Below are 97,722 nucleotides of genomic sequence, written 5' to 3' on the forward strand. Positions count from 1 at the left end.
TTGATTTGTTCTCATGGTGCTGAATTAAGTGTGCTTTTTGCAACTAGGTGAGAAGGGGAGAGAAGTTGGTAGGTAGCGTCAAGAAGTTTGTGTAAGTTTATGTTCGTGTATTGGTTTGTTTGTTGGTTTGTTGGTTTGTTGTCTAATTTAGCTCATGAATCGACATGCGAGTAACTCACTAGGGTGGGTGTCAGCGAATGGGCTTGTCCTGCCTTGTGGTTTTGTTCAGATAGCCACTCTTCTGTGCGATTCGGTTCATTCTTTTAATTTGTGTGATTGCTCTCTTCTGTGACCTTGTCCATGCTGTAGATGCTAGGAATACTCTTCCTGCTGGATCGTCCTTCGACCTACCTGCACGACCGGCCATTTGAATTAACGAAGCTTCGTCAAAAAGATTACTATCTGCATCTAGAATAAAGACATCACTACGAGGGACAGTCACTCCCCTCTCAAGAATAGTTGTTGTTACCAGTAACTTGATTTCCCTATTTCGAAAATCTATTACTTTCTGCGTTCGACTCTGATCTACGGATGATGTACCTTCGATATTAATCTTGGGTAAATGGCGACGCAGAAGCATCACTAATGGTTGTATGTGATGTATGCGTGAGACAAATACGAAACATTGCGCACCGCGCATAATGGAGTGCTTCAATTGGCGAAGAAGTTGATGGGGAATTCGCTGATGCTTGAGACATTTGGACACCGCCTCCATCTTAAGACGAGTGGGCACAGGTAGGGGATGTCCATGAAATCTGGCAGGCACTTTGGCATGCGGCAACCTTCCCGATGCTACTTCTTTTTGAAGTTCTCGTGGAGGTGTCGCTGACAAATATACAAATTTACCATCAGGCTTGCAGGCATGCTGTGCGGCATAAGCCAACATAGCATCATTATGGAAGGGAAATGCATCAATCTCATCGATAATGACTAGGTCAAATGCTTGATAAAAACGCATCAATTGATGTGTTGTTGCTAGTATGAGATTACCGGGCCTCCAGCGTTCCTCACTTCCACCATATAATGTCACTATGCTTTCATTCGGAAAGGCCTTCGCTAATCGTGGAGCAAGCTCCAATACAACATCCTTTCTTGGTGTTGCAACAAGAACTCTTCCCCCAACCTGCAAAACGTAGTCCAACAATGGGAAGATCATCTCGGTCTTGCCCGCTCCCGTTACCGCCCAAAGGAGAAAGCGTTGTGGTCGAATGGGCCTAGAGATGAGATTGTCTACAGGAGCTAAGAACCGCAGCGCAAGGCCTGCGGCTGCGCTTTGCGCTGCGCTAAGCCCCCACCGGCCCATGGCCTCGGTGGGGTGACCCCCGGCCGTGCCCCGCACGGCCGGATGCGCTGCTCCGCGGAGCAGCAGCGCACAAGCGCGGCTACGCCCTATTGCGAGACAGGACTCGCAATAGGCGCAAGCCGCGCTGCCGCACGAGGCGCATGCCGTGCGGCCAAGAGCAACGCTGCCACAACGTTGGCAGCGAAGCACCTTGCGGTGGCGTCGCAACCACCGCAACCGCGGAGCAGGCGGAGCGGCTGACGCAACGCCTGCACCAAAGGCAAGCTGGCCCTGTAAATAGGCCAGCTGTGCCACCTTTAACCAATCGCTTACCAACGATGGTGCAACCTCTGCTAACAATGCATCCACTTCATGGATGAACAACGATCGTCCACGAAGAGATTCGGCTAATATCGTCGCCTCTTGTCTTAATTGTTGCAAGGTTCGATCACTTCTTATTCTAGCTATTCTAACGTTCTCCTGAATGGCTGTCATGGATACAGAATTAAAGAGTTCATCTGTCGCATTAATTCGTGATCCTACTTTCATCTCTTCCTCAAGAACACGATAGACAGCATCTCTCCACTGCTCAGCGTTCCAATCATCTACGCCATGAGATGGCAGTTCCATTTTTTCAAGCCTGAGCGCCCATCCTAGGCGAATACGATCTGCCAGACATACCATCGTATATGATAATTCCCCTATTTCTTCATCCCACCACATTAAATCTACTCTACGGTCAAGCGAAATCTTAACCTGCCAGCGCCCGTCATACGACACCGCATATACCGACACTCTCACATCTTTCTCCCCCTTCATTCATTTCAGAACACACAAAAAAGCACATTCTCCTAGGATTACCATCTTAGAGAGTGTGCTTCACACCTTGTTATCTATGCGATTAATATCTGTTATCTCTCCATACCATGGGTTAACCCTGTACATATGGAATGCGTGAGGCCTCATGAGGTAATCTCAAATCTATGACTGTCGATCCTTCGAATCCTTCTTGTTCTATGCTGTTTCTAAGTTCATCCGCATCTACACCTAAGCATACTCTAACGCATACATGAAGTCCCAAAGAATCAATCAATTTATGAATCATTCGCACTGTATCATCGCTTGACACTTCATCAACGACAAGCATACGCAGCTCCTTACCTCTAATCCAAGAGTATAACCATAGTGCACGTACATACCATTCTACTTGGCGTTCATGATTGCAAGTAATAAGAGTGAATTGATTATCTACGCCTTGGATGTTATTGCGATTGGCAAGACGAGTTAAAGCGTAGACCCCATGAACGAGAGCAATGGCTAATCCATAAATAACAGCAATCCAAATCATTTGAATGACCACGGAGCTTCACCTCCTTCTTTACCAACAATATATGCCGATATAGAAGGCTGGGTGACAAGTAGAATCTTGATTACGATACATCAGGGTAGAACAAGAAGTTACAGACGAATACCTATGTATCATGTCATGATTACTTTATGTACACTTTTATAGTCTTACCCATCCAAATTTAATAGCACTTATTACCGCTTGTGTGCGATCATCTACGTCCATCTTTTGTAGAACGCTACTCACGTGATTCTTAACGGTCTTTTCACTGATATACAGAAATTCAGCAATCATCTTATTACTTTTCCCTTCGGCCATTAGACGAAGTACATCTGCTTCACGTCGAGTAAGTGGATTATCATCCCCAGCTACAAATTTCACGCCTTCATCTTTTCCAGTTGTATAATTCACAGCACCAGCCTCACTTACAAAGGTCATTCGGCGCAACTGTTGTATGAGTTTACCTGTTACTTTGGGATGGATAAATGCATGACCTTGGAATACGGACCGAATCGCATTAATTAAGGATTCTGCCTCCATATCTTTTAAAAGATAACCATTCGCCCCTTGACGCAACGTCTCAAACACATAACTCTCATCATCATGAATAGACAAAATAATCACTTTGATATCAGGGAATATATCTCTAAGTTTCTGAGTTGCCTCTACCCCGTTCTGTTCAGGCATATTGATGTCCATCAGAACAACATTTGGTTGGTTCTCGTTACAGAATTCAAGTACTTGGATTCCATCGCTACATTCACCAATGACTTCCATATCTTTCTCCATATTCAAAATACGTTTGAGGCCTTCGCGAAATAATTGATGGTCATCCACTAAGAGAACTTTAATACAATCATCTTGTCCATTAACTACACTCGACATATCCTCACTCCTCTATATTATCTACATTAGTGGGGATATGGATGATGATCTTCGTCCCTTTTGCAAGTTCAGATTCAATCTCCATCCTACCCTCTAAGAGCTGAACTCTCTCCCGCATACCGACTATACCAAAATGTTCATTTTTCTTTTCGACAAGCAATGCCTGTTGGAAGCCACAACCATTATCTTGCACAACGATCTTTACAATTTGTGCCTGAAAGGTCAATTCAACTACGACATAAGTAGATTTAGCATGTTTAGCCACATTGGACAGCGCTTCTTGTACAAGACGATAAACAGCTGCTTCCATGGCTGAAGTAAGTCTACGCTCCTGACCTCTTGTTTCTAGTAATGTTCGAACTTTGGCTTTCTCTTCGAAATTGTATATGAATTTGCGTAGTGTAGGAATTAAGCCCAAATCATCCAATGCCATCGGTCTCAGATTAAAGATCACCTTCCGCATTTCTTCAAGACTAACTCGTACTTGACCTTTCAAGTCGATGATCTCGTCTTCTACCATCTGGAACTCTTCTTTTTTGATCATTCGTTCAACAATTTCTGTTCTTAATACTAGATTTGCTAACAACTGAGCAGGACCGTCATGGATTTCACGTGCAATACGTTTGCGTTCTTCTTCTTGCGCGAGAATAATCTTCAATCCAATCAATTGACGACTCTTAGCTGTCTCGATGAAACGTCCAACTTCACTTATTTCTCCAGCTAAATATTCTTTGACAATATTCATCTGTGATCCAACACTTTCTGAACGCACTATTGAATTCTCTAACATTCGAATCCTTTTCTTCAGCTCATCACGTCTTGCTTTGAGATACATCTCTTTCTCGCGATAAATCATCAAATCTAACTGGATCTGAGTAGCTTTCTCGTAGGCTTGTTTAATATCTTCTTCCTTAAAACGTACAAAGTCACGGCTCACTTCCGTAAGTCGAATACGAGATTGGCGATAGCCTAATTCGAGTGCATCCACCTTGGATAAAGTGATCAGTGTTTCCTTCACGACATATTCCAATTCTTGATTTATCGTACGCAACTCATCACGAGCAGTCTCCATAATTTCGAATATCTGATATCTACTACTCTCCACTGCGTCGATAGCATTCTTAATAACATGATCTATCGCCTCTGCTTGGAAGTTCATAACATCTCTAGCTCCAATCCAACTGTACCGTAATTCACTATGCCATATTATAGCATATTACGAGTCGATAGTGATGGTCTTCGTTTGCTGATCCCATTTCACAAGTAGCCCTAATTGTTCAGATACTAACCGTAGCGGAACTAGCGTTCTACCTTGTGTTGTAAATGGAGCAACAGAAGCGCTATAACGTCTCCCATTTAGAATGAACTCCTTCTTGTTCACCGTAAGATCTAACAATTTACTTCCACGCATAATCGTGATTCGTTGATTATCTCCATCCCAATTCGCCGTTCCACCAAAGGCATCTAATACGAAACGGATGGGTACATATGTTGTACTATTCTTAATGATAGGTGATACATCCATCGCTATGGTCTTCCCATTCACATTCATCGATTTCTGTCCAATTCGCATAAGAGCTGTACCCGTTGGCAGAAGTGCATCACTTGATAGAGATGGTATGTTGAACTGAATATTGTCAAAGGATACCGTACCTGTCAATGCGCGCTCATCTTGTCCTTCCTCTACGTTGACTACATAGACCCGCTTCAGTTGTGCAGGGTATTGAATGTTCAATTTACTTAAGTCAACATTCAGGCTCTTCCAGCCATCCCAATCGATAACTTTGGCTAGATCCACATAGATGGTCTTTCCCGACCGGTCCGTAAGCTCAGCACGAAGCCAATTCAGGCTGTTGTCGCCTGCCACATCTAACGTCATGGATGTAGCGGGAGCAGAAATCGCCTTCCCCGTCGTTCCATTTAATTGAGCGTATGCGTACATTTTACCGCTTCCTTGCGTCATATCATATTGAAGGTTGAGTCCTTTGGATTTCGAGTATGCTCCAGAACCTTGCATAATCTGCGCAGAACCTATCACTTGAGGTACATTACTAGTGAACGAAACAGGATAACTCGTAGTCTCGAAATCTTCCCACATACTATTCGCTGCCTCTGATAACACGACAACAGTACTAAATCCATTATATCTACCAATAGCATATCCCACTTTGGCATTCGCGTTTACAGAGCTCACCGTGAGATTGTCACCTTGCACATTCCCTTTGAATCCAACGAACTCCCATTTCAATGCGCTAGCTGAGATAGCAATACTCTTCCCATCTCGTGTCACCGCGGTCACAGGTATAGACAAGGTTGTTCCTGCTGCAAGTGCCCCCGTTGCATTCGCGGTAGTCAGACTGGATAGTTCATCTGCTCCGAGAACACTAACCTTCGTACTTATCTTAGCACCGCCACTAGTCGCTGTAATCGTTGCTGTTCCTGGCTGTATCCCTATAATCTTACCATTAGAGACTTTAACATTGCCATTACTTGATGTCCAAGTAGGACTGGATTGTGAGACATCGATCGGATTGTAATACGTATCATAGCCTTTCAATGTATAATTAGCCTCTTGACCAATCAATAGCGATGAGCTGCCACTGATCTTGAAGCCTTTCAATTGACCTTGAGGTGCCGTACTAAATACACCAAGCGCATTCACAATGCTCCGTTGTACCGTACCATATTCCGTATTAAATGTCAGTGTAGTATTATTCTCTGCTAGAGGACGAGTGACCATTGTCGTAGAGCCACCGCCATCTAGATTCAAGCCTTTCCATACGCCGATATTGACCATGAACGCCTGCAATTCCGATAAAGACATCCCCGAACTTTGACCATGATCTTCTGCCGCTACAATGTAAGCATACTTTCCATCTTGCGAATAACCTACAGCGGTACGAGCACGATATCCCCCAATACTCGTGACATCCCTAGTGAATGCGGAAGGCTTGCCACCATTGACCAGAAGCGTATGACCGCCCATCATCATCTGCAGACTCGTAGGATCAACCGTCTCACCTGTTGTTTCTGATCTTAATGAGGAACTTACATTCAAGCTCTGTCCAATGGCAAAATGAGTCTTAGCGAATTCCGCTGCCGTTCCATGCGCACGCAAAATATAGCCATCCTCAGGCACTGATATTTGTAGAGGTGCCTTATAAGAGACTTCCTTGATTATTCCGTTCTGTACAAGTATCTCCGTAGCTGTAGTTGAACTATCTACAGGTCGATCCAATGACTTCCAACTACTCGTATACATATACATGGCATTAATATGACTTGAGCTTGAAGCTTTGCTCTCAGGATAGTAAGCCGTTTTATTGATGCCTGCTAATGGCATTGTTGCTCCATCTTGAGCTGTTACGGATCCATTGAATTCATATTCATCAATCATTGGCTTGCCCGATTTCGATACTACAAATGAATACATTCCCTTTAGATCAGCCGGTGTAGACTTCAATACACCATCTGTGATCTGTCCACCCAATGGTGCCCATTGTGCTCCTAATCCACTGGTGATGTAATAATCGCCATTCACAGCAGCTACTGCACCATTCTCTTTAGCCATTGCCTGTGTAGTTTGTCTTGTTGTGAACTGTCCCTTCACACCGTTCATGACATCTAATTTCACATTTGAATTCTGAAGATCCACACGAATGACATCAGCTAGCGTCGTTACTTGTTTGCCAGAACGAGTCGCAGTGAATTGATATTTATATAAATTAGCACCATGCGTAATAATCTCTTCATTAATCTTCTTAACGGATGACGTTGCAGCATTTACTACGATACCTTGCATGGAATCGAATATTGGTAGTCCACTACCCATAAACGGTGAAATCCATAGCAGTCCAGCTATTGTAACAATGGCCCACTTCTTACCTGTAGAGATAGTCAATCCATGTTGTACTTGCTGTACTTTTCTCATCATGTTTAGGTAAACCCCTATCTGCTATCTTAATTGCACAAGCTTACAATTCTATAAATCGATAGACTTCATATTTTGTGTATATACTATTAGACTGTTTTTATGTGAAAAAGTTACGAAAAGATGTAAAATCCATATAAAAATTAGCAACTTTACGAAATACGACCAATTATTCTGTACATCATTGTACATAGTTACTGTTATTTACATCTCTAAATTCAACTAGACTATCACCTTTCTACTAAACAGCTGCACTTTGTGCGACTATTCGAGTGTAACTAGGGTACTTGGTAATATACGAGGATATTTCAGAATATTCGTGGCTACAAGTGGATCTTCCATGATACTCGAGGCTACTCGTTGATCTTCAACTTTGTCTATTACGTCCGGTGTTAGAGCTGGGGAATCACGCTGGAACAAGTTGGATTAGTTGCACCAAGTACATCTAAAATCAGCTCAATACCGCTATCACCGAATTAAATGCAGAATGTACAGTTAGTTACTCGTTGAGTCTTAGTTTTTGCTATTTGCCCATATTTAAATGTATCTTAAACATCTATACTGCTATCCTTCACTCTTATCAACTACACAACTGCACTTTGTGCGACTATTCAAGTGAATCTAAGCTACTCCAGTAATATACAAGTCTGTAACTCTAGCATAGATTGGCAACCTTTGATATAATTCAGATATATTAGTGACGAAGAACGTCCTACCATCACACGATGAGTGGGGCGTTTTTGTGTGCTTAATTAGCCGGATCGACGTTATCCTATATTCATCGAATAAGGGGTTGCATTGGAATGAAGGGTTTTGACAAAGAACATCAGTTATTCATTCAGAAGCACTTGGACCTTCGCACGGGTGAGAGAAAGGGTCGGCTACAACGTGGTCATAGTCATGGAGAAATTCTATTTCTTAAAAATGTTTGGTGGCCAGTCTACGGTAACTTCGATGGATTACACCCCGAATATGAGGTTGCGGACTGGCGAAACCGATCATATTTCGGTGATTTCGCTTATTTAAAGGGTCAATTGAAATTCATACTTGAAATTAAAGGGTATGGCCCTCATGTTCGTGATGCTGATCGCAAGAAATATTGTGACGAGTTGAACCGCGAATTATTTCTGCAGAGTGTTGGTTATCGTGTCATCTCCTTCGCTTACGACGATGTATATAATCGACCAGAGCTTTGTAGGGACTTACTCCAACTACTATTCAATCGTTATTTCGCAATGACGCAACCCGCCCACCGAGCCAATTTATCCGAGAATGAGGTCATACGCTTCGCACTAACACATGTTCAACCTCTTAGTCCGAAAAGAGTAGCCAGTCATTTCAGTATTAATCATCGCACTTCAGTTCGATTGCTTCAATCGCTGTGTTCTAAAGGCTGGCTTCGTCCTATCGTGAGCGGAGCAGGAAGACGGATTCACCGGTACGAATTGCACCGAGAAATGTGGGAGTTCATCGAATAAGCTTCTTCTACACAATTCTGCCTTAATTCGGTACAAGTGAACGACATCTAAAAGGCGTCTATTACTAATATCCTTGTGTTAGTAATAGACCCATTTTATATAATTACCGTGTAATTAGTTGTTGATACAACAGATAGCTAGCTGATAATGTGGTTATATTCGCCTTCTACCTTACTCCTCCATTTACTCCTCACCAACAGTTGCACCAAGTACATCTAAATTCGGTCACTTTGTCTTTCAACTAATTTAAATGCAAAACGTACAGTTAGTTACTGGAAGATCCCGGATTTTGCTCGTTTCCACCATTTTAGCTGTATCTTTGACAACTATTTCACGCTTACCGCCATTTCCCACTTAATTAACTGCAGTGTTTACAGCTATTTCTCGACTTCGGCTCGACTTCTCTCCTTGGCTTCGGCTCGGCATCTCATTAGCAATCTCCTTGTGGGCTTGTTAGCGTCGCATGCTGATCTGCATCTTGTTCTCCACCTGTGTCTGCTTGTCACAAGTGATTCTCATCCACGCCTCATTCGCAAAAGAAGCCATAATTCCTCCTTAAGGGGAGTCTTATGGCTTCTCGTTTTCTGAAAAAGTTCCATACACCTTTAATTACAAGTCACCTTAACATCTTATTGCTTGATTGTGAATCTAGTCATGTTCTACATGTAACCTATTTTATTAAGTAGTCTCTTTAACATAACAGAAGCTTGAGCACGTGTCGCATTTCCTTGAGGTTGGAACGTTGTTGTCGTTGTTCCCACAATAATTCCTGCTTGTACAGCCCTTGCAACCGTCAGTGGAGACTGAATCTTACTACGATCTTTGAATGGCGCTAATACAGTGGACGATGAAGTGGTCACGGTCTGCTTCAATCCTGCGTAGTCCATCGCTCGTACCATCATGATGGACATCTGCTCCCTTGTAATGTAACTATCCGCTCTAAATGTGCCATCCGTATTCCCTGTAATGATACCTGCCTTTGCCGCAGCACCAATATAAGTGCCCATTACGGAATACCCCTGAACATCCTTGAACTTCGTTGTCGTCTGAGTGTCACTTGGCAACGCGAGAGCACGTGCCATATATACTGCGAATTCCCCACGCGTTATTTGACTATTAGGTACAAATGAACTTGGCGTTCTTCCATCAATAATATATTTAGCTAACAATTCATTAATTGCTTCATTCGCCCAATGTCCATTAATATCAGCATAGAACTTACTTCCAGTAACCCCAGTGACCGTATAATTCCCTGTAACTTTGCCATGGAGAACTGTATACGAATTGAATTTACGATTCACTGTAGGAATGAATGAAATTTGTGCAACGGACGCGTCATAGTAGACGAATGCTGTTGTATAATCGGGAACTGGCTTTGTCGTACGGATTAGATACTCACCTTTTATGTTCAAAGGTACGGATTTACTCGTAGTATTATTAACCGCAGAAATATAGAAGTCCGTTGATTCTACAATGACTTGTCCTCCAACTCCACTAATCTTTGTACTTAGATCGGAAGCCGTTTGGCTTGGCACTTTCTCTACTTGGACCCACACAATAACAGTGGATGTAGCAGAAGCAAGACTGCGATTGATCTCCGTCATATCCAAGCTACTTAATGGCAAGATATACATATGATCTCCAGATCTAACAGCAAACCTAGCCTTGTTATCTCTTAATATCGCTTGTTGGAGAGATTGAAGTGGTATGCCAACATAGGCTGCCTTTTCATACGTAGGAACTTCAAACACAAGGGTCTTACTGCTTGTACTTGTTACTAATACTTGCTCAAAGGCAGATTTCAATTGTGCTGCATCAATAAGATATCTTCTAGTGATCTGATTGAATTTCGTTCTGCTCTCACTGGATGCGGCAGCACTGGTTGGGAGAATATACATAGGTTCTCCAAATTCATTCTTATCCAATATTGCTAGACTACCTGTTATGACATCATTCTTACCCGCTGTATTCTGTACATTTAGATTACTAAAGGAAGTGATTGCAACCCCTTGTAGGTCTTTCAAAGCACCACTACCACCATTGTATGACACTTGAACCGTCTGCCCTACATTTGCCTCAGGACTTATGTGAAGTGTGACCTTATCACCACTTAGTATCGTTGACTGGATGGTTCGAATGTTATTATCCACTCTCACTAAGAACATGGTATTCAGAGCGCTAGAACTTAGCGTACTGCTTATGCTCTTGGAGAACTCAATTGTTAATGTATCTGCCTTAATCGTAGCTGACTTCACGTCAGCGTGTATCGAACTCGTTCCCACGCCCATCGGTGCTAGATTAATATATCCTGCACTATTACCACTCAAATCAGTAATTCGCTGGCTTCCAACACCAGGCACATACGATACCGAGACTTCCTGTGATGACGTCAAGGTTGTAGCCAATGTGAGTTCTACAAGATTTCCATTGATCGTTACACCCGTTACATAGTTAGGTGTCTTGTTTACTAGTACTGAGAACTGACTCTTCATAGGCAAGTTATCTGATTTAAGAGCTTCATTATATTTCAAAACAACTTTGTTACCTGAACCTTCTGCTCCCATAAAGATTGGGGGCTTCGTGTCTACTTGATTTCTCACATAGAAATCACTAAATGCTGACATATTCATTCCTCTGTAATCCTGAATTGGATATAGTCCTGGAGTGTAAGAAATCTTAATGACTTGGCCATCTGTGATGCTATTCGTCAAAGTAAAGACTAACGAGGAACCACTTAGAACCATACTGCGAACACCAACCGACGTCCCATCTGCCGTAACGGTGAATTGCTGATAGGCATTGGTAGACGGTGTCTTAAGCGTCTCATTGAATGACAGATGGATGGTTGTTCCATACCCTGTACCCTCACGAGGTTTCGGTAGAGCGGAATCAATTCCATTCGTCACATCCCTCAAGGTGAAACTAGCAGCTGGATTCATAGCAACATCCATAATACCAGCGTTACCACTTGTATATGATACTTTAACATTCTGTCCAACAGATACCCCAATTTCAAGTACGATGTAGACACTTTCTCCAGAAGTATAGACTTGAATTGCTCTTCTACTCTCCCCATTCACGGTTACAGCGAAGTTCGAGTTGTTTAGATAACTGGAATAACTCAATGCCTCATTATATGTCAGACGAATGGTTGACGCATTATGCATTTGAGTACTCTGTAGAACAGGTGCGATCTTATCGGTGGAGTTTGTCTTGAAATTCCAATTCGTATTCCCGTTCAAACCGCTATAGACGATACTTGCATTCACCCTATCGACAAATACACCATTATCGATCACAACATAATAAGAGCTATTCTGATCCAATGTCACCTTATTAACAGAACGGATCTGTGCAAGATTACTCGGATTTACAGCCATATTTACGCTCATCATTTGGGATGTCGTAGCATTGTATAGCTTAATTTGAGCATTATCCATCCCGTTTGCTGCCTTCACACTACGATTAAATGTAACCGTAAGATCTGTACTTAACGGCACGCCGATACTTCCATTTGCAGGTGATACGGACATTTCCCTCAGTGCCGATGAATCTCCAATGGAAGTAAACGTCCAACTCACACTATTGCTTGGCACTGGATTATTACCATTGTCTAGAAATGCACCTGCAGGAACGCTCACCATATATTGTTTGTTATTCTGTAATGTGATATCTGGTGTGATGACTATCCTATTCGTTCCAGCACCCGTAACTCTCGATGAGAACACCGGTATATTTGATTCAACGTTTAAGCTACCTGCTTGTCGAATGGTTATATTCCCACTACCGATTCTCACATTCTGGCTGAAGGTCAGTTGAATTGGCGTATTAATCGGAACCGCAGTAGCCCCATCTGTAGGACTTGTCTGCGATAAAACCGTTGGTGCACCTTTTGTTCTAAATCCCCATTGGTTCTTAGTTAGAATACCTGCGAATGGGGCACCATCTAGATCAGTGAACGTATTTGCAGAAATAATGACATAATAATCCGACGATTGACCCAGTTTGGATGTTTGGATACTCACAAGACTTGGATTGGTTGGATTAATAGATACAGCTTGTGATTGGCCTGCCTGAATATTTATAGCTTCAACTTCAACATCATCTGACTTGTTGCGTATATGTATTGTACCCGTTCCTAACAATACCTCTTCATTAAATAGAAGCTGTAATTCTGCAAGATTAGGTTCTATGTCCGCTTTTCCGTTTATAGGCGTATATTGTGTAATTGTGGGCGGCGTATTTGTTAGTGACGATATTGTTCTAAATCCCCACTTTATTTCTGGTATTGTTGTGCTTAAAGCTGTATCTGAAAAAGCACCAGAATGGATTGAAAGTTCGTACGTTTTATTAAATAATAATTGGTTAGGTAAAAGATTGATTTCTATTTCTGTTGGTGAGGATACCGTCACCCTGTCCGGATCTGTCACACTGATATTGATCGGTGAAGATGGATTCAATAGACTTGTATCCACAATTTGAAGTGTCCCTGTTTGTATTGTAACGGCATGATTAAATTTAACTTGTAGTTTCGTCGTTGGCGCAACACCTCTTGCCCCATTAGCTGGAAGCAACGATGTTATGTATTGTTCTGCAGGATTATTATATATGACTTGTGTACCCGCAGCGTTCACACTCATAGAAGTTCCTATCCCTAGAATACTTGGTGCACATATTTCCATTATCATGATCATAGCTATCCAAATCGAAATTCTTTTCTTCATTGTGGTTAAAAGCTCCCCTCGTTGTATACACTTGTACTTATATTTTCGGCTTAATGTGCTTACAAGTTTAGGGCGAGTCACATTATTTCATAGAATCTATGTAATTACGCATACAAAAAGCCGCTGAATGCATCAGCGACTTCCAAAGTAGGTTATCAATAATAGCTGTAAACTCTATAATTCAGCTTGTTTGCGTAATGTCTCTGCCTTATCCACTTGCTCCCAAGGTACATCAAGGTCAGTACGGCCAAAATGTCCATAAGCTGCCGTCTGTCGGTATATCGGACGACGAAGATCAAGCATTTGGATAATTCCAGAAGGACGTAGATCGAAATTCTTCTGTATTAGTTCTACAAGCTTTTCTTCACTTATTTTACCCGTACCATACGTATCGACATTAATAGACACTGGTGTTGCCACACCTATAGCATATGCCAATTGAATCTCTAATTTATCCGCAAGCCCAGCTGCGACCAGATTCTTAGCAACATAACGAGCGGCGTAAGCGGCAGAGCGGTCTACCTTGGTAGGATCCTTACCAGAGAATGCACCCCCACCATGACGTGCATAACCACCGTATGTATCTACAATGATCTTACGTCCTGTGAGACCAGCATCTCCTTGTGGTCCACCAATGACGAAACGTCCCGTAGGATTAATGAAGTATTTCGTCTTCTCATCAAGTAATTCAGCAGGAACAACCGGATTAATAACATACTCTCTAATATCTGCTTGAATCTGTTCTAACGTGATTTCTTCCGCATGTTGCGTAGATACGACAATCGTGTCGACACGCACAACCTGATCACCGTTATACTCAATTGTCACTTGTGTCTTCCCATCGGGACGTAAATAGGATAAAGTCTCATCTTTACGAACCGCTGCAAGTTGACGAGCAATGCGATGCGCTAATGCGATTGGCAAAGGCATCAATTCTGGTGTCTCATTGGAAGCAAAGCCGAACATGAGGCCTTGGTCACCGGCACCAATATCCGCTGTCTCTTTATGCATTTGTTCATGATCACGATTCTCCAATGCAGCATTCACCCCTTGAGCAATATCTGCAGATTGCTCATTCAATGAGGTAAGTACGGCACTAGTATTATAATCGAAGCCATACTTGGCATTCGTGTAGCCAATTTCTTTAATTGTGTTCCTCACAATCGCTGGAATATCCACATACTCGGAATTCGTACTAATCTCTCCGATAACAAGAACAAGCCCTGTCGCTACGGCTACTTCACAAGCTACACGTGCATTAGGATCATTCGCTAAGAATGCATCTAGCACAGCATCCGAGATCTGATCGCATATTTTATCAGGATGTCCTTCAGTAACGGACTCTGATGTAAACAGATGACGTCCTTTAATTGACATGATTTTACCTCCTATAAGCAAAAATGAACCTTTCCCGATCGGGAAAGGTTGCTGTACAATCCTTATTCGTCATATTAACTTATTTGCGAAAAGGTGTCAAACGTTATAATTACATTATATGGTAAGTAATTATTTAAAGTGATATATATACCTTATAAGTTCAAGACTTGGAAGTACTACAACAAACTTTGTTGTGCTTGGCGTATCAGACGCTTGGTAATTTCGCCACCTACAGAACCATTTTCCCTTGATGTTAAGTGACCCCAACTCGATCTTCCTGAATGACTATAATGACCTGCCTCACCAAGTTCAGTTCCAAACTCTGTATCAGCACTCAACCTTGAGCCGTATCCCCCAACCTGTAACCCAAATTCAGCAGCAATTTCATATTTCATCTGATCAATCATCTGACGGCTTTCCTTCACAACAGTTCGATTATTCTTTGCCATAATGATAAACACCTCCTGAATAATGATCCTACAAGAGTATTATTCTCATAATCATTCCGATTACACGTATAAAAGTTTACTACTACTGGCAATAATAAGGCATAACATCATTGAATAGAATATCCGCCACGTACCATGACAACTAAGCCAACCTTCTGACCTTCTTGTACGGTTATACCCCGGCCATCTCTTGGGAATGATAATAGATGATTCGTAACGATAGCTTGTCCATTTACAATATCCTTACCATCGGTCAGGTCTGCTATTCCATTCGCATCTAGACTGTAGACTACAGCCTTACCATTTCGAACAATAAATTCAGCACCAGCCGAAGCAATTAACTTCTCACCTGGTTTCACATCAACGATGACAATTGCATTATCATTGTTACTTGGAGAAGTTACTGGTGGTGCAGTGGTTGGTGGATTAGGTGTGGGCGTTGGTGTAGGAGTACTAGTATTCCCACCACCTAAAGCTTTTTGTATTTGCTGGTCCACATAGCTTTTGGTTACAACAGGATCATCCGTCGTACCTGGTTGGCCAGTGACTCCGGCGCCGCTAGCGGTAGTATTGATAATAGAACCGACCCACAGGGTCGCGCCTAATAATGGCAACGTTAAGGCTATCTTGTATATACGTCTCATCATGGTCCTCCCGTATCGCTTATTATAATTATTCAAAAAAAAGAGCCCGCCCAAAGGGCGGACTCTTTTATACCAGTTTCAATAATCTTACAACTCGATGTATGAAGAGTAGAAGCTGTCGTTTCCAGTAACAAGGTTACCAGAACCGTCAGTGATGAATGCTGGATAAGGCTTAACGCGAACTTCTAGAACCTTACCTTTGTTAGTAGCATGTGCAGCTGGTGTAAGAGTGATAGTTACTACATTAGCAGTAGCAGAAGCAGGAACATGAGCTACAGTGTAATCAGTACCTTCAACTAATGACTTACTACCAACTACAACTTGGATATCACTGTTGTTACCAAGAGTGATTGCCTCTGTGAATGTAACGTTAACAGCATAAGTTGCACTAGTTACTTTATCAACAGATTTGATTGCAGGAGCAATCTTATCAGTTACAGTTAAAGTAGTTTGGTTAGCTTCAACTTGCTTACCAGCTGCAGTAGCTAGATAACCATTAGCTTTTACATCTACAGTTACGTTAACAGAATCGTATTTACCTAGAGAATCAAGCTTATTGCTGTCAGCCAAAGTCAATACTACATTCTTACCATCAACATCAGCAGATGAAACAAGAAGAGTCTTAGTTCCTGCTTTCACTGTGAAGTCAGAAGGTGTAGCTGAACCTGCTTGTAACTCTTGATTGAAAGGAATCTCAATTTTGTTATTAGCAGTTGCAGTTGGAGCTCCATTTAATACAATAGCTGAAGCAGCTACTAGTGAACCTTGTGCTTGTAATCCATCAAGGTAGTTACCAGCAACGTCTTTAACAAGAGATACTCTGATTGCAGTTACATTTACACCTACTACGATATCAGAAGGGAATACGATGATTGCAGCTTTACCATCAGAAGAAACATTTAGGTATGAACCAGTTGGAAGAGTCTTCCATGCGCCACCGTTATCTTGATAAGAATACTTGCTTGCGTCAACGATAGAACCGTCACCACTAGTTGCCATAACTTCGCTGAAGTTAACAACAGCTCTGTTGCTATTAGCAATGTAAGTTACGCCAGTAACTGTTGGAGCTGAAACGTCTTTAGTGATAATCTCTTTAGTATAAGGAACTAGAACATTTTTCAATGTTGTAGTATCAGTTACACCAGTGATTTCCAATGTGTATTTCTTACCTTCTCCAAGCTTCTGGTAAAGTTTCACATCAAAAGTCTTAGCTTCTGTTGTAGCAGTTACTTCTTTCAATGAGAATACTACTTTACCGTCTGCATCTTTGATTACATAGTTAGCACCGTTAGTTGCAGTACTAGCTACAACATCTTTAGAGAATTTAACACGGATAGTCTTAAGATCATCTTGAAGTGTAGCATTTACAACTTCTGGACGAGTCTGGTCAACGACCGGGTTAACAGTGATCTTAGAATCAGCTGCGATTTGGTTACCAGAGTAGTCCTTCACTCCAGTTACAAATAGATCAGTTGTGTAAACTAGACGGTTAGCTGGAGAGAAAGTGAACTTGTAAGTATCGTCAGCTAATGCTTTCACTTCACTTGCTACCATTTTGCTTCCGCCTTGCATCCAATAGATATTGGAAGCTAATACAGATGCTTTATCAACTGGCTCGCTGAACTTCAAAGTAACTTCTTCGAAAGTCGCCTTTTCTACGCTCACAATTGCAGGAGATACTTTATCTTCTACTACTGTGAATTTCAAATCAGTTGACAAACTCTTCAATCCTGAGAAGTCTTGAATTCCTGCAGCTGTTAGCGTGTACTCAGCATTCTCCAAGATGTTGTACATCTTCAAGATTACTACGTTACCAGTAACTTCAGTTGTACCAACGATAGTCTTACCGTTAACCATGAAGTTGTTAGCGTTAGCTACTTGAACTGGCTCACTGAAAGTGATTTTCACTGTCTTGTTACCAAGAGCTTGAGCTGTTTGAGCAACTGGAAGTGAAGCATCTACTGGTGTGAACTTCACATCAGAAGCAGTAATTACTGTTTTACCAGCACGAACGTTCATTACAGACAATTTGTATTCTTTTTGGTTTACTAGACCTTTATTAGCTGATGCTGATTGCTCAACAGTCAATGTAGCAGACTTCTTATCATCAGACAAAGCAACTGCAGTTACAACTGGGTTACCTTCACCTGTAATAGAATAGTTGCTCTCATCGCCAGCTGTTGCAGCGTCTACGTAACCGTCGAATTTAACATTTACTTCACGAAGGTTAGAAGCAGTTACGCTATCAATTTTAGTAGCGTCTACTGGAGTTGGAACATTCAATGCTGCTTCAGCTGCGAATGCAGATTCTACTAACAATGAACGCTTAGCATTTGCTTGGAAGTTAAGATCTTTGCTGATCAATCCAGCATTGATTGCTGCTTGAACAGAACCTTTAGCCCATTCAGTTGCAGTGTTATCAATGTCAGTTGGAATTTCTAGCTTAAGAGCTTTAACTAGCACTTCTGCCAATTCTTGAACTGTTACATTAGCTTTTTGGTTGAACAATTTCTTAGTCAAATCTTGACCTTGCATAACTCCAGCAGCTGATACTGCTTCGATATAAGGAGCTGCCCAGTTCTTAGGGTTGTTGTATCCAGCATCATTATAAGAATGAACGCCTGTTACTTCTTTCAATCCCATTACTTTAGTAAGAACTTTTGCGAATTCAGCACGAGTCATATCATTGCTAAGTCCTGCTGTTCCATCTGGGTAACCAGTGAAAATATTCTTCTTAACTAATGCATCGTACTTATCCTGTGTTGATAGAGTATCTCCGAACGCTACAGATGCAAACATTGAGAATGCCATTGCTGTAGATAGTGCTACTGATAAAATTTTCTTCATAACCTTTTTGTCTCCTCCTTGGGAATACATAACATTATTATTTTTATTTTCATAGAGTGGGCTCGTATTACTCATTTGTCGTTGCACCCCCTTTCTCGAGTTGAGCGGTTAAATATAAATGATGTCTGTGACGGGTATCACAGAAACTGGTAAACAGAACTTGGCAAATATAGACTAGCATCCAATCCTACAATAAGTATTATACATGGGGTCCAAGTTGCCGTAAAGCTAAATTTTCTATTCTATAGATAATTTGCTTCAATATGCATTAACCAATTGCCCTCTTCTTGAATACCTATAACTCTTAGACGCATTAGTTTCTAAAAAGTTGCACCTATAATTAAAAAAACATTTTTATTACTCAACTTTATTCATATCAATAGATTTAACATTAGTAATTCAGCTAATAACTGATTAAGAAAAGAAGAGGGCGCCTAATGGCGCCCTTTATTCTTCACAGTGTACTGTATATATTACAGCATACTTACCGAATCTTCATCGCAAGTTGAATGATTTGAGCTCTTTTCTCAGGACTGTCGTCTAGCGTTTCATACATTCTTTCAATTGCTTCTTTATTATCACGATATGTCTTTTCATGTTTCATCGTAACATGTGACCAAGCGATAAGATCATTCTCTGCTTGCTTCAGACCATTATAAGCGTCATGGAAGCCAGTCTCAAGAACAAGACCTTCCATAACTTCCTGCGTAACTTCTGTCGTCTTCGTAGTTGTCTCAATCTTCTTCTCTAACATACTTGCTTTATTCTCAAATACCGTCTTTGCTCTCATATAATCCAGTTGAGCTTTAGAATAAATTGGTTTCATCTGCAACGTTCACCCTCTAGAAAAAGTTAAGTTCTTAGTCATTGTACCGTAAAACTAACCAAATTACAAAAGATGTAATTGGAAAAAGAGAGTTCTCCCTCCTGCATTGGTGGGAGAACTCTCAATAAACACTAACTCAGATTCTTAGGGAATACCTTGGTACTCTTCTTCAGAAGCTCTACAGCGATCTTCGCTGCTTCAGCTCTTGTCATGCTACTCTCCGGATTGAAATTGTAGGATGGTTTCTTCTGTCCTTGCAACATAACCGGTTGTCCTTGCATGATCTTAGCGCTGACAATGGCTTGAACAGCTGGACGTGCATAGTTATCAATCTTACCCGAGTCCATGAATGACTTCGCAAGATTGTCTGTCAGCTTACTGTCGTTCACCGCAAGCTTCAATTTCAATGCACGAGCAACCATTACGGCAGCTTGTTGTCTAGTAATAGGCTCATCAACACCGAAATAGCCTTCTCCTATTCCAGTGACAATTCCTGCTCTTGAAGCTGTCTCAATATGTTTGAAGTCCCAAGTATCTGTCTTGGCCCCCGGCACAATATCAAAATACGTCTGAACGCTACTATTGTAATTCAATGGCAGGTCAAGACCCTTAACCAATAATGTTGTGAACTCACCACGTGATGTCAGGTTATCAGATCCAAATGCATCAGCTTGGACATTCGTCATGATTCCTTTTGAATATAATGCATTGAGTATGTTACGAGCCCAAGGATGTTTCGTAATATCACTGAATCCTCGACTTTGTTTCATTACAACATAATAACCAAATTCATCAAACGGTACGGTGATGGTGTTATTCTTGGAATCAACTGCCCCACCAATGTTCTCCCATTCCGCTCGCTCTGTAAATTTGAATACCGTCACTGTTGTTCCTGCTTCATCTACAACATTCTTATTGAAAGTTAACTTTAGTGTGCCTCTTTGTGAAGGTGTTAGTTTTCTTTCAGGTTGCATGACTGCAATATCTCTATAATTACCTTCTATTGAATATGGAGCTAATCCATTTGTAGAAGGTGTATATATTGGAGCGTTCGGACTAGATTCACCTAGACCTCCACTAATCCAATAGACATTGGATACTCTTGTAAAGTTGTAGGTCTTTGCCGTTGAGTTAAAGAATTCAACTAAATCAACAGGAATGGTGATCGTAGAATCCCCGTTAGGGCTTCTCTCATCTTTATTGATGTTAATGATGTTCCCGTAATCATTACGTCTTTCTAGAACTCCATCTTTAGGATCTGCAATTCCGAATAATAATTTGTTGTTAGGATAGAATTTAGCAACCTCTCCAGCAGCAACATTCGCGGACTTCAGAATCGTGTTCTTCGGGAATGCCAATTCAACGTCTTTATTGAATACAGAGTATTTAGCTGCAACTTTCTCTGCCATGAACTGAGAATCTACTGTGATGGCACTTGTATAGTACACATTAACGGTTTGATTTAGAACTTCCGTTCCACGAATGATCTGAATCTTGATTGTCGTTGATTTATCAGGCTTCAAACCAACAAAGTCATAGAAGAAGCGATTATCCATGTCCGTACGTTCTGTTGCCTCATCTTTACCTATAATAACTTTGGTTGCACCCTCTGCCTCGATATCAAAACGAACAAAGTTCTTGTTCACTACGATATCATTACCAACTGTTGGGATGGGAGATAGAATACGAAATGGCGCAAGAATTCGTGTTACTTCCATCCGTTGACTGGAACGAGCTCCTGTCCCATTAATAAGTTCCAAGTTATATACATGACTACCAGGTGTGTCAAATGGAATGTTCTTGATACGTAATACGAACTTCCCATTAAATACAGCTAAATCATAAGCATAATCAACATTGTTGTTCGTAAACGTTCCCGTAAAGATCTCTGTTGTCGTCTGACCAGTCTGTGTCAGATCTATCGCTGGAACAGTTGATAAATTTAATGTAGAGAAGAATGGCTGTGAACCTTTATTCAGATTAATAATCTTGGCCCCACTACCTTCAACGACTAAATCATACTTCAATTTCGTTGTTTCATATTTAGCATCTTTAAAAATCATATCCGCTGATCTTGTTAGGATTCGAGTTAATTGTTGCGGCGTAGTATTTGCTGTACTTAAATCAAGTCCTAGGAACGGCTCCCTAGCTGCATCTTCTATATATGAAGGATGAAATACTGCAATATTTGAAATATTCGTGTCGGTAATGTAAATACGGATTTCCTTACGTACTATACGTGAGTTTCCTTGTCCATCCTTGGAATTCCCTGTAAACACAATGCGATTCTCACCATAGTAGAGCGGTCCATTGATATCTACATTTAGACTTAAGTTAATAAGTTTATTAAGATTAGTTACTCCTAATACTACGGGCGGAGTCATTTTATCTCCAGATATTCCGTTCACAAAGAACTCTGCCTTCTCAATATTCTCAAAGTCTCGGTATTCACCTTTTATGGAGATGGTTGGTGTCGTCGTTGAGCTCGAATTAATCTCAAAGGATTGTCCATCATACAAATTCTCAATATAAATATAGTTCTTTGTTGCATAAGATATGTTTGCTGTGAAATACGCTGTAGATCCAGCATAATTGAAACGAACCTTTTGCTTCCCGTTCGAGAACCCAACAATTTTGTATACTTGTTGATTATTCTGTTGACCAGCTACTGTCCCTGGTTGGAGCTGTAATGTCAAAGGCCCCACAGGTAAATATTGAGCTGTTAGTGGTGGAATAACACCAACTGTAGTTAAATCTTGGTCTGCTGTTACTAATACATAGAAATCCTCTTTATCTACTTCAATACCATCTAAAGGAAGATGACTTGCTGTATTTAACGCTGCACTCGCAACGTAATCTTTTAAATATTTGACATCCGTAATACCTACTTTACCCGGCAAATATTTAAATGCTACATTATATGACGCATTAAATTTACTATCGTAGGAAATCGTCAGACCTGCTCTTTGGGCCTCAATACCAATTGAAGTCATACTATCTACTTCAAACGTATAAGGCACATTAAAAGTAACTAATCGATGAGCTGGCGTGATACCATCAGGAGCTGGGATCGCTATCTCAACAAGATTTGTAATTCCTGTTGTAACATCAACGCCCTTAATACCCACTAACCCCTTGCTAGCGAACGTCTGCCCAGTATCGTCCATCAGCACTTCGACCTTCAAGAGACCTGTTGGATTCGTGATCGTGCCACCATCCGTAACAGCAGGTACGTTATTGTATAGTTTATAATCTTTACTATTATAATTCAGCCCTAAGCTAATAAATGGATTATTCTTATCGAAATAATACACTTCACGTGTTATGGCAATTGAATCCGAACCATTCTTCACATTTACTGTTATGATATTCAGTCCTGTTACCAATTTCAGCGAAGGAGAGAAGAATTTACCTGTCTGTGTAAGTGTAGATACCAGTGGCGCTCCACTATTCACGGCAACCGTTACATCGGTAACGTTCTTCACTTCACCTTGCAGTGAAATGGAGTCTTTATCCGATACGACCTTGGTACCTTCGTTCAAATAAATATCTCCTAGACTAGATCCCATAAGCTTGATGTTCTGCACATAAGGAACTTGATCAAATAAAACGTAGAACACATCGGAACGGGTAATCCCATTCTGGGAACCTGACAACGTTATCTTGTTAAACCCTGGAAAAAGGGATAGATTCATTGCTTTGAATTTCTGCGCTGTAGTTGAGGTATCCTTAGCAATACTTCCATCATTAAATTTGCTGCTATCCGTTACCCAATTTATTCCGCCAACAACGGTCTTCGAACTTAGTTGTTCAACCTTTGCTCTTAAAGAATCCTCAGTTACATAAGAATATGTACCTGTGATCGTAAGTGTAGGACTACTAGAGATCAATACATTATTACGGCTAATTTGAGTTGTTCCTGCAACACCATGTTCTGTTGTTAACAATGAGGTGTTCTGAAGTGTGCGATCATCTGGAATAAAGTACGTTGCTGCAGTTGCGGAAAAAGCCTGCTTCGTCAGACCTGGTGGGAATATTGAACCGATCATAATGATCAGTAAAAACCATACTAATGGTTTCTTCATGTGTTGCATAAATAGATTCTCTCCTTCTGTTTGGTGTTTTTGATCTCCGAAGGAAGACTTCAGAGTATCACCCAATAATCACTTACTCCTATTATCGGACTATAACATCCATTCTTTTAGGAATATTTATAATTAATTCACAAAAAGCCCCCTACAGTATATTAATACCATAAGGGGCTGTATTCATTATTAAAATTATAACTTATTCATGAGTGCATTACTTCGATCTTGTCTCCGCACTTTCCTTCACACGCAATCTTGCGATGAAATTCAAGACAGGTCTTGTGGTCTTGCCAATTAAGCCAATGACTTCGGCACCAATCTGGAGTAAGAACATCATGACGCAGATGACTACGAAGGTGACCCAGTTGGCATCGTAGAATGCTGCTGATGATTGAATGACGGCTAATACACCAAAAAATGTAGCAATTCCATAAATAATTAGAACACTTTGACGGTGAGTAAAGCCCAATTCACCTAAGCAATGATGTAAATGCCCTTTGTCCGGAGCGAAGATAGGCTTCTTCTGCACCCAACGACGTACAATAGCAAAGAATGTATCTGATAACGGAACAGCGATAATAATTAATGGTGTAATCAAGGAGACTACAGCAACTTGCTTAAATCCTAACAGCGATAACATCGCAAGACAGAATCCTAAGAAGAGGGAACCCGAATCGCCCATGAAGATCTTAGCAGGATGGAAATTGAAGAATAAGAATCCAATAATCGCACCTAGTAGAATCATGCATAGCAATGCAATCATCATATTGCCCATCAGCAATGACATCACCAAGATGGTCCCGATGGCAATCGCGGATACACCCGCTGCTAGTCCATCTAATCCATCGATCAAATTAATCGCATTCGTAACACCTACAATCCATAGAATGGTAAGTGGAATGGATATCCAACTCTCCAATGAGGAGTAAGAGTTATTAAACGGTATATTTACGAAGTTCACGGATATATCGAATCCGAATACAACCACGCACGCAGATGCGATCTGGGCTACGAATTTCAACTTCGCCGATAATTGGAAACGGTCATCCAACGCACCAATCAACACAATCATCGTTCCGCCAATTAGAAAGGCTTTGATGAAATTAGTATCACGAATCGATAAATCATTGGCAACGAACGGCAAGGCCAGTATGAGTGCTACTACAAAAGCTAAATAAATCCCAAGCCCACCCAAGCGAGGCATGATCTTCGTATGCACTTTACGAGCATCGGGAACATCCGTTGCTCCTATTTTAAATGCAAACTTCTTGACTTGTGGTGTTAATATGAGTGCCAGTCCTAGAGCGACGACAAACCCCATTATCGAAATCATCAAAATATTCAAGGTTCAACCTCCATTTTCTCTAACGGAATAAATTATACTCCGTCCGAAAAATAAACGCCAACTCTATTTTTCAATAGTATTTCACCATAATCTCTGTATTCAAACCATTTTAGCTTGTTTTTGTTACATTTGCTCTATTGCGTAGCACTTTTACGACGAATTGAGGCAAGGCAAGCATCCTTCCAATTCTTGTTGGCTCTCGAAGAAGGCGATACAACCACTCTAATCGAAGTTTCTGGAAGATGACCGGTGCGCGTCTAGAGCGACCAGATATGATATCGAAGCTACCTCCAACGCCCATCATGACGGGGACCCCTAGCTTATCCTTATATTTGCCTATCCACGGTTCTTGCGTATCCGCCGAACGAGCAACAAATAGAATATCTGGTGTCGCCGCTCTTATCTGTTCAACAATCCGTTCATCTTGATCAGAACCAAAGAAACCATCATGATAGCCAACAATGGTTATACCCGGGTACTGCACTTGTAGTCTGGAAGCAGTCAGCGCAATCACTTCTGCTGTTGAACCAAGCAAGTACACTCTCCAGTTATAGTGTTCACCTGTGCGCATTAATTCATGTAATAAATCATAACCAGCCACTCGTTCTTGTACAGGTTGGCCGCCCACGCGAGCAGCCCATACTACGCCTGTCCCATCGGGAACAATAAATTCGGCATTCTTCATAACCGACATATATGTTGGATCTTTCAACGCCGCCATAACCATAATCGGATTTGCTGTAATGACTTGATGCGGTATATGTGATGTGATCATATCCGTTAAATAAGAAACGGTATCTTGCATTCCCCATTTAGATACATGAATCCCGAAGATAGGAACGGTTGGAACTTGAATTTGTTGTGTCTCAATCATTTTATCACCCGATTTGCTATATATTCAATAATACGCTTTGCAGGGGTAGAGGCTTCACGCTTTAATTGGTTAATCTGTTGTGCATGCCGTTCACGCCAAGTCTCTGCTTGGAATAGTAATTCTTCGATTGCACATGCTAATTGATCATGATCCAAAGAGGATGTATCTCCCACGGGTTCGATGTTCAATCTATGAAGAAAGTGGTTGATCTTCGGATCATAGGATATACCGATCATAGGCACTTGTACGTTAGCAGCGTAGATCAAGCTATGTAACCTCATGCCAATGATGATCTGACACTCACTTACCTCCTTCAACATGTCCTGTGGAAGAATAACAGCAGAACAATGCGTCACAAGGCTACCGGTAGATGCAACGTCACCCAGTCTTTCGATGATGAACTCTGATGCTTCCACATCCTTTGGAAGGTGAAATGGCAAGAACTTGATATGAAGAGGCTGTCGCTTCATCACTTGCTGTAACGCCTCAGTGATCTTCAATAGCTCTCTTCGATCACTCTCCCAATATCGAACGGACACTCCAATGATCGGTAGTTCTTCTATATTCGTCGTCTCATCATTATGAGGACTATGAATATGGTGAGTAGAGGATGGGTTATTCAATAGTTGTAATCCCATCACCGGATCAGGAACGACATCTATTCTATCTCCCTGTAGCCCCATTTGCTGAAGTAGCTCAGATGACTGCTGATCACGTACGGAGATATACGCCGCCCTACGGAATACCGACTTAATCATAGGATGGAAGATGCCACGATTAACTGGACCCACACCCTGGGAATATATAAATGTTGGTTTTCTCATCCATTGAGCAAGCTTAATGATTCCTAGATAATAAGGAATCGTCTTCGAGCCTGTAGCATCTTGTAGTAAGCTACCGCCACCACTAATCAATCCACAACTATTCTTAATGGCTCTTCTAACTTCGCCAAGCTTCAAGCGATGAACAGCTTGTACACCATAGGTAGACATGGTCCATTGCGGATCAATCGATAAAACGACAGGCTGAAGAAGCAATCCTGCAACTTCAGCCTGTTCTTCTAGAGCCGTTAAAATCGATTGAAGCACAGCCTCGTCCCCGCTATTCTTATACCCATAATATCCAGATATAACTATCGTCTGAGGAGTGGTGACCATCGTTTCCAACACCCTTCTGCAATCTGCCATGCAACGATGGCAATAAGCCCAATAATAAGTCCCAATCCTAATCCAAGTAAATTACGCACAAGTGAAATGGTAAGTGGCGTATGAATATGCGCAAATGTATCTACCATGGATAGCTGTCCTATAACCGCAACGACCATGATGTAGATGGCATTACGATATTTAATGGAAAGAAAAGTACCTAGTAGAAACAATGGATGTGCCATCAAGAATTCCTTGTTACGTGGACGAACACCGAATGTATTCTCCATTAATTTACGGAAGGTCAGCTCAATGGAAGTCACCGAACCAGCATTTCCCGTACGGCTTAAATAATACAAGCCAACCACACCAATGATGCCCGTTACAATAATCCCCATAACCGTAATTCTACTACGTAAAATGCTTCCTAGTTGCTCACGTAAATTACCACCTCTATAGAGAATAACATAGAGCAATATAAGCGCAATAGGTGCAAAATGTAATAAGCTAACGCCACGGAATTGTTCAATCACCATTTGATACGTAACGTTATTTAACAAAGCGATAACAAAAGGAATTGCACTTAATGATATCACCGCCGTCTTTACATATAAAACAAGTGCGTGTGTTAAACGACGACTTAACTTCATGCCCATCTCTTTACTATTTAGCTCATTTAATTTACGAATAGCTAATACCATTGCTATTGTTGGTCCACTAATCGCGACAAGAAGCGCTAATGCCTGTTCCAATAAGATAGGTCTCAATATAAACAATCCTGCACTACCCACTAGACCCATTACGAAGGCTGGCAGTGTTAGCCATGGAATGAAATAAGACACTAACAATGCAATGAATGCGATCGCACCAAGAACGACTACCATTTTGAATATTCGTTGATACGATGAATCCACAATATCAAATGACTTTGCTTCACCAATGGTAAAGCCATTACTCTTGATTTTGTCGATCGCATTGCCAGGTTCATCCAGACTGTGAATAAGATTATCCATCGGATCTGTGATCATGGCCTTAGCAGCGTTATTACTCGGTGCAGCGTTCAAATAAAATATACGGATGTTACGATCCTTACTCGCGAGTGCGAATCGCTCTGCAATGGTCTGAACATCTAGATTAGCATCAGCATCACTTAAGGAATACAAGCGAACCACATTATAATCAAGTAAATATGCTAATTTATTCAGACCTAGCTGTGGTTTCTTCAAATTCTCAATGGCTACTATCCCTATATTATGCTCTTTAAGCAGCTCACCAAAAGCAACCAAACTGTTCATGGCAACATGATCATTGTAGCCTTTAACAGATTCACCTTCAAAAAGAATACGGGTAACGCCTTGCGAAGCATAGTATTCGATCAAAGCCTTCATATGCTCTTGATTATAAGGAGCGCTATCTCCCATACGTGGCATAATCGTGAATCCTTTATCACGTAACATGGCAAAAGTAATAGGATCAGGTTGCATAGGTTTTAGCATTGCATCCTCGATAGAAGTCTCAATAACAAGACCTGTCTGATCTCCATTGAACCACGGTCTAACGTGTATATCGAACAGTTGAAAAGTGTCCTCAATGATGGGTGTGATTTCCTGCGCATTCTTATCATTTGCAAAAGACACGTACGTGAAGTTCTCATTCACGGGAACCAATTGATTATTACGTTTAGCTAAATCTTTACTACTAAAGATCGTCACACGACGAGACTTCTCCATTTCATTTAACGTACTCTCAAACATCGACATCGTGGTCACACCAGCATCCTTCAGACGATCCAATTGTTCCTGAATATAGTCTTGAGGATGTGGTTGATAGACGGATATATCGACTAAATCACGGTAATCGAAAGCGAACTCCACTTGGTTCGCAGATGTCTCTGTCTGGAAGCGGTCATACGCGACAGGCATAGCGGCAATGATTCCAATGACTACTAGAATCCATAACCATTTGCGCGAAGACTTGCTCCACTGATTCCATTTATACTGCACTACAAGTACCTCCTCATTCTAAGCGTCAACACGTTGCATTACGATCTCAATCAACTTCGCAATCCGCTGCTTCGCATGTAATATAGTCTCTCCATGGACTGCAAAATAAACCTTAATCTTAGGTTCGGTACCCGATGGTCTTAGACAGAACCAAGAACCATCCTCCAACATAAATTTCAGAACATTCTCTTTCGGTAAATCATCAAGACCTAAGGAGTAGTCGAGCACTTCCTGTACACGGACTCCACCTATTTGAACTGGTGGTTGTTCTCTCCAATCTGCCATGATGGATTGAATCTGTGCAAGCCCATCTTTACCTTTTAACGTACGGGATTCTAAATGTTCTTGGAAATATCCGAATTGTTCATATAGTTCTTCCAACACTTCATATAGTGTTTTGCCTTGACCTTTATAGTAAGCGCCTGCTTCAGCAATTAACATCGAAGCCACAACCGCATCTTTATCTCTTGCATAGTTCCCAACAAGATAACCATAACTTTCTTCATATCCGAATAAATACGTGTATTGGCCAGACTGCTCATATTGCGTCATTTTCTCACCAATATATTTGAATCCAGTTAGTGTATCCACAACTTGAGCACCATAGTGACGTGCAATGGTTGCACCCATTTCACTCGTTACAATTGTCTTCACGACTACGCCATTGTCTGGAAGCTTACCTGTTTCTTTCAATTGACTCAACAAATAATGAACCATAATTGCCCCAGATTGATTGCCTGACAATACGACATACTGTCCATCTCTGTCTTGAACAACAGCACCCATACGGTCACAGTCTGGATCCGTCCCAATAAGAATATCTGCATTCAATTCTCGTCCCAACTTCATAGCTAACGTAAACGCTTCTCGTTCTTCTGGGTTAGGAGACTTCACGGTTGAGAATTCTGGATCCGGTTGCTCTTGCTCAGGTACAACATGAACATGTGTGAACCCTACTGCTTCCAATGTCTTACGGACAGGGATATTGCCTGTACCATGTAATGGTGTATAGACGATATGGAAATCTTCACCTAGAGACGTACGAATAAGATCTGAATTCAGACTATGCTTGGCTACGGTATTTATAAATGCTTCATCATCTGATTCCCCTAACCATACTAACAAGCCTTGCTCCTCAGCTTCCGCTTTCGTTATTCTTTTGACAGCTGCGAAGGAATCTACTTCTTGAATGTATTGAATGACTTGCTCCGCTTCATGAGGGATAAGTTGTCCGCCCTCGGCATTATACACCTTAAACCCATTATATTCTGGAGGGTTATGACTTGCGGTAATAACAATTCCGCCTGTGGCTTTCAGATCACGAACACTAAATGAAAGTTGTGGCGTTGATCTAAGGGAAGGGAATAACTTAGCAACAATGCCGTTACCTGCAAGCACAAGTGCTGCTTCTAGAGCAAATTCTGGTGAGAAATGACGTGAATCATGTGCGATCACAACGGATGGTTTACCTTCTGCTTGTCGGTGACTATTGCGTATGAATTGGGCAAATCCTTGTGTTGCTGTACCAATGGTATACGGATTCATCCGATTGCTTCCAACACCAATGACACCTCTAAGTCCTCCAGTACCGAACTCCAAATCTTTATAGAATCGATCCTCTAATTCTTGTGGGTTCTGCTCCAAGCTACGAATCTCTTCTTTAGTTCTCTCATCGATAGAGCTGTCTTGAAGCCATTTCTGAATGTTAAGAATAGACGGTTCGGTAAGTTGTGACATGATTAAATCCCCCTTTATATTAACTACAATGAAATAATTAATTAATTAATTAATTAATTGAATTACGAATTCGTTGGGTCAGATAATGCGAACATAATATCACCTTCGGCTACCACTTTACCTTCAACTGTGGCTATTGCATGACCTTTGCCTATACTGCCCTTAAGTCTTGTAATCTCAACTTCAAGTCTTAACGTGTCTCCTGGCACCACTTGCCCACGGAAACGGAAGTTGTCAAGACCTGCTAAGAATCCAATCTTACCTTTGTTGCTCTCTAGATTCAGAATAGCAACAGCCCCTACTTGGGCTAATGCTTCTGTAATAAGAACCCCTGGCATGACAGGATACCCTGGGAAATGTCCCGTGAAGAATGGTTCATTTATCGTTACATTCTTAATACCTACCGCTCGTTTGCCATCCTCCATCTCAATGATACGGTCAACAAGTAAAAAGGGTGGTCGATGAGGTATAATCTCTTGAATTTGGTTCACATTTAACACAAAGAAAACTCCCTTCGAATAACAATATGGTATTGGGGTAATACTATGTAATATCCTTCATCTTCTGCAGAATATGGAGGTTCAGATAAGGGGCTTTCTCGAAGCAGACGATTCTAGGCTGCTAGGGAGAGCCCTTTTGTCCATATGTAACCAGACATATGTCACCCTCATACCCACAAAAAGGCGATCCTCTCTTCCATCTCACAACATAGGAGTCTATGCTTGATAGTTCCCAACTATTATACATATATCAGACATAAAAAGAAAACTCCAAAACGTAGCGAGTTTTCTGAATTTCAAAGAATATCCTATTGTAATTGGGACTTATGATGGTGCAAACACGAGATCTAATACATGTTTCCATGTCTCCCACTGGAACACATCATTTATACTGCCTTTACCTAAAACGACATAACCTACGATCATTCCGCTTATTAAGCCAATGAGTAGGAATAATGGAACCAGACATCGTAGTATAATTCTCCATCTAGGTGTTCTGACTTTGGTTGGTTCTTTAGATTCACTCATGGGTATCTCCACCTACCCCCGCATATTGTTTGCAAGGTTCATCATGGTATCACTTGAAGTCAATGCACGAGACATCAACTGGTATGCTCGTTGGACTTGAACCATCTCCGCCATCTCCACGGATAAATCAACATTAGAACTCTCTAGATAACCTGATCGTAAAGATATATTCTCTGGTATGCTGTCGGTTGCTGGGCCGAATACAGATTGTGTTGTTGTTCCATTAGCTAGAATAAATTTGTTGCCATCAACCTGAACCAGTCCTTCAGCTCTTTGAACTTCAAGTACCATAATCTGACCTGCTAGTTCTCTATCAGAGGTGCCACTTCGTACCGTCCACACATTACCCTTAGCGTCTATAGCTGCCTTTCCATCTGCCGGGACTGTAATGGGCTGTAGGTTGTCTCTACGAAGAACCTTATCACCCTCGTTGTTAACCAAGATCATTGTAGAAGCATCTTGAGGATTAGGGACGAAGTGGAAGGCGCCCTCACGTGTATAGGCAATATTGCCATTACTCTCTACAGCGAACAATCCATTACCTTGGATCGCTAGATCCGTAGGAAGACCTGTCTCTTGCATAGGTCCTTGCTCCCAATTTGCCGCGATAGATGCAGACTTGATCCCGTAGCCAATGTTGAACCCCATCGCAGAAGGGCGATCTGTGCTTTTGAAATCTTTATGCTGATTCTGTACGGTAGTAAGTACATCCTCGAAAGAACTCTCTTTACGTTTATAGCCGACCGTATTCATATTTGCAATATTATCAGCAATGAGGTCAAGTCTAGACTGCAGACTATTCATAGTCACTGACGCACTGATTATGGAGTTGTTCATTTTGATCCTCCTAAAAGTTTTACAAAGTAAAACTAACTTCGTAAGCATTCACTAAGTTTTACGAAGTAAAACTAATTTATACTCTGCCGATTTCGTTAACTGCCTTTTCCAGACTTCTATCATAATATTGAACAATCTTTTGGTTCGCTTCATAAGCACGAGCTGCCATATTCATTTCAACCATAGATTGTGCGGAATCAACATTTGAACGTTCCAAATAACCTTGACGAATGGATACATTGTCGTTATCCAACTTAAACCTTACATCTGCCGCTTCCTGATCATCTATCCGGAATACGCCATTACCTTCTCTTACCATTTGATGTGGTTGGCTTACGACACTAATCCCTAAGTTCACACCCGTTGGTTGACCCGTAGCGGTGTTGATCATTCTTCCCTGTCCATCGATCTTAAGCTGATCTGTTGGACCGTTAAGTACGATAGGTTGGTTGTTAATATCCATCACAAGAAACCCTGTAGAAGATAGTAACTGGCCATCGGGATTCACAAGGAAATGTCCATCTCTCGTGTATCTAGTCTGACCCTTAGCATCTTGTACTGTGAAAAAGGCTTGTGACTGATATGTTGTATTCCCTTCTTCATCGATAAATTTACCGTTATCATCAAATACGATAGGTTGTCCTGTTGTAGGATTAATCTTTTGTAGATCAGATACGAGTGCAAAGTCGGTTGGTTTATCACTAGGCATTAAATCTCCCTGCAAGAACATCGAGAGACTTTCTTCCATAAACACACCTGTATTTAATTTACCCAATTTACGGTTATTTATATTAGGGTCTCCGCCTTTAAGAGATATAAGTACCTCTGGGAAGGAGCGTGCCGATGTATTCACTTGTTTGTATCCTGTAGTGTTCACGTTAGCTATATTCTGTGTTACTGTATCATGTCGACGTTGCTGTGTCATTAATCCTGCAGCTGCCGTATAGAGTCCTCTTAACATAAGGTAACCCCCCTTTCATTGCTTCTTAGTATTTATCGGAATATTACACTCTTTTCTTAATAACCCTATCTAAATTATCTAGCATAATCCCTGTTCCCTTTACAACACAGTGCATAGGGTCCTCAGCTATTAAGACCGGAACACGAAGCTCATCAGACATTAACACATCTAATCCGTCCAATAAAGCACCACCACCCGTGAGAATTACGCCACGATCAATAATATCTGCTGACAGCTCTGGAGGCGTACGTTCTAATACGGATTTCGCGGATAACACAATCGCTGCTATAGGATCCATTAATGCTTCTTGTATTTCATAAGAATAAATTGTGATCGTAAGTGGTAATCCTGTAACCATATCACGACCCCTTATATCCATCTCCGCTTTCATGCCGTCCGGATGTGCAGTACCGATATTCACCTTAATATCTTCAGCTGTACGCTCACCTATGAGAAGTTTATATTTATTCTTTATGTACTTGGTAATCGCATCATCAAACTTATCCCCTGCTATCTTAAGAGAAGAAGCGGTAACAACATCGCCCATAGAAATAACCGCAACATCTGTCGTTCCACCGCCGATATCTATAACCATATTACCACTCGGCTCATATATATTCATACCGGCTCCAATAGCAGCCGCTTTAGGTTCTTCTTCTAAATATACCTCTCTAGCACCACTATGTTCCGCAGCCTCGCGAATCGACTTCTGCTCTACAGATGTAATATTCGTTGGTGTGCATATAAGAATACGTGGACGACTATACCAAGTGCGTCCCCCAACTCTATCAATGAAGTGTCTAAGCATCATTTCTGTCACTGCAAAGTCAGCAATAACTCCATCACGTAATGGCCGTATAGCAATAATATTGCCTGGCGTACGTCCAATCATACGACGAGCATCTTCCCCCACAGCAAGAACCTTCTTGGTATCCCTTTCAATAGCAACAACTGAAGGTTCGTTTAATACAACTCCTCGGCCTTTTACGTGAATGAGCACATTTGCCGTACCGAGATCGATTCCAATATCCTTACTAAACATCATGAAAGGGCCCCCAAAGTGTTATTTTATGGTGAATAGGAATGTAAAGCGTCCATGTTCTGCATTCGACAATAAGCTGCAAAATCCCTTTATTTTCGAATACGTTATCATTTCAACTTCTGACCCCATACCATCTTTTAACATATCATACTTCAGGGGAAGTATTCAACGGCTATTCTAGTACATTTGCGTAACTTATGACTTTACGGTGCCTACGATTTCTCTATTTTTGCTATTTGTTTTCTTATACTTAATCTTGGTGGCTTCGCCTCCTCTAAGATGTCGGATCGATTTATGATATTCTAAAATATCTTTCACTCGTTCCGCCAGTTCTGGATTGATCTCGGGTAAACGTTCTGTTAAATCTTTATGCACTGTACTCTTCGATACACCAAATTCCTTGGCAATGGTTCGGACCGTGTTTCTAGTCTCCACGATACAACGTCCGATCTTAATGGTCCGTTCCTTAATGTAATCGTGCACGCTCCCGCCTCCCTCTTGTGGATGGTTTGGTACATTATATGAGGGGCAGGCTTATATATTCGCAGTTTAGAAACATGACAAGCTTGAATATTCTCATTTATTTATTGGACAAGTATTGGATATTCCACAAATCAGACGCCAAAAAGGCAGGGTTTCCCCTGCCTACTTCGTGTTCAACCGCCAAATCATAAGCCATAATCTGCTTAAAGATTTATTCTTATTTTGGAGGTAGCAGTTCTGATGGATTAACTAAATCTCCATCATTGTACACTTCGAAATGAACATGGTTGCCAAGATCGCTTTCCATCTCGCTTCGTCCTGCACTTGCCAAAACGTTACCTTGAGCAATCTCATCACCAACTTTAACTTTGGCGTCGGCTAGACTCTGATACACGGTCTTTAATTTCCCTGCATGGGTTATCTCAATAACCGTTCCCATTAATGGATGTACTTCTACACGACTCACTTTACCACTTAACGCTGCTCTAACCTCGAAAGATTTATTATCCTCACGTGCTAGATCAATTCCGTTATTGGTTACAGAGACATCATTGTATTGAACCATTGCTTCTTCATGATTCTCTTTCGATCCTAGTGGATCATAATAAGGCTTTACGATACTAACTTCTTTTCCATCTGCTACTGGCCAAGTCATATTCTCTGCAGTACCGATAACGGCTACTGTATCGCCATCGTTCATACCAACATCTTTTGGTCCAGTAACTTGAGAGACGGTGTTGCCTGGCACAGTAGTTAGGTCTGTAGTAAGTGACTTCTGAGCGCTATCCTGATAGACCCACACCATAGTTAGTATAATTGCTGCTGCGGCCATATAGGCTGCCGGATATACCCAACGTTTCGACAACAGCCTTTTCCATGAAGATGGTTGGTTAACCGGTTCTCCTTTAAATAGTTTAGGAGTTTCTTCATGATTTTGATTTTTGTTTTGTTCATTCATTGTTATCACCTCAATAACCATTGTTACCGAGATGAAATCTTTTATACCTTCTATCGATATATTATTTTTTGGCGAGTAGATTAGTAACATTCTGAAATTCTATTCCAGTATAATAATGTTTGAGAATCTGAGTCGCTGTGTATCCTTCTTGCGCCATCCCATTAGCCCCCCACTGACTCATGCCTACGCCATGTCCATTCCCATATGTGGTGAACACAATATCCTTTCCTGATTCCACCCAAGAGAATTGACTAGAACGAAGTCCAAGCTTCTCTCTCACATCACGACCACTAAACTTCATGCCCCCAATACTTATTTCTTTAATACGATTGCCCTGTGTTCTAGAAATGATATGAATCAGAGAATCAAGAGATTGCCCATCCTTGTTACTATTAAATGCAGCTATATCTAACTTATTCAGTCCCATTTGAGCCAGGAACTTTTCTTTACTTAACTTGAACGTATCCTTATAGTGTGGTGCAAGCGTGATATCCCAAGGACTATCTACACTTCTAAGATAAGGTAGTGCCGCGCTCCAATAATCTTCTGAATTCTCCGTATATCCATTGCTTGTGGAAAAGAAACTGGCCTGAATGGGCTTCCCCTTATATGTCATAATAATATTCCGACTCTCTTGTACAGCACGTTGTACATTCGCTAACTGATCAGCTCTTCCTTTGGCAATCCATTCTTTCTCTAGTTCCGCTTGGGAGATGTAGGCTTGATGTGTGATCGTATCTGTTACATCTGCATCTTCTACAGGAACCCCACTTCTGTCATTCATGAGTAGTCGTTGTACAATGTAAGTTCGCGCAGCAGTTGCTTGTGCCTTTAGAGATTCTAATGCGAAGTCAGCTGGCATCTCTGCAGCTACAACGCCTACTACGTAGTCTTCAAGAGATAATGTCTCGATCTGTCGAATCTTAGTCAGATATACGGAAACCTGCGGCTCTTCTTCTAACTCCGCATTTTGGGGTGATGCTACCTCAATCCCACCTTCCGTTATTGGTGGAGTAGGAACTGGGGAAGAATATGGGACATTTACTATCATTGCAGGAAGTAGAAGAGCTAGTACAATGAGTCCCCCTATCGCTAACAAGATAGGGTACCCACCTTGCTTCATAGGATTATAACCAAATCTCTTCCTGGCGCCATATTTGTAATTCTGTACAACTTTCATAGTTACTGTAACCCTCCGTTCCTCATATGATGCACCTATGCTTTCCTTTCTAGCTGTCTTATACATATGATTTTGGAGGATATGATAGAACCAATTTAGTAGAGAAGAAGATTTACGCTGGGTCATGAAATTACTAAACTATACACAAAAGACCCAAGGAAGCGGCAGATCACGCATTTCCTTGGGTCTTATCATCATTACAATTTATAGAAACCTATTTAAATAACAGATTATGCCTACATATCAATCCACTTACACCCATGTTGGTTGCGTGGAGAATTGCTTAGCTTTCTCTTTAACCTTTTCGATCAAAGCAGGTTCTTGTGATGTTTGTAAAGTAGGTTCTTCCATGCTAATTCGCCAAATATCAGCACCAAGTCCAGATAACTTCTCTGTGAGATTAACATATCCACGGTCAATATGATGCACACCACTAACCTCGGTTGTACCCTCCGCTACTAATCCTAACAATATCAGTGCTGCTCCCGCACGAAGATCTGTTGCACATACTTTTGCACCATTCAACTTCGCTTTACCGGTCACGATCGCTGTTCGACCTTCAACTTTAATCTCAGCATTCATAAGTTGGAATTCATCTACATGCATGAATCGATTCTCAAAGACAGTTTCGGTAACGACGCTTGTTCCTTCAGATACAAGTAACAAAGACATCATCTGTGACTGCATATCCGTTGGAAATCCAGGATACGGTAATGTCTTGATATCAACGGAACGTAGTGGGTGATTCGCTATAACACGAATTCCATTCTCATCTGGTTGAATCTGAACACCCATCTCCTCCATTTTGGAAATGACCGGGCCTAAATGATCCGCAATAGCACCTTCAATGTATACATCTCCACCCGTAATTGCTGCAGCCACCATATATGTACCTGCTTCTACTCGGTCAGGAATAACGGTGTGTTCAACGCCACGCATTTTGTCGACACCTTCTATTCGAATAATGCCAGTACCTGCACCGCGAACTTTGGCACCCATACTATTCAAATAATTCGCTAAATCGACAATTTCTGGTTCTTTCGCTGCATTCTCAATTGTTGTTGTTCCTGTAGCCAAAGTAGCAGCCATCATAATATTCTGAGTCGCTCCTACGCTTGCAACATCCAAGTAAATCTTGGCACCACGTAATCGACCATTACTCTTAGCTTCAATAAAACCTTGACCGAGACTAATCTCTGCTCCAAGAGCCTCAAAACCTTTTAAATGTTGATCAATTGGACGTGAACCAATGGCACATCCACCTGGCAATGAGATTCTTGTATGACCCATGCGAGCCAGTAATGGTCCCATCACTAAAAAGGACGCTCTCATTTTACGTACATACTCATACGGCGCTTCAGAAGTTGCTATTTCTTCTGCATTGACACGTAATACTTCGTTGTCATAGCTTGTTTTTATACCTAACGACTTCAACACATTCGTAATTGTCATCACATCGTCTAGAGGTGGGGCATCATAAATAGTACTTATGCCTTCTTCCCCAAGAATAGAGGCAGCGATGATCGGAAGAACTGAATTCTTTGCCCCACTTATTTTAACATTTCCGATCAATCTATTGCCACCGCGGACGATAAATTTGCTCATCATAGTTCCCTCCGCGTCCATAGTTTTGCAAGCCCGGTAAAATTAGATAATAAAAGCACTTTAAAATTCCCAACTTTCATCAAATTATTAATTTTTACGTATACATGTCTTTTTATAATAACGAAATTAGATTAACCTACATTTTCAAGTTAGTTATCATTATGTTACGACCTCAGAATTGGTTCGACAATAAGTGTTAATTATTACCCATTGTGTACATAATGATTTGTTATTATTCTGTGTCGTAATAAGATTCCTTAAAGATATTACCCAACAAGAGGATATTAAAACATATATTTGATCATTTGGCTCCAAGTTAGATAATCAATAATAAATCCTGCTACAAAATGCCCTAGTACAATAGCCAATAGCACATGCAATAATTTACCTTGCGCTCCTTGCGGCATACGGATGAATAAGTCTAATTTCAGATTCTGCAATGCCCACCACGATATCCAAATACAAATAAGTGACACAATAATGGATATCAATCCACTCACGCCTACCATACCATTGACTGTATTTGATAAGTATTGATTCATGTGCATTCGACAAATCCCTTCTAATTTCAGTGCAAGACTTTTTTCAGACTATACTATCATACTTTTCTTCTACACAAGAGTCCACTATTATCCTCATATCTGTCTATTTTTTTTGTACACGACAAAATATCAAGAAGCTATGGACATCAATGACACTTTGTCCTGCACAAAAACAGTCGGACTTCTTAGTCAGACTGTTCTTGTGTACTGTATTTATTTATGGATATGGGAGTGAACTTTGATACGGTTCATCGCTTTCTTTAATGAAAGTTCTGCACGTCCAAAATCAATATCGGCTTGACTGAGCTTCTTGGCTTCGATGCGACGTTCTGCACGTTCCTTCGCAGCCATAGCACGCTCCATGTCGATCTCTTGTTCCAACTCAGCACTTTCTGCTAAGACGACGACTTTATCTTTACGAACTTCTACAAAACCACCACTGATGGCAATGTAAGTATAATCCTTGCCTATCTTAATACTAATTGGCGCTACCTGTAGCGGAGTTATGAATGGAATATGACCTGCTAGAATACCAATTTCCCCTTCGATTCCACGAACAGTCAAGCCATCGACCTCACCAGAATAGGCTAAGTGATCCGGTGTGACGATTTCCAGTAAAAAGGTGCTCATTTGTTCTCCTCCTCAAAGCTATTCGGAGAATAGCTTACTACGAAAGCTTATGCTTAGCTATTCGGAGAATAGCTTACTACGAAAGCTTATAACGAAAACTTGTAGTAATTATAGTGTTTTCGCTTTTTCAACCGCTTCTTCAATTGATCCAACAAATAGGAATGCTGCTTCTGGAAGATTATCATGCTTACCTTCAAGAATTTCCTTAAAGCTACGGATAGTATCTTTAATCGGAACATACTTACCTGGGAATCCATTGAATTGTTCAGCCACATGGAATGGTTGGGACAAGAAACGTTGAATTCTACGCGCACGAGATACGATTAATTTGTCATCTTCGCTCAATTCATCCATACCCAAGATTGCGATAATATCTTGAAGCTCATTGTATCGTGCCAAGATCTGCTTCACACCTTGGGCAACGTTATAATGCTCTTCACCAACAATCTCCGGTGCTAGAATACGTGAACTGGATGCCAAAGGATCAACAGCTGGGTAGATTCCCATCTCAGAAATTTTACGTTCCAAGTTCGTCGTTGCATCCAAGTGAGCAAATGTCGTAGCTGGAGCTGGATCGGTATAGTCATCCGCAGGAACATAAATGGCCTGAATAGAAGTAACAGACCCTTTCTTTGTGGATGTAATACGCTCTTGCAATTGACCCATTTCTGTAGCCAATGTTGGTTGGTAACCAACCGCTGATGGCATACGACCAAGGAGTGCAGATACTTCGGAACCCGCTTGTGTGAAGCGGAATATATTATCAATAAACAACAGAACGTCTTTGCCTTCTTCATCACGGAAGTATTCTGCCATTGTAAGTCCAGTAAGTGCTACACGAAGACGAGCGCCCGGAGGCTCATTCATTTGACCAAATACCATGGCTGTTTTCTTAATAACACCAGAATCCGTCATTTCATGATACAAGTCATTACCTTCACGTGTACGTTCACCAACACCCGCGAACACAGAAATACCACCATGTTCTTGAGCGATATTGTTGATCAATTCCTGAATAGCAACCGTTTTACCAACACCTGCTCCACCGAAGAGGCCAATTTTACCACCCTTTTGATAAGGTGCAAGAAGATCGATTACTTTAATTCCTGTCTCAAGCATTTCTGCTTGTGTAGATAGTTCATCATATGCTGGAGCTTCACGGTGAATCGGTCTTTTAATTTCAGCTGTAATATCGCCAGCTTGATCAATAGGCTCACCCAACACATTAAATACACGACCTAACGTTTCAGGACCTACAGGAACTGTAATAGCAGTACCTAGATCTAGAGCTTCCGTGCCACGAATCAATCCATCTGTACTGGACATAGCAATACAACGTACTCTATTGTCTCCCAAATGATTAGAAACTTCCAGAACCAGATTGATTTGTTTACCATTTGCTGAGACCGTCTGAATCTTAATCGCATTGTAGATTTCCGGAAGTTGACCCCGATCAAATTCGATGTCGACAACGGCACCCATAATGCTGACAACGCGTCCTTTATTCATCTTTGTGTTCCCCTCCTACAAGTTCATTGCTAAACATTCAACTTAAGACTGTGAATCTGCGCCTGCCACAATCTCAGAAATTTCCTGTGTAATTGCTGCTTGACGAGCACGATTATAAGTTAACTGTAATTCACCTATCATCTTGGTAGCATTCTTAGTCGCACTACCCATTGCAGTCATCTTAGATCCCAGTTCACTTGCTTTTCCGTCTAACAGGGCGCCGAAGATGAGTGTTTCTGCATATTTAGGCAGAAGCACTTCCAAAACAGCACTTGCAGATGGTTCATATTCGTAAGATGCTGTAGCACTTTGTGTATGGACTATTTCCATTGGCAACAGTTGTATTGTCTCAGGGATCTGAGTCAAAGCATTTACGAATCGACTGTAACAAATATTAAGCTTATCGATATCGCCTCTTTCAAAACGTTGAACGGCTGCATAAGCGATTGATTTAATATCTGCGAAGCTTGGAGTATCGGATAGATCCGTTAGTTCTTCCACAATCGGAAGCTCTCTACGCCGGAAATATTCACGTCCTTTACGACCAATCACATACAATTCATACTCATCTTTTGACTTGTGATTCTCAGCAATCGTTACCATTACCTTCTTCAACACATTCGCATTATATCCACCTGCGAGCCCGCGATCAGAAGTAATCACTAAATATCCTGTTTTCTTCACAGGTCTATGCTCAAACATCGGATGCATTATCTCATTGCTACTAGAAGCAATACTAAACACCACTTCTTTCAGCTTATCTGCGTAAGGCCTAGCCGCAGTTGCCTTCTCCTGCGCTCTTCTAAGCTTGGAGGCAGCTACCATTTCCATTGCCTTCGTGATTTGCTTGGTGCTTTGTACGCTCTTGATTTGACGTTTAATATCACGTAAGCCTCTTGCCATGTTTACACCACCTTAAAGTTTTGACGAAGTCAAAACTAACATCGTAAGCATCTACCTAGTTTTGACGAAGTCAAAACTAACATCGTAAGCATTAACTTAGTTTTGTAAATAATGATACCGAGCCTTACGACCCGGCGATATCATCTATGCCGTTACAGAGAATCCCTTTTTGAATGTCGCAATAGCGTCTTTCAGAGCAGTCTCATTATCCGCAACCAAATCCTTCGTCTCACGAATGGATTGTAGAATTTCAGGACGATTACTTTCTACAAAAGCAATGAACTCACTCTCAAAACGACGAATATCCAACACTGGAATATCATCCAAATGCCCACGTACGGCAGAATACAAGCTAATCACTTGTTGTTCAACTTGTAGCGGTTGGTTGACACCTTGCTTAAGGACTTCCATCAATCTAGCTCCGCGATTCAGACGTGCAAGTGTAGACTTGTCTAGATCCGATCCAAATTGAGAGAACGCTTGAAGTTCACGATATTGTGCAAGGTCTAGCTTCAAACCACCTGCGACTTTTTTCATCGCTTTGATCTGCGCTGAACCACCTACACGGGATACTGAAATACCGACGTTAATCGCTGGACGTTGACCAGAATAGAATAGCTCTGACTCCAAGAAGATCTGTCCATCAGTAATAGAGATCACGTTCGTTGGGATATAAGCTGATACGTCTGATGCTTGTGTCTCGATGAACGGCAATGCCGTTAGGGATCCACCACCAAGTGCATCGCTTAATTTAGCTGCACGTTCTAGTAGACGTGAGTGAAGATAGAAGACGTCTCCCGGATAAGCTTCACGACCTGGCGGACGACGAAGTAACAAGGAAAGTTCGCGATAAGCAGATGCTTGCTTCGTTAAGTCATCATAAATGATAAGCGCATGCTCACCTTTATACATGAAGTATTCAGCCATAGCACAACCTGCATATGGTGCGATGTATAGTAGCGGTGATGGATCAGAAGCCGCTGCTGTTACAACGATTGTATATTCTAAAGCGCCATGACGACGAAGTGTTTCTACAACTTGTGCTACGGTAGATTGTTTCTGCCCGATGGCCACATAGACACATTTCACGCCATTGCCCTTTTGGTTAATAATCGTATCAATAGCTAACGCTGTTTTACCTGTTTGACGGTCACCAATGATAAGTTCCCGTTGTCCACGTCCGATCGGTACTAATGCATCAATGGCTTTGATCCCTGTTTGCATGGGTTCGTGAACAGATTTACGATCGATAACGCCTGGTGCACTGTTCTCAACTGGGCGGAACTCTGTAGCCGCAATTGGACCTTTACCATCAATAGGTTCTCCAAGTGCATTCACGACACGTCCAAGCATAGCTTCCCCAACGGGAACCTGCATAATCTGACCTGTACGTTTAACCTGGTCACCTTCTTTAATCTCGGTGTAACGACCTAGAATAACAACACCCACGTTGCTCTCTTCCAAGTTGAGTACCAATCCGACTACACCATTGGAGAATTCCAACAGCTCACCGGACATAGCGTTCTCAAGCCCGTGTACACGCGCAATACCATCACTTACTTGAATGACAGTACCCACTTCAGCCACTTCAATGTCAGATTTATATTGTTCAATTTGACTCTTAATAAGTGAACTAATTTCTTCTGGTTTGATACTCAATATTTTCACCCCTATCTACTATGCTTGTCATTAAATGACTTTTCGAGTCGTGCAAGCTTACCGGATACGCTACCGTCATACAACGTATCACCGATAACAACTTTCAGCCCTCCAAGTAAGCTCTTATCAATAACGTTGTTAACACGAATCGATTTGTGCGCAACTTGACTGAATTCACTAGAGACTGCTTCGATCTCGCTTGAATCAAGTGCATATGTTGAATAAACAATGGCATCCGCTATCCCAAGATGATCTCCCTGGAATTTGATGTAACTATCTAAAAGATCTGGAAATATATCCGTTCTCCGGCGCTTCACTAGTAGTTCAACGATATTCATCACGGATGGTGACAGCTTGCCATCAAGTGCTCTATGTAGAGCATTCAATTTATCAGAATCCGAAATATTAGGTGTTGTAAGGAATCGCTCAATCGAATCATCCGATTGGATGGCTCCTACAATCGCCTTCAATTCCTGTTCTATTTCAAGCGCTCTTTGCTCCTGTGACGCCACTTCAAACAGTGCCTTAGCATACCGTTTGGCGACTACCGTATCGCGACTCATGATTTACCCCCTACCTCTTTGAGGTATTGATCCACGAGTTGTGCTTGTGCATCATCCGCTTTGACTTCTTTGTTAATCAATTTGGATGCGATTTGTACAGATATCGTACCAATCTCGCTACGTAATGCTTCAACAGCTTTATCCTTCTCACTCTCAATATCTCTAACAGCATCAGACTTGAGACGTGACACAGCCTGACTAGCGTCTTCAAGGATCTGTTCAGCTTGCTTATCACTTGTCTTCTTAGCTAATTCAACGATTTCATAAGCCTCTTTACGAGCGCCTTGCAGAGCAATCTTCTGATCCTCTACATACTGCGTTGCCTCTTGACGAGTTAATTTAGCATCCTCTAACTGCTTCAAAACCAACAAACGTCTTTGCTCCATAACATCGAACAACTTACCGAAGGCATATTTATTTAATAGCCAATACAGAAGTGCAAATGCCAGGATAGTCCAAAGCATATTTTCCCAAATTATACTCACTGAAGTCACTCCTTTCCATTCACGCGAAGTGCGATTTTAAACAAAAGGAAGGCGCGGATGACATCGGCCCTCCCCGCCAAACCGTTGGTCTATTATTTAAGCAAACATGATCAAGAATGCGATAACTGTTGCAGCCAATGGCACAACTTCTACAATACCAACACCGATAAACATCGTTGTTTGTAATGCCCCAGTAGCTTCTGGTTGACGAGCAATAGATTCCACCGTTTTACTTACGATCATACCGTTACCTAAACCTGCACTGAGTGCACCTAAACCAACTGCAATAGCTGCTGCTAAAAATTCCATTATAAATATCCTCCTTCAAATCTTCTTAGTATTGTAATGCTTTATAATATCTTCTGCGAACGTAATCTATAATTATAAATTATTTCACTGAAGTTAATTAATGTTCTTCATGCGTAGTCATTTGAGCAATGTAAACCATGGTCAATATGGTGAATATAAATGCTTGTAAAAAGCCTATAAACACGCTGAATCCTTGCCATAATGCCATGAACGGAATCGATATAATGGACAGTTTCAGAATAACTGTTATCAATACCTCACCCGCAAAGATATTAGCGAACAAACGTAACGCCAACGCAAATGGCTTAGATAGATTCTCGATAATATTCAAGGGAAGGAAGATTGGAAATGGTTTGAGAAAGTGCTGCAAGTAATGTTTCCGGTTTATCTTGAATCCCAAGTAGTTCATCAGTATAAAGACCACTATTGCAAGTCCTGCAGTAACGTTAATATCTGCCGTTGGAGATTTCCACCACAGAAGTTCTGCATGATCCCCAGGTGCTAAATTACGTGTAGCTTCAATTACATATCCGAATACTTCTATCGGCCCGTCCGCTTTAGTAATGATAGCAAACGGAAGTCCCAACAAGTTAGCGACTGAGATGAACAACATCAACGTCAGTCCCAATGATAAGTAAGGTCTGCCCTTTTTCATATCCATTGTACTGTTAATTAAATTCTGAACAAATTCCACTATCCATTCCATAACGTTCTGAACTTTGGTTGGATTCTCAACTGATAAATTTCTAAGACTCAATTTAACAAGTGCGAATACGATCATCACGGTCACCAACAGCATAATAATTGCAGAGAAATCAAGTTGCAGTCCTCCGACAATAATAATTGGCATATCATGCATTGAAATGTATCCCTCCTCTCAACTAGATTATTCTTTTTTCTTTCTCACAATTAAATATATGGCTACAGGAATGGTTAGAATTTGCGGTATAAATAGTCCAATAAGTGTTGCCTCAAGTGATAAATGCTCGTACTTAATTGCAAACATGACCACTAGAATAGAAATACTTATTCGAGTAAGAAAACCTAAACCAAACATTCTCTTGTTGCTTGTTACTGCCTGAGTTAGCTTACGAACTTTCATTGAAAGATAGGCTGTATTGAACAACCCTACTCCCAATCCAAGAACCATACCCATTGTGACTGTGCGATATTCCGGGTATAAGACCCATCCTATTAATAACGCTGACATCATTAGTAAAGACAATTTGGTCACGGTCTTTACTATGGAAATGGTCTCATCCATTCTGTTCCCCCATAGTCCTTTTGATCAACATAAACAAATGAGAGGTTCCCACCACTAGTCCGGATATCGTTCCAATTGCCATCCAATACTTTGGACCTTCCCATATCCCAACCAACCATTTACTTATAAAAAAGCCTAGAAGTATATATGTGGCAAGCATACCACCGGCTCCACTTATGTAAAGGGCCATCTGCCAAGGATTATCATTACGTTTTGGTTTCCCCATCACACTAATCCCAACCTATTTTACTGAATATTTCAAGACTTTGTCAATCAAACGTTTTCATCGTATTAAAGCGAGAAAGTGCCCTGTATTTCTTCTCATTTAGCTTCATATACCACGTAAACCATACAGTTCAACTGTACACTAATTCACACATAATAAAATAACACACTTTTATCTATTTGTGAACATTGTGTGAAATTCTTCCGGTCTTTCTTCTTCTAATCCGAAATGGTGAAGAATCGCATTGACAATTCTTGGGGATACCTGTCCGTCCCCGTAAGGGTTGGCAGCCTTGCTCATAGATTCATACAACTTCGAATCTGTTAACAATTCCTTGGTACGTTGATATACCTTCTCCTCATCTGTTCCCACCAACTCAAGTGTCCCCGCTTCAATTCCTTCAGGACGTTCCGTCGTATCACGTAGGACAAGCACTGGTACTCCAAAGGATGGCGCCTCTTCCTGTAATCCGCCAGAATCACTTAGAATCAGGTGTGTGTGTGGATAGAAATTGTGAAAATCTACGACATCCAGCGGTTCAATCAACTTGATTCGAGGATGGTCGCCTAGAATTTCATGTGCTGGCCCCATAACCGCAGGGCTTGGATGCACCGGATAACAGATAACAACATCATCGAACTCATCCGCGATTCTCTTCACGGCACGGAAAATATGACGGTGCGGTTCGCCCTGTGACTCCCTGCGATGCGCCGTCATTAAAATGAGTCTTTTGCCTGAAGCCCAATCTAACACCGGATGACTATACTCGGGATGTACTGTATATTGAAACACATCTGTAACCGTGTTGCCTGTGATATATATGCTTGACTTTGACTTGTTTTCAGAAAGCAAGTTATTTGCAGACCAATCCGTAGGAGAGAAATGTAAGTCCGCAAGGACTCCCGTTAATTGACGATTCATTTCTTCAGGAAATGGTGACTGCTTATTCCATGTTCTAAGTCCCGCTTCTACATGCCCTACTTGGATCTGTTGCATAAACGCTGCATAGCTAGCTATAAACGTTGTCAACGTATCTCCGTGAACAAGAACAATATCAGGCTTCGCTTCACGAAGCACAGGTTCAAGCCCAGCTAATACTCGTATGGAGATTTCGTTCAAAGTCTGACTATCCTTCATAATATCCAGATCATAATCAGGCTTGATCTTAAATACTTCTAATACCTGATCAAGCATTTGCCGATGTTGCGCTGTTACACACACGATAGACTCTATCCGATCGGAATGCTTCTGCAATTCAAGAATGAGTGGTGCCATCTTAATCGCTTCAGGTCGAACCCCAAAGATCGTCATTACTTTAATCTTTCGCATATATATAATACCTCTTCTCTTACTTAGTTCCGTATAAACGGTCTCCAGCGTCACCTAACCCAGGGATAATATAGCCATGCTCATCTAGACGTTCGTCCATTGCTGCTACATAGATGTCTACATCAGGATGTGCATCATGAACTGCCTTAACACCCTCTGGAGCTGCAATTAGATTCATCATCTTAATCTGGGTACATCCACGTTCCTTCAATACATTTATAGCAGCGATTGCTGATCCACCTGTTGCAAGCATAGGATCAATAACAATCAATTCACGTTCCGTCACATCTGTTGGAAGCTTAGTATAGTATTCAACAGGTTGCAGTGTTACCGGATCACGGAATAATCCGATATGACCCACCTTTGCTGCAGGAAGCAACTTCAAGACACCATCAACCATACCTAATCCTGCACGAAGTATGGGAACAAGACCCAACATCCGACCTGATATGACTTTACACTCTGTCTCTGCTACAGGGGTCTTTACCATTACACTTGCAAGTGGAATCTCTCTCGTTATCTCATATGCCATCAATGTTGCTACTTCATCAACAAGTTCCCTAAAGTCTTTGGTTGTTGTCTGTTCATCACGGATGAAAGTAAGTTTGTGTTGAATTAAAGGGTGATCACATACCACCAATTTTCTATTTCCCATGGTTCGCCTCCGCATTGTTCTTTTGTCTTCGTGTCTTAATTACACAGCGATATCGCAGTGGTGTATTCAAACTTTGTCTATTATAGCACTCTCCGAATTGAATTTGCACCTTCTCCATTGAACATCTATTGAACAGCTACTGATTCAATGAAATATTGTCGATTGTTGCACAACAGGTGTAACGCATCATCGTTGTGTCTATTCGTCTATGTGTCACTATTCTACCGATCACCCTAGGTTTCTATACATATCAAATAGAGGGTAAGCTTTAGCTTACCCTCTAGACATCTAATGATATATATTTAGTATTTCAATTCTGGATATAATGGATATTGATCCGTAAGAGCCGTAACTCTTGCAGCAGCTTGTGCTAATATTGCTTCGTCTTCTGGATTCTTCAGCGTTAGAGCAATAATCTTACCTACCTCAATCATCGCCTTCTCATCCATACCACGTGTAGTTGCAGCAGGAGTTCCCAGACGAATACCACTCGTTACGAAAGGACTTGTTGGATCGAAAGGAATCGCGTTCTTATTGACTGTAATCCCGATTGAGTCCAGAACCTTCTCTGCCACTTTACCTGTCGTATTCACACTTCGTGTATCAACCAATAACAGGTGGTTATCTGTCCCTCCAGAGACGATGTTCAATCCTTCACTGATTAGTGTCTCTGCTAATACCTTGGCATTCTTAACAACATTCTGTGCATATATTTTGAAGGATGGATCTAATGCTTCCTTAAAAGAAACTGCCTTAGATGCAATAATATGCATCAAAGGTCCACCTTGTGTTCCAGGGAACACGGCTTTGTCGATCGCTTGAGCCCATGGCTGTTTGCACATAATCATTCCACCACGTGGTCCACGAAGTGTCTTGTGCGTTGTTGTCGTTACAAAATGTGCATGTGGAACTGGGCTAGGATGAACTCCCCCTGCAACTAATCCAGCAATATGAGCCATGTCTACCATGAATAATGCACCCACATCATTAGCAATCGAAGCTAGTGCTTCAAAATCAATGGTACGTGGATAAGCACTTGCACCTGCGACAATCAAACGCGGACGATGTTTGAATGCAATCTTGCGAACTTCATCATAATCAATAAGGAATGAATCCTCTTGTACGCCATATGGAATGAAATTGTACAATAACCCTGAAGCATTAACCGGACTACCGTGCGTCAAGTGACCACCGTGTGCAAGATTCATACCTAACACCGTATCTCCTGGATTAAGAACAGCTGTGTATACCGCCATGTTCGCCTGAGCACCGGAGTGCGGTTGTACGTTCACATGTTCAGCTCCGAACAATTCCTTTGCACGATCACGAGCAATATCTTCTACGATATCAACACGTTCACAACCGCCATAATATCTTTTACCTGGATATCCTTCAGCATATTTGTTCGTAAGTACAGAACCCATAGCTTCCATAACAGCTTCACTCACGATATTCTCTGAAGCGATAAGTTCAATATTGTTGCGTTGACGCTTCAACTCTAGATCCATTGCCTCTAATACTGCTGGGTCATACTTACGTAATTGTTCCATTATTATATTCCTCCTAGAATTGTGGTGTGTTCATTATTTATATTGAGCTCTTTCCCCACCGATAAGCTTCGGGCGAGTATAAGCAGTATTCACACGTGCTTGTCCTACAAATCTAATACTTGGGCGAAAAGGTACCGCTACGCGTCGCAAGTGCATCCCTATCAATGTCTCTCCAATATCTATCCCGGCATCTGCCTCTATGCTCTCAGCAAGACAAGGCTGTGACAACTTCTGATATGCTGCCGTTGCCATGGAACCACCCGCATGAGGATAAGGTACCGCACCAACTTCCGTTAAGCCGAGCTTGTTAAGAAGTGTTCGTTCCATAACTAATGATCTGTTCAGATGTTCACAACACTGAAATACGACGTCAAATCCCACATCTTCACGAACCTCTTCGATACCAGCAAGCAATTGATCGGCTATTTGAAGCGCTCCACTTGTACCAATATGACTACCTATCACTTCACTTGTACTCGTACCGATCACAAGTATCTTACCTGGCCCTAGTTGGGCTACCTCTGATAGTTCACGAACGACTTGAGCCACTTGTTCTTTAAGAAATGTTCCTGCTAATTGCGATCCTTGATCCATGAAGATAACCTCCTCAGACTTTTAGATTACGCTCTTCGATAAGCTTGATTTTGTTCACACGATTAACATGTCGTTCTTCACCGCTAAATTCCGTTGTAAGCCATTCCTTCACAATCTCGCAAGCTAATCCTGGCCCAATAACTCGCTCCCCAAGCGCTAACACATTGGTATCATTATGTTCGCGTGTTGCCTTTGCAGAGAATACGTCATGAACAAGCGCACATCTTATGCCAGTTACTTTGTTAGCTGCAATGCTCATGCCAATTCCAGTCCCACATACTAATATACCTCGATGCACTTCACCCGCAACCACTTTCTCACACACCGGAAGAGCATAATCTGGATAATCAACTGAATCCGTGCAATTGCACCCGATATCTATCACTTCATGCCCCAACTGTTGAATGACTTGTATGATGTCTTCCTTCAATCGAACGCCTCCGTGATCTGTACCTAAAGCAATCTTCATCTCATATACACCCTCCCATATCACTTGGTATAGTCTTGCACCATTATAACCTAACCATTGACGTAAAAGACAAAAAAAGAGCAGTCTACGGTCAATACCGTAGAATTGCTCTATGCCCAGGCGACCGGCCGTATATCCCGATGCTCCATCGTGGTTCATCCACAGCGTCGCCAGTTACATCGGAACCGATTGTTCTTATATTGTTATGATAAATCAAAAGGTGATAAATTGCAACGATCTAAGTCAGAAAGATTCCCTCATAAGCTTCGTCAGAATACGATCAATCGTCATCCGAATCTCTGTCGCGGTAGCATCATAATCTGATCTCGAACCACCATATGGATCTGATATATCCAAGCTTGGAATACGTTGTTGAATCGCAATCAGACGCTCTTGATCTTGTATATCAACGGGCTTACCTAGCGCTGTGTTCATCGTGATGGTTGCATAAAGGCTATCTAGTTCTTCTAGATCAAGTTGCACCTGTTGTGTATCTTGTATATATTCTTTCATGGTGTAGACCTTACCCACAACCTCTGGGTATATCCTAAGCACATGTTGTTTATGCGCTTGCGTAAGTGTCAATATTAGATCACTTTTACGGACAACATCTATAGTAAGTGGACTAGAAGTCATCACATCATGGATATTATCGTCGCGTAGCACGGATTCTGCATGTCTGGAGATCGGTACACCTTGTGCTGCAGACACACCCGCAGAACTAACCTCAAGCGACATGCCGCGTTCCTTGGCAAGCTTCCGGAGAATGGCTTCTGCCATGGGGCTTCGGCATGTATTGCCAGTACATACGAATAATATATGCAAGTTGTTTGCCCCCTTCATATCTTGTTTTCTATCCTATTGTATCATGTGTTACAACATAAACATGAGACCAAATGCAAGTAATATAGCTCCACCGAGCGCCTCTCCATGATTTCCGAGCTTATGACTCACTCTTCTTCCTAGAAGAAGCCCTACCATAGACATAAGTCCTCCAACGATACCGAAGATCAGAACTGTCAATACAATGTCACTTTTAAACATGCCAAGGGATACGCCTACTGAGAATGAATCAATACTGACACTAATAGAGAAAAGTAACATACCTCCCCATGCTTGGTAATTGATCATATTCGAATTCTCACTACGATAGGAACTAAATATCATATGCGCTCCGAGCAAGATCAATAGCCCACCCGCTGCATATTGCGTCACATTGCCCAACAAAGAACTCATATATTGCCCCGTAAATATTCCAAGTAAAGGCATCGATACGTGAAAGAGACCAATAAGAAGACTTATTCGGAGTACATGTAGTAACCGAATCCCCCTTACACCAATGCCTACTCCTAACGATAACGCATCCATTCCTAGCGCTATTGCCATCATGAATATTGTGATCAATTGACCCCAATATACAGAGGTTCCTAACATACACATTCCTCCACATCCGAATGTACCTTTGTACAAGCATATGCGGACAAGAATTGAAACATGTTAAGAACATCACTGCTAACCTAAATCTATGATTCTACCGCTGGCTGCTTTTATCAACCGATTCATGATGGCTTCGCCTATCCCAACCTCTTCACATGACTCCGAAAGGATGTAATTCACACCTAAATCATCAAATATTCGTAGCGCCGCGAACAATGTATGAGCAGCTTGTGTCAGTGAAGTAACCGAACCAAGCGAAATGATATGTGTCGTCTCGGGTAGACGATAAGATGACCTATGCTCCTCAAATATGAGTAACCCTGTTACCTTTCCATCATCCACTGCATTATTCAACAGACTCATGATACGTGTGGTCACCTCTTGCGAAGAAGAACCACGCACAATCATAAGCTCTCCTTGGGGTGCATAGTGAGCATACTTCACGCCTGGCGAACGCGGGACTTCAGATTGTTCAACATGAGCATGGGAATAAGGAGCCCCCTCCGAAGGAGAACCCGCAGTCTGCGCCTCTTTGATTGCTTCTGCGCTAGCAATCACACTAGCGCCACTGACGCAGGAGAGCTGCTCTATGGTAATTCCCCCAGGTCTTAACACATGAATTACGTCATCCGATAGAATTCTTACTACGGTAGACTCAAGCCCGACGCCCGCGGGACCGCCATCGAGTATGCCGTCCACTCGACCATCTAGATCTTCTCTGACATGCGAAGCTAATGTGGGGCTTGGTCGCCCTGAACGATTCGCACTAGGAGCAGCAATGGGACAATCAGCCGCAGCTATTAAGGCCAGCGCAATCGGATGATTGGGCATGCGTATCCCTACCGTATCTAGACCGGCAGTAACAAGGGGTGAGAGAACATCCTCACGTAGCGGAAGTACAATCGTGAGTGGACCCGGCCAATAAAGGTCCATTAAAGTCAATGCAATAGGTGGAACTTCTGTGATCAACGCATCCAATTGAGAGCGATCCGCAATATGAACGATGAGCGGATTATCAGAAGGTCTTCCTTTTGCGGCAAATACTTTCTCCACCGCTTCTGTACTCCGAGCATCTGCACCAAGACCATATACAGTTTCCGTTGGGAAGGCCACGATTCCACTTTGTCTCAATATTACCGCCGCTTCTTCTACTGCCTGTCTCGTTGGGTTATCGTGATGATCATAGGGAGAGCTAGTCTTCCAATAAACGGTATGCATCCCGTCAATATGCTTAAGCGTCATTTATCTATCCCAAGCTTTCTATAGTTCATAATTATTAATATATTATATCTATGTTAGCACAAAGTTTTAACTAGAATAAACCCTTCACCCAATCCATGATGCTATGCAGAAGATCCCACAGGAAGAATCGCACTTCAGGCTCTGGATCAACTACAGCAGAAACCTGCTTCACATTCAGATTGTCAACCACACTGCCATCAGATAATCGGACAGAGTCATCCGCATTCTGAACTCTAGCATCTCCACTTCCTGAATCAATGAAGCACAGCGGTGGGAAGAGCACACACCACCAATTCTGACCTCTCCCTTGACCAAGTGTCACTCGTAACGCTTCATATTCACCAGCTGGATATACGGTATCCCCATACATCTTAGTAGGAAAGGGCACAACACTTAATTCTACGTTATACGAATAACGGATTCCTCTATCATACAATTCTTTACCTACTAATCTATTTAAATCATCCATATGATTCGATATCGTCGCCCGCGCTTGATCCAGACTTTGCGGATTATCTAACTCTACCACCCAACGGTTCATTTCACCGACAATAGCATCGCGAATCTCTCTCTTGAGCAACTGATCACTTACGCTATCTGAATTCGCTAGAATACGCAATCGAATGGATTCCTCTGGAATCGGACCACCTGCAATAGACGCATCGATACGTTGTCCGTCCCATGTCATGGCAAACATAAAAAATATACTGAAAATAATAGCTACATTCTTCACAAATATGCGTAATTCATCTTCTATTGTCTCGTTTAGATTCATCGATCTCCACTGCATCGTTGTGGCCCCTCTCTATCATTCCATACTATTCAGCATGTCCATTTCTGATAGAGTCTAAACCTATGAATCTACTAAAAAATTGTTGGAGAATAACTTAATTCATAAGAAAACTCCTTTAAGTCAACTCACCCAACGATTTACTGTCAGGGTTCCATGAGTCTATCACTTAAAGGAGTTCGTATTTATGATGATCCTTGCTTCCTTGCTTGTGTATAGCCATAAGGCTGAAGAACTACCTCATCTTGCACATCTTCATTATGAACCTTTACACTCATCACGATGCCAATACTAGCCATATTAATAAGCAGGGATGTCCCCCCATAACTAATGAAAGGTAGTGTAATCCCCGTTAAAGGCATAATTCCGATAAAAGCACCAATGTTCTCAAAGATTTGGTATAACATCATCGCTACTACACCTACAATTAGATAGGGCCCTGCACGATCCCTGCATTCCAGCGAGATTAGAATCATCCGATGAATCATGACAAAATATAATAATAACAACACTGAAGCTCCAACAAAGCCGAATTCCTCAGCAATTTGTACAAAGATAGAATCAGAATACGCCACAGGCACACGATCCGTTTGAACCGATGTTCCCTTCATGTATCCCTCTCCACTCATGCCTCCAGAGGCAATCGCTAGCTTAGCATTGTTCGTATGGTAACTAGCTTTGGCTGTCGCCTTCTCTGGAAGAAGCCATGGATCTAATCTCTCAATCCAGTGATGCTTATTGATCTTCTCAAGCGTCGTCTTGATCTCATCATGATAATGTATATATCCTTGAATACTTCCTACAATTGTGACGATAATGATCGCTCCACCAATCATAGCGTGTGTGAACTTAATGTTCCCAATCCAGAGCAGACCCATCAAAATAATAATGTAACTAAGTGAATTCCCTAGATCGTTCTGTGAAATAACAATAGCAAAGGGTATAAACGTTAATATCCCAACGGGTACAATGTTACTCCAAAAGGATAACTTATTCTTATTCATTTTGACAAGAATAGCGGATAGAAATACGATCAAGCATATTTTGAATAGTTCTGCAGGCTGTAAGGACAATCCCCCTATCTCTAACCATCCCATAGCGCCATTCTTGGGCTCACCAATTAGACTTACTAGTCCAAGGAGGCCTAGGCCAGCCAAATAGATCACCCAAGCATATTTAATAAGTAATCTGTAGTCAATCCATATCAATGCAAAGAAGCCGACAAAAGAGATGATATAGTACTTTAACATTCTGATGTGATGTCCATCATAACCAGTTCTTCCATGTGTAACGCTATATATCGACATAATGCTGATCCCCATAAGAGCAATCAGAACTACCACAATAATAAAATCAATTTTCTTTAACTTTTGAAGCATGTGTCGCCCTCCTGTACTAAGGATTTCCGACCCTTGTGCCTGAAGCCATCCTATCCTCTATTCTAGACGATAGACAACACTAAATTCAATTGGATGATTGAAACAGCATGGCCGAGACATCTTGTATATGATTACACACTTATGTTCACGCCTATAACATGTCTATCTATTCCTGCCAGATCAGCTATGGTGATAATCTCTGTCCAATGCCCAGCTTCACGTAATAATGTAGCCACATCATCTGCCTGTCCAATGCCCAATTCAAACCCTATAAGCGTTGGTGGCTCAGCTAATATAGCGATCTGCTCCATCATAATACGGTAAGGCAACAACCCATCTTCACCACCATCTAGCGCAAGAATTGGTTCAAAGTCACGCACCTCAGGCTGTAGACCCACAATATCATCTGCGGGTATGTATGGTGGGTTAGACACCAATATATCTAACTTCATCCCAGCAAATGGCTCTAGAAGATTACCTTCGCGGAAGTCAACAACCGTGGTATGTCTTACCGCATTCCTCTTCGCTACGCTTAGCGCAGCTGACGAAATATCACTTGCGCATATTTGCCAACCAGGCGACATCGAGGCAAGCGTCACAGCGATCGCTCCGCTGCCCGTGCCGATGTCAGCGACTACGAGCGGGGCGAACTTGGCTTGACTTGACCACACACGTTCAGCTTGCTGTAGTACAGCCTCTACTAACAATTCAGTCTCGGGTCTAGGGATTAATACCGCAGAAGACACATCAAAGGCCAGTCCGTAGAATTCCTGCTCACCTATAATATACTGCGCAGGTTCACCCGCTGCTTTGCGGTTGACCACTTCTTCCCACTTCTTCATTGCATCCGTAGGGAAGGGGTCAGGCAACGCCATATAATACGTTGTGCTAGACAACCCTAAGACATGTTCCAACAAGATTTGTGCATTCCTCTGGGGCTCCATGATACCGAGATGATTGAAAAAAGAGGAAGCCTCCGTAAAGGCTTCCCGAATACTTCGCTTTGATGTCATGACAAAAGCATCGTTGTTCAAAACATTATTCCCCTTTATCCATCATTTCTGCTTGTTCTGCAATACTCAAAGCAGCAATAATGTCTTCGATATCCCCGTTCATGATCTGGTCCAATCTATGGACAGTCAATCCAATACGATGATCTGTTACTCGACTTTGGGGGAAGTTGTACGTACGAATCCGCTCACTTCTATCGCCTGTACCCACTTTTCCCTTACGTTCACCAGCATACTTCGCTTCTTCTTCCTGACGTTTCGTATCTGATATACGGGTACGGAGCACTTTAAGAGCTGACTCTTTATTCTTGTTCTGCGATTTACCATCTTGGCAAGTTGCCACAATGCCCGTAGGGATGTGAGTTACACGCACAGCAGATTTCGTTGTATTAACAGATTGCCCACCAGCACCACTAGAACAGAATGTATCTACACGAATATCTTTATCAAGAATTTCAATCTCAAAGGATTCCGCTTCTGGCAACACAGCCACAGTCGATGTCGAAGTATGAATCCGTCCACCCGACTCTGTCGTTGGAATGCGTTGTACACGATGTGCACCACTTTCATATTTCATTTTGCTATATGCCCCACGACCGTTAATGGAGAAGATCACTTCTTTAAATCCGCCAAGATCATTACTATTAACATCCATAACCTCTACTTGCCATCCCTGTGCATCCGCATAACGTGTATACATGCGATACAGATCAGCAGCAAACAAAGCTGCCTCATCCCCACCAGCAGCACCTCGTATTTCAACAATAACGTTCTTATTATCATTCGGATCTTTCGGCAATAGTAAAATTCGGATCTTATCTTCTAACTCATTATAACGAGTTGTTAATTCATCAATCTCCATCTTGACCATTTCTCGCATCTCATCATCCAACTTCTCCGACTGCATTACTTTGGCAGCGTCTAGCTCTTGTGTTACTGATCTATATTCAGTGAAAGCCTCAAAAGCTGGCTCCAAATCTGATTGTTCTTTAGAATACTCCCGCAACTTTGCAGTATCACTTGCAACGTTAGGATCGCAGAGCAGTTCGCTCAGCTTTTCATAGCGGTCCGCCAAGGATTGTAATTTGTCCAACATTGGGGGTCACCTCTCCTGTTTAGAATACACCGATGATTATCTCGACTGTTTATTTTAACATAATTCATTACAAATAACTACATAGAATCTTCTGCCCCAAGCTACATACATCGAGTAACGTTATCATCGTATGCAGAACATGTGAGAGCAGTTCTTACGTTGTCTCATTCTTCTACAAACAACAAATAAGCTTAGCCACGTCATACGTAGCAAGCTTATCTGAAGCTACTGCTATGAGTTACACGTTAAAACGGAAATGCATAACATCTCCATCTTTTACAACGTATTCTTTCCCTTCAAGTCGAAGTTGACCACGCTCTTTGGCACCATTCATAGAGCCTGCTGCAACTAGATCATCATAAGACACCACTTCCGCACGTATGAATCCACGTTCGAAATCGGTATGAATAACGCCTGCTGCTTGTGGCGCCTTAGTCCCATTAATAATGGTCCAAGCACGAACTTCTTGAACACCAGCTGTGAAATACGTATACAAACCTAGAAGACGATAAGCTGCTTTGATAAGTAGATTAAGACCTGATTCAGCAAGTCCTAGCTCTTCAAGGAACATCTCCTTGTCTTCGCCATCTAACTCTGCAATTTCAGATTCTACTTTGGCACTGATAGGAACAACGGCTGCATTCTCTGCGACTGCGAATTCCTTCACTTGCTGCACATATGGGTTGTTGTCTGCATCAGCTACACCATCTTCACTGACATTGGCTGCGTAAAGAACAGGCTTCAGTGTCAGTAAATGAAGATCACGTATAATAAGTAATTCATCATCACTTAATTCAATGCTACGTGCAGGCATGTCATTATAAAGAGCTTCTTTTACACGTTCAAGTACTTCCACTTCTTGCGCAATCTTCTTATCACCGTTCTTGATGTTCTTACGTGAACGATCAATCTTCTTCTCAATACTCTCTAGATCAGCAAGAATCAATTCCAGATTAATCGTCTGGATATCACTTATTGGGTTCACTTTCCCATCGACATGGGTCACGTTCTCATCTTCAAAACATCTAACCACATGGACAATAGCATCTACTTCGCGAATGTGTGCAAGGAATTTGTTGCCTAGACCTTCACCTTTACTTGCTCCACGAACTAGTCCAGCAATATCAACAAATTCAAATGCTGTCGGTACGGTCTTATTCGGTACGACTAATTCAGTTAATTTATCTAATCGCTCATCAGGTACCTCAACAACCCCAACATTCGGGTCAATCGTACAGAAAGGATAGTTGGCAGCTTCCGCTCCCGCTTGTGTAATCGCATTAAATAATGTTGATTTCCCTACATTCGGTAGACCAACGATTCCGGCTCTTAAAACCATTTATATGACAACTCCCATGTTAGGTAATAGATCTTACTACTTAGTCAAGCTTGATCTTATTCATTATATATTAGAACATTTGACCCGGCAAGGAATAACGGAGAGTTCGCTAGTTATGTAAGACAAGTTAATCGTTTCGTTGAACGTAGTGCACTTATATCAGTTGCACCTATGCCGAACATCACGGTGCGCAGTTCCAGTTCGACTCTCGCCAATGTATTGTCAAGCGCCTCCTCTGATTGCACAGCAGCAGCCAATAGGCTTCGTCCAAATCCAGCAAGGTCTGCGCCAAGAGCAAGTGCTTTGGCGGCATCTACACCGTTATTCAACCCACCACTACCGATCAGTCCACCTTGTGGAGAAACTTCCCTAACTTCTGTGATGCATTGCGTGGTGGGGATACCCCATCCACAGAAGGCTTCAGCTGCCGCACGACGAACTACATCATGGTTGCGATACTTCTCTACTTGACTCCATGAGGTACCACCAGCTCCCGCCACGTCTATGAACGCAACACCAGCATCATATAACCGCGATGCAGTCTCGCCATCAATACCCCACCCTACTTCTTTCACACCTACCGGCACATGAAGTTCGTGACAAATCTTCTTCATTCGTGCAAGCAAGCCCCTAAAGTTCACATTCCCCTCAGGCTGAAAGATCTCTTGTAAGCCGTTCAGATGCAATACCAACATGTCCGCACCTGCAATCTCTACAGCACGTAAACAATCGCTGGCATCAAATCCATAGTTCAATTGAACCGCACCCAAGTTGGCTATAACTGGAATATCAGGAGCCTTATCTCTTACTCGAAACGTATCTGCTAATTCCTCTTGCTCAACTGCGGCACGAATGGACCCAACACCTAATGCCCATCCTCGTCGCTGCGCAACTGCTGCAAGACGTGCGTTAATGGCACCTGTTGACACACTCCCCCCCGTCATCGAACTTATTAGGAAAGGTGTGCGTACATGAGCTCCTAAGAACGTCGACTCGATACACACATCATCGAAATTCATTTCTGGAAGTGCACAATGCTTAAAGCGATATCGTTCGAAGCCTGCCGTTATGCCTGCAGCATTCACTTCTTCGTCCAGACATAATCGCACATGTTCTATTTTACGCTCACCTGTTGGCCGTTCAGGCATTAAAGAGTCTGATGTACTTACTTCGATCATATAATACCCTCCCTTGTATGCATCATAATAATGGTGACATTAAGCGAGCCGCTGATTCAAGAAGTCGCTCCCACACTCTTTTCACCTTAATCTGCTCTTTACTCATCAGCGTAGCCGATAATAAATCTCGTTCGAAATCAGTGACCATTCTTTGAATGCTAGATGTCTTCAGTAGAAGTGCATTCACTTCGAAATTCAGATTCAGGCTACGCATGTCCATATTTGCAGTACCAATCGTAGCCACTTCACCATCCACGATCAACAATTTAGAATGGAGGAATCCTTTTTCATACTCATATATCTTGACTCCTGCTTCCATAAGAGACGGGAAATAAGAATGTGAAGCTAAGAACGGAAGCCATTTATCCGGTTTGCCAGGGAATAGTATTCTTACATCAAGCCCACTTAGAGCAGCTACCCTAAGAGCCGTTAATATATCGTCATCCGGTATGAAATAGGGTGTCGCAAGCCATACACTATTCTCCGCGGAAGTGATCATTGAGAAGAATAAATTACGTAGTACCCGTCGATCATTATCCGGTCCACTTGGTATCATCTGAACCACACCGTCATGGTTACTAGTAAGTGAAGGTGACAAATATTCTTGCCCAAGGAACTTTTCTCCTGTCATATAGAGCCAATCCCTTAAGAAAATAATCTGAAGTGTTCTTACCGATTCACCTCTAACAAGCATATGCGTATCTCGCCAGAACCCGTAAGTCTCGCTTCTGCTTAGATATTCATCTCCTACATTCAACCCACCGATTAGACCTACATTTCCATCGATAACAACAATCTTGCGGTGATTTCGGAAGTTAACACGACTGGAGAAGAAGCTTGTCTTGACGCTACCGAACGATACGATTTTCACACCTGCGTCTTCCATTTCTTTCAAGAATGGCTTCGGAATCTGCATGCTTCCCACCGCATCGTACATAAATCTAACTTCAACACCCATCTTTGCTTTGCTAATCAGTAGCTGCTGGACTTGTGTTCCAATATCATCTGCTCGAAAAATATAATACTCCATATGTATATGATGTTTCGCATTCTTAAGTTCCATCAATAACGTGGAGAACGTTTGCTCACCATTGGTAAGTATTGTTGTTTCTGTAGAAAATGAGATCGGCGTATGTGCCAATTTCTGTGATAATTTCAAAAACTGTTGCTGGCGCGTTGTGAATTTGGATAGATCTTGATGTATTCGAAGCTCTTCTTTCTCAATTCTTTCGTATGCTTCTATATCACGTAACGCTTTTTTATCATATTTACGTCGATTGAAATAATTCTGGCCAAATAGGAAATAGAACAATAGCCCTACAATCGGTACTAAAGCAAGGAGTAAAATCCACGACATTGTTGTAGAAGGGTTACGATTCTCCATTGAAATCATAAAAATTAAAGATATTACGGTCAAGGTGGAGAACACACTGACAATCGTTCCTGCGGTCTTTCCTACAACTCCGAACCCAAAGTAATAAAATGCAAATATAATAGCCGATATTAATACAACTTGCAACCCACGTCTCATCTATTCCCACACCCTTTACCATCTTAAATTATATTTACTTCATTCTTACATACACATATTACATGCACACGTGTGCCACTAACTATTGTACATGATGTCTCTCTATATTCCTATTTAGATTACCTAAAATACTGAATATTCAAATCAATAATCTCTTTATTCATTGGGTAAAGTTGTAACACATTCGATTATACATTATAATCTGACCATAGAGTCGATAATAGAACCTACGGGTTCTGAAAGGAAGTGCACACCGATTGCTCGATAAACAACTGGATAAGAAAACTCATATTTTAAAGACAGCTTTACAACTATTCTCTACGCAAGGTATTTCCTCAACATCGATGCAAGAAATTGCAGAGGTATGTGAAATGTCGAAAGGTAGTCTGTACCTTCATTTCAAATCAAAAGATGAATTGGAAGAAAGCATTTATTTGTACTGCTTCCAGCTATTTAGGGACAGTATTATGCAAGTGGAACAAGATATACATCTTTCACCTAAAGAACAGCTCCTTAAACAAGTCGAGGTTGTACTCAGTCATCTCATTGAATTACGGGAATTCGTAAAGAGACAATTCATAGAGGGTACTGGGCCAAGCAAGAAGCATGATTGCATGCGAGAAGATCATCTTCGTATGCTCCACTGGTTCAAAGCGAAACTGGAATCGATCTATGGACCTAAGGTCGAGCCTTACACGATCGACCTTATCCTATTCTTCAGTGGGATATTGTTCTCTTATCTACGTATGTTATTCGTTCCTAGTCTACCATTGAATATTCATAAAATGTCGCAACATCTTATCTCTATGTTGGATGCGGTAGCTGAGAGTGTTATGTCTCAGAATGCTGAACCTTTAGTTAGCTCAGAGGTCTGGTCACACTGGATGAGCCAGTGCAGAGAACAAGCAGATATCAGACGTCATCCACTTCAAATCATGAAAGATATGAAGGATACACTTAAAACAATCTCACTTGATGCATCTTCTTCTAAAGATGCGCTAGAATCCATACATATTCTTGAGAAGGAGATTGTCACCGCTCAACCTCGAAGGGTTATTATTATCGGTATGATAGGTAATTTACAGCATGTCTCTCCTTTGGAGGCTTTACTCATGGAACTAAAGGAGATTGTGGCCTTATTGCCCGTCCATAATTAACATTATCCTGATTCATTGACTATATTACAAAACTAATTAGCGTGAGGAGCAAAATTACACACATGAAAAAGTTCATTGATTTCTCGTTAAATAATAAGTTTGCCATCTGGATCTTAACGATCATCGTCACTGCTGCAGGGTTATTCGCAGGCGTATCGATGAAACAAGAAACGATGCCTAACATCAGCATCCCATTCCTTAATGTCATTGCGGTCTATCCTGGTGCAGCACCTGAGGGTGTTGTTCAAGATATTACTCTTCCACTTGAGACCAGATTACGCAATGTTGATGGTGTCAAGACGATCAACTCTACTTCAATGGAGAATGCCTCGTCCGTAGCCATGGAATTCGATTATGGTACTGACTTAGATCAAGCCACAGCAGCTGTCCGCGAGGCACTTAATGAGGTAGTGCTACCCGAAGGTGCACAGAAACCTACCATTTCTAAGTTCAGTTTCAGTTCATTTCCCGTTATATCTCTTAGCGCTTCAAACAATGAAGCCAAAAATCTTGAAGAATTAACCCGTCTTATTGAAAACCAAGTGAAGCCGGAATTAGAGAAACTTGAAGGTGTAGCTTCAATAAGTATATCAGGACAATATGTACGAGAAGTTCAATTAAAGTTCAATGAAGCCAAAATGACTGAATTGGGTCTGAAAGAAGATACCATTCAAGGCATTGTGCAAGGTTCGTCTATACGTGCGCCTCTAGGCTTATTCAACTTAGATAAATCGGATAAGGCTGTCGTTGTGGACGGTAACATCATTGATCTGGAGGACTTGAAGAATCTTGCCATTCCAGTCATTCCTAACATGAGTGACGCAACACAAGGACAGGGCACATCCGTACAGAACAATTCACAACAGGCGAATCTACCTACAACCATGGGAATTCCTACGATTAAATTAAGTGAGATTGCAGATATTCAAGTCATTGGTCAAGCAGAGTCCATCTCTCGTACGAACGGCGTCGAATCCATCGGTATTTCTATTGTCAAAGACAACGATGCCAACACCGTCGATGTCGTCAATGCTGTAAAAGATAAAGTAAAGGAACTAATAAAAAGTTATGATGGCCTTGAACTCATCACATTGCTGGATCAAGGTCAACCTATTGAAGATTCCGTGAACACGATGCTAAATAAGGCATTATTCGGCGCATTATTTGCCGTCATCATCATTCTGATCTTCTTGCGTAATATACGCTCCACCATTATATCCGTCATCTCCATACCCTTGTCACTTCTTGCAGCCGTACTTATTCTATGGCGCATGGATATCACCTTAAATATGATGACATTAGGAGCAATGACCGTTGCCATAGGTCGGGTTATTGATGACTCCATTGTCGTCATAGAGAATATTTATCGACGGCTAGAGAATCGCGATGAGAAGCTACGTGGTCGCGATCTAATTCGTGAAGCCACATGGGAAATGTTCGTTCCTATTATGTCGTCTACCATCGTTACTATCGCTGTGTTCCTTCCATTGGCATTTGTTAGCGGTATGGTGGGTGAATTGTTCCTTCCTTTTGCATTGACCATGGTATTTGCCTTATTGGCATCTCTAATTATTGCGATTACGATCGTACCTATGCTTGCACATACCCTGTTCAGAAAAGGAATTTCTTCGACAAAACGCACACACAAAGAAGAGTTGGGTAGACTCGCTAAGGGATATCAACGGATTCTCAATTGGTCTCTATCCCATAAAGCGATTACCTTCGGCTCAGCTATTCTCTTACTAGCGGGTAGTCTGATGTTGTATCCATTGATCGGAACGAGCTTCATGCCAGAACAAAAGGATAAATTCGTCATGGTGACCTATTCACCAGAACCCGGTACACAACAAGATGTTGTTGAGAAGTTAGCGCTGCAAGCTGAGGAGCTCATTCTGAAACAACCTTCTATTGAAAAGATGCAATATTCTATTGGGGGCAGCAATCCAATGGGAGGCGTAAGCACATCCAACTCAGGCCTCTTCTATATTGAATACAACACGAATACGAAGAACTTTGAAGATGTTCAGAAATCACTTATTGCAGATCTTCAAGAAGAGATTCCTGTTGGTGAGTGGGCGTCTCTCGATATGACTGGAGGTATGCTTGGAAGTGGATTAAGTGTCAGTGTGTTCGGAGACAGCTTAGAGGATATTACCCCTGTGTCCGATAGCATTCTTCAACTTGTACAAGATGACACGACACACTTCGAAAAAGCAAAGACAAGTCTATCTACTTCGTATGATCAATACACGATCGTAGCTGATCAACAGAAGTTAAGCTCGTTAGGATTAACCGCGGGTCAGATCGCTATGAAGTTAAGCCCTGTTCGGGAGCGTCCTGTACTAACCGAAATTGAAGTGGAGAATAAAACATATAAAGTGTATATCGAAACTGAACGTTCTGAATATAAGACGATCGATGAAATCTCAAACGAAAAGATTATGTCTCCGCTCGGTATGGAAGTTGCCATTAAAGATGTTGCGCGAGTAGAAAAAGGTCATACGCCGAACTCTATCACACGTACCAATGGCAAAATGGTCGTATCTATAACGGCTAATATTATCACGGCCGATGTCGGCAAAGCATCTACAACCTTACAGAAGAAAATAGATGCGATGGAGAAGCCTGATGGTGTCGATATTACGTTCGGCGGTTCTACTGAACAAATTAATGATACGTTTACACAACTTGGTCTTGCGATGTTAGCAGCCATTGCCGTTGTATACTTCATACTCGTGGTGACCTTCGGCGGAGGTCTGGCGCCATTTGCCATACTCTTCTCATTACCATTCACAGTCATTGGCGCCCTTATTGGTCTACTGATTGCTAAAGAAACATTAAATGTATCTTCATTAATGGGTGCGTTGATGCTCATCGGAATTGTTGTGACCAATGCCATCGTACTGATTGACCGTGTCATCCGCAAGGAAAAGGAAGGGCTATCTACACGCGAGGCATTGCTTGAGGCTGGTGCTACTCGACTTCGTCCTATCCTTATGACTGCACTTGCTACCATAGGTGCATTGGTACCGCTAGTAACTGGCTTGGAAGATAGTGCGGGAATCATTTCCCGTGGGCTCGGCATTACTGTTATTGGAGGTCTAATCAGTTCCACAATTCTAACACTGGTCATTGTACCTATTGTGTATGAATTCTTGATGAAATTCAGTAAACCAAAGGAACTTGATTAACTACCTCACAACATATAATGAATTAACAAAGGAACGCACCTCTTTTCCTAAGGAATCGAGTGGCGTCCCTTTGTCATTACCGAAAGAGTATCCGATGTACATGTGAACATACAAAAAAGCCAATTCCCATGGTTGCTAGAGGAATCAGCTCATCCTAATCTCATATTTAACTTGTATTCCAACTTAGGTTAATTGTTCTCTCCACAACCGTAACATTTCCATGTCATTTGGTATGAAATCTTTCAGAATACTTCCAATTGCTTTGTATAGCGGGCTCTGTGCCATATACATTAAGTCTTCACCAAATCTAGGAACCCAGCTCATAAGATGTCTCTCTAAAAATCTGATCTGGTCATCAATCAATGCAAGTTGCGCGGTCCGAATACGTCTGCCATCTATCGTTCGTTCGGCTAGAATAGCCATGTATTCGAGTTCAATCCAAATGTTATCATCTTGTTCATGATTCAATTTATTAAATGATATTCCTGACTGAACATAAATCTCGCGAATGTCTGAAGTCCAATCTACATCTTTACCTTTTAACTTCACTACATAATCTCTTTCACATAGTGATGGGAATATGGGGTGCATACTATGAAATAAACGTTGATATTCATGCTTCTCTATTTCGCAGATCTTGACCAGTTGTCCTGGCATAATATCATTGAGATAGTTCCTCAACAATTGTCCACCTGCCGTAAGTAATGTTTCCTCGCGTGTAATCATATGATGTCTCCATTGTGTCACAAGCGACATTCTTGGATGCCGTGCTAAGAAATCTATAAGCAATTGATATACCCAGACTCTTCCTTGTCTCCATCTTACACATTCTTCAGTATCTTTGAGCAGTTCCATGGTTAGCGACACAGAGTGTAACCCCCTTAATGTACTATCATTGATTGGAGATGAGCAAATATACACAATATAGTTCATGAAAGCAACTTCATCTAATATATTGATAATACCTTAAATGTTATATATTTCATGTGACAAATTTCACATTGCAGTGCATATCTCTTTACAATAAAAAAATATGATTCCCGTCATCGACAGTCATCATATCAAGGAATTACTAGCATACGATTACTAGGGGAAACCGTTGCTCTTGTTTCTCAGTATAAAACATTTTGTAAGCGTTTACTAGATTTTTTTATGTTTTTCTTTGACTATTGTCTAATTTTATGATTATATGGAAATTTGTTGGTTTGAATCCCCTTTCAACACATGGTAAAGTGAACATACTATAAATCATTGATTGCCATGATTGAATTGTATTCAAGTGGAGGGATTGATATGCTTCGCTCCTTAGGGCACAGCAATTCATCACATGGAAAGGAATGTCGATATTGAATGAACCCATAGATGATAAATCTGCTCTATCTTCGCTTAAATCTTTTAGTTTCTTCCTATATGGTTCCATGGTTATCTTCACAAGCTTCTTTCAACTGTATCTTCAGGATGTAGGCATGACGAAGTTTGAAATTGGTACCCTTATGGCTATTGCTCCTTTTGTTTCTTTGTTTGCTAACCCTTTTTGGAGATATTGGGGAGATCGTTTACTTCATTTGAAACGTATCATCATCATCATGATGAGCGGAGCTGTTATACTTATACAGTTCGTATTTCAAGCTGATTCCTATGCTATGGTATATTTATTTATGACACTATTCTTTTTCTTCCAAACACCAATTTTCTCACATAGTAACAGTCTAATCCTTGGTTATATTCAAGATACATCTCGCTCATTTACTTCTTATCGCATCTGGGGTTCCATGGGTTGGGCAATAACTGCCATTTCTGCAGGTGTCATTCTGGATTGGACTGGAATATCCAAAGTCGCGACTGTATTTACCACATTTTTGCTACTAGCGATCGGTTCTGTGATGATGTTACCTTATTTACGACTTTCTTCCCATACACCAAAATTGCACTATAAGGGATTTACAAATGTTATTACCAACCGATATTTTCTATCCTTTCTTCTATTAGGAATGTTAGTATCGATTCCCAATGCTATGAATAATACATTTATGTCTTTATATATCATCGAGATCGGTGGGACTAAGCGGATTGTTGGATTTGCCGTGTTTCTATCATCCTTATTTGAAATCGGGATGTTCTTTCTGTTTGATCGTTACATGAAACGTAGAATATCATGGTTATTAGGTTGTCTCGCGCTAGTAAGTCTTCTGTTCAGTCTACGTTGGCTCCTCATGGCAGAGGCTACCCATCCGTTAGAGATAGCTGCCATTCAAGTGCTTCATTGTGTTACGTTTGGTGGATTCTTCTACGTTGGCACGCAACTTACACTACTGTTAATTCCTCGCCCCTATCGTAGTATGGGCCAAGCTGTATATACACTATCTTGGAGTGGCCTCTCTGGTGTCGTTGGAGCATTTATTGGTGGTTGGATGTTCCAGAACTTTGGTGCAGAAGCCATGTATAAAACAGGGATGTTATTTGCTCTAATTGGGGCGGCTGGCTTTGCTCAGATGTGGTTCATGATCAGAAAATACGGTTATCAATTGCCAGATATATTTGACAAAGGACATTTGAAACATGACGGTCAAGATGAATTTGAAGATTCAGATGAGAACGCTAGCCTACAATAAAGTATAAATAAGAAGAACCCACAGATATTGATCTGTGGGTTCTTCTTGTTCGTACCTCCGATGGATTTACTTCGTTACTGTAAATGAACTTTTAAGGGACACGACTCGATTGAACACGGGGTGTCCAGGTGTAGAATACTTAGAATCTACGTTAAAGTATCCATGACGGAAGAATTGGAATTTGGCCTGTGGCGTAACATCTCTCATTCCTGGTTCTATATAACCTTGAACAATCTCCATCGAGTTGGGATTGATCTGATCAAGGAATGACTTCTCTTGTGTTACATCAATCGATTCATCCACTTCCTCATCTTGGATAAGCGGTTCGTATAGTCGGAATTCAGCAGGAACGGCTTGGCTAGCCTCTACCCAATGTATCGTCCCTTTGACTTTGCGCCCCGTAAATCCACTGCCACTCTTCGTCTCTGGGTCATAGGTACAGTGGATCTCCATTACTTCACCATTCTCATCCTTGATAACTTCATTACATCTTACGAAGTAAGCATTCTTAAGTCTTACTTCATTTCCAGGAAATAGTCTGAAATATTTGTTCGGTGGATTCTCCATGAAATCTTCTTGCTCAATATAGATTTCTCGTGAGAAGGAAATCTGACGATTGCCCATCTCAGAATTCTCACTATTGTTCTCTGCCTCAAGTTGCTCTATCTGACCTTCTGGATAATTCGTAATAATGAGCTTCAGTGGATTCAGCACTGCCATGGTACGTGGTGCAGTCAACTTCAGATCTTCGCGAACGAAATGCTCCATCATTTGTCGATCCACGGTCCCTTGGCTCTTGGAAATACCCGTTTCCTCAATAAAGCTACGAATTGCCTGTGGTGTATACCCCAACCGACGTAAACCGGAGACCGTAGGCATACGAGGATCATCCCATCCATCCACATGGCCTTCGTCAACAAGTAGCTTCAGCTTCCGCTTACTCGTTAACGTCTGTCCGACATTCAAACGACCGAATTCGTATTGATGAGGTACGTTAGGCATTTCGCATTCCGCAACCACCCAATCATAAAACGGACGTTGATCTTCAAATTCTAATGAACAAAGAGAATGTGTTATCCCCTCAATGGCATCTTCTAATGGGTGCGCAAATGTATACATCGGATAAATACACCATTTATCACCTGTATTGTGATGATAGGTATGAGATATTCGATAAATAACAGGGTCTCGCAGATTAATGTTAGGTGAGGACATATCAATTTTTGCACGCAACACTTTTTGTCCATCAGCAAATTCTCCAGCACGCATGTCTTCAAATAATGTTAGATTCTCATCCACACTACGTTCACGATACGGACTGTTGGAGCCTGGTTCTGTTAACGTTCCTCGTGTCTCTCTAATTTCATTCGCACTGAGATCATCAACATATGCTTTGCCTTTCTTGATCAAGACGACCGCCCGCTCATACATTTCATCGAAATAATTAGAAGCAAAACGTAAATCATCCCATTCATATCCGAGCCACTTCACGTCTTCCTGGATAGATTGTACATACTCCATGTCTTCTTTGACTGGATTCGTATCATCAAATCTTAAATTGGTCTTTCCTCCGAATTCATCTGCCAAAGCAAAGTTAATGTAGATGGCTTTAGCATGTCCAATATGTAAATAACCGTTAGGTTCTGGTGGAAAACGAGTTAGCACTTCTTTCACTTTGCCTGATTTCAAATCTTCCGCAATCACATTCTTAATAAAATTGGAAGGTGTACTTACGTGCTCCATTACAATCAACCTTTCATTGTTAGGTATTCTATGTCACCTTGCTTATACTAACTATCATCATACAAATATACCTGTATTATGCGGATTGTTCAATCTCGATACAATACTTATAAGAAGTATGCCATGAAGATATCATCAACATATTGTCCACCTACATGGAACTCTTTCGCCAGTCTACCTTCTTGTACAAAACCACATTTCTTATAAAAAGAAGAAGCAACCGGATTCGTAGCAAGTACACGCAGACTTAATTTCGTAATTTCTTGCATCTGAGCCCATTTCTTCAATGTATCCATTAACCGAGTACCCACACCTTCATGTTGAAAATAGGGATCAACAGCTATATTAATCTCCCACACATGACGGTTCGTTCGAATGGATGTCGGATATCTAAATCCAACATATCCACACAGCTTATCATTTATAAACGCTACGAACTGTGAACCTGGTTGGCAATGGCGTAAGAAGTCTTCGCGACTTGTCCAATTCAAGGGTTCAGGTGAACTATCATCATTCCATACCATAGCATCTAAATTCATCAGCTGTTGGGCATCCTTCATTTCGGAAAGGCGGATCGCAAGCGTGCGTTGATTCATTCCCAAGTGTCTCACCTCATTCGTGTAACCCCCCTGTCATAACTTGACTACGGGTAGTGGTACGATTCGCTAATATATTACCGTTTATTCTATCATAAATCTTCTGCATTCAATAATAAAAAGGGATGAAGGATAGATGTTATCTACCACTTCATCCCTTATGAAATATGAATCTGCGATTATGATAAAGATATCACTTTCTCAGGAACACGTAGTTCTTGCAATATTAACGCTCTTAATGATCCAAAGATTCCTGTGGGCTCCGCAGGTATGCTACCCAATAGGCTAGAGCAACAAAGATGGCTCCACCCACTAAATTCCCTAACCACACAGGAATGAAATTCGTTACAAATTCACCCCAAGAGTAGTATCCTGCAAAAATTGCAGCAGGGATTAGAAACATATTAGCTACAACGTGTTGAAATCCAATAGCTACAAAAGCCATCGTTGGGAACCAAATACCCATGATCTTACCACTCATGTTATCTGCTCCATAAGATAACCAAACCGCTAATGCGACTAACCAGTTACAACCAATTCCGGATACAAATGCTTGAAGAAATGTCACATCTAACTTATGCCCGGCCATATCCACTAACTTTTCTAAATAGACACCAGATTCCGTCAAGCCAACAATATGTCCGAAGAAATACGCAATGAACAAAGCCCCTACCATATTACTTAATGTAATTAATATTAGATTCTTGCATGCTTCCCATGTAGAGATCTTCTTCGCAATTCGAGCCATGGGTACTGCCAACATGTTTCCCGTTAGCAATTCAGCACCAGCCAATAGAACTAGAATTAGTCCTAATGGAAATACGGCTGCGCCAATGAGATTAGAAACAGAACTCCATTCTGCAGGTGTACCCGCAGTTACACGGATTGCTAATAGAAATCCAAGCGATATAAAGGCTCCACCTAAGAAACCAAGAACAAGTACAGTAGAAAGTGGATTATGTGCCTTCGTCACCCCACTCTCTATAGTCACTTTGGCAATCTGTTGAGGTTTATAATAGGCCATAATCCAAACTCCCTTTTCCTTAAAATGATTACAAATTTAATGTTACATCCATACACGTCATATGATTCACATATCATATCATTTCCAAAAATATATTGTAATGATATAAGTTACTGAAAACCATAAAATCTTAAATTATGAATGTCATTTGACAGAAGTCTGAACTTCTTCGTATAACAACTCATCCATCATAAATAAATAAGAGAAGCGCTTAGATAATTCAACATTCATCTGGACGCTTCTCTTATTTAGCTATATTTCATACTTATACATCATATTTAACGATATAGTGCTGCATATCTGAAATATAATGACCTATACTGTATTCTATTAATCTGTCATTAGCATCATAAGAATATCGTAATCGTTTCAGCAATGTCTTACCATCTGACACAGACAGTACCTCAGCTATTGCTTCCGTTGCAACAGCCACAGTGAATTCATCTCGATAATGAGCCATATCGATATGATTCTCTTCAATAAGCTCATAGATGGATTGAATCTCTGTTATATCCACAGGCTCATTGGTTAACACGCTTGGTGACAAGAAATGAGTATAATGAATATACGGCTTGCCGTCCAAAACATATAACCGTTCAACTCGAAGACAACGTTCTCCAAACAAGTTAAATACTTCTGTCTGTTCTTCATTCTTCATCCAGTTGGATGTTAGTATCCGTTTCTCAATGATATGACCTTCTTCAACTAACAGTTCTGTAAAACGTTTCCCTTTGGATATGTTGGAGACCGATGTATTCCTAATAACAAGCGTCCCAATACCACTTTTCTTTTCTACATATCCTTCATGAGAAAGCTCTTGAATGGCATTTCTCACGGTCATCTTACTTACTTGGAATTCATCTTCAAGTTGGGGCTCGGATGGAATGTTCGTCCCTATTGGATAAAAACCATGCAATATTCGGTCCTTTATAATCTTCTTAATCTGCAAGTACAATGGTCCTTTTTTTCTAGAAATGGACATGATTCTCCTACCTTCCCACATCTAACCTAATCTCTGTCACAGCTTGCCATATTTCTGCTTCCGTCGAAGTTGGTGTATCACCTGCGACAGTATGTGCCAGCATTGCTGCTGTAGTTGCAAAAGACAAACTCTGCTTCGGTGTTAAGCCACATGTTTCACCATGAATAATGCCACTGGCGAATGCGTCTCCAGCACCAATTCTATCATATACGGAGAAGGTTAATTCCTTTGAAAATTCAAATTCATCCTCTTTGTACATATACCCTTTAAGTGAATGTGTATTCTCTGCATTAATTGTGCGATGTGTACCCGCTATAACAGCAATGTTATACTTTTTCGCCACTTGCGGAATAAGTTGTATCAGTTGTCCTATTCGTTCACTTTCTTCTGTAGCCATTCCTAGCGTGTGTCTGGCATCTTGTTCATTCATCATAACGATGTCGGATAGCTGCAGCATACGCTCATAATGCAGTCTCGCCTTGGCATACCCATCTACTCCCCATAATGAAGGTCGAAAGTTACAATCAAACACAACGATACCCCCATTGTCTTTAACCTTTTCTGCAAAATGAATCATCTGTTGCCTTATTGAAGCATTCATCGCTAAGCTAATCCCACAAAAATAGACCACATCTATTGCCTGGGAAATTCCATTGAAGTCATATACGCCTGCATTTGCTGTATTAAAGCTACTGTCTGATCGATTGGAATACGTGACACGACTTGGACGAGCACCGAATCCATTCTCCAAAAAGTACATGCCTACATAATTCCCACCTCTACGAATACTTGCCGTTGATATGTCCAACTTACGCAATTGTCCCATCGCAGCTTCTCCGATAGGATTGTCAGGTAACGTAGAAACAAGCTCGCATGCATGACCGTAACGCGCCAAGGCTGCTGCAACGTTCACGCCACTTCCAGAAAAGGAATAGTGAAGCGTGTTACTTTGGCTTAATGAATCAAACCCTGGCACCTGCAACCGCATCATCACTTCGCCAAATGCCGCAATTCTCTTAGCCATACTGAGCCACCAAAGCTTTTGTTGTTTCGTATAATACTCGCACATCTTCCACATTCGTACTACCCGACTTCTTATCAATAATAGATGTATATACATGTGGAATAATCTGCGGGACACCTTCCGCAAGAGCAATCTCTAGAATCGATGTGAAATTCTGCAGATCAATGCCACCTGTCGGCTCTAAGGCAAACCCTTCCTCACCGCAAGCCTTCGCCACAGCACGATACTCTTCTTCTAGCTTCAATCCTTGCATAGGATAATATTTCAACGCATTGCCACCCATATCTCGAACAAGCGCAATTGCCGCCTTAATGGGAATGATCGCTTGCTCATTTACTCCCGCACTGATGGGTCCCGTAGAAACATTCACATAACCCGGGCGACCACTTGGAGATACCAAGCTATTAATCCAACTATCACGACCGTTAAGATTAGCTCGCGTAGCTCCTACTAAGGGAAATATCTGGTTAATATGACATCCACCATAACTTCTAGCTATTTCTGCTACTACGATTCCTTGGCGATTATCCCCAGCACCAAGCCCTATAGATACCGCATCATCAATAGCTGCACCATATTGCTCCATAGCAACCACAGCTTCCTTAGCGTTAGAATAATCCTTCGATAGTACACCAACAACGACATGACCCTCTGCTGCCTCAAAGACTCTTTTAGCATTCTCAATACTATTGGTTAATACATTAAGTGCAACACGATTATTATAGAAACGTTCCTGTATAGTTGTCATGTTATTCTCCCCCTACTAATGTTCTAATTCTAGTTACAATCACTTCTAGATCGTCTCCCTGTAATGAACGAGGGTCAATATCAAAGTATCCTTGCCGAACACCATAATCACGTGTATATATTGCTATCTCTCCTTCACGCAGACCATCATTCACCTCTATAGCCGTTGATCCCACGCGTTGCGAATCAATATGCACACGTCCTCTGTATATTGCTCTTCCCGCTTCATCTTGCACGATGGTCACCGTGACACCCGACAATTCGGATAATGGCATCAGAGATTGTAATCGTTGCCTTTCTTGCTCACTTTTGTCTTGCTTATTGGTATATTCATCAAGGGCCTGTAGGAGACCGAAAGTTGTCTCTTTGCCTACTTTCATACTCCGTCCAATCCCATGGAGTTGTTGCTTCACCCAATCAATATAGATACGTTTACCGCCTACGATGCCTGAAGTTGGTCCCTCAAGCGCCTTGGACCCGCTATAGATGGCTAGATCAGAGTATTGAACATACTTCTGAATATCTTCTTCCGCCGCAGCATCTACGATAAGAGGAATATTGCAGCGCTGTGCAATCTCCCAAGTCTCCTCTAAAGAAATCATATTCTTCTGTACACAATGATGCGATTTCACATACATAATCGCCGCAGTATTGGCAGATATAGCCTCTTCGATATGAATTCCACGCCCTTCATTCGCGTAGCCCACCTCGATTAATTTACCTCCACCCAGATAAATCATCGTCTCTACAGGAGCTCCATACTGCACATTATGACCTTTCAACATAATGATCTCATTCTTTTCCATCTTATCCTGATGTAGCCGTTCACTTCTACGTTGATGACCCTCTGTCACGATCGCTGCAATCGATAATGCAATACCGCTAGATGCTGAATTAACTACCACTGCCGATTCAGACCCTAGTATACTTGCAATATGTTCACCAGCCTTATCCACTAGATCGGCTATTTCAACATACTTTTGTCCACCCTGCTTCATCGCTTCCATCACAGTATCTGTGGGTGCAGACACACCTAGAATACTCATTCGTCCACTCGCATTAATGACCCGCTTCAATCCATATTTAGCATGTAATGTATGATCCATTGGTAATGACCCCCTTAGCCTCAATATATTGATCTGCCACTCTCTGTACACCTTCCGAATCGGTTAACGTAACCTTCTCGTTCTTAACCACGAACAACGTCAAATTCGCCATATCTCCAACTTGAATCCTACCCAATTCAGGCTTATTCAGCCAATTTGCTGCATGGCTAGTCACTGCCGTCACCACTTCTTCAAGACTGTAACCCAATAATAGGAATTTAGACATAACACTAGCCATACTATATACCGGACCATCTATTCGATTACGACGATATATGTCAGTACTAATCGTATGGAGCGCAATACCATGTCGCTTGGCCATGTCTGCGACCTTAAACGAGAAGCTAGCTGTCCCATGACCCACATCTAAATGTACGCCTCTATCTATAGCATCTAATAACACTTGTCGGGGTTCTCCTGTCACTTTATCGAAGAGATTATTCGATTTACCATTTAAATAATGCGTCACAATATCATTGCTTTCTAGCAATTCTAGTACTTCGTTGACATCAGGCGGTCCTGAACCAATATGAACCATAAGAGGTAACCCCGTCTTGTGAGAAAGTAACTTTCCTAATCGTAAAGGCTCAATTCCATGATCCTTAACTACGCTCTGGCTTATACGTGCCTTCAGTCCCACGATGAACCCGTCATTTTCCTTCACAGCTTGTATAGCTAGTTCCTCATCGATCCAATCGAGGTTCGATAATTCATCCACTCGCATCAAACCAATGCGGGAAATATTAAGAAATGCGAACACATTTGTCCTTGCGTGCTTAGTTACCATTCGAAATTCTGTGATTCGATCTGCACCGCAACTGCCTGCATCGACAATGGTTGTTACCCCTTGCTTCACACCCACCTCATCCATTTCATCACCATAAGGATCGAATTTAGAAAAGGCATGCACATGTAAATCGATCCAGCCACTAGAAACGTATATATCTGAACAATCGTAGGATTGTTCCCCATTTGCTTCACCTGCTGACATAATTCCTACAATGATGCCGTATTCAATGATAATATCTTGTCGTTGTTCATCCACCGTCTTTACATTGTGTAATATATATCGTTGAATCACTTGCCTCACCCCCGCTCTTATACTCATGATATGGTTACAATATCACATATTTAACACGAAGTGAATATAACGTTATAATGTTTATGAAAAAGACGTACTATTGAACTATCCCTTTACTATCTGATTGCTCCAATTGCATAATATGCAGCTAATTTCATTTATCAATTTGTATAACTGTTTTAGTTGCTCAAATAACACTTAATAACGAGGAAACACCCACATTGGGCGAATCGCTCTATTTTAACTGTCATCTGGGCACTTATTAGCAACGATCCATAGTAATCCATTTGTTTAAGTATCATATAGGCAACTATTGTTTACAACTGCACTTTCTTATATCTTTCTGCTTATCCCTACGTTCCCTATGTAATTCTGTACTTTACATCCGTCCGTCCATCTTCCAAGTCAATTATTTTTAAAAAAACAGTAAGCCTAGGACAATTAGTCCATCTAGCTTACTGTTTATCATGGAGGATTACACTAATGTTTCTTTGCTCTTACTCACAGAAGGCAATGCCTTCAATCCTACTGTATTCAAGAAATTCCAAGGATTATTATAGTGTGGTTGGAAGAAGAAGTCGATGAATCCAAGTTGATCTACTGTCATTTGGTTCTGAATACATACAGAAATTGTATTGATCGATTGTGTAAGCTCTACTTCTGACATCAGTTGGGCACCAAGAATACGACGAGTGTCCTTTTCAAATACAACCTTTAAAGTAACCATTTCTGCTGTTGGCATAAAGTCAGGACGATATTTATCAGTTATGATTACCGTATCAATATCCATTCCTTCTTCTTTGGCAGCCCACTCGGTTAATCCTGTTGCCGCAATATTATCTTCATAAATCTTAATACCTGATGTTCCCTGTGTTCCCATATATGGGGTGGTCTGTGCCACCAAATTTCGAGCTACGAGTGTTCCCATTCGAACAGCATTCGTTGCTAGTGGGATGTAGGCATTCTTACCTGTTGGGTTGTAATGAATCGCACAGCTATCTCCAGCAGCGAAGACATCCTTTTGACTCGTCTGCATATATTTATCCACGATGATCGCACCATTAGGCAACATGTCTACTTGCCCTTTGAGAAGATCCGTATTTGGACGGAAACCGATGCAAAGAATAACTAAGTCTGTCTCATATTCACCTTGCGTTGTAATCACTTTATTCACAACACCATTATGCCCTTCAAAAGAAGTCACGGTTTGGTTCAGCGCTAGCTTAATACCCTTATTCTCAAGTGTTTCCTGAATGTGATCCGTAAATTCATGATCTAAATATTTATTAAGAATACGGTCAACGCCATCAATTAACGTCACTTCTTTACCATTCATTTGAAAAGCTTCTACCAGCTCTACACCAATATATCCTGCTCCGACAACGGTAATCCTTTTAGCACTTTTTGCTTTGTCAATAATCACATTCGAATGGCTATAGTTCTTACATAACAGAATATTCTGTAATCCAATACCATCAAGCTTCGGTATGATTGGCCAAGATCCTGTCGTCATAATCAATTTATCATACGTATCATCGAACTTCTCACCAGTGACTAGGTTCGACACGGTAACCTTCTTCTGTGCTGTATCAATAGCCGTTACTTCGTGACGCATCTTCGTGTCTACCCCAAGCGCAGCTAATTGATCTGGTGAGGAATAGAATAGACCATCAGGGTCTTTCACTACGCCCCCAACATATAATGCAATTCCACAAGATAAGAAAGATATATTATCATTACGCTCGTATACACTAATTGTAGCTTCTGGGTATAATTGAGCAGTATTTACAATTGCAGCAGTTCCGGCATGTGTACAACCTACGACGATGACTTTCATATGATGTGCCTCCTCAAATTGGGTAATTCTATAATGTCCTAATGTGAATTGTTTCACTTGTTACACTTATTATAATGTGACATTTTTCACATTGCAAGAGGGATTGATAAAGTTTTCATATTATTCACATTTATACTTTATCAACAACCATGCCTATTCCCATGAATTAAACAGCAATAATCCCATTCAACCCATGGTTCACGGTGACTATTATCATACCCAAATCTATAGAACACATTCGTGTTAATTGCTTGTAATCCATTTCATCATGTTTTAGGTTTCGCTTGTAATTGAGGCTCAAAACTCATACATGGCTTACCTGAAGAAGACAGGACCGTCTGACTTGGCATGACATTTGTTTTAAATTCATATGCTCTGCAACCCTTAGGAAACTGCCGATCCCATGTCACATAGAAATGTTCGCACTTCATACAATTGATTCGTTTATTCTCAGTCATATAGATTCTCCAATGTGTAAGATACATCTATTATAACATTAGATTAGAATAATCCGATGATATCGCCATGTTCATCCAATCTCATATGTTCAGCAGCAGGTGACTTTGGTAGCCCAGGCATCGTTACAATATTACCTGTATGAACAACAATGAATCCTGCACCAGCAGAGATAGAGATATCGCTAATATGGATCGTGAATCCTTCTGGTGCTCCAAGAAGACGGGGTTGATCTGAGAATGAATAGGGTGTTTTGGCCATACATACGGGTAAATTACCATACCCAAAACGTTCGATCTCGGCGAGACCTCTCCGAGCAGAAGGCGAGTAGGATACATCTTGACCACGGTAAATCTCCGTGACCACTTTCTCAATCTTCGATTTTACACTCAATTCTTTGGGGTACAGAGGTGAATAGTTCGTCTGCTGGCTGTTAAGAATAGCCACCAATTGCTCAGCCATCACCTTTCCACCTGCACCCCCATCTGCCCATACTGTAGAAGTCTCCACAGCCACACCCAACTGATGACATCGTTCTTTCACGAGTTCCACTTCATCAGGTAGATCTTTGAAGTAATGATTGATGACAACCATGACAGGAACTCCGAATTTATGAATATTCTCAATATGTCTTTCCATATTGGCTAGACCCATCTTAAGTGCATCAGAATTGGGATAATCTAATTCATTATTGGCAACGCCACCGTTATATTTGAGCGCCTTAATCGTAACCACTAATACAGCTACATCAGGAATCAGATCTGCTTCACGACAAGTGATATCAAAGAACTTCTCAGCACCAAGATCCGCACCAAACCCAGCCTCGGTCACAACAATATCAGCCAATTTCAAAGCTAATCTCAGCCCAACTATGCTACTACAACCATGGGCAATATTTGCAAAGGGACCGCCATGTATGATGACTGGTGTGCCTTCTAACGTCTGTACTAAATTGGGTTTCATGGCATCTTTAAGCAGTATAACCATTGCCTCAACAGCATTTAATTGAGTAGCTGTCACAGCTTCGCCTGCGTGCGTATATCCAATCAATATTTTCCCTAACCGATTCCTAAGGTCATGTAGGTCTTGACTCAGACATAGCACAGCCATCACTTCAGAAGCCGTCGAAATCAGAAAACCAGCCTCTCGTGGATTACCATTCCCATTTCCGATGCCCGTTACAATACTGCGTAAACTACGATCATTCATATCCATAGCTCGTTTCCATACGATTCTTCCTGGATTCAATTGTAGTTCATTGCCATGAAACAAGTGGTTATCAATGAGGGCAGATAGCAAATTATGTGCTGAGGTTATCGCATGAATGTCTCCTGTGAAATGAAGATTGATATCATCTGCGGGAACAATCTGAGCTTTGCCACTTCCTGTCGCTCCACCTTTCATCCCAAAACAAGGTCCCAACGAAGGCTCTCTAAGTGCAGCAATGGTAGGCTCTCCTATAGCATTTAATGCCTGTGACAGGCCTATAGTTGTTAAAGTCTTCCCTTCACCAGCAGGTGTTGGATTCATAGCCGTGACAAGCACTAATCTCCCATTTGGTCTTTCTTTCACTTCTTCCCATAATGTAGGGCTTATTTTACATTTATACTTACCGTATAACTCCAAGTGGTCTTCGTGAACACCCATAGATTGGGCGATTTCAATAATTGGCTTCATGTTGTTCATAATCCTCCACGATTATCTTTATTTATGATAACGCTCATTCATTGGCTTAATCACATAACCATTATTCTAACCGAATCAACTATTAATTTATATATCAGAAGTCTCCAATCTGTCGTTACCAGGAAGATCTGAAAGGGCAGCCCCATTATTTTTACTTAAAAGATAGTTAGGTGCTCTGAGAGCGTGCTCCGCTAACAGAACGTTTCTTCAATCGCTGTGGTCTCCAAATTTCTAGATTGAAACCGCTCAGCGGTTGAAATTCGCAGACCAAGGCTACCGCTATCGCTTTTACGAAATCGTTCTGTTGTCTGCGCTACTTCGAGCACATTGTTTCTACTTTTCAGCCCAGAATAAGACAAAGAGAAGTCTCTCCTTTTGGTGAAATGGGAGTACCATCAACCTTTTCAAAAGGAGAGACTTCTTTAAATAATTAACATAAGTACTTATGCAAGATGCTTCTCAATACTCTGAATCATCGTCTCTGGTGTTGTTTTCGGTTCAAAGCGCTCAACCACGTTACCATGACGATCGACTAAGAATTTCGTGAAGTTCCACTGAATATGACCATCCTCTGCCTCACCTGGTTGTTGTTCTTTCAAGTATTGGAACAATGGGTGTGTGTTATCTCCGTTGACGTCCACTTTAGCGAGGATCGGGAAGGTCACACCATAATTGATCTGACAGAATTGTTCCGCTTCTTCACTTGTTCCTGGCTCCTGTGCTCCGAATTGGTTACATGGAAACCCTAGGATCTCTAGTCCTTGTTCATGATACTTCGTATACAGCTTCTCAAGCTCACCATACTGCGGTGTTAATCCACACTTGCTAGCTGTATTAGCGATGATAAGAACCTTTCCTTCATAATCCTGCAAGGATATCCCTTTGTTCGCAGGACTACCTGCTGAATACTTGTACACTGACATATGAAATACCTCGCTCTCATAAAAAAATGAACAGATCGAGCTATCATAGCCCAATCTGTTCATTCATCATATAACAATATGATCTGATTACCAAATACTTCAATACAGTGCTATAACAATATTAGCCTTTAACTCCACTTGAAGCTATTCCTTCAACGAAATACTTCTGTGTGAATGAGAATAGGATAACCGGTATAAGAACTACAACGGAAGCACCTGCCATTTGCAACGCATAGTTAGCCCCAGATTGTAATTGGAAATATTGGAGTCCAACCGTAACCAATTGTTTCTTCTCGCTCGATATGAATATAAATGGACTGACATAATCGTTCCAAATATACACATAAGAAAAAACAATCATGGTTACTAGCGCAGGAACTGCAAGAGGTAAAATTATTCTTAAATAAACACGGTAATGCGAACATCCATCTACAATAGCTGCTTCTGTGATTTCCTTTGGCACACCCATAAAGAACTGCCTTAATAGGAATAAGAAGAACACATCAAATACGGCAGGTATGATGATAGCCCAGTGCGTATCCAACAAATGTAAATACTTGTACAACAAATATCTAGCTACAATCGTTGTATCACTTGGTATAGCTAATGTGGATAATGACAACAATAGCAGAATGTTTCTTCCCTTGAATTCTAATCTAGCAAAGGCATATGCAGCCATGGTGACTACAATAGCTCGAAGTGCGATCGAGATGATTACAACTTTGAAGGAGTTACGTATCCAAAGAAAGAAGTTGGATGAATTAAGTAGAAACTTATAGTTATCCCAATAGATATCCTTCGGTATAATATTCTTCAACGGTTCATCAAATGCAGCACTCGTTGTTTTAAGCGAAGCCGATACCATAAATATAAGTGGAGATATCATAGTTAACGCGATTAAGAAAATAATAATCGAGTATATAACGGTTGTTGTTGATATTTTCTTTCTTGGTGTTGAGGGGTTTTTCGTTAATTTCTTTTCTAGTAATGTACCCATTTTTTCTGCCCCCCCCATTGTATTGCCGATATCACTAATATAATTAAGAATAAGATAACCGCTTGTGCTGATGCATAACTGTAATGATTGAATGAGAATGCTTCTTCATATATGTTAATCGAACTGACCCGTGAAGCCGTTCCAGGTCCACCTCTTGTAAGTGCATTAAATATAGTGAAGTTCTGGAATGATCCGATTGTAGCCGTAATAACTAAGAAAAAGCTAGTAGGAGAGACCATTGGTAGCGTAATACTGACCATCTTTCTCCATCTTGATGCACCGTCTATTTCTGCTGCTTCATATAGATCTCTTGGAACACCTTGTAAAGCTGCTAAGTAAACAATCATTTGGAAAGGGAAGTTCGCCCACACAGCAACAAGTGCAACACTTAATATGGCCGTACTACTTCCAGCGAACCATAGAGGTGGATTCTCAATACCTAATCCATTCAACAATGTGTTAATTACACCGCCAAAAGGATCAAATAACATCGAAAACACAATAGAAATCGCAACAATATTCGCTACATAAGGTACCATAAATAAAGATCTACTCAATGTTTTGAAATAAAAGAACTTATTCAACAATACTGCGCCAAGGAATCCAGCTATGGTTAATAGAGGCACATAAATAATGGTGTACAAAAAGCTCTTTAAATAAGAAGACATTGCAATCTGATCATCAAAGATAGCAATATAGTTATCAAATCCCGCCCATTTCAAATCACTAAATGGTTTGAAATCATTGTAGTCCATGAAACTAATGAATACAGCATATAGAAATGGAGCAAGTCCAAATATTACGAATCCAATAAAAAAGGGAAGAACAAACAACAGCGCGGCTCTAGCCTCTTGTTTCTGCATTCTGTTCATTTTCTTCACTTTGGCCATCTCATCCACTCCTCATATCAAAGGGCACTTCACATGGCAAGTGCCCTTGATATTATTTATATTATTTCTATTTGGCGGAATTAATCGCTTTATCCGCTCTCTCTTTAATTTTAGTTATTGTTTTGTCCAATGGCTGCTGTCCTACGAGGAAAAGCTCGCCTTCTTGATAAATGATCTTTCCGTATTCAGCTGCGATTGAACCTAGAATTTTCTCAGATTCAAGACCCAAAGTCGGTGCAAGATATGCGTCAGTAAGCTCTTGTGTTGTTATACCATCATCAACTAGTTTAGATGAAATCTCACCAAACAGCTTATCTAAATCTTCTTGAGCCAAGTCCTCACGTGCTGGAATACCACCGTTATACTTGTAGTTATTCTCTGCATAATACTTCAAGAAATCTGCTGCTTCTTCAGGGTGCTTAGAGAATTTATTAATAGCAAGACCTGATGTAATACCGATATTGTTCTTACCATTAGGATCTACAGGAGTCTGTGTTACACCCAACTTCCAATCACGTGGATAGTTCTCTTTGTCTAGTGGTGCAAACATATACCAAGAACCGATAAACTGCATACCATAAGATCCATTCATGAATGCATCATAAGGAATATTCTTGGAGTGATACTCTAACCAGCTTGGTTGAACCTTGTGCACATTTCCAAGATCACTTAGGAATTGAAGGGAATCTTTGAAAGCAACATCGTCAAAATTAGATGAACCATCTTCTTTATATCCATTAACTCCTCTTTGTGCTGCTAACAGATAGAACGTGTTGTCATAATCAGGCATAGATGAACCGTAAATGCCTTTTTTAGAATCTGTTAATTTCTTAGCTGTTTCTACATACTCATCCCATGTCCACTCACCTGATGGATAAGGTACGTTTGCATCATCAAATATTTTCTTGTTGTAAAATACCATCCAACCTGATGCTTTATCAGGAAGCATATACACTTGATCATTCTCGAACTTCGTTAGATTTTTACCGTATACTTTTTCAAAATCGTAAGATGACTTTGTATAAAGATCATTTAACGGTAAAAGCCAACCGTTCGTTGCATATTTACTATGAATGATTGGGTTTTGAATAGGAAGAACATCTACATCCCCACCAGAAGATAAATCGACATCAATCTTTTTATAAATTGCATCGCCATCTCCAGCTACTGTTTCCATAATAACGGTAGTTCCTGTTTCTTTTTTGTAGTCGTCAAGAATTGCTTGTGAAGAAGGTAAGTTAGCATTTCCTGAAGTCACATACATTCTCAATGTAACAGGCTTGCTCTCTGTAGCCGCATTCTTATTGCCATCCGCATTCGGTGATGCTGTATTGCCGTTAGTATTGTTACCTCCACACGCCGACAATAGTAGAGTAGCCATGATACATAGAATACCTAAGCTTTTCTTTCTAGCGTTTTTCATTTATTTTTCCCCTTTTTTGTTAGCTGTATTTGTACTACATGTCTAATATAATAGGTATAGACATGGTTTGAAATGTAGTCTCTTCTGTTTTTTAGGAATATTTAAATATCGAATAAAAGAATAATTAAAGATATTTTGTACTATTTAAAGAAAAAATGTGCTTATATGAGATTGAGATATCTCATATAAGCACATTTCATTACTCTCTATATTTCGTAGGAGAGAGTCCAGTTATTTTTTTAAATACTTTACTAAAGTAATATTCATCCATATATCCTACTTCTCTTGCTATCTCTGCATTTTTTAAGTTTGTTGTTCTTAACAACACTTTGGCATTATTGATTCTTACTTCAGTTAAGTAATCAACAAAGTTCTGTCCTGTTTCCCTTTTAAATAAATTACTAAGATATCCACTAGATAGTTCGAGATGCGTGGCTACTCGCTCCAAAGATAATTCCTCTTTGTAGCTATTATTTATATATTGCTTGGCTTTATAGACTCTCATATTCTCGTTGTTATTGATCAATTGTTCGATTGTACGATTCTTCAAATAACTAACCCACTCAACAAAGTCATCCTTCAGATTCATCTTGTCAATTCTACTGTACATTTCTTTCGTTATGATCCCTTTATCTGTCAGTTGATACTTCTCCACAAAACTTTGGTACATGTAATACAGTGTATAACAAAGACCTGTTAAGAGATCTTTCGTCAACTTATTTGAGGCAATCATTTTCTCAATAATCTTATTTAATGTATGCTCAATTTCATGCACATCACCATATAGTAGTGCATTCTCCATATCTTTCATTTCTTCGGATATATCTTCACTATCTTCTAAGGATAAATGACATATATCCTGGTACAAGATATCGCTACCTCTTGGATAACTAAATTTATGCAGATTAGCTTCCTTTGCTTGTCTAAACATTTTCTGAATATCCGTATATTCCTGGTAGATTCTACTGATGCCAATACACACTGAGGTGCTTAAATATTTGCGTAGCGTTGTACGTATATTACCTGTAACATCATTCACAGTATGTTCAGATGGATATTCTCTTTTATCCAGTAATGACAAGATAGCTACAAATCTACGACGTTCCAGACTAATCACATGTCCGTATGCGTAACTTGTTACAACTTCCTCAATGATGTTAAGTATGGAGTAATCCAATAAGTGTGGTGATTCCCCATATTTAATATAGATCTGTTCATCGTCTACCTCTATCAACAGACATATTAAGTTTTGTTCTGGAAACTGAAGATGATAACGATCTAATGGCTCGACAACTTCTTCCCGCTTCTGTATCACTCCAAATATCAAATCTTTGTAGAATTTATCCTTTATTAAAGAAGTATTGATGAATGGCGTTTCTGTCGCTATAGCTACATTAGGACTGCTTACAACTCTATTGGATAGTATCTCCGCACGTAACTCCGATAGAATACGGATTAGATGATCTGGCTCAAGCTCAAGCTTCAGAATATAGTCATAAGCGCCATTCTTCAACGCTTCTTTTACATATTCAAAATCATCATATGCACTTAACATAATGAACTTGGCCTGGTTTCCTTCATCTTTCAATTTCTTAAGTAATTCAAGCCCATTCAATAAGGGCATCTTAATATCTGACAGAATAATATCTGGCTTAAACTCTCTTGCCATTTCTAAGGCTTTCTTCCCATTCTCTGCTTCTCCTACAAGTTCAAATCCCAACTCAATCCACGGAATGGTTGTTTTTATGCCTATTCTGACCAAAGCCTCATCATCGGTTATCATTACTTTTAACATACCGTTCACCTTCTCACTATTCATCATTCATCTATTGTAGCCAAGGGTAGAATAACGTGAACTCTAGTGTACACACCTATTTCACTTTCAATTTCAAGGCCATATATATCTCCACAGATTAACTTAATACGATTGTTCACATTGTGTATTCCGATCCCACGGGAAGAATCATATTCATCCAATTCTTGACTTAAACTTTTAGCAATTTGATCTGTAGACATTCCGGCACCATTATCTTCGACTGTTATTCTTAGGTTCGTTGACTCTTCCATCACCTTAATCTTGATCAGCCCGGGTTCTTCTTGTGATTCAATCCCATGGAAGATGGCATTCTCCACAAGTGGTTGCAAGGTTAGCTTTACACACTTCATGTTCAGAAGCGCTTCATCCACCTCATACTCTACTTGGAATTTATCTCGATAGCGCGTTTGTTGAATATAGACATAGTCATGAATCATTCCTAATTCTTCCCTAAGTGTAATAAAAGTGTTCATATGTTTAAATGAATTTCTTAACAATCGAGCAAGTGCATCCACAACCTCTTTGATCCCATCTGACTTTTGAATAATGGCCATCCAACGGATGGTATTTAATGTGTTATATAAAAAGTGTGGTGTAATCTGACTTTGTAATGTTTTGATTTCCGCATCCTTTTTCTTCTGTTCTTCATCTAACACCTGATTAAACAAAGCGTATATTCGATCAATCATATAATTAAAGTTGCGAGAGAGTAGACCAATTTCGTCGATACTTGTAATGTCAGACTTAACCATGATATCGGTCGATTTCACATCTTTCATCGTTAGCGTTAATTGTTTGATCGGTCTAACGATATTGCGCGAAATAATGAACCATAGAACTGCTGAGAATAAAAATGACAAGATAAAGGCAAACGTCGTAATTTTGAATATGATTTTGTTGTCTTGAGTCAAGACATGTAATGGGATCATCTGAACGATATTCCAATCATATTTATCGATACGATAGTTAGACACCAAGAAAGGCTCCCCATTGACCTCCATCTCAAAACTCGAATTGTTCTTCGTTGTAGGTAACTGTATTCCTTCAGAATTCAGGCTTTTAGATACTTTCTGTTCTGGGTAGACAATATTCTGGTATTGATCGGTAATATATATTCGGCTCTGGGTGATTGGCGAAGCTTTACTTAATATATCACTAAATATAGCCGGTTTTAAACTCATATAGATTGTCCCTATATTCCGATGATTAGTCTCATTAATAACCCTTGCTAGCGAGAATATCCGCTTCGTCTTGGCCATCGTTGCCTCATTATCATGAACACCAGTCCACAATACCTTTCCTTTAAGCTCTGTCGTTGTCTTGTACCATAAAGAATTCTGAAGTTCATGGATGTCTGTCTTATATGTATCAGATCCGTGTATATAAACGCCTCCATTACTACCAAAAATATAAAGAGAGGTAATATATCTATAATAATCGGAGTAAAGTGATAGATTACTAATGACATTATTTACATTCTTAAGTTGAACAAAATAATCCGCATCATTATCGATATCAATACTTATCGCTTCTTGTACATCACTGTTGATATATATTAAATCAGTTAAATTCTCAATTCGAGCCAATTCCCCTTGAATGGAATTAGCGATGTAATATAAATTTTCATTAAAAGAATGGCTAACTTTCTCTTTCAGAATTTTCACAGAAATCAAATAAGAACTTACACTAATGGTGGTTGTAGGTATGAGCATGACCAATAAGAAAGATATGAGTATTTTATTTTGAATGCTTTTTCTGAAATAACGGATTGCTTTCATTCTTCACCAACTTTTATGAAATGGATAGTAAAGCTACTTCGAATCATATAAAAATAACAGATCAAGGCTATAGCACCTTGAACTGTTATGGGATGTAAGCTACGAACTTGGTCTATTTCTTGCGCGAGTACGAATGACTCTTACTTCCGCCAAAGCTACTTGAGCCGCGGCTTGAGGGACGTCCCGCCGATGAACCCCGGGTTTCGCTTCCGCGTCCAGTGCCACCGCGGGCTTCGCTTCCGCGCCCCGTGCCACCGCGCGCTTCGCCTCCGCGTACTGCTCCACCGCGCGCTTCGCTTCCGCGTCCAGTGCCACCGCGAGCTTCGCCTCCGCGTCCAGTGCCAACGCGGGCTTCGCTTCCGCGTCCCGTGCCACCGCGCGCTTCGCCTCCGCGTACTGCTCCACCGCGGGCTTCGCCTCCGCGTCCAGTGCCACCGCGAGCTTCGCTTCCGCGTCCAGTGCCACCGCGGGCTTCGCTTCCGCGTCCAGTGCCACCGCGGGTTTCACCACCGCGTCCAGCTCCACGGCGAGCTTCGCCTCCGCGTCCTGTGGACTGACTGCGAGTACTCAACTCTCCGTCACGGTTTCCTCTTTGTTTCTTCCCAGCAGAAGTAAATGTACTTACTTTCTTAAATTCAACTTTGCCATCATGATTCTCATAACGTAGCTTCTCAATATTATGATGAATCTGAAGTTCAATACGTTGAACTTCTGGCTTATCCTTAGGATCTGCTAGTGTGATCGCAAGCCCTTTATCTCCAGCACGACCGGTACGACCAATGCGGTGAATATAGCTCTCTACATCATGTGGAATATCGTAGTTGAACACATGGGATATCCCTTCAACATCCAATCCACGAGCAGCAACATCCGTCGCAACGAGAACATGTAACTTCGCTTCGCGGAATTTACGCATAACGGATTCTCTCTTCGCTTGTGAGAGATCGCCGTGTAGTTCATCTGAATTATATCCTTTGTCTCTGAGTTCTGTATTCAGGATCTTCGCACGACGTTTCGTACGACAGAATACTAACGCTAAGTAGGGGTTATATTCATTGATCATCGAGAATAATGCTTCTTGTTTATTGCGATCTGAACATTCAATCACGATTTGGCGAATATTCTCAAGGGGAACCAATGAGTTCTCCCCTTTGATCATAATATCCTCTGCATCCGTCGTATACGCACTAGCAATTCTCTTGATCTCCGCAGGCATCGTTGCTGAGAATAGCATGGTCTGACGACGATAAGGAAGTGCTTGAATCAATGTCTCTACATCGTTCAAGAATCCCATATGGAGCATTTGGTCAGCCTCATCCAATACAAGCATTTTAACGCCACCAAGATCTAGCGTTCCACGACCAAGGTGATCTAGCAAACGTCCTGGTGTACCGATGATAAGATGTCGTCCGCCTTCAAGCTTGCGCAGTTGCTTCTCTACATCTTGTCCACCATAAACAGCCAGAATCTTGACCTCTGTATGTCTTGTCAACTTACGTGCTTCTTCAGTGATCTGTAGAGCTAACTCCCGTGTTGGTGCAACAATTAACGCCTGTGGGAATTGACGATTCGGATCAATCTTCATCAATATAGGCAATAAGAAGGCTAGTGTCTTTCCAGTTCCCGTACGCGCACGGGCAATCACATCTCTTCCTGCTAACAATAACGGAATAGCTTCATGTTGTACTGGAGTTGGTTCTGTTATTCCTTGATTATGAATCAGCTTATCTAATTCTTCTGTAATGCCTAAGTCTTGAAATTTGGGCAAATCCTTCACCTCGATCAATTTATTTTATCTACTGGTTGTTATCTTTATTACCGCTCTTTATAAGTTACAAGATATACAGATCTCTAATTAACAAGTAGCATCGGCTGTGACTTCCTTATTACATAAACCGCATAATAACGTCTTATATTGAACTTAATCCCCATTGTAACATGTCAACACGCAAGTAGAAACGGCTTTGCCGTCATATCAGACAACAAAGCCGTTATTATGATAACAGAATTCAATCTCAACGTGCTGTCCACTCTGCTGCTTGGAGAATAAATTGACGTAATTCAGGTTGCATAAATGTAGGTTCATGATGTCCCGGCATTAAGTAGGTTACCCGCCCTAGCCCATACGTATGACTCCATGCCGCTGGGTACCATTTGTCATCTCGTTGATATTCCAACAATATCTGTTTCTCCATAAATGTATCAAATATGAATTCATACGGTTCTTCTTCTAGCTGAAATGGTTGAATCCCATCTATAATAGGATGTTGTTCTTGCGTTGTTCGGAAGGATAGCGATTGATATGGCGCATGACCCGTATATCTTCCACCCATTAAATGAGATAACTCGTATCTACCCTCAATTGATAGTCCATTATGGATAACGAATAGCCCTCCACCTTGACTAACATAGCTAAGTAATCCTGCCGTTTGCTTCGGAGACATTAATTCATCCCAGAGATCAATGTAAGAAATACAAAGATCAAATTGTTGAATGTTGGCATCCATGAACATATTCTTATTCTCGCTACATTGAACCGTCATTACATCATTTAATATATGGCTAATCTGTGCGTCCACCCCTTGCATTGGATGGAACTTCGGATGTGTATAATCTCCAACTAGCAGACACTTTTTAGTTGTTTGGTTAATCATATTTTATTCCCCCTCGGAACTCTTTGTATCTTCCTGAGCGGCAAAATAACTTCCTAATGCCACCATCATACTACCCATTCTTTCTTCTTTTGGTGTAATAATTCGTTCTATTCCTTCTTCCAGTAGCGATTGTGCTGTTACCTTACCTACAGCTACGGCAATAACGGGCCCAGCAAATGCGATACGCAGATCATCCATTCCCTTATGCTCTTGGGCATATTCCACTAAAAAATGAACTTGAGGTCCACTTGTGAATGTAACAGCATCCACACGACATAGCACAATATCATTAAATAGTTGTTGCAGTTGATCCGCTTCTGGTCGAACATGACAATACGGCAACAATGGTGTTGTCTTAGCTCCCTGCTCTTCTAGCCATTGAGATATCTTCGGTGCAGATTCACCGTGTAGCTGCAATATCACGTTACTTCCTCGGATATCATGTTCCTGAAATGAGCGAATCAGACCCGCATTACTCCCATCATCATCTCTCACGATTGGATACAATTGACGTTTCCTCAATGCGTTCACTGTCTTATAACCTCTAGCCGCTATCGAAGTTCTCGTTAATATATTTAGAAGTTCATCAGCGATCCCCATATCCTCAGCCGTATTAAATAACGCTTCCACACCCATACCCGTGGTGAAAATAACCCATTGTGGTGGATGAACGATCATAGCGGATAAGCCTTGACGTAAATTCTCATCATCTAGGAATACTGTTCCTTGTGCTGGACGATGAAGAGGGATTCCACCCATGTTCTCCACTAATTTAGACATTTCAGCAACTTTACGTGAAGCCGTTATAGCAACCACTTTACCGTTCATATTCTGAGCCATTCTATATTCTCCCCTATTCATCTCTAATGAAATTAATTGGATAATATATCGCAAGATGAATACTTCTCATACATTATGTGCTTGATTATACCATCTTTACACCTGTTTGTTTATTGTTTCGTTCAAGATTTTTTATACGTGTCCTTTTCAAATTCATGAGTATGAAAATGGGCTCTTGTATATCAAATGGACAAAAAACCACTCCTTTTGAAATGGATGCAAGTACTTCCATTTACCAAAATGAGCGGTCTTTCTGTATTCTTTAGGATGGAACAAAGTCGAACCATTTATTAGTCGATTAATTGATATAGCTAGTATATTGCAATAAACGTTTAAGCATAACTACTGCATGAGCACGGGTCGCTTTCGCTGTGGGTACGAACGTCTTATCTGTCATACCAGAAATAATTTCAGCTTCAACAGATTGTGCAACAGCCTCTTGTGCCCAGCTGCTGATCGATGCTTTGTCACTGAATTTAGCCAAGACAGTAGTTGAAGCAGCTACCATGTCCATTTTCATTCCCGTTACATTGATAGCTCTGGAAACCATAACCGCCATTTGTTCGCGTGTAATCGTGCCATTTGGATCAAAACTGTTGTCATTATAACCATCAACTAGTTTCGTTTTAACAGCCGCGCCAATCGCACCTGCAAACCAATCGGTTGATTTAACGTCTTTGAAGCTTGCAGAAGCAACATCATCCGTCAGAGCTAGGGAACGAACGAGCAAAGTTGTGAATTCTGCACGTGTAATATGACTTTCTGGAGCAAAGCTAGAATCCGTTATCCCTTTTACTACGAGCTTGGATGCAAGAAGTTCGATATCATCTTTTGCCCAGTGCTTGTTTATGTCAGTGAAAGTTTTAGTTGAGGAAAGCACCGTGTAGATACTATTCCCATTACGCTTAAATGTGATTTTAGTTGTACCGTCTGTTTGTTTACTAAACAGTGCAGGTACAAAAGAAAATTTGCCTGTAACTGGATCGTAGAGAACAACAGTCGAAGTATGTGCATCTGACGGAATTGTGAATACGATCGATCTAGATACATATGTGCTACCGAAGTTATTGATCTCGATACTCTTGTTGTTTCCAATGGCATGAACAGAAAATTCAATTGCACTACCAATCTGGGAAGAACCAATGTTCATAGCGCTCGCTTTGATCTTAGCATTCATGTCATTATCTGAATTAGAAATATTGATTTGGATGCTAATGTTCTCATTATTAGTGCCTAGCTTTTGCGCAATTGCTACAAACTCTAACACCCTAATAGGTAATGAATATTCACCATCATTCGTTTGGAATGAAATGATAGTATTCGGTGCTTTTATCGAAGCAGAAGCCAATACCGATGAGGCAACGTTGAATGTAACGCCTTCTCCCGTCTTATTGTTGAAAGAAATGGAGACGATTGGAGCATCGCCTTGGTTATCTTGACCTGCTGCTTGTGTTAATGCTGCAGCAAGCGCCGCATTGTCTTGAGAAACAGTGTTTGTTACATGGCCATCCGCCGCTGTAGTAGATTTCACACTATTCTTACTTGTATCTACTTTCACAACATTTGCATTGGTTGACGGTGGAGTAACTGGTGTACCTGATACTGATACTGGCCCTGGACCAGGGTTTGGACCAGGACCAGGACCATAACCAGCGCCAGGAGTTGGACCACCCGGTACGATAATAACTGGAGGATCAATCGGCTGTGTAGGTGGCACGATAACCTTAGACGCAGTCACAACTAGGTCTTTCGCATCTACTTGATTCCCTTGTCCAGCCACTACCTTATAAGTTCCAACAACTTCAGAAGCTAATAAAGTGAATGTACTTGAGAATTTGCCATCAGAGACCTTAGTCATATCGAAATATACCGTACTATGACTAGGACGAAGCACTTGAATGATCACTTCTTCTAACGTGGATGTGCCTGATATTGTAACTGAACCGCCTTGCTCAATAGATGCTACAGAATCCAACGTAACTGCTGAACTCGCTGCAAATGCACTTATGGGAACTAGCGATAAACATAGCGCTAGAATTAACATGACACTTAACTTACGTAATTTCACTTGGATAGGCCTCACTTTCATTTCTGATTTATTCACATAATTGAATGATTCTCTCTACTATTCCTATTAGTTATTGTAATAGTACTCATTCAAAAACAAATCCATTTGCGTTTGCGTCACTTTTGTTGCTAGATTTACACCAACACTTGTAAAATCATTATTAAATTTACTTACTAGAAATGCTTTAACCGTATACGCAGGATTCGTTGGATCTGCAACATTAAAACTTGCTGAATACGTTCCTGTATGCAACATTAAGTTAGCCTCAACAATGCTCACAGGTGTATTATCTTTCATCAATTGAAAGATGACCGATTGAGTTCCTATGCTATCGTAGTTACCATACTTGTACTGGAACGAATTAAATATATTTATTTTTGCAGTAAGTCCATTTGCTGTAGTTATCACAGGCGCTGTCATATAGAATACTTCAGACGATTTGACTGCTACATTTTCTATATACCTGGAACTGTAACCATCTGCATGGATGTAAACTTCATATTCTATACCATTTTGAAAAACGCCCTTGTTTATCGTGAGCATGCCCGCAGTCAGCGTGTATTCCGAGCTAGATAATGTTCTTGTAGCACCATTATCTTCATCTTCGATGGTAACGCTGGTTACTTTACTTCTCCATAATTCATTGTCTTCAAATGTTAGTTCACTAGCTAGATTACTATAGAGGAACCCTGTGAGATCAGGAACATTATATCCAATCCATTGACTAACCTCTAAGTTTTGTAGATTTTTATATTCATCAGTGAGTGCATCTGCTGCTATTTTAACCATAATGGAATTGTTATTTGTAATCGGGTCTTGCAATAGAACGACTAGCCTATTCTCTTGAATGGATACAACATCCTGTTCACTTAAAGGTGAAAAGTTAATGCCATCTGTTGAGATTGAAATCTTCTCTTTCAAGTGCGAAACGCCCGCAACAAGGGTATTATCAAAAATGTTTATGTTCCGATAATATTGATTATTATAAAACATAAGATTTAATAGTCGACCATTCTTCGTGATGCTTCCACTCTGAGGTGATAATTGTTGAATGGAATATAACCAGCCCGTGTATATAGAGTCAGTGTAAATATTACCAGAAGCATCTTTAAATGAATTCTGCTGAAAGTTTAAGTGATATTGGCCATTCAATGGTTGTGGTGAATGAATGATCAAGGTGTTCCCAGAGAATGTATAAGTTAAATTGGAAGGAGCATTATAAGAAAAAAGACCATTCGTATAGTATTGATAATATATGGAAGCTTTTAAATTATCTATTGTATCCTTATTATTAAGTACAGCTTCGTCAAACTCTAGCACAATATCATGATCTGCATTTGTAATATAGGCCTTTATAAATTTAGGCGCAGTTCTATCTACTGGGTTTGGATCCAGGATGTCTGGGACCGCTGAAATCATTGGAGTTACGATGCTATCCGTAATAATATTTCCATTACTGTCCTTAAGTGCATGGCTACCTATGATAATTTGATTATTTGCTCCCGTAAGGGCCTGTGCAAAATGTATGGTCAGCTTATCGGATGCTAATGACACTGTATCACTAGTTGCCAAATAGTCAGAGGAAGAGGCTCCATCTCTTTGTATATAAATATACTCTTTTAGACGCGAGACTGAGTTCGATATTCGATTATCATAAACGTCCTCATGAAAGGTAATCGTGACATCGTGATTGAAATTGCTAATGACAGCACCTTGAATGGCTGGAGGTGCTACATCCAAGATCAACTCTGAGTTGTAAATGCCATCACCATTATTTAATGTCCCTGCCGCGATTTTAATCTTTGTATAAAGACCCTGCACAATTGGCATTTCAAAGTTGTAATTCAGATTAATTCTATTTCCGTATAAATTCACGTTACTCTGTTCTGGAAGCGTTACAAAATTCACGCCGTCCGTAGCGATAGTCATTTGGGCTTTCAAGTAAGTAGCACTAGTAACAGACATACTTTCTTCAAAATAAATTCGAAGTGAAGAATTTCCATCCAATTCGGAACCTTTATATGTTGGTATCCACTCACTGCTAGGGGTTACCTCAGCTGATGCAATGGAAGAAAATGAAAATGATGAAAGTACCAACAAAGCTGCTAACAAGCTAATGGAAACTCTTCTCAACATGCTAATAGCCACCCTGTTTAAAACCGTCTTTACATTCTTTGTATACATAATTCTTCTTTCACTCCTCTAATGGTTATATTCTATCTAAAGTCTACATTTCATCAATGAAAGAATAATGAAAGATTCTCGATCAGAATCGAGTAGGAGGGGGCGACTAGCCCCCGACCTCTCACACCACCGTACGTACCG

General features: G+C 41.1%; 79 protein-coding genes and 1 riboswitch. Of the genes, 4 read left to right on the top strand and 75 right to left on the bottom strand.

The features are described from left to right. Positions 1 to 190 precede the first annotated feature (190 nt). The 5 genes from ACH8E3_RS05010 to ACH8E3_RS05030 all read right to left on the bottom strand — a co-directional run bounded on the left by ACH8E3_RS05010 (position 191) and on the right by ACH8E3_RS05030 (position 7,449). Positions 191 to 2,083 (bottom strand): DEAD/DEAH box helicase, encoded by a 1,893-nt coding sequence (locus ACH8E3_RS05010; protein ID WP_458631516.1) that lies wholly within the window; start codon positions 2,081 to 2,083, stop codon positions 191 to 193. Between the two features lie 130 nt (positions 2,084 to 2,213). Then, positions 2,214 to 2,642 (bottom strand): hypothetical protein, encoded by a 429-nt coding sequence (locus ACH8E3_RS05015; protein WP_458631517.1) that lies wholly within the window; start codon positions 2,640 to 2,642, stop codon positions 2,214 to 2,216. A 147-nt stretch (positions 2,643 to 2,789) separates the two neighbouring features. Further along, entirely contained in the window at positions 2,790 to 3,515 is a 726-nt protein-coding gene (locus ACH8E3_RS05020; protein ID WP_458631518.1) for a response regulator, read from the bottom strand. Positions 3,516 to 3,519: 4 nt separating this feature from the next. Continuing rightward, entirely contained in the window at positions 3,520 to 4,674 is a 1,155-nt protein-coding gene (locus tag ACH8E3_RS05025) for a sensor histidine kinase (RefSeq protein WP_458631519.1), read from the bottom strand. A 57-nt stretch (positions 4,675 to 4,731) separates the two neighbouring features. Next, entirely contained in the window at positions 4,732 to 7,449 is a 2,718-nt protein-coding gene (locus ACH8E3_RS05030; protein ID WP_458631520.1) for a stalk domain-containing protein, read from the bottom strand. An 800-nt stretch (positions 7,450 to 8,249) separates the two neighbouring features. Between ACH8E3_RS05030 and ACH8E3_RS05035 the strand changes: the two genes are divergently transcribed. Continuing rightward, positions 8,250 to 8,924 carry a hypothetical protein gene (locus ACH8E3_RS05035; RefSeq protein ID WP_458631521.1) on the top strand — a complete coding sequence of 225 codons (675 nt, stop codon included), beginning with the start codon at positions 8,250 to 8,252 and terminating at the stop codon, positions 8,922 to 8,924. 659 nt (positions 8,925 to 9,583) lie between these two features. Here ACH8E3_RS05035 and ACH8E3_RS05040 read toward each other — a convergent pair. From ACH8E3_RS05040 to cls, 47 genes are all read right to left on the bottom strand, one after another. Then, positions 9,584 to 13,648: an Ig-like domain-containing protein gene (locus ACH8E3_RS05040; RefSeq protein WP_458631522.1), complete on the bottom strand. Its 4,065-nt coding sequence runs from the start codon at positions 13,646 to 13,648 to the stop codon at positions 9,584 to 9,586. Positions 13,649 to 13,822: 174 nt separating this feature from the next. Continuing rightward, entirely contained in the window at positions 13,823 to 15,025 is a 1,203-nt protein-coding gene (metK, locus tag ACH8E3_RS05045) for a methionine adenosyltransferase (RefSeq protein ID WP_458631523.1), read from the bottom strand. A 176-nt stretch (positions 15,026 to 15,201) separates the two neighbouring features. Beyond that, positions 15,202 to 15,474, bottom strand: coding sequence for a small, acid-soluble spore protein, alpha/beta type (locus ACH8E3_RS05050; RefSeq protein WP_458631524.1), 273 nt, complete (start codon positions 15,472 to 15,474; stop codon positions 15,202 to 15,204). Positions 15,475 to 15,581: 107 nt separating this feature from the next. Then, positions 15,582 to 16,118 (bottom strand): hypothetical protein, encoded by a 537-nt coding sequence (locus ACH8E3_RS05055; protein ID WP_458631593.1) that lies wholly within the window; start codon positions 16,116 to 16,118, stop codon positions 15,582 to 15,584. A gap of 87 nt (positions 16,119 to 16,205) precedes the next feature. Beyond that, positions 16,206 to 18,965, bottom strand: a complete 2,760-nt coding sequence (locus ACH8E3_RS05060; RefSeq protein ID WP_458631525.1) for an Ig-like domain-containing domain — start codon at positions 18,963 to 18,965, stop codon at positions 16,206 to 16,208. Between the two features lie 484 nt (positions 18,966 to 19,449). After that, a complete protein-coding gene (locus tag ACH8E3_RS05065; protein WP_458631526.1) occupies positions 19,450 to 19,791 on the bottom strand; it encodes a hypothetical protein in 342 nt (113 codons plus the stop codon). A 131-nt stretch (positions 19,792 to 19,922) separates the two neighbouring features. Continuing rightward, on the bottom strand, positions 19,923 to 23,885 hold the full coding sequence (locus ACH8E3_RS05070; protein WP_458631527.1) for an S-layer homology domain-containing protein: 3,963 nt from the start codon (positions 23,883 to 23,885) through the stop codon (positions 19,923 to 19,925). Between the two features lie 208 nt (positions 23,886 to 24,093). Next, positions 24,094 to 25,218, bottom strand: coding sequence for a glycosyltransferase family 4 protein (locus ACH8E3_RS05075; RefSeq protein WP_458631594.1), 1,125 nt, complete (start codon positions 25,216 to 25,218; stop codon positions 24,094 to 24,096). 115 nt (positions 25,219 to 25,333) lie between these two features. Next, positions 25,334 to 26,098, bottom strand: a complete 765-nt coding sequence (locus ACH8E3_RS05080; protein ID WP_458631528.1) for a WecB/TagA/CpsF family glycosyltransferase — start codon at positions 26,096 to 26,098, stop codon at positions 25,334 to 25,336. Beyond that, positions 26,095 to 27,255, bottom strand: coding sequence for a polysaccharide pyruvyl transferase CsaB (gene csaB / locus ACH8E3_RS05085; protein WP_458631529.1), 1,161 nt, complete (start codon positions 27,253 to 27,255; stop codon positions 26,095 to 26,097). Before csaB ends, ACH8E3_RS05080 begins: the two co-directional genes overlap by 4 nt. Continuing rightward, complete coding sequence (locus ACH8E3_RS05090; protein ID WP_458631530.1) at positions 27,231 to 29,246, bottom strand: DUF5693 family protein; 2,016 nt, start codon at positions 29,244 to 29,246, stop codon at positions 27,231 to 27,233. The genes csaB and ACH8E3_RS05090 overlap by 25 nt, the downstream gene beginning before the upstream one ends. An 18-nt stretch (positions 29,247 to 29,264) precedes the next feature. After that, positions 29,265 to 30,983: a phospho-sugar mutase gene (locus ACH8E3_RS05095; protein WP_458631531.1), complete on the bottom strand. Its 1,719-nt coding sequence runs from the start codon at positions 30,981 to 30,983 to the stop codon at positions 29,265 to 29,267. Between the two features lie 62 nt (positions 30,984 to 31,045). Next, on the bottom strand, positions 31,046 to 31,483 hold the full coding sequence (gene fabZ, locus ACH8E3_RS05100) for a 3-hydroxyacyl-ACP dehydratase FabZ (protein ID WP_458631532.1): 438 nt from the start codon (positions 31,481 to 31,483) through the stop codon (positions 31,046 to 31,048). A gap of 324 nt (positions 31,484 to 31,807) precedes the next feature. After that, positions 31,808 to 32,011 carry a DNA-directed RNA polymerase subunit beta gene (locus ACH8E3_RS05105; RefSeq protein WP_458631533.1) on the bottom strand — a complete coding sequence of 68 codons (204 nt, stop codon included), beginning with the start codon at positions 32,009 to 32,011 and terminating at the stop codon, positions 31,808 to 31,810. Positions 32,012 to 32,023: 12 nt separating this feature from the next. Continuing rightward, positions 32,024 to 32,848 carry a flagellar hook-basal body protein gene (locus tag ACH8E3_RS05110; protein ID WP_458631534.1) on the bottom strand — a complete coding sequence of 275 codons (825 nt, stop codon included), beginning with the start codon at positions 32,846 to 32,848 and terminating at the stop codon, positions 32,024 to 32,026. Between the two features lie 76 nt (positions 32,849 to 32,924). Continuing rightward, the gene (locus ACH8E3_RS05115; RefSeq protein ID WP_458631535.1) at positions 32,925 to 33,809 is read right to left on the bottom strand and encodes a flagellar hook-basal body protein; all 885 of its coding nucleotides are present in this window, start codon (positions 33,807 to 33,809) and stop codon (positions 32,925 to 32,927) included. Positions 33,810 to 33,852: 43 nt separating this feature from the next. Further along, the gene (gene mreB / locus ACH8E3_RS05120; RefSeq protein WP_458631595.1) at positions 33,853 to 34,851 is read right to left on the bottom strand and encodes a rod shape-determining protein MreB; all 999 of its coding nucleotides are present in this window, start codon (positions 34,849 to 34,851) and stop codon (positions 33,853 to 33,855) included. Between the two features lie 195 nt (positions 34,852 to 35,046). Then, positions 35,047 to 35,334 (bottom strand): sporulation transcriptional regulator SpoIIID, encoded by a 288-nt coding sequence (spoIIID, locus tag ACH8E3_RS05125; RefSeq protein WP_458631536.1) that lies wholly within the window; start codon positions 35,332 to 35,334, stop codon positions 35,047 to 35,049. Positions 35,335 to 35,551: 217 nt separating this feature from the next. Next, positions 35,552 to 36,292, bottom strand: a complete 741-nt coding sequence (locus tag ACH8E3_RS05130; RefSeq protein ID WP_458631537.1) for a peptidoglycan DD-metalloendopeptidase family protein — start codon at positions 36,290 to 36,292, stop codon at positions 35,552 to 35,554. Positions 36,293 to 36,353: 61 nt separating this feature from the next. Further along, a complete protein-coding gene (spoIID, locus tag ACH8E3_RS05135; RefSeq protein WP_458631538.1) occupies positions 36,354 to 37,472 on the bottom strand; it encodes a stage II sporulation protein D in 1,119 nt (372 codons plus the stop codon). 252 nt (positions 37,473 to 37,724) lie between these two features. After that, a complete protein-coding gene (gene murA, locus ACH8E3_RS05140; RefSeq protein WP_458631596.1) occupies positions 37,725 to 39,077 on the bottom strand; it encodes a UDP-N-acetylglucosamine 1-carboxyvinyltransferase in 1,353 nt (450 codons plus the stop codon). A gap of 284 nt (positions 39,078 to 39,361) precedes the next feature. Next, positions 39,362 to 39,619: a DUF1146 family protein gene (locus ACH8E3_RS05145; RefSeq protein WP_458631597.1), complete on the bottom strand. Its 258-nt coding sequence runs from the start codon at positions 39,617 to 39,619 to the stop codon at positions 39,362 to 39,364. A 213-nt stretch (positions 39,620 to 39,832) separates the two neighbouring features. Further along, entirely contained in the window at positions 39,833 to 40,249 is a 417-nt protein-coding gene (locus ACH8E3_RS05150; protein WP_458631539.1) for a F0F1 ATP synthase subunit epsilon, read from the bottom strand. 108 nt (positions 40,250 to 40,357) lie between these two features. Then, entirely contained in the window at positions 40,358 to 41,758 is a 1,401-nt protein-coding gene (gene atpD / locus ACH8E3_RS05155) for a F0F1 ATP synthase subunit beta (RefSeq protein WP_458631540.1), read from the bottom strand. A 42-nt stretch (positions 41,759 to 41,800) separates the two neighbouring features. Further along, positions 41,801 to 42,661: an ATP synthase F1 subunit gamma gene (gene atpG, locus ACH8E3_RS05160; RefSeq protein WP_458631541.1), complete on the bottom strand. Its 861-nt coding sequence runs from the start codon at positions 42,659 to 42,661 to the stop codon at positions 41,801 to 41,803. A gap of 144 nt (positions 42,662 to 42,805) precedes the next feature. Further along, on the bottom strand, positions 42,806 to 44,320 hold the full coding sequence (atpA, locus tag ACH8E3_RS05165; RefSeq protein WP_458631542.1) for a F0F1 ATP synthase subunit alpha: 1,515 nt from the start codon (positions 44,318 to 44,320) through the stop codon (positions 42,806 to 42,808). Positions 44,321 to 44,331: 11 nt separating this feature from the next. Beyond that, positions 44,332 to 44,883 carry a F0F1 ATP synthase subunit delta gene (locus ACH8E3_RS05170; protein ID WP_458631543.1) on the bottom strand — a complete coding sequence of 184 codons (552 nt, stop codon included), beginning with the start codon at positions 44,881 to 44,883 and terminating at the stop codon, positions 44,332 to 44,334. Beyond that, the gene (gene atpF / locus ACH8E3_RS05175) at positions 44,880 to 45,368 is read right to left on the bottom strand and encodes a F0F1 ATP synthase subunit B (protein WP_458631544.1); all 489 of its coding nucleotides are present in this window, start codon (positions 45,366 to 45,368) and stop codon (positions 44,880 to 44,882) included. The genes ACH8E3_RS05170 and atpF overlap by 4 nt, the downstream gene beginning before the upstream one ends. A 96-nt stretch (positions 45,369 to 45,464) precedes the next feature. Continuing rightward, a complete protein-coding gene (gene atpE, locus ACH8E3_RS05180; protein WP_458631545.1) occupies positions 45,465 to 45,677 on the bottom strand; it encodes a F0F1 ATP synthase subunit C in 213 nt (70 codons plus the stop codon). A gap of 97 nt (positions 45,678 to 45,774) precedes the next feature. Further along, positions 45,775 to 46,536: a F0F1 ATP synthase subunit A gene (atpB, locus tag ACH8E3_RS05185; protein WP_458631546.1), complete on the bottom strand. Its 762-nt coding sequence runs from the start codon at positions 46,534 to 46,536 to the stop codon at positions 45,775 to 45,777. Positions 46,537 to 46,563: 27 nt separating this feature from the next. Beyond that, complete coding sequence (locus ACH8E3_RS05190) at positions 46,564 to 46,941, bottom strand: ATP synthase subunit I (protein WP_458631547.1); 378 nt, start codon at positions 46,939 to 46,941, stop codon at positions 46,564 to 46,566. Continuing rightward, positions 46,934 to 47,167, bottom strand: coding sequence for an AtpZ/AtpI family protein (locus ACH8E3_RS05195; RefSeq protein WP_458631548.1), 234 nt, complete (start codon positions 47,165 to 47,167; stop codon positions 46,934 to 46,936). The genes ACH8E3_RS05190 and ACH8E3_RS05195 overlap by 8 nt, the downstream gene beginning before the upstream one ends. A 171-nt stretch (positions 47,168 to 47,338) precedes the next feature. Next, the gene (gene wecB / locus ACH8E3_RS05200; protein ID WP_458631549.1) at positions 47,339 to 48,496 is read right to left on the bottom strand and encodes a non-hydrolyzing UDP-N-acetylglucosamine 2-epimerase; all 1,158 of its coding nucleotides are present in this window, start codon (positions 48,494 to 48,496) and stop codon (positions 47,339 to 47,341) included. A gap of 19 nt (positions 48,497 to 48,515) precedes the next feature. Then, the gene (gene upp, locus ACH8E3_RS05205) at positions 48,516 to 49,151 is read right to left on the bottom strand and encodes a uracil phosphoribosyltransferase (RefSeq protein ID WP_458631550.1); all 636 of its coding nucleotides are present in this window, start codon (positions 49,149 to 49,151) and stop codon (positions 48,516 to 48,518) included. 302 nt (positions 49,152 to 49,453) lie between these two features. Then, on the bottom strand, positions 49,454 to 50,701 hold the full coding sequence (gene glyA, locus ACH8E3_RS05210; protein ID WP_458631551.1) for a serine hydroxymethyltransferase: 1,248 nt from the start codon (positions 50,699 to 50,701) through the stop codon (positions 49,454 to 49,456). A 33-nt stretch (positions 50,702 to 50,734) separates the two neighbouring features. Further along, positions 50,735 to 51,295, bottom strand: coding sequence for a TIGR01440 family protein (locus ACH8E3_RS05215; protein ID WP_458631552.1), 561 nt, complete (start codon positions 51,293 to 51,295; stop codon positions 50,735 to 50,737). Between the two features lie 13 nt (positions 51,296 to 51,308). Beyond that, positions 51,309 to 51,764, bottom strand: coding sequence for a ribose 5-phosphate isomerase B (gene rpiB, locus ACH8E3_RS05220; protein WP_458631553.1), 456 nt, complete (start codon positions 51,762 to 51,764; stop codon positions 51,309 to 51,311). A gap of 107 nt (positions 51,765 to 51,871) precedes the next feature. After that, a riboswitch (ZMP/ZTP riboswitch) is annotated at positions 51,872 to 51,952 on the bottom strand. Between the two features lie 55 nt (positions 51,953 to 52,007). Beyond that, positions 52,008 to 52,589: a low molecular weight protein arginine phosphatase gene (locus ACH8E3_RS05225; protein WP_458631554.1), complete on the bottom strand. Its 582-nt coding sequence runs from the start codon at positions 52,587 to 52,589 to the stop codon at positions 52,008 to 52,010. 48 nt (positions 52,590 to 52,637) lie between these two features. Then, the gene (locus ACH8E3_RS05230; RefSeq protein WP_458631555.1) at positions 52,638 to 53,198 is read right to left on the bottom strand and encodes a manganese efflux pump MntP; all 561 of its coding nucleotides are present in this window, start codon (positions 53,196 to 53,198) and stop codon (positions 52,638 to 52,640) included. A gap of 78 nt (positions 53,199 to 53,276) precedes the next feature. Beyond that, positions 53,277 to 54,443, bottom strand: coding sequence for an L-threonylcarbamoyladenylate synthase (locus ACH8E3_RS05235; protein WP_458631556.1), 1,167 nt, complete (start codon positions 54,441 to 54,443; stop codon positions 53,277 to 53,279). A 70-nt stretch (positions 54,444 to 54,513) separates the two neighbouring features. Continuing rightward, the gene (gene spoIIR, locus ACH8E3_RS05240; protein ID WP_458631557.1) at positions 54,514 to 55,233 is read right to left on the bottom strand and encodes a stage II sporulation protein R; all 720 of its coding nucleotides are present in this window, start codon (positions 55,231 to 55,233) and stop codon (positions 54,514 to 54,516) included. A gap of 185 nt (positions 55,234 to 55,418) precedes the next feature. Then, on the bottom strand, positions 55,419 to 56,612 hold the full coding sequence (locus ACH8E3_RS05245; protein WP_458631558.1) for an FtsW/RodA/SpoVE family cell cycle protein: 1,194 nt from the start codon (positions 56,610 to 56,612) through the stop codon (positions 55,419 to 55,421). Between the two features lie 131 nt (positions 56,613 to 56,743). Next, a complete protein-coding gene (gene prmC, locus ACH8E3_RS05250; RefSeq protein ID WP_458631559.1) occupies positions 56,744 to 57,646 on the bottom strand; it encodes a peptide chain release factor N(5)-glutamine methyltransferase in 903 nt (300 codons plus the stop codon). A 4-nt stretch (positions 57,647 to 57,650) separates the two neighbouring features. Further along, positions 57,651 to 58,718 carry a peptide chain release factor 1 gene (gene prfA, locus ACH8E3_RS05255; protein WP_458631560.1) on the bottom strand — a complete coding sequence of 356 codons (1,068 nt, stop codon included), beginning with the start codon at positions 58,716 to 58,718 and terminating at the stop codon, positions 57,651 to 57,653. Between the two features lie 238 nt (positions 58,719 to 58,956). After that, positions 58,957 to 60,057, bottom strand: a complete 1,101-nt coding sequence (gene ychF / locus ACH8E3_RS05260) for a redox-regulated ATPase YchF (protein ID WP_458631561.1) — start codon at positions 60,055 to 60,057, stop codon at positions 58,957 to 58,959. Positions 60,058 to 60,170: 113 nt separating this feature from the next. Continuing rightward, positions 60,171 to 61,235 carry a type 2 isopentenyl-diphosphate Delta-isomerase gene (fni, locus tag ACH8E3_RS05265; RefSeq protein WP_458631562.1) on the bottom strand — a complete coding sequence of 355 codons (1,065 nt, stop codon included), beginning with the start codon at positions 61,233 to 61,235 and terminating at the stop codon, positions 60,171 to 60,173. 22 nt (positions 61,236 to 61,257) lie between these two features. Further along, on the bottom strand, positions 61,258 to 62,766 hold the full coding sequence (cls, locus tag ACH8E3_RS05270) for a cardiolipin synthase (RefSeq protein ID WP_458631563.1): 1,509 nt from the start codon (positions 62,764 to 62,766) through the stop codon (positions 61,258 to 61,260). A 257-nt stretch (positions 62,767 to 63,023) separates the two neighbouring features. Between cls and ACH8E3_RS05275 the strand changes: the two genes are divergently transcribed. Beyond that, entirely contained in the window at positions 63,024 to 63,923 is a 900-nt protein-coding gene (locus ACH8E3_RS05275; RefSeq protein ID WP_458631564.1) for a TetR/AcrR family transcriptional regulator, read from the top strand. 62 nt (positions 63,924 to 63,985) lie between these two features. Beyond that, entirely contained in the window at positions 63,986 to 67,114 is a 3,129-nt protein-coding gene (locus ACH8E3_RS05280) for an efflux RND transporter permease subunit (protein WP_458631565.1), read from the top strand. A gap of 183 nt (positions 67,115 to 67,297) precedes the next feature. On the opposite strand, the gene ACH8E3_RS05285 is transcribed toward ACH8E3_RS05280, so the two are convergent. Then, on the bottom strand, positions 67,298 to 67,981 hold the full coding sequence (locus tag ACH8E3_RS05285; protein WP_458631566.1) for a TorD/DmsD family molecular chaperone: 684 nt from the start codon (positions 67,979 to 67,981) through the stop codon (positions 67,298 to 67,300). A 470-nt stretch (positions 67,982 to 68,451) separates the two neighbouring features. Between ACH8E3_RS05285 and ACH8E3_RS05290 the strand changes: the two genes are divergently transcribed. Next, positions 68,452 to 69,726, top strand: a complete 1,275-nt coding sequence (locus ACH8E3_RS05290; protein ID WP_458631567.1) for an MFS transporter — start codon at positions 68,452 to 68,454, stop codon at positions 69,724 to 69,726. Positions 69,727 to 69,792: 66 nt separating this feature from the next. Here the strand turns inward: ACH8E3_RS05290 and ACH8E3_RS05295 are convergent, their stop codons facing one another. From ACH8E3_RS05295 to ACH8E3_RS05400, 22 genes are all read right to left on the bottom strand, one after another. Further along, positions 69,793 to 71,469 carry a glutamine--tRNA ligase/YqeY domain fusion protein gene (locus ACH8E3_RS05295; RefSeq protein WP_458631568.1) on the bottom strand — a complete coding sequence of 559 codons (1,677 nt, stop codon included), beginning with the start codon at positions 71,467 to 71,469 and terminating at the stop codon, positions 69,793 to 69,795. 107 nt (positions 71,470 to 71,576) lie between these two features. Next, the gene (locus ACH8E3_RS05300; protein WP_458631569.1) at positions 71,577 to 72,065 is read right to left on the bottom strand and encodes an N-acetyltransferase family protein; all 489 of its coding nucleotides are present in this window, start codon (positions 72,063 to 72,065) and stop codon (positions 71,577 to 71,579) included. Between the two features lie 235 nt (positions 72,066 to 72,300). After that, entirely contained in the window at positions 72,301 to 73,089 is a 789-nt protein-coding gene (locus ACH8E3_RS05305) for a formate/nitrite transporter family protein (RefSeq protein WP_458631570.1), read from the bottom strand. Positions 73,090 to 73,354: 265 nt separating this feature from the next. Then, the gene (locus tag ACH8E3_RS05310) at positions 73,355 to 74,071 is read right to left on the bottom strand and encodes a GntR family transcriptional regulator (RefSeq protein ID WP_458631571.1); all 717 of its coding nucleotides are present in this window, start codon (positions 74,069 to 74,071) and stop codon (positions 73,355 to 73,357) included. 7 nt (positions 74,072 to 74,078) lie between these two features. Beyond that, positions 74,079 to 75,095, bottom strand: coding sequence for a sugar kinase (locus tag ACH8E3_RS05315; RefSeq protein ID WP_458631572.1), 1,017 nt, complete (start codon positions 75,093 to 75,095; stop codon positions 74,079 to 74,081). After that, a complete protein-coding gene (gene dagF / locus ACH8E3_RS05320) occupies positions 75,088 to 75,843 on the bottom strand; it encodes a 2-dehydro-3-deoxy-phosphogluconate aldolase (protein WP_458631573.1) in 756 nt (251 codons plus the stop codon). The genes ACH8E3_RS05315 and dagF overlap by 8 nt, the downstream gene beginning before the upstream one ends. A 1-nt stretch (position 75,844) precedes the next feature. After that, entirely contained in the window at positions 75,845 to 76,948 is a 1,104-nt protein-coding gene (locus ACH8E3_RS05325; RefSeq protein WP_458631574.1) for a DgaE family pyridoxal phosphate-dependent ammonia lyase, read from the bottom strand. After that, complete coding sequence (locus tag ACH8E3_RS05330; protein WP_458631575.1) at positions 76,926 to 78,029, bottom strand: amidohydrolase/deacetylase family metallohydrolase; 1,104 nt, start codon at positions 78,027 to 78,029, stop codon at positions 76,926 to 76,928. Before ACH8E3_RS05330 ends, ACH8E3_RS05325 begins: the two co-directional genes overlap by 23 nt. A 475-nt stretch (positions 78,030 to 78,504) precedes the next feature. Next, complete coding sequence (locus ACH8E3_RS05335) at positions 78,505 to 79,866, bottom strand: FAD-dependent oxidoreductase (protein WP_458631576.1); 1,362 nt, start codon at positions 79,864 to 79,866, stop codon at positions 78,505 to 78,507. A 501-nt stretch (positions 79,867 to 80,367) separates the two neighbouring features. Further along, the gene (locus ACH8E3_RS05340) at positions 80,368 to 81,999 is read right to left on the bottom strand and encodes a formate--tetrahydrofolate ligase (protein WP_458631577.1); all 1,632 of its coding nucleotides are present in this window, start codon (positions 81,997 to 81,999) and stop codon (positions 80,368 to 80,370) included. 200 nt (positions 82,000 to 82,199) lie between these two features. Further along, a complete protein-coding gene (locus ACH8E3_RS05345; RefSeq protein WP_458631578.1) occupies positions 82,200 to 82,367 on the bottom strand; it encodes a hypothetical protein in 168 nt (55 codons plus the stop codon). A gap of 84 nt (positions 82,368 to 82,451) precedes the next feature. Beyond that, positions 82,452 to 82,931, bottom strand: coding sequence for a glutathione peroxidase (locus tag ACH8E3_RS05350; RefSeq protein ID WP_458631579.1), 480 nt, complete (start codon positions 82,929 to 82,931; stop codon positions 82,452 to 82,454). Positions 82,932 to 83,052: 121 nt separating this feature from the next. Continuing rightward, a complete protein-coding gene (locus ACH8E3_RS05355; protein WP_458631580.1) occupies positions 83,053 to 83,928 on the bottom strand; it encodes a carbohydrate ABC transporter permease in 876 nt (291 codons plus the stop codon). Further along, positions 83,913 to 84,818 (bottom strand): carbohydrate ABC transporter permease, encoded by a 906-nt coding sequence (locus tag ACH8E3_RS05360; RefSeq protein WP_458631581.1) that lies wholly within the window; start codon positions 84,816 to 84,818, stop codon positions 83,913 to 83,915. The genes ACH8E3_RS05355 and ACH8E3_RS05360 overlap by 16 nt, the downstream gene beginning before the upstream one ends. 67 nt (positions 84,819 to 84,885) lie before the next feature. Beyond that, positions 84,886 to 86,241 carry an ABC transporter substrate-binding protein gene (locus ACH8E3_RS05365; RefSeq protein ID WP_458631582.1) on the bottom strand — a complete coding sequence of 452 codons (1,356 nt, stop codon included), beginning with the start codon at positions 86,239 to 86,241 and terminating at the stop codon, positions 84,886 to 84,888. 199 nt (positions 86,242 to 86,440) lie between these two features. Then, positions 86,441 to 88,036: a response regulator gene (locus ACH8E3_RS05370; RefSeq protein WP_458631583.1), complete on the bottom strand. Its 1,596-nt coding sequence runs from the start codon at positions 88,034 to 88,036 to the stop codon at positions 86,441 to 86,443. A 23-nt stretch (positions 88,037 to 88,059) separates the two neighbouring features. After that, entirely contained in the window at positions 88,060 to 89,835 is a 1,776-nt protein-coding gene (locus ACH8E3_RS05375; protein WP_458631584.1) for a cache domain-containing sensor histidine kinase, read from the bottom strand. A 112-nt stretch (positions 89,836 to 89,947) separates the two neighbouring features. Beyond that, a complete protein-coding gene (locus tag ACH8E3_RS05380) occupies positions 89,948 to 91,603 on the bottom strand; it encodes a DEAD/DEAH box helicase (protein ID WP_458631585.1) in 1,656 nt (551 codons plus the stop codon). Between the two features lie 247 nt (positions 91,604 to 91,850). Next, complete coding sequence (locus ACH8E3_RS05385; RefSeq protein ID WP_458631586.1) at positions 91,851 to 92,489, bottom strand: ThuA domain-containing protein; 639 nt, start codon at positions 92,487 to 92,489, stop codon at positions 91,851 to 91,853. Positions 92,490 to 92,492: 3 nt separating this feature from the next. Then, positions 92,493 to 93,329, bottom strand: coding sequence for a uroporphyrinogen-III synthase (locus ACH8E3_RS05390; RefSeq protein ID WP_458631587.1), 837 nt, complete (start codon positions 93,327 to 93,329; stop codon positions 92,493 to 92,495). A gap of 298 nt (positions 93,330 to 93,627) precedes the next feature. After that, positions 93,628 to 95,397: an S-layer homology domain-containing protein gene (locus tag ACH8E3_RS05395; RefSeq protein ID WP_458631588.1), complete on the bottom strand. Its 1,770-nt coding sequence runs from the start codon at positions 95,395 to 95,397 to the stop codon at positions 93,628 to 93,630. 66 nt (positions 95,398 to 95,463) lie between these two features. Beyond that, positions 95,464 to 97,533 carry a hemoblobin-interacting domain-containing protein gene (locus tag ACH8E3_RS05400; protein WP_458631589.1) on the bottom strand — a complete coding sequence of 690 codons (2,070 nt, stop codon included), beginning with the start codon at positions 97,531 to 97,533 and terminating at the stop codon, positions 95,464 to 95,466. Between the last annotated feature and the right edge of the window lie 189 nt (positions 97,534 to 97,722).

The organism is Paenibacillus sp. CMAA1364, assembly GCF_054373195.1.

Coding starts and splice junctions, on each gene's coding strand:
- ACH8E3_RS05035 (WP_458631521.1), top strand. CDS start 8,250: ATGAAGGGTTTTGACAAAGAACATCAGTTATTCATTCAGAAGCACTTG.
- ACH8E3_RS05230 (WP_458631555.1), bottom strand. CDS start 53,198: ATGTTAGGAACCTCTGTATATTGGGGTCAATTGATCACAATATTCATG.
- ACH8E3_RS05060 (WP_458631525.1), bottom strand. CDS start 18,965: ATGAAGAAAATTTTATCAGTAGCACTATCTACAGCAATGGCATTCTCA.
- ACH8E3_RS05040 (WP_458631522.1), bottom strand. CDS start 13,648: ATGAAGAAAAGAATTTCGATTTGGATAGCTATGATCATGATAATGGAA.
- ACH8E3_RS05070 (WP_458631527.1), bottom strand. CDS start 23,885: ATGCAACACATGAAGAAACCATTAGTATGGTTTTTACTGATCATTATG.
- spoIID (WP_458631538.1), bottom strand. CDS start 37,472: ATGAAAGTTGTACAGAATTACAAATATGGCGCCAGGAAGAGATTTGGT.
- ACH8E3_RS05115 (WP_458631535.1), bottom strand. CDS start 33,809: ATGTTAAGAGGACTCTATACGGCAGCTGCAGGATTAATGACACAGCAA.
- ACH8E3_RS05245 (WP_458631558.1), bottom strand. CDS start 56,612: ATGCTTCAAAAGTTAAAGAAAATTGATTTTATTATTGTGGTAGTTCTG.
- ACH8E3_RS05300 (WP_458631569.1), bottom strand. CDS start 72,065: ATGAATCAACGCACGCTTGCGATCCGCCTTTCCGAAATGAAGGATGCC.
- ACH8E3_RS05110 (WP_458631534.1), bottom strand. CDS start 32,848: ATGAACAACTCCATAATCAGTGCGTCAGTGACTATGAATAGTCTGCAG.
- cls (WP_458631563.1), bottom strand. CDS start 62,766: ATGAGACGTGGGTTGCAAGTTGTATTAATATCGGCTATTATATTTGCA.
- ACH8E3_RS05340 (WP_458631577.1), bottom strand. CDS start 81,999: ATGAAGCCAATTATTGAAATCGCCCAATCTATGGGTGTTCACGAAGAC.
- ACH8E3_RS05370 (WP_458631583.1), bottom strand. CDS start 88,036: ATGTTAAAAGTAATGATAACCGATGATGAGGCTTTGGTCAGAATAGGC.
- csaB (WP_458631529.1), bottom strand. CDS start 27,255: ATGGTCACCACTCCTCAGACGATAGTTATATCTGGATATTATGGGTAT.
- atpG (WP_458631541.1), bottom strand. CDS start 42,661: ATGGCAAGAGGCTTACGTGATATTAAACGTCAAATCAAGAGCGTACAA.
- ACH8E3_RS05055 (WP_458631593.1), bottom strand. CDS start 16,118: ATGAGACGTATATACAAGATAGCCTTAACGTTGCCATTATTAGGCGCG.
- ACH8E3_RS05030 (WP_458631520.1), bottom strand. CDS start 7,449: ATGATGAGAAAAGTACAGCAAGTACAACATGGATTGACTATCTCTACA.
- atpE (WP_458631545.1), bottom strand. CDS start 45,677: ATGGAATTTTTAGCAGCAGCTATTGCAGTTGGTTTAGGTGCACTCAGT.
- ACH8E3_RS05130 (WP_458631537.1), bottom strand. CDS start 36,292: ATGAATGAACAAAACAAAAATCAAAATCATGAAGAAACTCCTAAACTA.
- ychF (WP_458631561.1), bottom strand. CDS start 60,057: ATGGTTTTAAGAGCCGGAATCGTTGGTCTACCGAATGTAGGGAAATCA.
- glyA (WP_458631551.1), bottom strand. CDS start 50,701: ATGGAACAATTACGTAAGTATGACCCAGCAGTATTAGAGGCAATGGAT.
- ACH8E3_RS05235 (WP_458631556.1), bottom strand. CDS start 54,443: ATGACGCTTAAGCATATTGACGGGATGCATACCGTTTATTGGAAGACT.
- ACH8E3_RS05065 (WP_458631526.1), bottom strand. CDS start 19,791: ATGAAACCAATTTATTCTAAAGCTCAACTGGATTATATGAGAGCAAAG.
- ACH8E3_RS05375 (WP_458631584.1), bottom strand. CDS start 89,835: ATGAAAGCAATCCGTTATTTCAGAAAAAGCATTCAAAATAAAATACTC.
- ACH8E3_RS05400 (WP_458631589.1), bottom strand. CDS start 97,533: ATGTTGAGAAGAGTTTCCATTAGCTTGTTAGCAGCTTTGTTGGTACTT.
- ACH8E3_RS05360 (WP_458631581.1), bottom strand. CDS start 84,818: ATGGCCAAAGTGAAGAAAATGAACAGAATGCAGAAACAAGAGGCTAGA.
- ACH8E3_RS05350 (WP_458631579.1), bottom strand. CDS start 82,931: ATGTCAGTGTACAAGTATTCAGCAGGTAGTCCTGCGAACAAAGGGATA.
- ACH8E3_RS05390 (WP_458631587.1), bottom strand. CDS start 93,329: ATGGCTCAGAATATGAACGGTAAAGTGGTTGCTATAACGGCTTCACGT.
- murA (WP_458631596.1), bottom strand. CDS start 39,077: ATGAGCAAATTTATCGTCCGCGGTGGCAATAGATTGATCGGAAATGTT.
- ACH8E3_RS05080 (WP_458631528.1), bottom strand. CDS start 26,098: ATGATTGAGACACAACAAATTCAAGTTCCAACCGTTCCTATCTTCGGG.
- spoIIR (WP_458631557.1), bottom strand. CDS start 55,233: ATGCAGTGGAGATCGATGAATCTAAACGAGACAATAGAAGATGAATTA.
- atpB (WP_458631546.1), bottom strand. CDS start 46,536: ATGCATGATATGCCAATTATTATTGTCGGAGGACTGCAACTTGATTTC.
- atpD (WP_458631540.1), bottom strand. CDS start 41,758: ATGAATAAAGGACGCGTTGTCAGCATTATGGGTGCCGTTGTCGACATC.
- ACH8E3_RS05215 (WP_458631552.1), bottom strand. CDS start 51,295: ATGGATCAAGGATCGCAATTAGCAGGAACATTTCTTAAAGAACAAGTG.
- upp (WP_458631550.1), bottom strand. CDS start 49,151: ATGGGAAATAGAAAATTGGTGGTATGTGATCACCCTTTAATTCAACAC.
- ACH8E3_RS05335 (WP_458631576.1), bottom strand. CDS start 79,866: ATGAAAGTCATCGTCGTAGGTTGTACACATGCCGGAACTGCTGCAATT.
- ACH8E3_RS05050 (WP_458631524.1), bottom strand. CDS start 15,474: ATGGCAAAGAATAATCGAACTGTTGTGAAGGAAAGCCGTCAGATGATT.
- ACH8E3_RS05290 (WP_458631567.1), top strand. CDS start 68,452: ATGTCGATATTGAATGAACCCATAGATGATAAATCTGCTCTATCTTCG.
- wecB (WP_458631549.1), bottom strand. CDS start 48,496: ATGCGAAAGATTAAAGTAATGACGATCTTTGGGGTTCGACCTGAAGCG.
- ACH8E3_RS05145 (WP_458631597.1), bottom strand. CDS start 39,619: ATGAATCAATACTTATCAAATACAGTCAATGGTATGGTAGGCGTGAGT.
- ACH8E3_RS05170 (WP_458631543.1), bottom strand. CDS start 44,883: ATGAGTCGCGATACGGTAGTCGCCAAACGGTATGCTAAGGCACTGTTT.
- dagF (WP_458631573.1), bottom strand. CDS start 75,843: ATGACAACTATACAGGAACGTTTCTATAATAATCGTGTTGCACTTAAT.
- ACH8E3_RS05150 (WP_458631539.1), bottom strand. CDS start 40,249: ATGAGCACCTTTTTACTGGAAATCGTCACACCGGATCACTTAGCCTAT.
- ACH8E3_RS05095 (WP_458631531.1), bottom strand. CDS start 30,983: ATGTCACAACTTACCGAACCGTCTATTCTTAACATTCAGAAATGGCTT.
- ACH8E3_RS05355 (WP_458631580.1), bottom strand. CDS start 83,928: ATGGGTACATTACTAGAAAAGAAATTAACGAAAAACCCCTCAACACCA.
- ACH8E3_RS05295 (WP_458631568.1), bottom strand. CDS start 71,469: ATGGAGCACGTAAGTACACCTTCCAATTTTATTAAGAATGTGATTGCG.
- ACH8E3_RS05315 (WP_458631572.1), bottom strand. CDS start 75,095: ATGGCTAAGAGAATTGCGGCATTTGGCGAAGTGATGATGCGGTTGCAG.
- mreB (WP_458631595.1), bottom strand. CDS start 34,851: ATGTTTAGTAAGGATATTGGAATCGATCTCGGTACGGCAAATGTGCTC.
- fni (WP_458631562.1), bottom strand. CDS start 61,235: ATGATCGAAGTAAGTACATCAGACTCTTTAATGCCTGAACGGCCAACA.
- ACH8E3_RS05305 (WP_458631570.1), bottom strand. CDS start 73,089: ATGGCCTATTATAAACCTCAACAGATTGCCAAAGTGACTATAGAGAGT.
- ACH8E3_RS05020 (WP_458631518.1), bottom strand. CDS start 3,515: ATGTCGAGTGTAGTTAATGGACAAGATGATTGTATTAAAGTTCTCTTA.
- ACH8E3_RS05025 (WP_458631519.1), bottom strand. CDS start 4,674: ATGAACTTCCAAGCAGAGGCGATAGATCATGTTATTAAGAATGCTATC.
- metK (WP_458631523.1), bottom strand. CDS start 15,025: ATGTCAATTAAAGGACGTCATCTGTTTACATCAGAGTCCGTTACTGAA.
- ACH8E3_RS05365 (WP_458631582.1), bottom strand. CDS start 86,241: ATGAAAAACGCTAGAAAGAAAAGCTTAGGTATTCTATGTATCATGGCT.
- ACH8E3_RS05310 (WP_458631571.1), bottom strand. CDS start 74,071: ATGTCCATTTCTAGAAAAAAAGGACCATTGTACTTGCAGATTAAGAAG.
- ACH8E3_RS05105 (WP_458631533.1), bottom strand. CDS start 32,011: ATGAGTGAATCTAAAGAACCAACCAAAGTCAGAACACCTAGATGGAGA.
- ACH8E3_RS05195 (WP_458631548.1), bottom strand. CDS start 47,167: ATGGGGAAACCAAAACGTAATGATAATCCTTGGCAGATGGCCCTTTAC.
- prfA (WP_458631560.1), bottom strand. CDS start 58,718: ATGTTGGACAAATTACAATCCTTGGCGGACCGCTATGAAAAGCTGAGC.
- rpiB (WP_458631553.1), bottom strand. CDS start 51,764: ATGAAGATTGCTTTAGGTACAGATCACGGAGGCGTTCGATTGAAGGAA.
- ACH8E3_RS05385 (WP_458631586.1), bottom strand. CDS start 92,489: ATGATTAACCAAACAACTAAAAAGTGTCTGCTAGTTGGAGATTATACA.
- ACH8E3_RS05190 (WP_458631547.1), bottom strand. CDS start 46,941: ATGGATGAGACCATTTCCATAGTAAAGACCGTGACCAAATTGTCTTTA.
- ACH8E3_RS05325 (WP_458631574.1), bottom strand. CDS start 76,948: ATGGATCATACATTACATGCTAAATATGGATTGAAGCGGGTCATTAAT.
- ACH8E3_RS05280 (WP_458631565.1), top strand. CDS start 63,986: ATGAAAAAGTTCATTGATTTCTCGTTAAATAATAAGTTTGCCATCTGG.